This window comes from Mesorhizobium sp. SARCC-RB16n, assembly GCF_008520305.1.
Taxonomy (GTDB): domain Bacteria; phylum Pseudomonadota; class Alphaproteobacteria; order Rhizobiales; family Rhizobiaceae; genus Mesorhizobium.
Genome location: NZ_ML703271.1, coordinates 1 through 114,099, shown reverse-complemented (window position 1 = coordinate 114,099; position 114,099 = coordinate 1). Strand labels below are relative to the sequence as shown.

General features: G+C 64.2%; 106 protein-coding genes and 1 pseudogene (1 of these 107 only partly in view). 54 read left to right on the top strand and 53 right to left on the bottom strand.

Annotation, left to right across the window (positions count from 1 at the left end; genetic code table 11):
* Positions 1-1,917, top strand: the 3' portion of a protein-coding gene (locus tag C7I87_RS20220) for a GcvT family protein (protein ID WP_149905873.1). The gene continues 540 nt to the left of window position 1, outside the view; 1,917 of the gene's 2,457 nt are visible here — the last part of the coding sequence; the start codon falls outside the window, past its left edge; it ends in the stop codon at positions 1,915-1,917.
* A gap of 152 nt (positions 1,918-2,069) precedes the next feature.
* On the opposite strand, the gene C7I87_RS20215 is transcribed toward C7I87_RS20220, so the two are convergent.
* Positions 2,070-2,939, bottom strand: coding sequence for a LysR substrate-binding domain-containing protein (locus C7I87_RS20215; RefSeq protein WP_149905872.1), 870 nt, complete (start codon positions 2,937-2,939; stop codon positions 2,070-2,072).
* Positions 2,940-3,205: 266 nt separating this feature from the next.
* Between C7I87_RS20215 and C7I87_RS20210 the strand changes: the two genes are divergently transcribed.
* From C7I87_RS20210 to C7I87_RS20165, 9 genes are all read left to right on the top strand, one after another.
* Positions 3,206-4,405 carry a 2-aminoethylphosphonate--pyruvate transaminase gene (locus tag C7I87_RS20210; RefSeq protein ID WP_149905871.1) on the top strand — a complete coding sequence of 400 codons (1,200 nt, stop codon included), beginning with the start codon at positions 3,206-3,208 and terminating at the stop codon, positions 4,403-4,405.
* A 24-nt stretch (positions 4,406-4,429) separates the two neighbouring features.
* Entirely contained in the window at positions 4,430-5,686 is a 1,257-nt protein-coding gene (phnA, locus tag C7I87_RS20205) for a phosphonoacetate hydrolase (RefSeq protein ID WP_149905870.1), read from the top strand.
* A gap of 233 nt (positions 5,687-5,919) precedes the next feature.
* Positions 5,920-7,377: a phosphonoacetaldehyde dehydrogenase gene (gene phnY / locus C7I87_RS20195; RefSeq protein WP_149905869.1), complete on the top strand. Its 1,458-nt coding sequence runs from the start codon at positions 5,920-5,922 to the stop codon at positions 7,375-7,377.
* Positions 7,378-7,448: 71 nt separating this feature from the next.
* Entirely contained in the window at positions 7,449-8,807 is a 1,359-nt protein-coding gene (locus C7I87_RS20190) for a (R)-1-hydroxy-2-aminoethylphosphonate ammonia-lyase (protein WP_149905868.1), read from the top strand.
* A gap of 2 nt (positions 8,808-8,809) precedes the next feature.
* Positions 8,810-9,820, top strand: a complete 1,011-nt coding sequence (locus C7I87_RS20185; RefSeq protein WP_149905867.1) for a 2-hydroxyacid dehydrogenase — start codon at positions 8,810-8,812, stop codon at positions 9,818-9,820.
* 253 nt (positions 9,821-10,073) lie between these two features.
* Positions 10,074-11,102, top strand: coding sequence for a 2-aminoethylphosphonate ABC transporter substrate-binding protein (locus C7I87_RS20180; protein WP_149905866.1), 1,029 nt, complete (start codon positions 10,074-10,076; stop codon positions 11,100-11,102).
* 29 nt (positions 11,103-11,131) lie between these two features.
* Positions 11,132-12,277: an ABC transporter ATP-binding protein gene (locus C7I87_RS20175; protein WP_149905865.1), complete on the top strand. Its 1,146-nt coding sequence runs from the start codon at positions 11,132-11,134 to the stop codon at positions 12,275-12,277.
* Positions 12,270-13,130, top strand: coding sequence for a 2-aminoethylphosphonate ABC transporter permease subunit (locus C7I87_RS20170; protein ID WP_149905864.1), 861 nt, complete (start codon positions 12,270-12,272; stop codon positions 13,128-13,130). The genes C7I87_RS20175 and C7I87_RS20170 overlap by 8 nt, the downstream gene beginning before the upstream one ends.
* A 2-nt stretch (positions 13,131-13,132) precedes the next feature.
* Complete coding sequence (locus C7I87_RS20165) at positions 13,133-13,930, top strand: ABC transporter permease subunit (protein WP_149905863.1); 798 nt, start codon at positions 13,133-13,135, stop codon at positions 13,928-13,930.
* A gap of 11 nt (positions 13,931-13,941) precedes the next feature.
* Here C7I87_RS20165 and C7I87_RS20160 read toward each other — a convergent pair whose 3' ends face one another.
* The 8 genes from C7I87_RS20160 to C7I87_RS20125 all read right to left on the bottom strand — a co-directional run bounded on the left by C7I87_RS20160 (position 13,942) and on the right by C7I87_RS20125 (position 21,247).
* The gene (locus C7I87_RS20160; protein ID WP_188393916.1) at positions 13,942-14,391 is read right to left on the bottom strand and encodes a MaoC/PaaZ C-terminal domain-containing protein; all 450 of its coding nucleotides are present in this window, start codon (positions 14,389-14,391) and stop codon (positions 13,942-13,944) included.
* A complete protein-coding gene (locus C7I87_RS20155; RefSeq protein WP_149905861.1) occupies positions 14,388-15,464 on the bottom strand; it encodes a Gfo/Idh/MocA family protein in 1,077 nt (358 codons plus the stop codon). The genes C7I87_RS20160 and C7I87_RS20155 overlap by 4 nt, the downstream gene beginning before the upstream one ends.
* Entirely contained in the window at positions 15,457-15,786 is a 330-nt protein-coding gene (locus C7I87_RS20150) for an L-rhamnose mutarotase (RefSeq protein WP_149905860.1), read from the bottom strand. The genes C7I87_RS20155 and C7I87_RS20150 overlap by 8 nt, the downstream gene beginning before the upstream one ends.
* Positions 15,787-15,796: 10 nt before the next feature.
* Positions 15,797-16,909 carry a mandelate racemase/muconate lactonizing enzyme family protein gene (locus C7I87_RS20145; RefSeq protein WP_149905859.1) on the bottom strand — a complete coding sequence of 371 codons (1,113 nt, stop codon included), beginning with the start codon at positions 16,907-16,909 and terminating at the stop codon, positions 15,797-15,799.
* A 5-nt stretch (positions 16,910-16,914) separates the two neighbouring features.
* Positions 16,915-18,012, bottom strand: a complete 1,098-nt coding sequence (locus tag C7I87_RS20140) for an ABC transporter ATP-binding protein (RefSeq protein ID WP_149905858.1) — start codon at positions 18,010-18,012, stop codon at positions 16,915-16,917.
* A gap of 4 nt (positions 18,013-18,016) precedes the next feature.
* Positions 18,017-18,883, bottom strand: coding sequence for a carbohydrate ABC transporter permease (locus C7I87_RS20135; RefSeq protein WP_149905857.1), 867 nt, complete (start codon positions 18,881-18,883; stop codon positions 18,017-18,019).
* Positions 18,883-19,779: a carbohydrate ABC transporter permease gene (locus C7I87_RS20130; RefSeq protein WP_149905856.1), complete on the bottom strand. Its 897-nt coding sequence runs from the start codon at positions 19,777-19,779 to the stop codon at positions 18,883-18,885. Before C7I87_RS20130 ends, C7I87_RS20135 begins: the two co-directional genes overlap by 1 nt.
* 148 nt (positions 19,780-19,927) lie before the next feature.
* Positions 19,928-21,247 (bottom strand): ABC transporter substrate-binding protein, encoded by a 1,320-nt coding sequence (locus C7I87_RS20125; protein WP_149905855.1) that lies wholly within the window; start codon positions 21,245-21,247, stop codon positions 19,928-19,930.
* A gap of 166 nt (positions 21,248-21,413) precedes the next feature.
* Here C7I87_RS20125 and C7I87_RS20120 point away from each other — a divergent pair, with 166 nt between their 5' ends.
* Both C7I87_RS20120 and C7I87_RS20115 read left to right on the top strand, forming a co-directional pair.
* Positions 21,414-22,199: an IclR family transcriptional regulator gene (locus C7I87_RS20120; RefSeq protein WP_149905854.1), complete on the top strand. Its 786-nt coding sequence runs from the start codon at positions 21,414-21,416 to the stop codon at positions 22,197-22,199.
* A gap of 64 nt (positions 22,200-22,263) precedes the next feature.
* Positions 22,264-23,103, top strand: coding sequence for an amidohydrolase family protein (locus tag C7I87_RS20115; RefSeq protein ID WP_149905853.1), 840 nt, complete (start codon positions 22,264-22,266; stop codon positions 23,101-23,103).
* Between the two features lie 16 nt (positions 23,104-23,119).
* On the opposite strand, the gene C7I87_RS20110 is transcribed toward C7I87_RS20115, so the two are convergent.
* The 3 genes from C7I87_RS20110 to C7I87_RS20100 are packed head-to-tail and all read right to left on the bottom strand — an operon-like array spanning position 23,120 to position 25,969.
* On the bottom strand, positions 23,120-24,241 hold the full coding sequence (locus C7I87_RS20110; protein ID WP_149905954.1) for an extracellular solute-binding protein: 1,122 nt from the start codon (positions 24,239-24,241) through the stop codon (positions 23,120-23,122).
* A gap of 14 nt (positions 24,242-24,255) precedes the next feature.
* A complete protein-coding gene (locus C7I87_RS20105) occupies positions 24,256-25,416 on the bottom strand; it encodes a CaiB/BaiF CoA transferase family protein (protein WP_149905852.1) in 1,161 nt (386 codons plus the stop codon).
* A gap of 1 nt (position 25,417) precedes the next feature.
* Positions 25,418-25,969, bottom strand: coding sequence for a MaoC family dehydratase (locus tag C7I87_RS20100; protein ID WP_149905851.1), 552 nt, complete (start codon positions 25,967-25,969; stop codon positions 25,418-25,420).
* 196 nt (positions 25,970-26,165) lie between these two features.
* Here C7I87_RS20100 and C7I87_RS20095 point away from each other — a divergent pair, with 196 nt between their 5' ends.
* A complete protein-coding gene (locus tag C7I87_RS20095; protein WP_246696321.1) occupies positions 26,166-27,272 on the top strand; it encodes a lactonase family protein in 1,107 nt (368 codons plus the stop codon).
* Between the two features lie 57 nt (positions 27,273-27,329).
* Here C7I87_RS20095 and C7I87_RS20090 read toward each other — a convergent pair whose 3' ends face one another.
* Together C7I87_RS20090 and C7I87_RS20085 are read right to left on the bottom strand one after the other, a co-directional pair.
* The gene (locus C7I87_RS20090) at positions 27,330-28,319 is read right to left on the bottom strand and encodes a Tim44 domain-containing protein (RefSeq protein ID WP_149905849.1); all 990 of its coding nucleotides are present in this window, start codon (positions 28,317-28,319) and stop codon (positions 27,330-27,332) included.
* Between the two features lie 74 nt (positions 28,320-28,393).
* Positions 28,394-28,693, bottom strand: coding sequence for a TFIIB-type zinc ribbon-containing protein (locus tag C7I87_RS20085; protein ID WP_188393913.1), 300 nt, complete (start codon positions 28,691-28,693; stop codon positions 28,394-28,396).
* 337 nt (positions 28,694-29,030) lie between these two features.
* Here C7I87_RS20085 and C7I87_RS20080 point away from each other — a divergent pair, with 337 nt between their 5' ends.
* The gene (locus tag C7I87_RS20080; RefSeq protein ID WP_149905847.1) at positions 29,031-30,677 is read left to right on the top strand and encodes an acetolactate synthase large subunit; all 1,647 of its coding nucleotides are present in this window, start codon (positions 29,031-29,033) and stop codon (positions 30,675-30,677) included.
* Positions 30,678-30,748: 71 nt separating this feature from the next.
* On the opposite strand, the gene C7I87_RS20075 is transcribed toward C7I87_RS20080, so the two are convergent.
* Complete coding sequence (locus C7I87_RS20075) at positions 30,749-31,396, bottom strand: GNAT family N-acetyltransferase (RefSeq protein WP_149905846.1); 648 nt, start codon at positions 31,394-31,396, stop codon at positions 30,749-30,751.
* A gap of 177 nt (positions 31,397-31,573) precedes the next feature.
* On the opposite strand from C7I87_RS20075, the gene C7I87_RS20070 reads away from it, so the two are divergent.
* Genes C7I87_RS20070 through C7I87_RS20050 form a run of 5 tightly spaced genes read left to right on the top strand, consistent with a single transcriptional unit; the run spans position 31,574 to position 37,333 of the window.
* On the top strand, positions 31,574-32,875 hold the full coding sequence (locus C7I87_RS20070) for an ArgE/DapE family deacylase (protein ID WP_188393912.1): 1,302 nt from the start codon (positions 31,574-31,576) through the stop codon (positions 32,873-32,875).
* Complete coding sequence (locus C7I87_RS20065) at positions 32,872-33,930, top strand: phosphotransferase (RefSeq protein ID WP_149905845.1); 1,059 nt, start codon at positions 32,872-32,874, stop codon at positions 33,928-33,930. The genes C7I87_RS20070 and C7I87_RS20065 overlap by 4 nt, the downstream gene beginning before the upstream one ends.
* A complete protein-coding gene (locus C7I87_RS20060; RefSeq protein WP_188393911.1) occupies positions 33,931-35,244 on the top strand; it encodes an aspartate aminotransferase family protein in 1,314 nt (437 codons plus the stop codon).
* 15 nt (positions 35,245-35,259) lie between these two features.
* On the top strand, positions 35,260-35,913 hold the full coding sequence (locus C7I87_RS20055; RefSeq protein ID WP_149905843.1) for a GntR family transcriptional regulator: 654 nt from the start codon (positions 35,260-35,262) through the stop codon (positions 35,911-35,913).
* Positions 35,914-35,929: 16 nt separating this feature from the next.
* Positions 35,930-37,333, top strand: a complete 1,404-nt coding sequence (locus C7I87_RS20050; protein ID WP_149905842.1) for an FAD-binding oxidoreductase — start codon at positions 35,930-35,932, stop codon at positions 37,331-37,333.
* A 17-nt stretch (positions 37,334-37,350) separates the two neighbouring features.
* On the opposite strand, the gene C7I87_RS20045 is transcribed toward C7I87_RS20050, so the two are convergent.
* From C7I87_RS20045 to C7I87_RS20010, 8 genes are all read right to left on the bottom strand, one after another.
* A complete protein-coding gene (locus C7I87_RS20045; RefSeq protein WP_149905841.1) occupies positions 37,351-38,148 on the bottom strand; it encodes an ABC transporter permease in 798 nt (265 codons plus the stop codon).
* Positions 38,145-38,978 (bottom strand): ABC transporter permease, encoded by an 834-nt coding sequence (locus tag C7I87_RS20040; protein ID WP_246696320.1) that lies wholly within the window; start codon positions 38,976-38,978, stop codon positions 38,145-38,147. The genes C7I87_RS20045 and C7I87_RS20040 overlap by 4 nt, the downstream gene beginning before the upstream one ends.
* Positions 38,979-39,013: 35 nt before the next feature.
* On the bottom strand, positions 39,014-40,117 hold the full coding sequence (locus tag C7I87_RS20035) for an ABC transporter ATP-binding protein (RefSeq protein WP_149905839.1): 1,104 nt from the start codon (positions 40,115-40,117) through the stop codon (positions 39,014-39,016).
* 75 nt (positions 40,118-40,192) lie between these two features.
* The gene (locus tag C7I87_RS20030; RefSeq protein ID WP_149905838.1) at positions 40,193-41,218 is read right to left on the bottom strand and encodes an ABC transporter substrate-binding protein; all 1,026 of its coding nucleotides are present in this window, start codon (positions 41,216-41,218) and stop codon (positions 40,193-40,195) included.
* 53 nt (positions 41,219-41,271) lie between these two features.
* Positions 41,272-42,270 (bottom strand): AraD1 family protein, encoded by a 999-nt coding sequence (gene araD1, locus C7I87_RS20025; RefSeq protein WP_149905837.1) that lies wholly within the window; start codon positions 42,268-42,270, stop codon positions 41,272-41,274.
* A 32-nt stretch (positions 42,271-42,302) separates the two neighbouring features.
* Entirely contained in the window at positions 42,303-43,082 is a 780-nt protein-coding gene (locus C7I87_RS20020) for an SDR family NAD(P)-dependent oxidoreductase (RefSeq protein ID WP_149905836.1), read from the bottom strand.
* 11 nt (positions 43,083-43,093) lie between these two features.
* The gene (locus tag C7I87_RS20015; protein ID WP_149905835.1) at positions 43,094-44,821 is read right to left on the bottom strand and encodes an IlvD/Edd family dehydratase; all 1,728 of its coding nucleotides are present in this window, start codon (positions 44,819-44,821) and stop codon (positions 43,094-43,096) included.
* Positions 44,818-45,609, bottom strand: a complete 792-nt coding sequence (locus C7I87_RS20010; protein ID WP_188393910.1) for a FadR/GntR family transcriptional regulator — start codon at positions 45,607-45,609, stop codon at positions 44,818-44,820. The genes C7I87_RS20015 and C7I87_RS20010 overlap by 4 nt, the downstream gene beginning before the upstream one ends.
* 61 nt (positions 45,610-45,670) lie before the next feature.
* Here C7I87_RS20010 and C7I87_RS20005 point away from each other — a divergent pair, with 61 nt between their 5' ends.
* The gene (locus C7I87_RS20005; RefSeq protein WP_149905834.1) at positions 45,671-46,600 is read left to right on the top strand and encodes an aldose 1-epimerase; all 930 of its coding nucleotides are present in this window, start codon (positions 45,671-45,673) and stop codon (positions 46,598-46,600) included.
* Positions 46,601-46,627: 27 nt separating this feature from the next.
* Here C7I87_RS20005 and C7I87_RS20000 read toward each other — a convergent pair whose 3' ends face one another.
* From C7I87_RS20000 to pcaQ, 8 genes are all read right to left on the bottom strand, one after another.
* The gene (locus tag C7I87_RS20000; protein ID WP_149905833.1) at positions 46,628-48,073 is read right to left on the bottom strand and encodes an aldehyde dehydrogenase; all 1,446 of its coding nucleotides are present in this window, start codon (positions 48,071-48,073) and stop codon (positions 46,628-46,630) included.
* A gap of 40 nt (positions 48,074-48,113) precedes the next feature.
* Positions 48,114-48,899: a coniferyl-alcohol dehydrogenase gene (locus C7I87_RS19995; protein WP_149905951.1), complete on the bottom strand. Its 786-nt coding sequence runs from the start codon at positions 48,897-48,899 to the stop codon at positions 48,114-48,116.
* 2 nt (positions 48,900-48,901) lie between these two features.
* A complete protein-coding gene (locus tag C7I87_RS19990) occupies positions 48,902-49,966 on the bottom strand; it encodes a branched-chain amino acid ABC transporter permease (protein ID WP_149905832.1) in 1,065 nt (354 codons plus the stop codon).
* A complete protein-coding gene (locus tag C7I87_RS19985; protein ID WP_149905831.1) occupies positions 49,963-50,859 on the bottom strand; it encodes a branched-chain amino acid ABC transporter permease in 897 nt (298 codons plus the stop codon). The genes C7I87_RS19990 and C7I87_RS19985 overlap by 4 nt, the downstream gene beginning before the upstream one ends.
* On the bottom strand, positions 50,856-51,584 hold the full coding sequence (locus C7I87_RS19980) for an ABC transporter ATP-binding protein (protein WP_149905830.1): 729 nt from the start codon (positions 51,582-51,584) through the stop codon (positions 50,856-50,858). Before C7I87_RS19980 ends, C7I87_RS19985 begins: the two co-directional genes overlap by 4 nt.
* Positions 51,581-52,324 carry an ABC transporter ATP-binding protein gene (locus tag C7I87_RS19975; RefSeq protein ID WP_149905829.1) on the bottom strand — a complete coding sequence of 248 codons (744 nt, stop codon included), beginning with the start codon at positions 52,322-52,324 and terminating at the stop codon, positions 51,581-51,583. The genes C7I87_RS19980 and C7I87_RS19975 overlap by 4 nt, the downstream gene beginning before the upstream one ends.
* Positions 52,325-52,345: 21 nt before the next feature.
* A complete protein-coding gene (locus C7I87_RS19970) occupies positions 52,346-53,653 on the bottom strand; it encodes an ABC transporter substrate-binding protein (protein WP_149905828.1) in 1,308 nt (435 codons plus the stop codon).
* Positions 53,654-53,792: 139 nt separating this feature from the next.
* Positions 53,793-54,710 (bottom strand): pca operon transcription factor PcaQ, encoded by a 918-nt coding sequence (gene pcaQ / locus C7I87_RS19965; RefSeq protein WP_149905827.1) that lies wholly within the window; start codon positions 54,708-54,710, stop codon positions 53,793-53,795.
* 93 nt (positions 54,711-54,803) lie between these two features.
* Here pcaQ and pcaD point away from each other — a divergent pair, with 93 nt between their 5' ends.
* From pcaD to pobA, 6 genes are read left to right on the top strand one after another with little or no spacing between them, the layout of a single operon-like run.
* On the top strand, positions 54,804-55,616 hold the full coding sequence (gene pcaD, locus C7I87_RS19960; RefSeq protein ID WP_149905826.1) for a 3-oxoadipate enol-lactonase: 813 nt from the start codon (positions 54,804-54,806) through the stop codon (positions 55,614-55,616).
* Positions 55,609-56,019: a 4-carboxymuconolactone decarboxylase gene (gene pcaC / locus C7I87_RS19955; protein ID WP_149905825.1), complete on the top strand. Its 411-nt coding sequence runs from the start codon at positions 55,609-55,611 to the stop codon at positions 56,017-56,019. The genes pcaD and pcaC overlap by 8 nt, the downstream gene beginning before the upstream one ends.
* Positions 56,012-56,764, top strand: coding sequence for a protocatechuate 3,4-dioxygenase subunit beta (gene pcaH, locus C7I87_RS19950; protein ID WP_149905824.1), 753 nt, complete (start codon positions 56,012-56,014; stop codon positions 56,762-56,764). Before pcaC ends, pcaH begins: the two co-directional genes overlap by 8 nt.
* Positions 56,764-57,378, top strand: coding sequence for a protocatechuate 3,4-dioxygenase subunit alpha (pcaG, locus tag C7I87_RS19945; RefSeq protein ID WP_149905823.1), 615 nt, complete (start codon positions 56,764-56,766; stop codon positions 57,376-57,378). The genes pcaH and pcaG overlap by 1 nt, the downstream gene beginning before the upstream one ends.
* A 19-nt stretch (positions 57,379-57,397) precedes the next feature.
* A complete protein-coding gene (locus C7I87_RS19940) occupies positions 57,398-58,450 on the top strand; it encodes a 3-carboxy-cis,cis-muconate cycloisomerase (RefSeq protein ID WP_149905822.1) in 1,053 nt (350 codons plus the stop codon).
* A complete protein-coding gene (pobA, locus tag C7I87_RS19935) occupies positions 58,450-59,622 on the top strand; it encodes a 4-hydroxybenzoate 3-monooxygenase (RefSeq protein ID WP_149905821.1) in 1,173 nt (390 codons plus the stop codon). The genes C7I87_RS19940 and pobA overlap by 1 nt, the downstream gene beginning before the upstream one ends.
* Before the next feature lie 99 nt (positions 59,623-59,721).
* On the opposite strand, the gene C7I87_RS19930 is transcribed toward pobA, so the two are convergent.
* From C7I87_RS19930 to C7I87_RS19920, 3 genes are read right to left on the bottom strand one after another with little or no spacing between them, the layout of a single operon-like run.
* Positions 59,722-60,585: a carbohydrate ABC transporter permease gene (locus C7I87_RS19930; RefSeq protein WP_149905820.1), complete on the bottom strand. Its 864-nt coding sequence runs from the start codon at positions 60,583-60,585 to the stop codon at positions 59,722-59,724.
* Complete coding sequence (locus C7I87_RS19925; RefSeq protein ID WP_149905819.1) at positions 60,582-61,472, bottom strand: carbohydrate ABC transporter permease; 891 nt, start codon at positions 61,470-61,472, stop codon at positions 60,582-60,584. The genes C7I87_RS19930 and C7I87_RS19925 overlap by 4 nt, the downstream gene beginning before the upstream one ends.
* Positions 61,473-61,485: 13 nt before the next feature.
* Positions 61,486-62,778: an ABC transporter substrate-binding protein gene (locus tag C7I87_RS19920; RefSeq protein ID WP_149905818.1), complete on the bottom strand. Its 1,293-nt coding sequence runs from the start codon at positions 62,776-62,778 to the stop codon at positions 61,486-61,488.
* Positions 62,779-63,103: 325 nt separating this feature from the next.
* On the opposite strand from C7I87_RS19920, the gene C7I87_RS19915 reads away from it, so the two are divergent.
* The 7 genes from C7I87_RS19915 to C7I87_RS19885 are packed head-to-tail and all read left to right on the top strand — an operon-like array spanning position 63,104 to position 69,411.
* Positions 63,104-64,375: an extracellular solute-binding protein gene (locus tag C7I87_RS19915; RefSeq protein WP_149905817.1), complete on the top strand. Its 1,272-nt coding sequence runs from the start codon at positions 63,104-63,106 to the stop codon at positions 64,373-64,375.
* Positions 64,376-64,423: 48 nt separating this feature from the next.
* The gene (locus C7I87_RS19910) at positions 64,424-65,356 is read left to right on the top strand and encodes a carbohydrate ABC transporter permease (RefSeq protein ID WP_149905816.1); all 933 of its coding nucleotides are present in this window, start codon (positions 64,424-64,426) and stop codon (positions 65,354-65,356) included.
* A complete protein-coding gene (locus tag C7I87_RS19905) occupies positions 65,353-66,204 on the top strand; it encodes a carbohydrate ABC transporter permease (RefSeq protein WP_149905815.1) in 852 nt (283 codons plus the stop codon). The genes C7I87_RS19910 and C7I87_RS19905 overlap by 4 nt, the downstream gene beginning before the upstream one ends.
* Positions 66,201-66,941, top strand: coding sequence for a PIG-L deacetylase family protein (locus C7I87_RS19900; RefSeq protein WP_149905814.1), 741 nt, complete (start codon positions 66,201-66,203; stop codon positions 66,939-66,941). The genes C7I87_RS19905 and C7I87_RS19900 overlap by 4 nt, the downstream gene beginning before the upstream one ends.
* Positions 66,938-67,813, top strand: coding sequence for an ROK family protein (locus C7I87_RS19895; protein WP_149905813.1), 876 nt, complete (start codon positions 66,938-66,940; stop codon positions 67,811-67,813). Before C7I87_RS19900 ends, C7I87_RS19895 begins: the two co-directional genes overlap by 4 nt.
* On the top strand, positions 67,810-68,580 hold the full coding sequence (locus C7I87_RS19890) for a GntR family transcriptional regulator (protein ID WP_135881657.1): 771 nt from the start codon (positions 67,810-67,812) through the stop codon (positions 68,578-68,580). Before C7I87_RS19895 ends, C7I87_RS19890 begins: the two co-directional genes overlap by 4 nt.
* A 39-nt stretch (positions 68,581-68,619) precedes the next feature.
* The gene (locus tag C7I87_RS19885) at positions 68,620-69,411 is read left to right on the top strand and encodes a sugar isomerase domain-containing protein (protein ID WP_149905812.1); all 792 of its coding nucleotides are present in this window, start codon (positions 68,620-68,622) and stop codon (positions 69,409-69,411) included.
* A 101-nt stretch (positions 69,412-69,512) separates the two neighbouring features.
* On the opposite strand, the gene C7I87_RS19880 is transcribed toward C7I87_RS19885, so the two are convergent.
* The gene (locus C7I87_RS19880; RefSeq protein ID WP_149905811.1) at positions 69,513-70,796 is read right to left on the bottom strand and encodes a D-tagatose-bisphosphate aldolase, class II, non-catalytic subunit; all 1,284 of its coding nucleotides are present in this window, start codon (positions 70,794-70,796) and stop codon (positions 69,513-69,515) included.
* Complete coding sequence (locus tag C7I87_RS19875) at positions 70,793-71,746, bottom strand: sugar kinase (RefSeq protein WP_149905810.1); 954 nt, start codon at positions 71,744-71,746, stop codon at positions 70,793-70,795. Before C7I87_RS19875 ends, C7I87_RS19880 begins: the two co-directional genes overlap by 4 nt.
* A gap of 254 nt (positions 71,747-72,000) precedes the next feature.
* Between C7I87_RS19875 and C7I87_RS19870 the strand changes: the two genes are divergently transcribed.
* Positions 72,001-73,035, top strand: a complete 1,035-nt coding sequence (locus C7I87_RS19870) for a LacI family DNA-binding transcriptional regulator (RefSeq protein WP_149905809.1) — start codon at positions 72,001-72,003, stop codon at positions 73,033-73,035.
* Here C7I87_RS19870 and C7I87_RS19865 read toward each other — a convergent pair.
* Together C7I87_RS19865 and C7I87_RS19860 are read right to left on the bottom strand one after the other, a co-directional pair.
* On the bottom strand, positions 73,023-73,967 hold the full coding sequence (locus tag C7I87_RS19865; protein ID WP_149905808.1) for an alpha/beta hydrolase: 945 nt from the start codon (positions 73,965-73,967) through the stop codon (positions 73,023-73,025). The two genes, C7I87_RS19870 and C7I87_RS19865, sit on opposite strands and share 13 nt — an antisense overlap.
* 19 nt (positions 73,968-73,986) lie before the next feature.
* The gene (locus C7I87_RS19860) at positions 73,987-75,135 is read right to left on the bottom strand and encodes a Gfo/Idh/MocA family protein (RefSeq protein WP_149905807.1); all 1,149 of its coding nucleotides are present in this window, start codon (positions 75,133-75,135) and stop codon (positions 73,987-73,989) included.
* A 167-nt stretch (positions 75,136-75,302) separates the two neighbouring features.
* Here C7I87_RS19860 and C7I87_RS19855 point away from each other — a divergent pair, with 167 nt between their 5' ends.
* Genes C7I87_RS19855 through C7I87_RS19815 form a run of 9 tightly spaced genes read left to right on the top strand, consistent with a single transcriptional unit; the run spans position 75,303 to position 83,708 of the window.
* The gene (locus tag C7I87_RS19855) at positions 75,303-76,646 is read left to right on the top strand and encodes an ABC transporter substrate-binding protein (RefSeq protein ID WP_149905806.1); all 1,344 of its coding nucleotides are present in this window, start codon (positions 75,303-75,305) and stop codon (positions 76,644-76,646) included.
* A gap of 2 nt (positions 76,647-76,648) precedes the next feature.
* Positions 76,649-77,581: a carbohydrate ABC transporter permease gene (locus C7I87_RS19850; protein ID WP_149905805.1), complete on the top strand. Its 933-nt coding sequence runs from the start codon at positions 76,649-76,651 to the stop codon at positions 77,579-77,581.
* Positions 77,578-78,414, top strand: coding sequence for a carbohydrate ABC transporter permease (locus tag C7I87_RS19845; protein WP_149905804.1), 837 nt, complete (start codon positions 77,578-77,580; stop codon positions 78,412-78,414). Before C7I87_RS19850 ends, C7I87_RS19845 begins: the two co-directional genes overlap by 4 nt.
* Positions 78,415-78,419: 5 nt before the next feature.
* Positions 78,420-79,241, top strand: coding sequence for a sugar phosphate isomerase/epimerase family protein (locus C7I87_RS19840; protein WP_149905803.1), 822 nt, complete (start codon positions 78,420-78,422; stop codon positions 79,239-79,241).
* 4 nt (positions 79,242-79,245) lie between these two features.
* Entirely contained in the window at positions 79,246-80,322 is a 1,077-nt protein-coding gene (locus C7I87_RS19835) for a Gfo/Idh/MocA family protein (protein ID WP_149905802.1), read from the top strand.
* Positions 80,322-81,140, top strand: coding sequence for a sugar phosphate isomerase/epimerase family protein (locus tag C7I87_RS19830; protein ID WP_149905801.1), 819 nt, complete (start codon positions 80,322-80,324; stop codon positions 81,138-81,140). The genes C7I87_RS19835 and C7I87_RS19830 overlap by 1 nt, the downstream gene beginning before the upstream one ends.
* Positions 81,140-81,970 carry an alpha/beta fold hydrolase gene (locus tag C7I87_RS19825; RefSeq protein ID WP_149905800.1) on the top strand — a complete coding sequence of 277 codons (831 nt, stop codon included), beginning with the start codon at positions 81,140-81,142 and terminating at the stop codon, positions 81,968-81,970. The genes C7I87_RS19830 and C7I87_RS19825 overlap by 1 nt, the downstream gene beginning before the upstream one ends.
* Positions 81,967-82,689: a ribulose-phosphate 3-epimerase gene (locus tag C7I87_RS19820; RefSeq protein WP_149905799.1), complete on the top strand. Its 723-nt coding sequence runs from the start codon at positions 81,967-81,969 to the stop codon at positions 82,687-82,689. Before C7I87_RS19825 ends, C7I87_RS19820 begins: the two co-directional genes overlap by 4 nt.
* Positions 82,686-83,708, top strand: a complete 1,023-nt coding sequence (locus C7I87_RS19815) for an ROK family protein (protein WP_149905798.1) — start codon at positions 82,686-82,688, stop codon at positions 83,706-83,708. The genes C7I87_RS19820 and C7I87_RS19815 overlap by 4 nt, the downstream gene beginning before the upstream one ends.
* Before the next feature lie 170 nt (positions 83,709-83,878).
* Here the strand turns inward: C7I87_RS19815 and C7I87_RS19810 are convergent, their stop codons facing one another.
* Positions 83,879-85,207, bottom strand: a complete 1,329-nt coding sequence (locus C7I87_RS19810; RefSeq protein WP_149905797.1) for a dicarboxylate/amino acid:cation symporter — start codon at positions 85,205-85,207, stop codon at positions 83,879-83,881.
* A 364-nt stretch (positions 85,208-85,571) separates the two neighbouring features.
* On the opposite strand from C7I87_RS19810, the gene C7I87_RS19805 reads away from it, so the two are divergent.
* Genes C7I87_RS19805 through C7I87_RS19795 form a run of 3 tightly spaced genes read left to right on the top strand, consistent with a single transcriptional unit; the run spans position 85,572 to position 89,133 of the window.
* A complete protein-coding gene (locus C7I87_RS19805) occupies positions 85,572-87,326 on the top strand; it encodes a sensor histidine kinase (protein ID WP_246696328.1) in 1,755 nt (584 codons plus the stop codon).
* Positions 87,323-88,675 carry a sigma-54-dependent transcriptional regulator gene (locus C7I87_RS19800; protein WP_149905796.1) on the top strand — a complete coding sequence of 451 codons (1,353 nt, stop codon included), beginning with the start codon at positions 87,323-87,325 and terminating at the stop codon, positions 88,673-88,675. Before C7I87_RS19805 ends, C7I87_RS19800 begins: the two co-directional genes overlap by 4 nt.
* A gap of 29 nt (positions 88,676-88,704) precedes the next feature.
* Positions 88,705-89,133, top strand: a complete 429-nt coding sequence (locus C7I87_RS19795) for a GNAT family N-acetyltransferase (protein WP_149905795.1) — start codon at positions 88,705-88,707, stop codon at positions 89,131-89,133.
* Here C7I87_RS19795 and C7I87_RS19790 read toward each other — a convergent pair whose 3' ends face one another.
* From C7I87_RS19790 to murA, 9 genes are all read right to left on the bottom strand, one after another.
* A complete protein-coding gene (locus tag C7I87_RS19790; protein WP_149905794.1) occupies positions 89,134-90,249 on the bottom strand; it encodes an anhydro-N-acetylmuramic acid kinase in 1,116 nt (371 codons plus the stop codon).
* Positions 90,250-90,258: 9 nt separating this feature from the next.
* Positions 90,259-91,263, bottom strand: coding sequence for a serine hydrolase domain-containing protein (locus C7I87_RS19785; RefSeq protein WP_149905793.1), 1,005 nt, complete (start codon positions 91,261-91,263; stop codon positions 90,259-90,261).
* Between the two features lie 78 nt (positions 91,264-91,341).
* The gene (locus tag C7I87_RS19780; RefSeq protein WP_149905792.1) at positions 91,342-93,090 is read right to left on the bottom strand and encodes an ABC transporter ATP-binding protein; all 1,749 of its coding nucleotides are present in this window, start codon (positions 93,088-93,090) and stop codon (positions 91,342-91,344) included.
* Positions 93,087-93,926 carry an ABC transporter permease gene (locus C7I87_RS19775; protein ID WP_149905791.1) on the bottom strand — a complete coding sequence of 280 codons (840 nt, stop codon included), beginning with the start codon at positions 93,924-93,926 and terminating at the stop codon, positions 93,087-93,089. The genes C7I87_RS19780 and C7I87_RS19775 overlap by 4 nt, the downstream gene beginning before the upstream one ends.
* Positions 93,926-94,885, bottom strand: a complete 960-nt coding sequence (locus tag C7I87_RS19770) for an ABC transporter permease (protein ID WP_149905790.1) — start codon at positions 94,883-94,885, stop codon at positions 93,926-93,928. Before C7I87_RS19770 ends, C7I87_RS19775 begins: the two co-directional genes overlap by 1 nt.
* Positions 94,886-94,912: 27 nt before the next feature.
* On the bottom strand, positions 94,913-96,430 hold the full coding sequence (locus tag C7I87_RS19765; protein WP_149905789.1) for an ABC transporter substrate-binding protein: 1,518 nt from the start codon (positions 96,428-96,430) through the stop codon (positions 94,913-94,915).
* Between the two features lie 148 nt (positions 96,431-96,578).
* Positions 96,579-97,502, bottom strand: coding sequence for an N-acetylmuramic acid 6-phosphate etherase (gene murQ / locus C7I87_RS19760; RefSeq protein ID WP_149905950.1), 924 nt, complete (start codon positions 97,500-97,502; stop codon positions 96,579-96,581).
* Positions 97,503-97,672: 170 nt separating this feature from the next.
* Positions 97,673-98,551, bottom strand: a complete 879-nt coding sequence (locus C7I87_RS19755) for a glucosamine kinase nucleotide-binding domain-containing protein (protein WP_149905788.1) — start codon at positions 98,549-98,551, stop codon at positions 97,673-97,675.
* Positions 98,548-99,804, bottom strand: coding sequence for a UDP-N-acetylglucosamine 1-carboxyvinyltransferase (murA, locus tag C7I87_RS19750; protein WP_149905787.1), 1,257 nt, complete (start codon positions 99,802-99,804; stop codon positions 98,548-98,550). Before murA ends, C7I87_RS19755 begins: the two co-directional genes overlap by 4 nt.
* 159 nt (positions 99,805-99,963) lie before the next feature.
* Here murA and C7I87_RS19745 point away from each other — a divergent pair, with 159 nt between their 5' ends.
* Positions 99,964-100,824 (top strand): MurR/RpiR family transcriptional regulator, encoded by an 861-nt coding sequence (locus C7I87_RS19745; RefSeq protein ID WP_149905786.1) that lies wholly within the window; start codon positions 99,964-99,966, stop codon positions 100,822-100,824.
* Positions 100,825-100,829: 5 nt separating this feature from the next.
* Here C7I87_RS19745 and C7I87_RS19740 read toward each other — a convergent pair whose 3' ends face one another.
* Together C7I87_RS19740 and C7I87_RS19735 are read right to left on the bottom strand one after the other, a co-directional pair.
* Entirely contained in the window at positions 100,830-102,185 is a 1,356-nt protein-coding gene (locus C7I87_RS19740; RefSeq protein WP_149905785.1) for a glutamine synthetase family protein, read from the bottom strand.
* 287 nt (positions 102,186-102,472) lie between these two features.
* Positions 102,473-102,574: pseudogene (locus C7I87_RS19735) on the bottom strand (IS5/IS1182 family transposase); the annotation flags it as partial.
* 29 nt (positions 102,575-102,603) lie between these two features.
* Here C7I87_RS19735 and C7I87_RS19730 point away from each other — a divergent pair.
* The gene (locus C7I87_RS19730; protein WP_149905784.1) at positions 102,604-103,083 is read left to right on the top strand and encodes a hypothetical protein; all 480 of its coding nucleotides are present in this window, start codon (positions 102,604-102,606) and stop codon (positions 103,081-103,083) included.
* Positions 103,084-103,121: 38 nt separating this feature from the next.
* Here C7I87_RS19730 and C7I87_RS19725 read toward each other — a convergent pair whose 3' ends face one another.
* Positions 103,122-103,835 (bottom strand): GntR family transcriptional regulator, encoded by a 714-nt coding sequence (locus tag C7I87_RS19725; RefSeq protein ID WP_149905783.1) that lies wholly within the window; start codon positions 103,833-103,835, stop codon positions 103,122-103,124.
* Positions 103,836-104,023: 188 nt separating this feature from the next.
* Complete coding sequence (locus C7I87_RS19720) at positions 104,024-106,081, bottom strand: N,N-dimethylformamidase beta subunit family domain-containing protein (protein WP_149905782.1); 2,058 nt, start codon at positions 106,079-106,081, stop codon at positions 104,024-104,026.
* Positions 106,082-106,518: 437 nt separating this feature from the next.
* Here C7I87_RS19720 and ftsZ point away from each other — a divergent pair, with 437 nt between their 5' ends.
* Complete coding sequence (ftsZ, locus tag C7I87_RS19715) at positions 106,519-107,556, top strand: cell division protein FtsZ (protein WP_149905781.1); 1,038 nt, start codon at positions 106,519-106,521, stop codon at positions 107,554-107,556.
* 31 nt (positions 107,557-107,587) lie between these two features.
* Here the strand turns inward: ftsZ and C7I87_RS19710 are convergent, their stop codons facing one another.
* Positions 107,588-108,313: an MgtC/SapB family protein gene (locus C7I87_RS19710; RefSeq protein ID WP_149905780.1), complete on the bottom strand. Its 726-nt coding sequence runs from the start codon at positions 108,311-108,313 to the stop codon at positions 107,588-107,590.
* Between the two features lie 223 nt (positions 108,314-108,536).
* Between C7I87_RS19710 and C7I87_RS19705 the strand changes: the two genes are divergently transcribed.
* From C7I87_RS19705 to C7I87_RS19685, 5 genes are all read left to right on the top strand, one after another.
* A complete protein-coding gene (locus C7I87_RS19705) occupies positions 108,537-109,511 on the top strand; it encodes a sugar-binding transcriptional regulator (RefSeq protein ID WP_188393909.1) in 975 nt (324 codons plus the stop codon).
* A 46-nt stretch (positions 109,512-109,557) separates the two neighbouring features.
* Positions 109,558-111,003, top strand: coding sequence for an extracellular solute-binding protein (locus tag C7I87_RS19700; RefSeq protein ID WP_149905779.1), 1,446 nt, complete (start codon positions 109,558-109,560; stop codon positions 111,001-111,003).
* A gap of 159 nt (positions 111,004-111,162) precedes the next feature.
* On the top strand, positions 111,163-112,086 hold the full coding sequence (locus tag C7I87_RS19695) for a carbohydrate ABC transporter permease (protein WP_149905778.1): 924 nt from the start codon (positions 111,163-111,165) through the stop codon (positions 112,084-112,086).
* Positions 112,087-112,095: 9 nt separating this feature from the next.
* Positions 112,096-112,953, top strand: a complete 858-nt coding sequence (locus C7I87_RS19690) for a carbohydrate ABC transporter permease (protein WP_013896836.1) — start codon at positions 112,096-112,098, stop codon at positions 112,951-112,953.
* Positions 112,954-112,955: 2 nt separating this feature from the next.
* Positions 112,956-114,074 (top strand): ABC transporter ATP-binding protein, encoded by a 1,119-nt coding sequence (locus C7I87_RS19685; RefSeq protein ID WP_149905777.1) that lies wholly within the window; start codon positions 112,956-112,958, stop codon positions 114,072-114,074.
* Positions 114,075-114,099: the final 25 nt, after the last annotated feature.

The window sequence follows — 114,099 nt, the reverse complement described above, 5'->3', positions numbered from 1 at the left end:
ATCAGCGTCAGGAACGGCGTCGCCTGCGGTGTCGAGACCGACCATGGCGACATCGCCGCCGAGATCGTCGTCAATTGCGCCGGCCAATGGGCGCGCAAGGTCGGGCTGATGTGCGGCGTTTCGGTGCCGATGCATTCGGCCGAGCACATGTACATCGTCACTGGCCGGGTCGAAGGCGTGCATCCGGATCTACCCGTGATGCGCGACCCCGATGGCTTCATCTACTTCAAGGAGGAGGTCGGCGGCCTGGTCATGGGCGGCTTTGAGCCGCATGCCAAGCCGTGGGGCATGAACGGCATTCCCGAAAATTTCGAATTCGCGCTGCTGCCCGACGATTGGGACCAGTTCGAGATCCTGATGGAAAACGCGCTGGTGCGCGTGCCACAGCTGGCGCAGGCCGAAGTCAAGAAATTCTACAACGGTCCCGAGAGCTTCACGCCCGACAACAATTTCCTCCTCGGCGAGGCGCCGGAGTTGAAGAATTTCTATGTCGGCGCCGGTTTCAATTCGATGGGCATTGCCAGTGCCGGTGGCGCCGGCAGGGCACTGGCCGAATGGATCGTCAACGGCGCGCCGACCATGGATTTGTGGCCGGTCGATATCAGGCGCTTCGCCTCGTTCAACAACAATCCGCGCTGGCTGCATGACCGCGTCAAGGAGACACTCGGCCTGCACTACGCCATGCCGTGGCCGAACCGCGAATTGGACACCGCGCGGCCCTTCCGCCGCTCGCCGCTTTACGACCGCCTTGCCGCCAAGGGCGCCTGCTTCGGCTCCAAGATGGGCTGGGAGCGCGCCAATTGGTTCGCGGCGCCAGGAGAGAAGGCCGAGAACGACTATGCCTTCGGTCGCCAGAACTGGCACGAGGCAGTGCGGCGCGAGATGAAGGCGACGCGCGAGGCCGTCGCCATCTTCGACCAGACCTCCTTCGCCAAGCTTCTTGTCCAGGGGCGCGACGCCTGTGCCGTGCTGAACCGGATCTGCGCCGGCGACGTCGATGTGCCGGTCGGCACGTCGGTCTATACGGGCGTGCTCAACGTGCGCGGCGGTTACGAAAGCGATCTCACCGTGATGCGGCTTGGCGCGGAAAAATTCTTCATCGTCACCGGTTCCGCGCAGGCAGTCCACGACGCCGACTGGATCGTCAAGAACATTCCGGCGGGCGCGCATGCCATCCTGACCGATGTCACCTCATCCTATGCGGTGCTGGCCCTGATGGGGCCGCGTTCGCGCGACCTCCTGGGCAAACTGTCATCGGCGGATCTTTCCAACACCGGTTTCCCTTTCGCCACCATTCGCAAAATCGATATCGGCTACGCCACCGCCTATGCCAACCGCATGACCTATGTCGGTGAGCTCGGCTGGGAACTGATCGTGCCGACCGAATTCGCCGTCGGCGTCTACGCGGCGCTGCACGAGGCCGGCCGTGAATTCGGCTTGGCTGACGCCGGTTACTACGCGCTCGACGCCTTGCGCATCGAAAAGGGTTTTCGCGCCTGGGGTCGCGAACTGACGCCTGATATCAACCCATGGCAGGCGGGGCTTGGCTTTGCCGTCGCGATGGACAAGCCGGGCGGTTTCATCGGGCGTGATGCGCTCGCCGCCGCGAAGTCCTCGGTACCGACCAGGCGCATCGTGCTGTTCACAGCAGACGATGCCGAGCCGATGCTGTGGGGCGGCGAACTGATCCTGCGCGACGGCAAACCGGTCGGCGAGGTCCGCTCGGCCGCTTATGGCCATACGCTAGGCCGTTCGGTGGCGCTCGGGCTGATCGAGCACGAAGCGGGCGTCGACGCCTCGTTCCTGAGCAGCGGTCATTTCGAGATCGATCTGGCCGGCGTGCGCCACACCGCCACGGCGCATCTGCGCAGCCCCTACGATCCGAAGTCGGAGCGGGTGAAAGCCGATGCGGCCTAAGCATGATCCCGAAAAGTAGGAGCCGGTTTTCGGAAGAGATCATGCTCAACTACAGCATGTCGCGGCGAATAGGATTCGCCCGACCCGCTGTAAGCTTCTGATTTTATGCATGTCGTTATCCCGGAACCGAAGACACTTCCGGGCGACATGCATTAATCCGCCGACATCGAGCGCGCCATGTCGAGAAAGGCGCGCACCAGCTTGCCGCCGCTGCGCTCGCGCAGGCAGATCAGCGCCTCGTCCATCAGGGTCTCGGGAGCGTCGATCATGATTGGGACCAGCCGCGTATCCTGGCCGAATTCGGCCGCCGACACAAAGCCGATGCCGGCACCAGATGCGACGATCTCGCGGACAGCCTCGCGGCCTTCGGCCTCGATCGCCGGCCTGAGTTCGACCTTCGAAGCCGCGGCCAGGTCTTCCAGCTTCTGGCGCGTCTTCGAACCGCGCTCGCGCATGACCAGCGATTCCTGCGCCAGCTGTTTGAGCGTCAGCGATTTTTTCCCCGACAGCGGATGGTCGATCGAGGTGAAGGCGATGATCGGCGTCGAGTTCAGTTTCAGCACCTCGAAGTCGCGCCCGGCAGGCACTTCGCCCAGCACGCCGATGTCGGCATCGTAGCTGTAGAGGCTGCTGATCACAGTCTCGGTGTTTCCGGCGCGCACCGAAACCTGCACGCCCGGATAGCGGGCCCTGAAGCTGCCGAGGATGTGAAGCAGATGGTGCGCTGCATCGGCGACGATGCGCAGCGTGCCGGAACGCAGGGCGCGCGACTCCGTCAGGAGCTCGAGTGCCTGCTGCTCGGTGTCGAACATGCGGTGGGTTATTTCGAGCAGCTTCTGGCCGGAATGGGTCAGCGTGACCTGCTTCTTGTTCCGGTTGAACAACAGGACGTCATACTCTTCCTCGAGCTTGCGCACCTGGTCCGATATTGCCGGCTGGGTCAGGAACAGCGCTTCGGCCGCCCGCGAAAAGCCACCTGAGATCGCCACCTGGTGAAAAGCTCGCAGCTGAACGTAGCGCATCCTGTGTGCCTTTCGGGTCGCGAAGTCGCCTGCACTTTATCATAAGCCTCGCTAGTCAAAAGGCCGGAATGAACGATTCCTCTGATGACTGGGGATGAACCTTCCTATGTTCACAGCCGTGTCATGAGCAGCATGCAGCCTACCCGATACGCTCAGAGACTATCGTTCCAATCGATACATCGATACAAAATAACGATTTTACAAATACGTCGTCCGGGCCGACAATGGCGCCACAAAAAAAAAGCAGCGACCTGTCGGAGGACATCATGCTCGCCGAGACAAAATTTGCCGCGGAGCCGCTGGCCAGGCCGGCCCTGGGCGAGCCCTATCTTTTGACCCCCGGGCCGCTCACCACGGCCTATTCGGTCAAGCAGGCGATGCTGCGCGACTGGGGATCGTGGGACGGCGACTTCCGCGCCATGACATCAGACATGCGCCGCCGTCTGTTGGCGCTGACCGGCGACATGAATGGAGAATTCGACTGTGTGCCGATGCAAGGCAGCGGCTCGTTCTGCGTCGAGGCGATGCTGGGCTCGTTCGTGCCGAAAGACGGCAAGGTTCTGGTGCTGGCCAATGGTGCCTACGGCCTGCGTGCCGCACAGACGATGCAGTATCTCGGCCGCGCCTATACGCTGATCGACAAGGGCGACTACCTGCCGCCGCGCGGCGACGAGGTGGCGGCCGCCCTCGAGGCCGACCACGCCATCACGCATGTCATCGCCATCCATTGCGAGACGAGTTCGGGCATCTTGAACCCGGTCGCCGAGATTGCCGAGGCCGTCCATGCCAAGGGTCGCAAGCTGCTCGTCGATTCCATGAGTGCCTTCGGCGCCGTTGCCCTCGACGTCAACGAGATCCGCTACGAGGCGATGGTTTCCTCAGCCAACAAATGCATCGAGGGCGTGCCGGGCTTCGGCTTCATCATCGCCCGCAAGAGCGAGTTGGAGGCCGCCAAGGGCCGCAGCCACTCGCTGTCGCTCGACGTCCATGCACAATGGGTGCACATGAACAAGACCGGCCAATGGCGCTACACCCCGCCGACGCATGTCGTCGCCGCCTTCCTCGAGGCACTGCGCCAGCACGAGGCCGAAGGCGGCGTCGCCGGTCGTGGCGCCCGCTATGTCAGAAACCGCGACGTCATGGTGACCGGCATGCGCGAGCTTGGCTTCGAGACCTTGCTCAAGGACCGCTGGCTGTCGCCGATCATCGTAACCTTCTTCAATCCGGCCCACGCCAACTTCGCCTTCGAGCGCTTCTACGAACTGATGAAGGAGAAGGGCTTCATCATCTACCCCGGCAAGCTGACGGTCGTGGATTCCTTCCGCGTCGGCTGTATCGGCCAGATGGACGAGCATGTCATGCGCCGCGTCGTCGAGGCGGCGGCGCAATCGCTTGATGAAATGGGCGTCGACACCGCCGCTCCACCCGCCGCGGCAATCGCCGAGCGCGCCAAACTCGCCGCCTGAAGCGGCCGATTTCGAGGATACCAGATGAACCAGATGTCTCCTATCAACGTCGCGGTCAACGGCCGCACCTACGCATGGCCGCGCGTGCCGGCGATCGCCATCTGCCTTGACGGCTGCGAGCCGGCCTATCTCGACGAAGCGATCAAGGCCGGGCTGATGCCGGCTCTGGTCAGGATCAAGGAGAAGGGCACGGTCCGCTTTGCCCACTCGGTCATCCCGAGCTTCACCAACCCCAACAATTTGTCGATCGCCACCGGTCGCCCGCCATCCGTGCATGGCATTTGCGGCAACTATCTCTACGAGCGCGAGACCGGCAAGGAAGTGATGATGAACGACCCGCGCTTCCTGCGCGCGCCGACCATTTTTCAGGCCTTCTATGATGCCGGCGCCAAGGTCGCGGTGGTGACCGCCAAGGACAAGCTGCGTGCGCTGCTCGGCAAGGGCCTCGCCTTCGACGAAGGCCGCGCGCTGTGCTTCTCGGCCGAAAAGTCGGACACCACCACCGTGGCCGAGCACGGCATCGACAATGCCTCGAAGCATTTCGGGCTGCCGGTGCCGGAAGTCTATTCGGCCGAACTGTCGGAATTCGTCTTTGCCGCCGGCGTCCAGCTGCTCAAGGAATTCCGTCCCGACATCATGTACCTGACGACGACGGATTACGTGCAGCACAAATACGCACCGGGCGTGCCGCAGGCCAACGCTTTCTACGAGATGTTCGACAAGTACCTGACCGAGCTTGACGCGCTGGGCGCGGCGATCGTCGTCACCGCCGACCACGGAATGAAGCCCAAGCACAAGGCGGACGGTTCGCCCGACGTCGTCTATGTCCAGGACCTGCTCGACGAATGGCTGGGCAAGGACGCCGCCCGCGTCATCCTGCCGATCACCGACCCCTATGTCGTGCATCACGGGGCTCTCGGCTCTTTCGCCACCGCCTATCTGCCTGATGGCGCTGACCGGGCCGGCATCATGGCGCGGCTGGCCAAGATCGACGGCATCATGCTGGTCGTCGACAGCCCTGATGCCTGCGAGCGTTTCGAGCTGCCGGCCAACCGCATCGGCGACATCGTGCTGATTTCGACCGAGAACAAAACGATCGGCACCAGCGAACACCGCCATGATCTCGCTGCCCTCAACGAGCCGCTGCGCTCGCATGGCGGGCTGACCGAGCAGGAAGTGCCGTTCATCGTCAACCGCGTGCTGCCCGACCTGCCGAACGAACCCACGCTGCGCAATTTCGACGCCTTCTACTACGCGACCATGGCGGCCGCGCTGGCCTAGGCTGAGCCAGATGTCGACCCCCACTCCGTCGAGCTTCGCTCGCCACCTCTCCCCCGATCGACGGGGGAGAGGAAGGGCGCGAGTTCGCCAGCCTTGGCTCCCTTCCTCTCCCTCCGGAGGGGGGAGAGGTGGCGCCGCAAAGCGGCGACGGAGTGAGGGAAGCCATTGCCGAGGCGTGATGCTCCTGCCTCCGAAAAATCAACGCGGTTCTCTGAGCACCCAGGAATACCGACATGACCAAGCTTGACCCTGCCATCAAAGTTCGCCACGAGCCGATGCGCATTGCCGGCAAGAAAGTCGATGCCGACAGCGTCGTCGAGGTGCGTTACCCCTGGAACGACACCGTCATCGGCACCGTTCCCGCCGGTCGCGCCGAACATGCCCGCCAAGCCTTCGAGATCGCTGCCGGCTACAAGTCGAAGCTGACGCGCTATGAGCGCCAGCAGATCCTGTTTCGCACCGCGGAAGTGCTGGCATCGCGCCGGGAAGAAATTTCCGATCTCATCACGCTCGAGCTCGGCATCTCCAAGACCGATTCGCTCTACGAAGTCGGCCGCGCCTATGATGTCTTCACGCTGTCGGCGCAGATGTGCATCCAGGACGATGGCCAGATCTTCTCCTGCGATCTCACTCCGCACGGCAAGGCGCGCAAGATCTTCACCACCCGCGAGCCACTGAAGGCGATCTCGGCGATCACGCCGTTCAACCATCCGCTCAACATGGTCTCGCACAAGGTGGCGCCGGCGATCGCCACCAACAATTGCGTGGTGGTGAAGCCGACTGAACTGACACCGATGACAGCGTTGCTTTTGGCCGACATCCTCTACGAAGCCGGCCTGCCGCCGGAAATGCTCTCGGTGGTGACCGGCTGGCCGGCCGACATCGGCAACGAGATGATCACCAATGACAACATCGACCTGATCACCTTCACCGGCGGCGTGCCGGTCGGCAAGATGATCGCCCGCACCGCCGGCTACAAGCGCCAGGTGCTGGAGCTCGGCGGCAACGATCCGCTGATCATCCTCAACGATCTCTCCGACGACGATCTGGCCAAGGCCGCCGATCTCGCCGTGGCCGGAGCTACGAAAAACTCCGGCCAGCGCTGCACGGCGGTCAAGCGCATCCTGGTCCAGGAAAGCGTCGCCGACCGTTTCGTGCCGCTGGTGCTGGAGCGGGCGAAGAAGATCCGCTTCGGCGACCCGATGGACCGCTCGACCGACCTCGGCACCGTCGTGCACGAGAAGGCGGCGGCATTGTTCGAAGCCCGCGTCCACATGGCAGTGGAGCAGGGTGCTGAGATCCTCTACAACCCCGGCCGCCAGGGCGCTCTGCTGCCGCCGATCGTCGTCGATCGCGTGCCGCACACATCCGAACTGGTGATGGAAGAAACCTTCGGGCCGATCATCCCGATCGTGCGCGCGCCGGATGACGATGAGGCACTGATCGCGCTGTCCAACTCGACCGCCTTCGGCCTGTCGTCGGGCGTCTGCACCAACTCTTTTCCCCGCATGCAGAAATACATTGCCGGCCTGCAGGTCGGGACCGTCAATATCTGGGAAGTGCCGGGCTACCGCATCGAGATGTCGCCCTTCGGCGGCATCAAGGATTCGGGCAATGGCTACAAGGAAGGCGTCATCGAGGCGATGAAGAGCTATACCAATGTGAAGACGTTTTCGCTGCCCTGGTCGTGACCGGGCGCGACTGACGGACAGGAAACAGAGGGAGCGGCCAGCGCTCCCTCATTCGCGTTTTGGAGAGGGCAATGGCCGCGATATCCGAGCTTGTGCATACCGAGGGCGATTCCAACACCACGGCCGCGCGCGGTCGCTGGGACACCGGCCAGGACGATCCCCGCATTCGCGGCTTGCTCGATCGTGACGCGGCCGCCTTCATGCACCAGAGCCTTTCCAGCCCCTGCCTGTCGACGATCGCCAAGGCCGAAGGCATCTGGATCGAGGATACCGCCGGCCGCCGCTTCATGGATTTCCACGGCAACAGCGTGCATCACCTCGGCTACGGCCACCCAAGGCTGGTGGCTGCGATCAAGAAGCAGCTCGACGATCTCTCTTTCGCGCCGCGCCGCTTCACCTGCGAGCCCGCCGTCGAACTGGCAGAGAAACTCGCAGCCCTAGCGCCAGGCGATCTCGGCAAGGTGCTGTTCACCACCGGCGGCTCGGATGCCATCGAGGTCGCGCTGAAGATCGCGCGCGCCGCCACCGGCCGGTTCAAGACAGTGTCGTTCTGGGATGCCTTCCACGGCGCCGGCTTCGGCGCTGCCAGCGTCGGTGGCGAGGCGACGTTCCGCTCGCACATATCAGGCCCGATGATGACCGGCACCGAGCATGTCGCGCCCTGGGACGGCTATCGCTGTCCCTACGGCCACGATTCTCTTGAAGCTTCGGGACTCGCTTGCGCCAACATGATCGCCTACGTCCTCGGCCGCGAGCAGGATGTGGCGGCGGTCGTCGCCGAACCGATGCGCGCGACGCCCAATCCGCCGCCGCCCGGTTTCTGGAAGCGGGTGCGCGAGGCCTGCGACCGGCACGGCACATTGCTGATCTTCGACGAGATACCGACCGGCCTCGGCAAGACCGGAAAATTCTTCGCCCATGAGCATGACGGCGTCATCCCCGACATCGTCGTCCTCGGCAAATCGCTGGGCGGCGGCATCCTGCCGATCGCCGCGGTGATCGCGCGCCGCGACCTCGACGTCACCGGCGGCTTTGCCATCGGTCACTACACCCATGAGAAGAACCCGGTGACGACGCGTGCCGCGCTGACGGCCATCGACATCATCCTGGAGGAGGGACTGGTCGAACGCTCGGCCGAGCTTGGCCGCCATATGCTCGGACGCATGCAGGACCTGATGGCGCGTTCGCCTCATGTCGGCGACGTCAGGGGCAGGGGGCTGATGGTCGGTGTCGAACTCGTCGAGGATCGAGCCACGCGCCAGCCGGCGCGCGATCTCGCCGAGCGCGTTTTCTATGCCTGCCTGGAGCAAGGCCTGAGCTTCAAGATCAGCCAAGGCAACGTGCTGACACTCTCGCCGCCCTTGGTCATTTCGAAGACCGATCTCGACCGGGCGCTCGACATCGTCGAAGCCGCGGTGTTGGCAGCCTGACCATGAAGGCCGTCCGCACAGACCGGGAACTCGAATGTCCTGAAATCGATGCCGGCTTGCGGGCGAGGGGCGTCGACCTTGTGACGCTGCCGGATGGCATCCCCGAAGACGATCTCGCCAGCGCGGTCGCCGACGCGAATCTTCTGCTCATGTGCTACACGCCGATCACCGCGCGGGTGATCGACGCCGCTCCCCAGCTGAAGGGCATCGTCAAATATGGCGTCGGCATCGATGCCATCGACATCCCCGCTGCGATGCGGCGCGGCATTCCCGTGGTCAACGTACCCGACTATGCCGAGGAAACCGTCGCCGAAGGCGCCTTCGCGCTGATGATTGCGCTGGCCAAGCGGCTGCCGGCGATCACGCAGGCAATGTCGCGCGATGGCTGGATCTGGCCCGAACAGCGCTGGTTGGGGCGCGATATTGCCGGCGCCACGCTTGGGCTCGTCGGCTGCGGCAAGATCGGCCGCAGCATGGCGCGCATGGCCGGTCAGGGATTTCGTGCGCGCGTCCTTGGCTTTGATCCCGGTGTCGATGCCGCGACAATGCACGCCGCCGGCATCGAGAAGGCCGACGACCTCCATGCCATGTTGCGTGCCTGCGATTTCGTTTCCATGCATTGTGTGCTGAACGACCAGACACGCGGCCTGATCGGCAAGCATGAGCTCGCCTGCCTCAAACCCTCGGCCGTCATCGTCAATGTCTCGCGCGGTGCGCTGGTCGATGAGGCGGCCCTCTTCGAGGCGATCGTGGCCGGGCGCATCGGTGGCGCCGGGCTCGATGTCTATTCGGCGGAGCCGCTGGCGAAGTCGGGCCATCCGATGAGCGCGCTGTTCGGTCGCGACAATGTGATCCTTTTTCCGCATCTCACCTTTTTCACGCATGAGGCGATGCGGAGGCTCGAGGACGACACGCTCGCGCGCTGTTTCGAGATTCTCGAAGGCCGCCCGGTGACCGTCCGCTCGCATGATCCGCGATTGCGGGCGCAGACGGCAGGCATCGCGTTCCGCTGATAGCCGATATTTTTCAAGCTGATAGCCGACCTCGGCGCAGCCACGTTCGCGTCCACGACATGGATGCGACAGTTCCATGACAAATATCAGGAAAAGTTTGGCTCTCATAAAATAAATAGATTTTACTTATCGATCGCCGATCCCCAAGTTGTCACAAGGAAGACATCCAACCGGCTCAACGTCCGTCAGAGACCCAAGGCCGATTGGTCCTAGTGCATCGCAGAATGTGCCTTCAATCAAAGGGGAACTCGTTATGAAATCAAGAAACGCAACCATGGTCGCGGCTTTCGCCGCATTGCTCGCGTCGGCGGCTCTCGTTGGGCCGGCGCTCGCCGACGGCGTCGTCACTATCTACTCCGCCGATGGCCTGCATGACGGCAATGGCAGCTGGTACGAGACAGAATTCGCCGCCTTCACCAAGGCCACGGGCATCACCGTTCAGTATATCGAGGCAGGCTCGGGCGGCGTCGTCGAGCGTGTCGCCAAGGAGAAGTCGAACCCGCAGGCCGACGTGCTGGTGACCTTGCCGCCTTTCATCCAGCGCGCCGCCGTGGACGGCCTGCTGCAGGATTACAAGCCTGAAGCCGCATCCCAGATCGACGGCGGCACCGACAAGTACCGGCCGCTGGTCAACAACTACATGGACTTCATCTACAACAGCGCCGTGCTGTCGGAAGCGCCGAAGAGCTACAACGATCTTCTTGACCCGAAGTTCAAGGGCAAGATCCAGTATTCGACCCCCGGCCAGGCCGGCGACGGCACGGCCGTCATGCTGCAGATCATCCATGCCTTTGGCGGCGAGGACGCAGGCTTCGCCTTCATGAAGAAGCTGCAGGACAATAATGTCGGCCCGTCCGCCTCGACCGGCAAGCTGACCGCGCTGGTCAACAAGGGCGAGCTGCACGTCGCCAACGGCGACCTGCAGATGAACATGTCGCAGATGGCCGACAATCCAAACATCAAGGTGTTCTGGCCGGCGGGGCCTGACGGCGTGCGCTCAACCTTCGCGCTGCCTTATGAAATCGGTCTGGTCACCGGTGCGCCCAACGGCGACAACGGCAAGAAGCTGATCGATTTCCTGCTGGCCAAGGAAGCCCAGTCGACCGTAAGCTCGATTGCCATCGGCATGCCCGCCCGCAAGGATGTGGCGCCGTCCGACGCCAATTTCGCCAAGCTGCAGGAGGCGATGAAAGGCCTGACCATCTGGTCGCCGAACTGGGACGAGGCGCTGAGCAAGCTTCCCGAATACGTCAAGAAGTGGAACGAAGCGACCGGAAGTTGATCGGCAAGGGAAACCCGGAGAACCATGCCATGTCGGCCGCCGCCTTCACGGGTCCCAGTGTCGTGGACATCGACGCCGCGAAAGTTCGCGGCGCCGGTTCCAATGTCCACTTCGACAAGGTCAGCGTCGCCTACGGCACCCATGTCGTCCTGCATCCGCTGACCCTCGACATCGCGCCGGGCGAGATCCTGGCGATGATCGGCCCATCTGGGTCGGGCAAGACCACGGCATTGCGCGCCGTGGCCGGCTTCGTACGGCCGGCAAGTGGCCGCATCCGCATCGGCGCGACCGACGTGACCGATCTGCCGCCCTATGAGCGCGGGCTCGGCATGGTGGTGCAGAACTACGCACTGTTCCCGCACATGCGGGTCGAGGACAACGTCGCCTTTGGCCTGCGGGCACAAGGCGCCGACAAGGCGCTGATCGGCGAACGGGTCAAGGATGCGCTCGCCACCGTCGGCATGGCGACGTTTGCCCGGCGTTATCCCCGCGAGCTTTCAGGTGGCCAGCAGCAGCGCGTCGCGATTGCACGGGCGCTTGCCGTGCGGCCACGCGTGCTCCTGCTAGACGAGCCGCTTTCGGCGCTCGACGCGCAGATCCGCCGCAACATGGTCGAGGAAATCGCCCGTCTGCACCGCAGCCTGCCGGGTCTGACCATCCTCTACGTCACCCACGACCAGACCGAGGCGCTGACGCTTGCCGACAAGATCGCCATCATGCGCGACGGCAGGGTCTGTTCGCATGGGCCGACGGCCGAACTCTACCGCCGTCCGCCAAACCGCTTCACCGCCGAGTTCCTCGGCCGCGCCAATCTTCTGCCGGTGACGGTTGCAGAGGCTGCCGGCTCGAAGGGCTTTGCCACGGCCACGCATGGTGATGCCGTGCTCACCGGGGCCGGCCGCGGCGAGAAGGCCGGCGACAAGAGCCTGCTCTGCATCAGGCCGCAGCATCTGAGCCTGACGGCCGACAACGAGCACACCAACCGCATTGTCGGCACGCTCAGGGAAGTGCACTGGCAGGGCGAACTCACCCATCTGGTACTCGATGTCGACGGCACGCCGGTGCGCGTCTCGGCAACGAAACTGCCTGTCGCCTTGCCGGAACCCGGCACAAAGGTGCCGCTGTTCTTTGCGCCGGCCGATACATCGCTTCTTCCGGAAGACGCCGGTGTCTGAAGCGCTTGCCATTGGTGCGCCGACGGCCAGGAAGCGGGAGCCGGGCCGGCTGTGGATCGTGCCGCCGGCGGCCCTGCTGGCGCTGCTGTTCTTCTATCCGCTGGCGCTGATTGTACGCCAGGCCTTCCTCGACGACAGCGGTGTCGCCAATGTCGCGGAGATCGTCCGCGTCCTCCATTCGCGTTTCTTCCTCAACGCGCTGGTCAACACGGTGACGATCTCGGTCGCGGCGACGGCGGGATGCCTGATCGTCGGCCTGGTGCTGGCGCTTATCCTCGCCTTCGTGCCATTTCCCGGCAGCGGCTTCATCGCCAGGCTGATCGACACCTTCATCGCCCTGCCGACCTTTCTGGTGACGCTGGCCTTCACCTTCCTCTACGGCTCCGCCGGCATGCTCAACTCCGGGCTGATGGAAGCCTTTTCGCTGCCGCTGCCTCCTGTCGATTTCCTCTATTCGACCTGGGGTGTCGTGCTGGCGGAAGTCACGGTGTACACGCCGTTCATTCTTCGGCCCCTGCTCGCCGCCTTCTCTTTGGTTGATCGCGGCCAGATCGAAGCGGCAAGCGTGCTTGGCGCGCGGCCGTTCCGCATTGTCCGCCAGGTCATCCTGCCGGCGGCGGTGCCCGCGCTCATCGCCGGCGGGAGCCTCTGCCTGCTGCTCACCGTCAACGAATTCGGCATCGTGCTCTTCATCGGCGCAAAGGGCGTCATCACTTTGCCGCTGCTGATCTATGGCAAGGCGATCCAGGAGTCGGCCTACCAGGTCGCCTGCATCATTGCCGTGGTCAACATAGCCCTGTCGCTTGGCCTGTTCGGCCTCTACCGGTTCGCCGCTGGCCGGTTGGGAGTCTAGCGATGCTGGTATGGTCACGTTCCGGCCGCTTGGTCATCTGGGTGATCTTCGCGCTGATCTTCGGCGTGCTGTTCCTAGCGCCGCTGGCGGTCATCCTCTTGTCCAGTCTTGCCGACCAATGGAACGGCGTGCTCCCCAATGGCTTGACCATCGAGCACTACGGCGATGTCGCCAGGGGCGCGGCCTGGAATGCGGTCAAGGCGAGCCTCGTCACCGGCTTCGCGGCAAGCGCATTGGCGCTGGTCAGCGGCGCCTGGGCGGCATTGTCGCTTCGTCTTCAAGGGCCCGCATTGCAGCGGCTGCTCGGCCTTTTGTTCTTCATCCCGAGCGCGGTGCCTTCGGTGTCCGTCGGCCTTGGCCTGCTGGTCGCCTTCAGCCATCCGCCGCTGCTGCTCAACGGCACGATCGCAATCGTCATGATCGCGCATTTCGTGCTGATCTCGGCTTTCACCTTCGGCAATGTCTCGGCCGGCCTTGCGCGGCTGTCGCCCGACTTCGAGCAGGTCGCGTCGAGCCTCGGAGCGCGGCCGGCCTACCGGCTCTGGCATGTCACGCTGCCCTTGCTCGCGCCTTACCTGGTCGCAGCCTTCGGGCTGAGCTTCGCGCTATCCATGGGCGAGCTTGGCGCGACCGTGATGGTCTATCCGCCGGGCTGGGTGACGCTGCCGGTGTCGATTTTCTCGCTCACCGACCGCGGCGACATCTTTGCCGGGGCCGCACTCACCATGATCCTGGTAGCGGCGACGCTCGTCCTGCTGCTTGGGCTGGAGCGCATCACCAAGCGCGCCACCGGCGCATAGCGGGCACTACCTCAGATAGGCTTGCGTTCGACGATGTAGATATGGTCGGCCGCCAGCACCACCTCGCCGCGCTGGTTGATCACCTCGCAGCGTTCGATCACGCGTCCCGACCCTGGCCGCTTGGGGTCGTCCTCCTTGGCCGCTATGGTGGTTCTTGTCCGGATGGTGTCGCCGATGAACACCGGTTTGATGAAGCGCAGCCGGTCGTAGCCATAGGAAAAGGCGACTGGGTTGATGACGTTCGCCGTCAGCCCGATCCCAACCGAGAACACCAGCGTGCCATGCGCGATGCGCTGCCCGAACGGCGTCGTCTTCATGAACTCGGCGTCCATGTGGTGCGGGAAGAAATCGCCGGTGTGGCCGGCATGGACGATGAAGTCGGTTTCGGTGATGGTGCGGCCGCTGGTCAGCCGCGTCGAACCGATCTCGTAGTCCTCGAAATACTGGATCTGTTCCATCAGGGCCTTTCTGCGATCGGCGTCGCCGGCACTGCACTCGAACGATAGGCGGCTTCCACCAGAGCCATGGTGTTCCAGGCGTCCTCGACCGAGCTGATCAACTCATCGTCCTCTCCGCAAGCAAAGCGCTGGACATTGGCCATGCGCCCGACAAACGCATCGGGAAACCATGCGCCGGCCAAAGGCACGGCAATCCAATCGGTCCCGCCTTTCGGATAGATCTCCAGAATGTCCGGCTCGCCTCTGGGATAGTCGAGGTTGAGACCGAGCTTGAGGTAGGCGGCACCTTCGGTGCCGCAGATGCGGAACTCGCATGCCTGGTGCCGGCGCCCGAACTTGTGGTCGTGATTGATCGACAGCGCGCAGCGCACGGTGTCACCATAGTCGAGAATGGCGCTGGTGCGCGTCTGCGCCACCTTATGGTTGGGATGGCCGAGTGTCTTGGCATGGATGCCCTTTGGATCGCCGAGCAACTGCCTGATCAAGTCGAGATAATGGATCGAATGCATGGCGATCTCGACGTGCGGCGCCTTGAGCAGGAATTCCCACAATTGCCACGGCGTCGCCAGCGCCAGCCAGGCGTCGAAGTCGACGACCTCGCCGAGCCAACCCTTGGCGATTGCGTCCTTCAGCGCCAGCATCATCGGCGCGAAGCGAAGCTGGAAATTCACGGCCGCCTTGAGATTCCCGGTGCGGCAAATCTCGAGGATTTCGGTTGCCTCGCCGAGATAGTTGCCCATCGGCTTCTGGATCAGTGCGAACGCACCGTCGGGCAGAGACTTCAGGATCTCGGCGTGCCGCCCCGGTGGCGTTGCCAGATCGAAGATCGCGTCCTTGACACCAGCGGCTTCTTCCACCGAGCGGAACGCCGTCACGTCCCATTTGTCGGCCAGGGCCTGCGCCTTGTCCTGGTCTGGATCGTAGAGACCCGCGATCGGAAATCCCGCCTTCCGGTAGGCGGGAAAATGCGCGTCGCCGACGATCGAGCCGGCGCCGAAGGTGACGATCGGCCGGGGTTTCGAAGGTTTCGGCCAGGACTGAACGAGCGAGGCAGGGTCGAAACCGGCCTCAGTCATGATGGAAGACCTCGTCCATCGAAGCCCACCACTCGCCGTCCTTGCGGGTCGCCAGCGGCTCCTGGCACGGCATGCAGACAGCCCACCATTCCTGCGTCTTCGGGTCGGCCGCCATCTTGGCCATGTCGGCCGCGTAGTCGGTGCCGTGGTATTCGAAATAGGAAAACAAGAGGTTCTCCGGCCGCTTCAGGTAGATCGAATAGTTCTTGATGTTGCAGGCCGAGATCATGATCAGCACGTCGGGCCAGACGGCGGCGTGGAGGCGGACATACTCCTCGACCTTCTCCGGCTTCAGCCCCAGAATCATCCCCATCCGCTGCATGTCAATTTCCCTATCCGGTGATCGCCGTGGTGAATTCGGCGATGCTCATGGCCTTGATCGCGTCCCAGTCCCAATCGATGCCGATACCGGGCTCGTCGGGCGCCAGCGCATGCCCATCCTCGATGCGCATACGCCTGCCGGTCAACTGGTCGAGTTGCGGAATGTACTCGACATACCTGCCGTTCTGAACAGCGCAGGTCAGGCTGACATGCAATTCCATCAGGAAATGCGGGCAGACCGGAATGTCGAAGGCCTCCGCCGCATGGGCGATCTTGAGCCAGGGGGTGATGCCGCCAATGCGGCCGACATCGACCTGCACGATCGAGCAGGCGCCTTTCTGCATGTATTCGCGGAAGTGGCGCATCGAATAGAGCGACTCGCCGATGGCAATCGGCGTCGGCGTCGAATTCGACAACCTGATATGCCCGTCTATGTCGTCGGCCGGCATCGGCTCCTCGATCCAGGCGAGATCGAGTTCGCGCAACCTCGCCGCACGCCGGATCGCCTCGTCGACGGAGAATCCCTGGTTGGCGTCGGTCATGATCTCGTAACCGTCGCCGACCGCCTTGCGCACCGCCGCCAGGCGCGCAAGATCCTCCGATCCGTGCGGCCTGCCGATCTTCACCTTCGAGCCGCGAAATCCCTTCGCCTTGGCCGCCAGCGCATCGTCGACCAAAGCCTGCGTCTCGATATGCAGCCAGCCGCCTTCGGTGGTGTAGAGCGGGCAGCGGTCCTTGGCGCCGCCGGCGAGCTTCCATAGCGGCAGGTTCTGCTTCTTCGCACACAGATCCCAAAGTGCGGTGTCGATCGCCGCGATGGCGATGGCCGTGATCGCACCGATCGTGGTGGCATGGGTGGCGAATTCGAGATCGTGCCAGATCGCCTCGATCATGTCGGGGTCGCGGCCGATCAGGCGTGGCACCAGGTGGTCGGACAAGAGCCGCATCACCGACGAACCGCCAGTGCCGATCGTGTAGCTGTAACCGGTACCGACGGCACCGTCGGAATCGGTGATCGTCACGATTGGCGTTTCCTGGCTGACGAAACTCTGAATGGCGTCGGTGCGCTTGACCTTGGGCACAAGGTCCACCATCCGCAGTTCGATTTTCTCGATTCTTGCCATGTCGGTCAGCTCCGCAATGTCTTTCCGGTCTCGGTGGCAAACAGATGTGCTTGCGACAGGTCGAGGCTCATGGCGACGCGCTCCCCGGATCGCAGCGTGCGGGGGTTCAGCATGCGCGAGACCCAGTCGCTGCCGTTGAACTCGACGAACACCAGCGTTTCGTTGCCGAGCGGCTCGGTGACCGTGATCGGCAGTTCGATCTGATGCACGTCGGCAGCACCGCCGGAGCTGATGCCATGGCCGGTCGGATAGATGTCGTCCGGCCGCAGCCCGAACACGACCTTGTCGCCGGCGGCGACATTGGCCTTGAACTGGCCGGGCAGCGGCAGCTTGGCGCCGCTGGCGAAAACCAGCTGGCCGTCGTCGACCGTCGCCTCGTGCAGGTTCATCGGCGGCGAGCCGATGAACCCGGCAACGAAACGCGTCGCCGGGCGCCGGAAGACTTCGTCGGGCGTGCCGACCTGTTCGATGTATCCGTCGCGCATGATGACGATGCGGTCGGCAAGCGTCATCGCCTCGACCTGGTCGTGGGTGACGTAGATCACCGTCGATTGCACCTTGGCGTGCAGCTTCTTGATCTCGGTGCGCATCTGAGTGCGCAGCTTGGCATCGAGATTGGAAAGCGGCTCGTCGAACAGGAAGACATCGGGATCGCGCACGATGGCACGGCCCATGGCTACGCGCTGGCGTTGACCGCCGGAGAGTTGCGACGGGCGGCGGTCGAGCAAAGTATCGAGCCCGAGGATGGCTGAGGCCTCGGCGACGCGGCGGTCCATATCCTCTTTGGCGGCGCCGGCGATCTTCAGGGAGAAGCCGAGGTTCTCGCGGACCGTCATATGCGGGTAGAGCGCATAGGACTGGAACACCATCGAGATGTTGCGCGAGCGCGGCGGCAAATCGTTGACGACGCGCCCGCCAATCTCGATCGAACCGGCGCTTATCTCTTCCAGCCCGGCGATCATACGCAGCGTCGTCGACTTGCCGCAGCCTGACGGGCCGACCAGCGCGATGAATTCGCGATCCGTGATATCGAGGTCGATGCCATGCACGATCTCGATATTGCCGTAACGCTTGGTCAGCTTTTTGAGGGAAACCGTTGCCATGGGATCAGCCTTTCACCGCGCCGGAGGTCAGGCCGCCGACGAGGTGTCTCTGGACGATGTAGGTGAGGGTGAGCGCCGGAATGATCATCACCACGGCCAGCGCGCACATGCCGCGCCAGTCGATGGTGAATTCGGCGGTGTAGTCGAGCAGGCCGACCGGCAGCGTCTTGGCGCTGACCGATCGGGTCAGCTGCGAGGCCAGCGCGAATTCGTTCCAGCAGGTCAGGAATGCGAAGATCGCCGCCGACGCAATGCCGGGCCCGGCGAGCGGGAACTCCACCTGCCAGAAGGCCTGCCAGCGCGTGCAGCCGTCGATTTGCGCCGCTTCCGCGAGGTCCTTCGGCACCTGGTGGAAGAAGCCGTCGATCAGCCAGATGGTGAACGGCACATTGAGCGCGACATAGGCAAGGATCAGGCCGAAATGCGTGTCGATGATGCCGAGCCGGACATAGAGGAAGAACAGCGGCAGCGACAGCGCGATGCCGGGCACCGTGCGCGTCAGCATCAGGCCGAGGAAGACGCCTGACTTGCCGCGAAAACGATAGCGCGCGAAGGCGTAGCCGCCGGCCATGCCGATGGCGACCGCGATCGCCGTCGAGGTCACCGAGATGATCAGCGAGTTGCGGAAATATTCGATGACCGGGATGCCGCCCTTGCCGATGCCTGAGAACATCGCGACATAGGCGTCGAAGGAAATCTCCTGCGGGATCCATACCGGCGGCTTGGCCATGATCTCGACCGTTGGCCTGAGCGACGACAGCACGATCCACAGGCCAGGCAGGCAGATCGTCAGCATCACCAGGAACAGGCCGATGCGATAGACGACACCAAGCAGCCGGCGCTTGAGGCGGGCGGAAGAATTATCGTCCATCACCACTCCGCGCCGATCTGCGTACGCGCCGCGGCGAGCTTGTTGAAGAAATAGACGGTGAAGGCGATCGACAGCAGGATCGAGAAATAGGCCATGGCATTGGCCATGCCCATGCGTCCATCGCTATAGGCGGTGCGCGCCACCAGCGTCCATAACAGCTCGGTGCGGCCGGCCGGCCCGCCATCCGTCATGATCTTGACGATGTCATAGGCGCGCGCGACGTCGAGCGAGCGGATGGTCATGGCGATGTAGGCGAAGGGCATGACGAAAGGCCATGTCACATAGCGGAATGTCTGCCACGGCGTGCAGCCATCGACGCGCGCCGCCTCGATAGGCTCCTTGGGCATGGCGAGCAGCCCTGCGAGGATCAGGATGGCGAAGATCGCCGTCGACGACCAGATCTCGGCGACCGAGATGGCGATGAAGGCGAGGTGGCCCTCGATCAGCCAGGGTATGGCGTCGCTGGTGATGCCGAGCGACTGCAGGGCGTTGTTCACCAGGCCGATATTGTCGTTGAACATGAACTTGAACTGGAAGCCGACGAGGATCGGCGAGAACATCATCGGGAACATCATCAGCGTGCGCAAGATGCGCTGGCCGCGCGTCGCCTTCTCGACCAGCATTGCAAGGCCAAGGCCGAGCAGCATTTCGAGATTGAGCGCGATCGTCAGCAAAAGAACGGTGCGGCCGAACGCCCACCAGAAATCCGTGTTGGCCAGGATCGAAAGATAGTTCCGGAAGCCGATGAAGACGAAGAATGTCTCGGGCTTGGTCAGCCGGAAAGGCGTGAAGCTGGAATAGAGCGAGAGCAGCAACGGCACCACGACGACCGCCGCCAGCACGATGATGGCCGGAAGAAGCAGCAGGAATGGCGCGGATGGCTTGAAGCCCTTCATCAGGATTCCATGAGGTACTGTTTCGGTTGTCGGCTTCCTCGTCGCAGCCGACGACGGAAGGTCCATTGTGGATCACCCCAAGCGCTCGCGCCAAGACGCGATCGCCTCCCCCATATCGTTGTGGGGGAGGCGGTCTTGGGAACAATGCCTAGAGTTTGCCGGCGTCCTGCAGGATCTGCGTCGCCTTGGCGGCAGCCTCATCCAGCGCCTGCTTGGAGGTCTTGTCGCCGAGGATCGCCGCCTGCAACTCGGGATAGACGGCGTTCGAGATCTCGATCCATTCAGGCGTCTGCGGCACGGCAAAGGCGTGCTTGGCTTCCTCCTGGAAAGCCGACAGAACCTCCTTCTTGTAAGGATCGTTGGCTGCCTGCTGCAGGTCCCAATCCCAGACCGCGGTGCGGGTGGGCAGCGGGCCGGCGGCGGCCTCGAGCTTCTGGCTGTCCTCATTGGTCAGCCACCAGACCAGGGAGGCAGCGGCCTCCTTGTTCGGGCAGTTCTCGGTCACCGAGAAGCCATGGAAACCCGACCAGCCCGTGCGTACTCCAGCGGAGCCCTTCGGCGCGACCTTGACGCCGACATTGCCAGCGACCTTCGACGATTTCGGATCGTTGAAAAAGCCTGCCCAGCCCGGCCAGTCCAAATTGATGGCGACGGTGCCCGAGGCAAAGCCCTGGCCGAGATCGTCCCAGAGGTAGTTGGTGGTTCCGGCCGGCACGGCCTTGGCCTTGTAGAGGTTGACGAACCAGTCGAGCGCCCGGATGCCGGCCTCGGAGTTGAAGACAGGCTTGCCATCCTTGTCGAGATATTCGCCGCCCTCGGCGACGACCATTTCGTAGAAGCGGCCGTTGATCGCCTCTTCCTTGCCGGCGAATTGCGTGCCGTAGAAATTCGGCGGGTTGGCGAAGAACTCGGCCTGGTCGGTGACTTCTTTCCAGGTGTCCGGCGGCACCAGATCGTAGCCGTATTTGGCCTTGAACTTGGTCTTGTTGTCGGCGTTCTCGTAGAGGCTCTTCTGGTAGTAGAGCGCCGAAACGTCGAACTGCGCGCGCGGCAGCATCTCCAGCTTGCCGTCGATGGTTGCCGCCTTGATCGTCGAGGGTACGAACGCGTCGATCTCCGACTTCGGCAGGAGCTTGCTGAGATCGGTATAGAGGCCGGTGTACTGCGGCGCGAACGACGAATGGTTCCAGCCGACGCACCAGTTGGTGCTGCCCGAGGCGATGTCGGACTTGAGCTCCTTGTCGATGTCGAAGCCGTTCTTCTTGGTCAGGATGTTGACCTTGGCGCCGGTCGCCTTCTCCCATTCGGGAATGCGCTCATAGAGTTTTTCATATTGCTGGCCGCCGATCAGCTTCACGTCGACGGTCACGCCTTCGAACTTGCCGGGCAGGTCGCCGGCAAGGGCGGTACCCGCACTGAATGCGAGCGCCAATGCGCCGGCGGACACGCCGGAAAGCAGTCTGTTCATTGGTATCCTCCCTTGGTGCGCCTCAGCGGCGACCGCACCTCGTCTGATGAAGAAGTGCTACATTCATATACAAACAAAACATTCATGAATACGTCAAGGCGAAATTTGTTTCCGCCGGTCTCGTTCCTGCGTATATGAAGAGCTGAATTCACTGGAGGGATCGCCCATGGACGACAGCGAAGACGAGCGCTATCGCGCGCCGGCGCTCGACAAGGGGCTCGACATCCTCGAACTGCTGGCCGGCGTCGATGGCGGGCTGACGCAGGCGGAAATCGCCAAGAAACTCGACCGCAGCCCCAATGAATTCTACCGCATGCTCGACCGGCTGGTGCGGCGCGGCTACGTCACGCGACTTGACGGCGACCGCTATTCGCTGACGCTGAAGCTGTTTGGCCTGGCGCAGCTGCACGCGCCGGTGCGGCGGCTGGTTTCCTATGCCACGCCGCTGATGCGCGAACTGGCCGAGACCTCGCAGCAGGCCAATCAACTCGTTGTTTTTGATCGCGGTTCCGCCGTCGTGATCGCCCAGCAGGAGGCCCCGAATTACTGGGGCATCTCGATCCGGGTCGGCTCGCACATCAGCCTGTTCGACACCGGTTCCGGTCATGTCCTGCTCGCCTTCCGCTCACCGGAAGAGCGGCAGATGATGATTTCCGAACATGTCCGCAGCACCGACAAGACCGCGCAACCGGCCGAGTTTTTCGCCCGACTCGACCAGATCCGCGACCGCGGCTACGAGATGATGGCCTCCATGCAGACCGCAGGGGTCTTCAACCTCTCCGCCCCGGTGCGCGGTTCCGACGGCAGGGCCATCGCGGCACTGTCGATCCCCTACATCACCGTGGTCAACGCGCCGTCGGCGCCCGACATCACAAGGACCATCGAGCTGTTGTTGGCAACTTGTGAAAAGCTGTCGCATCTGGCTGGGTCGGCCGTCGGCTCATCAGCGTGAATTCTTATTTGAATGAAGAATTCCCCCGTGAGATGATCTGAGAAAGCTATCGGAGGAGCCTGCCATGATCATCGACACCCATCTGCATCTCATCGATCGCTCGGCTCTGCGCTATCCCTGGCTTGTCGGCGTGCCGGCACTGAACCGCGATTTCTCCTATGAGGAATATGCGGTGGAGGCCCAGCGTGTCGGCGTCGGGCGTGTGCTGCACATGGAGGTGGATGTCGATCCGGCCGACATCGAGGCGGAAACCGCCCGTGTCGAAGGTTTGTCGCGGCAACCCGGCAGCATGCTCACAGGAGCGATCGCATCCTGCCGGCCCGAAGAGGCGGATTTCCCGGCCTATCTCGAACGCCAGCGGGCAAATCCCTTCGTCAAGGGCTTTCGCCGCGTCCTTCACGTCATGCCGGATGCGCTTTCGGAAGGCGCATTGTTTCGCGAGAACATCAAGCGGCTGGGCGGCACTGGCCTGACCTTCGATCTCGTCGTGCTGCCGCACCAGATCCCCAAGGCGATAGCGCTCGCCGATCTGGCGCCCAATGTCCAGTTCGTGCTCGACCATTGCGGCGTTCCCGACATTAAAGGCAATGCTGAGCATCCCTGGCGCGAACATATGAGCGAGATCGCGCGGCGCCCGAACGTGATGGCCAAGGTCTCCGGCGTGGTCGCCTATGCCGACCCAGGCAGTTGGACCGTCGGGACGCTACAGCCTTATGTCGAACACACCATCAATTCATTCGGCTGGGATCGCGTCGTCTGGGGCAGCGATTGGCCCGTCTGTACGCTGGGCGGCGGCCTTTCGACCTGGATGGCGGCGACACATGCGCTGCTTTCGGGCTGCAGCATTGCGGAGCGCGACAGCCTGCTGTCGGGTAACGCCCGCAAGCTGTGGCGGTTGAAGTAGATCCAGTTCAGGTCCGTCAGGTGGCCGCCTGCGTAGTGGCGCGGAACAGGCCGGTGAGATCGGCGACGACCTGACCGGCTCGATCGCCGGAGGTCAGGCCGGAATTGATGCGATCGGATGCAGCCTGCTGGAATGCCATGTAGCCGTCATGGCGCGGCCGCACCCAGGCCTCCTCCAGCGTCGCGCGCGTGTGCCGATAGAAATTGCCGGTCACTTCATTGACGGTCTGGTCTTCCCAAGCAGCTGCATGTCCGGGTTGACCGCCGCCGGCGGCATAGGGACCGCGCTGGACATCGCCGCCGGCGATCCAATAGGCAAAATCGATCGCCGCATCTTTCGCCTCGGAAAAGACCGAGACCGCAATGCCTGTGCCACCAAGCGCCGAGCCGATCGGACCATCGGAACCAACGACTGGAATGTCGGCAAAGGCCAGCCTGTTCGCGCGAAAACCCGACGTCGCAAAGGAGACATAGCCATAGATCAGCGGCGCGCAGACAATGCGGGAACCGGCCTCCGTCATCCGTTCAAAAACGGCGATCGGGTCCATCTCGAAACAAGCCGGGTCGACCAGCGCCGCGATCTCACGCATTGTCTCGAAAACTTGGCAGCCCGTCTCGATATCGATGAGATCACCCGACGGATCGGTCGCGCAAGGGCGTCCGAGATTGCCGGCCAGAGTGTAGAACGTCATCAGGCAATGCGGCGGCCGCAGCGGCAACAGCACACGGCCCTGCCGGGCGAGATCGAGCACCTCGCGCCACGTCGCTGCCGGCGCATCGAGCGCATCCGGCCGCCAGGCTTGCACCTGCGCCGCCGCGTCGATCGGAAACGCCCATTGCCGGCCTTGCCAGGCGTAGCTCGAATAGGACTGGCCGACGCTGCCCGCGGCGAGCGCGGCGCGCTCCGCCTCGCGGCCGGTGACGTCGAGAGGCTCAAGGCAGCGCTCCGCCGTGATCTGGCCGACATGCGGATGGTCGATGACGATGAGGTCATAGGCGCGCGCCAGCTCCTCGACCGGGAAGGATTCGAAATCCTGCAGCGAACGCTTGTCCCACTCGATCGCAATGCCGGTTTTCCGTTCCCACAGAGATGAGCAGGCGACCATCGGATCATAGCCGCGCGGATGGCTCCACGTCATGCCCTTGAGCGTGCTCACAGGCCGAATTCCGCGCGGATTCTCGCACTGTGCTCGCCGATGCGCGGCGCCGCGCGGTCGACCTTGGCCCTCATCCCATCGACCCTGAGCGGAGAACTTGTGGTGAGGATCGAGACATCATCCTCGCGCGTCACCGTCTGTAGCATGTCGAGTGACTGGAAGCCTTCGCTTGCCAGCATCTCGGGCCAAGTCAACACCTTGGCGCACCAGATGTCGGCGGGCTCGAGAATGGCAAGCCATTCGTCGATGGTTTTCGTTGCGATCCTCTGGGCGATGATTGCCTTGATGTCGTCACGCGCGGTGAACCACGATGCCGGTCTGTCGCGATAGGGGGCCAACTCGCTGAGCGACAGAAGGTCGGCCAATTTGGGGATAGGCGTCATGGCGATGGCGAGATAGCCGTCCTTGGCCGGGTAGACGCCGTAAGGCGCCGAGAGATAGGCATGCGCGCTGCGGAAACTTGAGCGCCTGGGCAGACGGCGCCCGTCATTGAGATGCGTGGTCAGCACCTCGAACTGGAAATCGACGAGCGCCTCCAGAAGGCTGGTTTCGATATGGCTGCCCTGGCCTGTGATGCCGCGCCGCACCAGCGCGGCCAGGATGCCTTGCGCGCAGGCCGCGCCCGCCAGCATGTCGCCGATGGCGAGCCCGAACGGCACCGGCCCCTGGTCCTCGTCGCCGTTCAGCCACATCACGCCGGAGCGCGACTGCGCCAGCAGGTCCTGGCCGGGCCGCTTGACCCACGGGCCTTCCTCGCCATAGCCGCTGATCGAGGCATAGACCAGGCGCGGGTTGATCTGGCGGACGGCTTCGTAGTCGAGGCCAAGGCGTTCGATGACACCCGGCCGGAAGTTCTGGATCAGCACATCGGCCTTGGCCAGCAGCCTGCGCAATGCCTTGAGGTCCGCCTCGTTCTTCAGATCGATGGCAAGGCTTTCCTTGGCCCGGTTGATGGCATGGAAGATGGTGGAATCGCCACCGATCTCGGTGTCGCTGAGATAGAGCCGGCGCGACAGGTCGCCGCCATCCGGGCGCTCGATCTTGATGACGCGGGCACCGAGGTCGAGCAGTCTCAGCGAACAATAGGGCCCGGACAGGAACTGGCTCATGTCGACGACGACGAGGCCGGCAAGCGGCAATTCGGCTGCAGCCGGCATTCTATTTCTCCGTCTTGCCGACGAAATCGGCAGGGTTGCGGTACTTCACCGTCTGCAGGTGTTCGCAATAGAGTACCAACTCGCCTTCGCCCTTGAACACCTCGTAGCTGGCGCGGATCAGCCCCATCTCCTTGTAGCGAGGCTTTTTGTCGAGGTTGGAACGAATCGAATAGATCGTGTCGCCGATGAAGACAGGCTTTATGAAGCGCAGTTTGTCATAGCCATAGGAAAAGGCGTTGACGCAGTTGGTGGCGACCAGCCCCAGCCCAGCCGAGAAGACGAACGCGCCGGCGATCAGCCGCTTGCCGAAAATGCCTTCGCTTTCGGCAAACATCTGGTCCTGCACGTAAGGATGGATGTCGAGCACCAGCGTGTTGAAGAGGTGGCTGTCGCCCTCGGCCATGGTGCGGCGCAGCGAGCGGATCTTCTGGCCGACGGGCCAGTCCTCGTAGAACCAGTTCTCGGCGTTCCACACCGGCAGCGCGGCGTGATCCTCGGGCATGTTTTTGGGATACGTCGAGGCAACGCCAACGGTCGGCGCGAAATCGTTCATGGCTTAATCCACCGGTCTCGCGAGAGCGCCCGGACAACCATGAGCACTCATCCAAGCGCCTGATTGCACGATGTCTCCTCCCGTCAATCTTCTTTTGTAAATACTATTTTCACATATGGGGTTGCGTTGCAAGCGAGGACAGGCGAAATTTTGGCTGGTTTTTTGCGCGCGAAAGCGTGGGAGGGGAGGAGGAATCTTGCGCAGTGTCTGGAATGCTTGTCTGGTGTTTGTCGGCAGCCTGAACCGGGAGGCACCGTATTTTCAGGGCGCCCGCGGTGTCGGTCTTGGTGTCTACAGTTTTGATGAAAGGACACTGGCTATCCAGAAGCTGGCCGAGACCAATGACATCGACAATCCGACCTTCCTGTCGGTCACCTCGGATGGTTCGCGTCTCTATGCCAACTCGGAAGTGTCCACCTGGCGTGAGGGAACTGTTTCCGCCTACGGCTTCGATCGGGCCTCGAACAGGCTGAGCTATCTGAACAAGCAGCCCGCCCTTGGCAGCATCACCGCGCACAACGCCATCGCCCGTGACGGGACGAAGCTCCTGGTTGCCAATTATGGCGCCGGGGAGGGCGGCCCGGATCGGGCGGTAGCGGTCTATGCTTTTGACAAGGACGGTGCACTGTCGCCGCCTGTGGCCAGCGTTTCGCACAAGGGGACCGGACCGAATGCGGCGCGGCAGGAGCGGTCGCATGCGCACAGCGTCAACGAAACCATTGCCGGTGGAACGGCAATCGTCGCCGACCTCGGCATCGACCGGCTTGTCTCTTATCGGATCGGACAGAACGGAAGCCTGGTGAAGCTCGCAGAATCCGCACTCCCACCGGGTGCCGGCCCGCGTCACATCGCCCTCCACCCGAACGGACGCTTCGTCTTTGTCATGAACGAACTGGATTCGACTGTCGTGTCGATGGCGCTCGACAATGCGACCGGCAGGTTGTCGATCCTCGACGTCAAGCCGGCGGTACCGGACGAGGCGCGTGAGACCAACCACTGCGCCGACATCCAGATCTCGCCGGATGGCCGTTTTGTCTATGGCGGCAACCGTGGCCATGACAGCGTCGTCATCATGGCGGTCGATCAGCAGACCAGTGGCTTGAGCCTTGTCGGCCACGTCCCTTGCGGCGGCGCCACGCCGCGCAATCTGGCGCTGACACCGTCGGGCGGCCATCTGTTCTCAGCCAACCAGAGCGCCGACCGCATCTCGATCTTTGCCCGCGATGCCAGCACCGGCATGCTCACCGATACCGGGCGCGCCATCGAGATCGGCACGCCGATGTGCGTCAAGATCGTGACTTGAGCACCAGCCAAGCCGGCAGCCCTTGTCGTCGAAACGGCGACCGGCTACGGCCTGGGATCAGGCCTGTTGTATCGCGGAGAGCTTCCAGGTCGAGCCGTTCTGGCGCGTGAATGTCCACAACTCGGTCGTCTCCGTGGGATGATCCTCGTCGCCTTCGACGACCTTGCCGCTCGCCCGTTCCCGCGTCACGTCGCGCGACTCATAGCGCAATGCGGCCGTGGCGTAGTCGCGGTCATCCTCGCGCCAGCTTTCCGCGATGTCGGCCTGCAGCAGGGTGACATCGGACACTTCGTTCCTGAGACCTTTCTGGGCATTGTCGGCCAGTTCTTCCGACAAATAGGACACCATCTCGGGCGTCACCGACCGCCGCAAGGCGGCATGGTCCTCGCGGCCGAATGCTTCCTGGACCTCGGTCAACAACTGCTGGAAGGCGTCGAGGTCGGTCTGGGCCAGCGTGATCTCCTCGGAACGGGTGGCCTCATGGCCTCCGCCCGAACCGCCGCCAAAGCCGGGAATTGTGAAGGATCCCGCGGTTCCGGTCTCCTGTGCCGTTGCGCGGTTCTCGAACCGCGAAGCCTGGGCATTGCCCATACCGGCGAGCGCGGGCGCGGAGCCACGCGCGGATTGCGAACGGAAGAACCGGATGGCTAGCATGATTGCGCCACCGATGAGCAGGGCCTGAAGCAGGAAGCCGAACATGCCGGCCAAACCGCCGAAACCCTGGCCCACGAGCAGTCCGATCAGGCCGCCGAGCAGCAGGCCGCGCATCATCGTTCCGCCGAAGCCGCTCATGAAGCCGGGTCTCTGCAGGCCGGCCTGCGGCTGCCGAGCCGCATTGTTCACGCCGGTGTTGGGTGTCATCGAACGTTCGACCGGCGCGGTAGGCGCCGGCGCGGTCCGGGTCGGCGGCGCCGACTGGAATGTGCGCGTGCCACGACTGCCGAAACTGCCGCCGCGCCGCGCCTCGGCATGATCGATCGCGACCATGGAGAATGCAAGGAACAGGCCGGCAAAGAGGGCGGCGAATCGGCTTGTGCCGGAAATCATCGGGGTGACCTTTATCGATGTGGTTTCGGACGTTTGGGCAAAACACCGGCCTTGGAAAGCCCGGCCTCATACGGTCAGTCGAACAACTCTTCGAAGAACGATTTCTTCCGCTTCGGATAGCGTTGGCCATGCGATCGGGAATAATCGTCTTCGCGGCCCCGCCCGTGGTGCGGCTGGGAGAACGCTGCCGGCTGTGGCTGCGGCGCGGGCGACGCATCCCTGCCGGAACGTTCGATGATCTTGTGGAGTTCGCCACGATCGAGCCAGACGCCGCGGCACTGCGGACAGTAGTCGATCTCGATCCCCTGGCGTTCGCTCATCACGAGGGCGACGCGGCAGGAGGGGCAAACCATGCCAAGGAGAGATGATGTCATCAGGGGCTCCTAACCAATGAAGGAATGAGCCCGCTCGACCGAAAGAAATGGAAAGGGGGCCCGTTATAGCGGTCCGACATCACGGTCGCCAAAAGCGACAGTCAGAGGGGCCCGGCCCGCGCTAGGGATTTAGGAATGGAGAGCGACGCCTTCAAGGGCGATATTGCCCAGAAGAAGTGATTTGTTCGCCATCGCGCTTCGAGCAGCGCATTGGCGGCCGCCTAGCCGAAATTGATGGCGTTATCGCCAGCAGACGGCTTGCGCTCTTTGAGGCGTCGCGTTCTGGTGCCATATGAAGGTGGCTGACGGAATGCGCGCATCGCAGGAGAGACGGTTCATGACCAAGGGTTCGGATCTGTTCGTGGCGGCCCTCCAGAACGAAGGGGTCGATCGGATATTCGGCATTCCGGGCGAGGAAAATCTCGACATCGTCGAATCGATCCGCCGCTCGTCGATCCAGTTGATCCTGACCCGCCACGAGCAGGCGGCCGCGTTCATGGCCGCCACCTATGGCAGGCTTACCGGCAAGCCCGGCGTGTGCATCACCACGCTCGGCCCCGGCGCGCTCAATCTGACGACCGGCTCGGCCTATGCGCTGCTCGGCGCGATGCCGATGATCATGATCACCGGCCAGAAGGGCATCCTGTCATCCAGGCAGGCGCGTTTCCAGATCGTCGATATCGTCGCGGCGATGAAGCCGCTGACCAAGCTGTCACGCCAGATCGTCTCGCCGAAGATGATCCCCTCGCTGGTGCGCGAAGCCTTCCGCGTCGCGCAGGAGGAGCGGCCGGGGCCCGTGCATCTGGAGCTGCCGGAAGACATCGCCGCGGCCGAATGCGAGCCGGTCGCGCTGGTGCCGACGCATCCGGTCGACCTGCCCATAGCCAGCGTGGACGCGCTCGATCGCGCCGCTCGCATGATCATGGAGGCCAAGCGTCCGCTGCTGATGTTCGGCGCCGCGGCGTCACGCCCTCGCGTGACCCCTGACATCGCCCAGTTCGTGCTGCGCACGCAAATCCCCTATTTCACCACGCAGATGGGCAAGGGCACGGTGCCCGGCGGCACCGAGCTCTACATGGGGACGGCGGCCCTTTCGGAGCGCGACTATGTCCACGAGGCCATCGAGCAGGCCGATCTGATCATCACCATCGGCCACGACACGGTCGAGAAGCCACCCTTCATCATGGGCGCGACGGGACCGAAGGTCATTCATGTCGGCTACCACTCGGCTGATGTCGAGCAGGTCTATTTCCCGCAAGCCGAGATCGTCGGTGACCTCGGTCCGTCGCTGGCGCTGCTGGCGGACCGCGTCGAAGGCAAGATCCCCAACGCACAGGCCCTGCTGCCGCTGCGCGAAGGCATTTTGAGCCGCATCGCCGCGCGCGCCACCGAAGACCGCTTCACGCCGCAGCGCATCGTGCACGACGTACGCGCCGTAATGCCGGCCGACGGGATCCTCGCGCTGGACAACGGCATGTACAAGATCTGGTTCGCGCGCAACTACCGCACGCGCATGGCAAACACGCTGCTGCTCGACAACGCGCTGGCCACCATGGGCGCCGGGCTGCCGTCGGCGATGATGGCGGCGCTGCTCTATCCCAAGCGCCGTGTCATGGCGATTTGCGGCGATGGCGGCTTCATGATGAACAGCCAGGAACTGGAGACGGCCGTCAGGCTCAAGCTCAACCTCGTCGTGCTGCTACTCGAAGACCATGCCTATGGCATGATCCGCTGGAAGCAGGCGGTCGACGAATTTCCGGATTTCGGCATGACCTTCGGCAATCCCGACTTCGTAAAATACGCCGAGGCCTATGGCGCCAAGGGGACCAGGGTCGGCGCAATCGCCGAATTGCGACCGGCGCTGGAACAGGCCTTCACCGGCGGCGGCGTCCACCTCGTCGTCGTGCCGATCGACTATTCCGAAAATACCAGGGTGCTTGTCGACGAACTGCGCGAGCGACTGCCGGCGCCGCGGGCGACCTGACGGGTTGCCGATAGGAATGCTGCGCGACCGGCACGGTGTCGCGCGGGTCCTCGCGGGTTGCGAAGACGGTCTCATCGGGGGCCGGGCACCCATTCCGTTTCGATCAGCGGGATCTGCGGGGCCGCATCGCGCGGCAGGGTTCCCTTGATCCGGGGATCGTCGGTGATTTCGAACCCGGCCGCATAGGGTTCAAACCCGCAAGCCCGGTAGAAACCGATGACGCTGTGATGATCGATGCTGCTGGTGTGCAGCCAGATACGCCCCGGCTTTAGGCGCCATGCCTGATCGAGCGCACCCGCCATCAGCCGCTTGCCAAGGCCTCGGCCGGTCAAGGAAGGGAAGAGACCGAAATAGGTGATCTCGATCTCGTTGCCGTCGGCGACAGTGAATTCGGCCATGCCGACATGGTCGCCGCTTTCATCGTGACCGTAATAAAGATGCTGGCGCGGGTCGGCGAAATGCGCCGCGATGTCGGCGTCCGACATTTCGGCGGCGCGGTCCCACAGCCAGGGAGCGCCGATCTCGAGAAAGACCGAACGGTAGAAGGCGGGCTTGGGGTTGGTGACGCGGGTCATCGCCAGCGGATGCGCGAGACCCTGCACCGGCGCGCGCGCTTCCATCCACGTCACCGCATTGACGATCTTGCCGGCCGGGATACGCCGGTAGCCTGACGCGAGATCGGTGATTTCATACGGCAATGTGCCTTCGGTGACTTGCATCTGTCCTCGATCTTCCGTCGCGCAGCCTGCCGGCATGTCAAGAAGCTGATGCCAATTCTGCGGCCGCCTGCCAAGAGGCTGCAGGGGTGGGCCATAATTTAGGCCGGCCTGTCTTCTTGCCTTTTCCGGAAATGGCATATGAGATATGATACACCATTCACAGGAAAGCGGAATATCATGCCTGAGCGAATTGCGGATGAGGCCATTTTGCGGGCGGTCGACGATGGTTTCGACCGTCAGCTCGCCTTTATGGCTGATCTCGTGCGCTTTCCCTCGCAACGCGGCGAGGAGCATGCCGCGCAATCCTTCATGGCGGCTGCGTATGAAGCCAATGGCTATGTGGTCGATATGTGGCGCGTCGATGTCGATGCAATCCGCGACCTGCCCGGATTTTCACCCGTGGCGGTTTCATATGACGATGCCTTCAACGTCGTCGCCACCCATACGCCGAGAAACGCCACCGGCCGCTCGCTGATCCTCAACGGCCATATCGACGTGGTGCCGACAGGACCGCTCGATCGCTGGGTACGCGACCCCTACGATCCGGCGATCGAGGACGGCTGGATGCATGGCCGCGGCGCCGGCGACATGAAGGCCGGCCTGTCGGCCTGCCTCTATGCGCTGGCCGCCTTGCGCGGCCTCGGTTACCAGCCGGCTGCGAATGTATATCTGCAGTCTGTGGTCGAGGAGGAGTGCACCGGCAACGGCGCGCTCGCTTGTCTGCAGCGTGGCTATCGCGCCGATGCCGCCTTCATACCCGAGCCGCTGGAGCCAAGGCTGATGCGGGCGCAGGTCGGGCCGATCTGGTTCAAGGTCGAGGTCGACGGCGATCCGCAGCACGCGTCGGGTGCCTTTTCTGCCGGCGCCAATGCCATCGAGAAGGCCTTCCTCATCATCCAGGCGCTGAAGCAGCTCGAAATCGTCTGGAATGCGAGGAAGGTCAGCGACAGGCATTTCTGCGATCACCCGCACCCGATCCGCTTCAACCTGGGCAAGATCGAGGGCGGCGAATGGACATCGAGCGTTCCGGCGCGCTGCGTCTTCGAGATGCGTGTCGCGACCTATCCCGGCCAGAAGCTCGAAGATGCCAGGGCCGAACTCGAGGCTTGCATCGCCAATGCGGCGCACGCCGATCCGTTCCTCGCCAATCGCCCGCCCAGGATGACCTATAACGGCTTCATGGCCGGGGGGTATGTGCTGGAAGGCGCCGACGATATGGAAGTGGTGCTGCGGCGCAGCCACACCGCCGTCTGGGGCGAGCCGCTGACCGAGCATGTCACCTCGGCCACCACCGATGCGCGCTTCTTCGGTCTCTATGCCGACACGCCGGCGATCGTCTACGGCCCGATCTGCCGCATGCCGCATGGCTATGACGAGGCCGTCGATCTCGACTCCGTGCGCAAGGTCACCCAGACCATCGCGCTGTTCATCGCCGACTGGTGCGGTCTCGAACCCATCGATCCCGAGGTCGGGCCATGAACGCGGCCGTGTCGGATGCCTTCGGCGAGACGCTCGCCGAGGATGCGCCTGACGTTTCGATCGCCGAGGCGCTTGCCATATTGCGCCGGCACTACGGGCTCGCCGGCAGCGCGCGCCCGCTGCCAGGCGAGCGCGACCATAATTTCCATATCCAGACAGAAGGCGAGGGCGAGTTCGTCCTGAAGGTCTCGCATCCGGCGGAAGAGGCCGGCTTCACCGATTTCCAGAACATGGCGCTCGACCACATCCTGGCGGTCGATCCGGCCTTGCCTGTTCCCTCGGTGCGCAAGAGCCTCGAAGGCGAAGCGCAGTTTATGGTCAGCGTCGGCGGATCGGCGCCGCGCATCGTGCGGCTGGTCACCTATCTGCCCGGCCAGCTGCTTTCGCGCTCGCCCACGTCGGCGGCGCAGGATCGCAATCTCGGCATCTTCCTCGCCCGGCTCGGCCGGGCACTGCGCGGCTTCTTCCATCCGGCCGCCGGCAGCGACCTTCTGTGGGACATTCGCAAGGTGGCGAAGACACGGCCGATGCTGGCGTGCATCACTGACGCCGGCCATCGCGCCATGGTCGAGCGCGTCATCGATGCCTTCGAGGAACATGCCGCACCCGTCATCCCCGGGCTGCGCGCCCAGATCGTCCACAACGACATGAATTCCTACAATGTGGTGATGAATGCCTCGCGGCCGGAAATGGTCAGCGGCATCCTCGATTTCGGTGACATGATCCACTCGCCGCTGATCTGCGATCTCGCAATCGGTGCCGTCTACCGCTGGCCGGCTGAAGGTCATCCGCTGGCGCCTGCGGCTCGCTTCGTCGCCGGTTATCAGTCGGTGCAGCCGCTCGAAATCGAAGAGCTTGGCATCCTCTTCCACCTCATTCGTGCACGGCTTGCGCTCATCGCCAATATCGCCAGTTGGCAGGCCGAGCGGTTTCCGGCCAAGCGCGACTATGTCCTGCGCCTCATTACCGAGGTCTGGACCTCGCTCGAACGGCTGGACGGGCTGTCGCCCGCGGACGCCCGCCGCTATTTTCTCGATCATTCCAAGCCGGAGTAGATGCCCGTGTCTCAGTCCTTGCCCGCAAGTGCCTCTGCCGATGCCGGAGTTTCCGCACAAGGGCGCGCGCTGCTCGAACGCCGCGCCAGGTTGCTCGGGCCGACCTATCGCGCCTTTTACCGCAACCCGATCCATCTGGTGCGCGGCAGCGGTGTCTGGCTTTACGATTCGCAGGGCCGAAAATTCCTCGACGCCTACAACAACGTCGCCTCGGTCGGACACTGCCATCCACGCGTCGTCGAGGCCTTGTCGGGGCAGGCAGCCACGCTCAACACCCACACGCGCTACCTCAGCGAGATCATCCTCGATTACGCGGAAAAGCTGCTCGGCACGCTTCCGCTCCATCTCGGCCACGCCATGTTCACCTGCACCGGCAGCGAGGCCAACGACCTCGCCATCCGCATCGCCCAGCACTCCAGCGGCAACACTGGCGTGATCATCACCGATTTCGCCTATCACGGCGCCACCATCGCGACAGCGCAGCTGTCGCCGGCAGCGGTCGGAGCAGCGGGCGTGCCCGCGCAGCATCGCACCGTGGCAGCGCCGGACACGTTCCGCGACCATGGCCGCGCCGCCCATGACTTCGCCAAAAATGTCGCCGCCGCGATCGAGGATATGCGCGCGCAAAACATCCGCCCGGCGGCGCTGCTTCTCGACTCGGCCTTTTCCAGCGACGGCATCTTCTTCCCCGATGCGGCCGTCATGCGCGAGGTGGCCGATCACGTCAGGAAGGCGGGCGGCATCGTCATCGCCGACGAAGTCCAGTCCGGTTTCGGCCGGCTTGGCCAGGGCATGTGGGGCTTCGCCAATTATGGCCTCGAGCCGGACATCGTCACCATGGGCAAGCCGATCGGCGATGGGCATCCAATGGGCGCGGTGATCGTGCGGCCGCAGCTGGTGAGCTCGTTCGGTTCGAACACCGGCTACTTCAACACCTTCGGCGGCAATCCGGTCGCGGCCGCCGTCGGTATCGCCGTGCTTGAGGTGATCGAAGGCGAGGGACTGATCGAGAACGCACGAAACGTGGGCGCCTATACGGGAGACCTGCTGCGCGCCTTGCAGAGGCGGCACGGCATGGTCGCCGACGTCAGGCACAATGGCCTCTATTTCGGCGTCGAGCTGGCGGCAGAGGATGGGGCCACTGCCGCTGCCAAGACCTCATCCGTCGTCGAAACCATGCGCGAGGACGGCGTGCTGATTTCGTCCTGCGGTCCGCGCGGCAATGTGCTGAAGATCAGGCCGCCGCTGCCCTTTGCCAGGGACAATGCCGAGCAACTGGCCGAGACGCTCGACCTCGCACTGTCGAAATGGTGAGCTGAGCGGGCGCGCATGCTGAAGCTCGAACATCAAACCCTCAATGATCGCGCCTATGGCGCGCTCAAGCAGGAATTGATTTCAGGCGGTTTCAGCCCCGGCCAGACGCTTGTCATCCGCAAGCTTGCCGAAACCTTTGGCATTTCGACCACGCCGATCCGCGAGGCGCTGCAAAGGCTGGTCGCCGAGCGGCTTCTGGAAATGCAGAACAACCGCTCGATCATCGTGCCCTTGCTGTCCGAGCCCGCTTTCGAGGAACTGACGCGCATCCGCATCGCCGTCGAGGGATTGGCCGGCGAGATGGCGGCCACGCGGATGAGTGAGAGCGCGCTGGTCGACATACAGGCCGCGCTCGCCGGCATGCAGCGCGCCATCGAGGCCGGCGACGCCGGGGCCTATCTTTCCCTGAACGAGGCCTTCCATTTTGCTATCTATGAGCACGCCGGCGCGCCGATCCTCTTGAACATGATCCGCGATCTCTGGGGTCGGGTTGGACCCTATCTCAAGGTCCTGATGCGGGCTGACCGCTACATTCCGCAATCCAATGACGCACACCGCAGGATCGTCGTCGCGCTGGAACAGCGCAACGGTCCAGCCGTTCGCGCATCCCTTGAACAGGACATCGCCGCGGCGGCCGCGGTTCTCTCGGAAAATCTTCGCGCCGACTGATGGAACAGGATTGGCAATGTCGCCTGAAACACAACAGCTTCTCTCCGCGCTTGGCGACAGGCTGGGCGTGGGCGGTGTGCTCGCCGGCTCCGACGTCGACCAGCGCTATCGCGACGATCCCGACGGCAAGCTCGGCGCCCTTCCTGAAGCCGTGTTGCGTCCGCGCGATACCGATGGTGTCGCGGCCGTGCTGGCAGCGTGCAACGCTCTCGGCCAGCCAGTCGTCGTCCAGGGCGGACGCACCGGACTGGCCGGTGGCGCACGCGTCCAGCCGGACGAGATCGTGCTGTCGCTGGAGCGCATGACCGGCCTTGCCGCGCCGGATCGTCAAGCCGCCACCATCGTTGCCGAAGCCGGTGCCACCCTGCAGGCGGTGCAGGAGGCCGCCGACGGCGCCGAACTGATGTTCGGTGTCGATATCGGCGCGCGGGGCTCCGCCACGGTCGGCGGCAACATCGCCACCAATGCCGGCGGCATCCGCGTGCTGCGCTACGGCATGTACCGGGCGCAGGTGCTGGGGCTCGAGGCGGTCCTTGCCGATGGCAGCGTTCTGACGTCGCTCAAAGGCCTGCCCAAGGACAATTCCGGCTACGACCTCAGCCAACTCTTCATCGGCGCTGAAGGGACGCTCGGCGTCGTCACCCGCGCCGCGCTCAGGCTGCATCCCAAGCCCGCGTCCGAGGTGAACGCCTTCTGCGCGCTGCCTTCGCTCGATGCGGCGATCGCCCTGCTGGGATTGTTGCGGCTCAGGCTCGGCCCGTTGTTGTCGGCCTATGAGGTCAATTTCGCGCCGCTCTATGACGTCATGGTTGCCAGCATGACCATGCCGGCGCCGTTGCCGGCTGGCTCGCCGGTCTATGTGCTGGCCGAAATCCAGGGCAGCGAGCCCGAACGCGACGGCGAGCGCTTCGCCGAGGTCCTGATGCAGGCGGTCGAGGACGGCGTCGTCGACGATGTGGTCGTCTCGCAATCGCCGCGCGAATTCCGCGCGCTCTGGGATGTGCGCGAAGACGCCAACCGCGTTCTGTTTTCGATCAAAGGCCTGATCGGCGTCGACGTCAGCATCCCGTTGCGGAGGATGGGAGCATTCCTGCAAGAAGCCGACGCCGCCATCCATGCCGTCGATCCCGGCGCCGACATCTATGTCTTCGGCCATCTCGGCGACGGCAACCTGCACTATCAGGTCCTGACCAAGGATCCGGCGGCGGCATATGGCATCATCTATCGCGGCGTGGCGGCGGCCGGAGGCGGCGTGTCGGCCGAGCATGGCATCGGCCTCGACAAGAAGCAGTGGCTGCATCTGGTGCGCAGCGACACTGAAATCGCCACGATGCGGCGGCTGAAGACGGCGCTCGATCCGAAGAACATCCTCAATCCGGGTCGCGTCTTCAACCTCGACCCAACTATTTCTGCCGGATGATCATCCTGGCTTGAAACTCAGGTCCGTTCCGTCGCCATCTGCCTGGGGATCAGAAAACGGGCAGCAAGCACGCAGAGCAGCACGGTGAACATCAGGATCAGCGCCACCAGCGCGTTGATGTCGGGCGAAAAGCCAAGCCGCATCATCGCCCACAGCCTGACCGGCAGCGTGCTTTGCGTGCCGGTGACGAGGATGGTGATCATGGTTTCGTCGAACGACAGCGCGAAGGCCAGGATGGCGCCCCCGACCATGGCGCTCGACAGGTTCGGCAGGATGATGCGCCAGAAGGTCTGCCAGCCCGTCGCGCCGAGATCGTAGGATGCCTCGACCAGCGTGCGGCTCATCGACTGCAGCCGCATCAGCACGGTGCGATAGACGATTGCCAGCACGAACACCGTGTGGCCGATGACGACGGTCAGCAGCGAGCGCTCGAGGCCGATCTCGCGGAAGAAGATCAGCAGTGCCAGGCCGCTGATGATCGGTGGCATCAGGAACGGCAGGAAGATGATGAACTGCAGGTAAGAGCGTCCGAAGCGGCGACCGTGATAGTAGAGCGCCAGCAGCGTTCCGCTGACCACCGAGAGCACGACGGTGCAGAGACCAACGATCAGCGTGGTGCGCAAGGCGGCCAGGATCTCATGGTTTCCAGCCAGCGCCACATAGGTCGAAAGGGTGGGCGACGACCAGTCGACATTGCCATGTGAAATGGTGAAGAACGACGACACGATCGGCACGAACAATGGGCTGTAGAGCAGCACCGCGACCAGCGCCGTGATCGCGGCCAGGAAGATCGTGGAAGGCCGGGGCGCGCTCATACTGACGTCCCCCGGCTGCGTCCAAACCTTTCGCCGACGAGGATTGCGCAGATCACCACGATCGCCAGCGCCACCGACAGCGCCGCGCCGAACGGCCAGTTGTAGGCAGTGCCGAACTGGCTGTAGAGGATGCGGCCGAAGGTGAAGCCGCTGATCCCGCCGACCATCTGCGGCGTCAAGAAGTCGCCGATCGCAAGCACGAAGACGAAGCTTGCCGCCGAGGCGACGCCGGGCAGGCTGAGCGGCAAGGTGATGCGCAGGAATGTCTGCAGGCTGCTCGCGCCCAGATCGTCCGAGGCACGCAGCAAGGTCTGCGGGATCCGCTCCAGCGACAGGAAGATCGGCAGGATGGCGAAAGGGATCAAAAGCAGGCTCAGCGTCAAAAGGATGGCGTTCATGTTGAAGACGAAAAGCGTCGATGGCTGATCCAGGATGCCGAGCGCCACCAGCGCTTTGTTGAGGAAGCCGTTGAGGCCGAGGATGCTGCGGATCGCATAGATCTTGATGACGTAGCTCATCAGCAGCGGCACCAGGAGCAGCATCAGCAAGGCATAGCGCCACCGCCCTTTCAGCGTCGTCAGGAAATAGGCGGCGGGATAGGCAAGCAGGATGCAGATGACAGCGACTGACACACAGAGCACGATGGTGTTCCAGAACACCGGCAGAAAGATCGGATCGGTGAAGAACCTGACATAGTTGCTGAGCGTCGGCGCGTAGACGATCGTGCCCTGGTCGACGCCGAAGAAACTGTAGACCAGGAAGATCGCCAGCGGCACGAGGACGAAGATGACAGGCAGGGCAAACGCCAGCACTGTAACCAGCTGCGACAAGCGACCTTCCGCAGAGTGCGTCGAGCCGGCTCTGCTCATGCCAGCACCAGATGGCCTTCATGCGGCGCAAAGCAAAGCGAGACCATCTCGCCGGATTTCAGCGCGCTGCCGTCGATCCGGCTTGGCATGCGCAGTCGCAGGCGCTGCGCGGCATCGTTCGCCCCAGCCATGATCGTTGCGACCGTCGACGAGCCGGCAAAGGCCAGATCGGTAATGGTGCCGGAAAAGCGGTTGGCGCCATCCTTGGCATCCGCAAGATGCAAGGCTTCGGGACGGAACGCCGCGAAGGCGCTGACCCCGTCGGGGGCGGTCTTCAGATGCGGCTGGTCGCAGATCGAACAGACCAGGCGTCCAAGGGCCGTCTCGATCGGGCGCTGCTCGCCCTGGACCGGCCCAAGTTTTCCAGCCACCAGATTGTTCTCGCCGAAGAAGCGCGCCACGAATTCGCAATTCGGCTTGTAGTAGAGCTCATGCGGCGTACCGAGCTGACGGATATGGCCGGCCTGCATGACGCAGATCCGATCAGCCATGCCGATCGCTTCTTCCTGGTCGTGGGTGACGAACAGGAAAGTGGTCTTGATTTCGCGCTGGATGGATTTCAGGAATTCCTGCATCTGCCGGCGCAGTTCGAGGTCGAGTGCCGCGAGCGGCTCGTCGAGCAGGATCAGGCGCGGCTGGCAGATCAGCGCCCGGGCGAGCGCGACACGCTGGCGCTGCCCGCCGGAAAGCTGCGCCGGAAAGCGCTCGGCGAAACGCCCGAGCTGCACCAGTTCGAGGGCTTGCGACACACGGCTTGCGATCTCCTTGCGCTTGATATGGCGCACCGAAAGCCCGTAGCCGACATTGCCGGAAACGGTCATGTGCGGGAACAGCGCATAGTCCTGGAACACGGTGTTGAACGGCCGCTTGTTGATCGGCATGCGGCTGATGTCCTGGCCGTCCAGCCGGATTTCGCCCGCGGTCAGCGGCTCCAGTCCGCCGATTAGCCGCAGGACCGTGGTCTTCCCGGAGCCTGACGGTCCAAGAACGGTGAGGAACTCACCATCCCGGATCGACAGGTCGATGTCGTGCAGCACGGGAACCGTGCCGTAGGATTTCGAGACGGACCGCAGCGTCAAGAGGTCGATGTTCTGGTTCATGGAATATTCTCGCATACGCTTCGGCGGTCCGGAACGTCCGGACCGCCGGGTCCTTCGAAGTCAGGCGCGAAAGGATCAGGGTGTCGCCTTGACCTCATTCCACATGTCCGAACGCTTGAGCGGGTCCTCGACATTGTTGAGCCAGACCAGCTTGTCGTTGCCGCCGGCGCTGCTCGACTCGACCACGGTATTTCCGAAGCCGGTACGCTCGGAAAGCTCGCCGCCGATCTTCTTCGTCAGCATGAAGTCGATCCACTTCTCGGCCGCCGCGTTGTCGCGGACGCCTTTGGAGATCACCCAGTTGTCGAGCCAGGCAAGCGCGCCTTCGCTCGGGTTGACGTAGGCGACATGGGCGCCGATCTTCTGCAGCGCCTTGACCTGCTGCTGGCCATAATTGGCCCAGATCAGCGCAACGTCATTGTTCTGGTAGATCTGCTGCGCCTCGTCGGCGGTGGTGTAGAAGCTCAGCACATTGCGCTTGAGCTCGACCAGCTTGGCCTTGACCGCAGCCATCTGCTCCGCATTGAGGTTGAACGGATCCTTGTAGCCGAGCGTCAGCGCGGTGAACGAGAAATTGTGCTCGCCATTGTCGTAGGCGAGGATCTTGCCCTTGTAGGCCGGATCCCACAAGACCGACATCGAGGTAGGCGCCGGCTTGACCTTGTCGGTGTCGTAGATCAGCCCGATGGAATCGAAGCAGAACGGAATGCCGTAGACCTTGCCGTCCTTGGTGTCGCCGCTGACCTGGGACAGATCGCGGAAGCGCGGCAGCACGTCCTTCTGGTTCGGCAGCTTGGTGATGTCGATCGGCGACACCAGATCGGCCTTGATATAGCGCTGCAGCTGGGCGGTGTTGACGGCGAAGACGTCGAAGTCCTGACCTTCGCTGCCCTTAATCTTGGCCCAGATCTCGTCATCGCTGCCGATGAAGACGACGTCGACGCCAATGCCGGTGGCGGCGGTGAAGTCCTTCACCCAGTCTGGGTCGGCGTAGCCGTCCCAGGCCAGCACGCGCAGGTTCGCGGCCAGCGCCGCCGATGTCATCAGGCCGATACCGAGCCCGATCGTCGCTAGTCTCAGGAACGCTTTCTTCAGTCCCATTTTTAATCTCCCATTGTCGTTCTGTTGGACCGTAATTTCCGGGGCTTTCGCCGTCACAGCTGGGTGACGGTGACCAGTCCCTCGTCCGGCACCGAAACCATCCGGTTGCGCAGTGGCTTGCCGAACGTCTGTGCCTGGATTTCATACTCGTCGCCGGAAGCCGTCTTGACGCCGGAGGCGTAGCTCATCACCGCCGCGCCGAAGAAGTAGGCGTGCAGGTCGCCCGCCCTGCGGTGCATCGGGTAGCGGAAATGGAAGTGCTCGAGATTGGCGATCGAGTGCGACATGTGCGCTTCGCCCGACAGGAAGTCCTGTTCCCAGATGACAGCGCCGTCGCGCAGGATGCGGGAATGGCCGCGCACCTCTTCGGGCAGGTCGCCGATCAAAATCTCGGGTCCGATCGAACAGGCGCGGAGTTTGGAATGGGCGAGATAGAGGTAGTTCTCGGCCTCCGTCACATGGTCGGAATATTCGTTGCCCAGCGCATAGCCGATGCGATAGGGGCGGCCATCAGGCCCGTTGAGGTAGAGGCCGACGATCTCGGCCTCTTCGGCGCCGGCGCGCGCGAAGGCCGGCATGGGCAGATCGGCGCCAGGCGGCACGACACAGGTGCCGACGCCCTTGAAGAACCATTCCGGCTGGATACCGATCTTGCCGGCACCGGGCTTGCCGCCTTCCAGGCCCATGCGGAAGATCTTCAGCGAATCCGATTCCTCTGCGTCCTCGCCATGGGTCAGCACATGCATCTTGTCGCGCGCGGCGGCACTTCCGGTGTGGGTCAGGCCGGTGCCGGTGACCAGGAACCGCGCCGGTTCGGGATGGTCGACGGGAGCGAGCACGCGGCCATCGCGCAACAGCTCGTCATAGTCGATCGTTGCAGTGCCCGTCCGCTTCTCGACCAGCGATGCGATGGACGCGCCTTGCGCGATTGCCGCTTCGGCGAGTTCCAGCACCGTGCTGGTGTTTTCGAGCGGATGCAGGCGATCGCCGTCATCGGAGACAAGGCCGACCCGCCTGCCGCCATCGAGCGTTGTGTACTGAACAAGACGCATGAAATACCCTTCTTCCTTAGAGACCGTGCCAGTCACACCCAACCCGCATCGACGATGAACTGCTGGCTCGTGCACATCAGGCTGTCGTCGGCGGCGAGGAACAGCGCCATGCGCGCGATATCGGAAGGCTGCAGCCGGTCGGGCAGGCATTGCCGCTCCGAGATCTGGCGTTCGCCGGCCGGGTTCAGCCACAACCGCATCTGGCGCTCTGTCATCACCCAGCCAGGCACCATGCAGTTGACGCGGATGCGCTCGGGGCCGAGTTCGCGGGCCAGCGCTCGCGTCATGCCGTACACCGCCGCCTTGGCGGTCACGTAGGCGGGGCAATCGGGATCGCCGACCATCCAGGTGATGGAACCGAAATTGATGATCGAGCCGCCGCCCTGCGCGCTCATCTGCGGGCGCACTGCCTGGGCGGCGAAGAACTGGTGGCGCAGATTGACCGCCATGCGGTCGTCCCAATACGCCACCGTCACGTCCTTGGTCTGGTGGCGGTCGTCATTGCCGGCATTGTTGCACAGCGCCTGGATCGGGCCGTTGTGCCGCGCCGCCTGCGCGGTGGCGGCCTGCAGCTCTTCGACATTGCGCAGGTCGCAGGGAATGAACAGCGGCGCGGCGTGTCCCTCGGTCGCGATCGCATCGACCAGGCGCCGGGAAGGCTCCTCGGCCAGGTCGACAAAGGCGACGCGGCTGCCTTGCGCGCAGAAATGGCGCACCAGGCTTTCGCCGATGCCGCTGCCGCCCCCGGTGATGAACACGCTGCGGCCCTTGAGGCTGGGGTAGGTCGCGTAGCTGCCGATCTGATCCGTCATCGCGCGCCTCTCTAATGGGAATGCCGGGGGATGCCGGCATCGCGCCGGCCGACGAGAAAGTCGAAGTCGCAGCCCTTGTCGGCCTGCAGAACGCGCTCAACATAGAGGCTCTGGTAGCCACCTTCGGGCGGCGCCGGCGGCTTCCAGTCGCGACGGCGGATCGCCAGTTCCTCGTCGGACACCAGCAACTCCAGCCGGCGGCCGGCGACGTCGAGCTCGATGAGATCGCCGTCGCGCACCAGCGCCAGCGCGCCGCCTGCCGCAGCCTCGGGCGCCACATGCAGCACCACGGTGCCGTAGGCGGTACCGCTCATGCGCGCGTCCGAAATGCGCACCATGTCGGAGACGCCTTCTCTGAGCAGCTTGGCCGGCAGCGGCATGTTGCCGACTTCGGCCATGCCGGGATAGCCGCGTGGCCCGCAGTTCTTCAGCACCATTACCGAGGAGGCGTCGATATCCAGCTCCGGATCGTCGATGCGGGCGTAGTAGTGCTCGATGTTCTCGAAGACGACCGCCTTGCCGCGATGCTGCATCAGTTCGGGCGTTGCCGCCGACGGCTTGATGACCGCGCCGTTGGGAGCCAAATTGCCGCGCAGGATCGAGATGCCACCTTCTCTGGTCAGCGGCTCGCTCAGCGGCCGGATGACCTCGCTGTTGTAGTTGGGCGCGCCGTCGATCAGTTCGCCGATCGTCTTGGCGCTGACGGTCATGGCGTCGCGATGAAGAAGCCCCACTTCATCAAGCGACGCCATGACCGCAGCTAGCCCCCCGGCATAGTAGAAATCTTCCATCAGGAACCGCCCCGACGGCATCAGGTCGACGATGGTTGGAACGCCGCGGCCAAGGCGGTCCCAGTCATCGAGGCTGAGATCGACGCCGACGCGGTTGGCGATTGCGATCAGATGCAGCACCGCATTGGTCGAGCCGCCGATCGCGCCGTTGACGCGAATGGCATTCTCGAAGGCTTGCCTGGTGAGGATCTGCGAAATCGTCACGTCGCGGCGGACAAGATCGACGATCTGCCGTCCGGCCAGCTGGGCGAGCACGCCACGGCGCGAATCCACCGCTGGGATCGCGGCATTATCCGGCATGCCGATGCCGAGTGCTTCCACCATGCTGGCCATGGTCGAGGCGGTGCCCATCGTCATGCAGCTGCCCGCCGACCGGCTCTGGCCTTGCTCGGCGGCGAGGAAATCGGCGACCGGCATGCGGCCGGCCTTGACCTCCTCGGCGAATTTCCAGACATGTGTGCCCGAGCCGATATCCTGCCCACGGAACTTGCCGTTCAGCATCGGCCCGCCGGAGACGGCGATAGTCGGCAGATTGCACGAGGCGGCACCCATCAAGAGCGCCGGCGTGGTCTTGTCGCAGCCGACCAGCAGGATGACGCCGTCGATTGGATTGCCGCGGATGGACTCCTCGACATCCATGCTGGCCAGGTTCCGAAACAACATGGCGGTCGGGCGCATGTTGCTTTCGCCCAGCGACATCACAGGGAATTCCAGCGGCAGGCCGCCGGCTTCGTAGACACCGCGCTTGACGTGATCGGCCAGCCCCCGCAGGTGGGCATTGCACGGGGTCAGTTCCGACCAGGTGTTGCAGATGCCGATCACCGGGCGGCCGTCGAAAGCATCAGCCGGAATGCCCTGGTTCTTCATCCAGCTGCGGTGCATGAAGGCGTTCTTGCCTTCGCCGCCGAACCAGGCTTCGGACCGCAGTTTGCGTTTGGTCTCGGTCACGATTGCTGGCCCCGGTCGTTGCGGCGTTTGTTGCGGTTGTCGACGCTGCGGCGCACATCGTCCTCGGCGTTGTCGATGAGCACCAGCAGCGCTTTTTGCGCGCCCGCGGCGTCGCCGGCGGCGATCTTTTCGGCCACTTCCCGGTGCAGCGGCAAAGAGTGTCGCTGCCCTTCCGGATTGTCGTTGGAGAGGCGAAAGCTCATCACCAACGCGGTTTCGACCAGTGCCGCCAGCGAGCCGATCAACTCGTTGCCGGTCATGCGCAGGATGGTCTGGTGGAATACCAGGTCGGGCTTGGCGAAGCGGTCGCCGTCATCGCTCACGGCTTCCATTTCGGCCAGCGCCGCATGGATCTCGGCGATCTGCGCCGGCGTGGCGCGCTGGGCGGCAAGAGCCGCCGACATCGGCTCGATAGCGCGGCGCAATTCGAACAGTGCCCGCACATCCTCGGCGCCGACACCGCCGGCATAGCGCCAAGACAGGACATCGGGGTCGAGGAAATTCCAGTCGGAGCGCGGACGCACCCGTGTGCCGGTCTTCGGCCGCGATTCGACGAGCCCCTTGCCAGCCAAAACTTTGATTGCCTCGCGCAGTACCGTACGGCTGACCCCCAGCATCTCGCTGGAATCGTCGGCATTGGGCAGGGCCTCGCCGGGCAGGAAGTCGCCTTGCACGATGCGCAGGCCGATCTGCTCGACGACTGTCGCGTGCAGCGCGGTGGAACCGCTGGAGACCGCCACGGCAACCCGTGACGTGCGCGCCGTGCTGAAAGATTTCTTATTCTTCATACTATTCATATGATATGTCTTATAACCATGGCGATTGGAGTCAAGGGATGGGGGAGTGCCGATGACAAAGAATTCCGCTGCAGTTGCTGCGCAACGCACGGAACTGGTCTCGATCAGTGACGGCATCGCGACGGTCGATATTGCTCCGGCCGCTGGCGGGGCGCTGGTGTCATATCGCTGGTGGCAAGATGGCGCCGCCGTGGATTGGTTGCGCCCGGCCGATCCGGCGGCGATCAGCCGTCGCGATGCCGGCGACATGGCCTGCTTTCCGCTCGTGCCCTATTCCAACCGGATAAGGAATGGCCGCTTCGAATTCGCAGGGCGCTCCATTCAACTGCCGACGGGTCCGGACGATCCGCACCATGAGCATGGCCATGGCTGGCGTCACCCATGGGCGGTGGTGAACCACGAAGCCAGCATGATCATCCTGCGCTATCGCCACGCCGCCGATTCCTGGCCGTGGAGCTACGAAGCTGAGCAGGAGATATCGCTAGCCGACGGCAGGCTTTCCATGACCATTGCGGTGCGCAACCTGTCGGACGCGCCGATGCCGGTCGGCTTCGGCCTCCATCCCTATTTCCCGTCGACGCCGTGGACGCATGTCCAGGCACGGGTATCAGGCATGTGGGAAACCGATGCGGAGGTGCTGCCCATCCTGCATGTCCTGCTGCCCGCGGGGGCCGATCCGTCCATCGGCTTTGATGTATCGGAAGTGGACTTCGACACAGTCTTCACCGGATGGGCGCGTCGCGCCCGGATTTCTTGGCCCGAATACGAACGGCAGCTGGACATCGAGGCGGAGGCGCCGCTCGATTTCCTCGTCCTCTACACGCCGCCGGGCGAGCCGTTCTTTTGCGCCGAGCCGGTCAGCAACATCACTGATGCTTTCAACCGGATGGACGACGAGCAGATCGACACCGGCTGCATCGTGCTGGAGCCTGGCCAGAAGCAATCCGCCGGCGTCCGCTTCACGCCGTCGCTGGCTGTTTAACCGTCAGCCGTTTGAAACGAAGCTGGTTCAGAACGGATAGTGCTGCCCCGGGTCCTCGATCGTCACCCAGCGCAGGTCGGTGAATTCGGCGATCGAGGCCTTGCCGCCGAAGCGCCCATAGCCGGAGCCCTTGACGCCGCCAAACGGCATCTGCGCTTCGTCTCCGACCGTCGGTCCGTTGATATGGCAAATGCCTGCCTGGATGCGGGCGGCGACCGCCATGGCACGTTTGATGTCGCGGCTGAACACCGCTGACGACAGGCCATATTCGGTGTCGTTGGCGACCCGCACGGCCTCGTCCTCGTCCTTCACCCGGATCACCGGCTTGACCGGCCCGAAGGATTCTTCGGCATAGACTCGCATTGCCGGTGTCACATGGTCGAGAAGTGTCGCCTCCACCACGGTGCCCGTACGTTTGCCGCCGGCGACAAGCCTCGCGCCTTTGGCCACCGCATCGGCAACGAACTCCTCCATCTTGTCAGCCGCCTGGCTGCTGATCAGCGAGCCGAGCACGACATGGCCGCGCGGGTCGCCGGCTGGAAGCTGGGACGCACGGGCAGCGAGCTTGGCGACGAATTCGTCGGCGATCTTGTCATCGACGATCAGCCGCTCTGTCGACATGCAGATCTGGCCCTGATGCATGAAGGCGCCGAAGGTGGCCGCGTTGACCGCCGCGTCGATGTCGGCATCGTCCAGCACCAAGAGCGGCGCCTTGCCGCCGAGTTCGAGCAGCGCCGGCTTGAGGTGCTTGCCGGCGAGTTCGGCGATGATCCGGCCGACCTTAGTCGAGCCGGTAAAGTTGACACGCTTGACCGAGGGATGCGCGACCAGCGTCTCGACGATTGCAGCGGCATCCCTGGGATCATTGGTGACGACATTGATGACGCCCTTGGGCAGGCCGGCCTCGACCAGCACCTGGCCGATCAGCCGGTGCGTGCCCGGGCACATTTCGGAGGCCTTCAGCACCACCGTGTTGCCGCAGGCGATCGGCATAGCCACGGCGCGCGTGCCGAGAATGACCGGCGCGTTCCACGGCGCGATGCCGAGGCACACGCCTGCTGGCTGGCGGATCGCCATGGCCAGCGTCCCCGGCTTGTCGGACGGGATGATCTCACCCGAAATCTGTGTCGTCATCGCCGCTGCCTCGCGCAGCATGTTGGCCGCCAGCATGACGTTGAAGCCAGCCCAGGGTCCGGTGGCGCCGGTCTCTTCCATCATCAGCTTCGTGAATTCGCCGACCTTGGAAGCCATCACATCGGCCGCCTTGGACAGCAAGGCCCGGCGTTCGCCGGGACCGGTCTTCGACCATGCTGGGAAGGCGGCAGCTGCGGCTTCGACGGCTGCCTTGGCGTCGGCCACGCTCGCCGCGGCGGCACGCGTCGCCAGTTTGCCGGTAAACGGGTCCATGCGCTCGTAGGAAGCCTTGCCCGATGCCGCCTTTTCGTCGCCGTCGATCAGAAGTCCGATATCCATTGTTCTTTCCTCGCTCCCGATGAGCCTCACAGATTGGATGTTAGAAGCCGAACATTTCGGCATTGATCGATGCTTCGAGGCCACCGTCGACCGGCACATTGGCGCCGTTGACCCAGCGAGCTCCATCCGAGCACAGGAACAGCACGACCGGCGCGATGTCACCCGATGTGCCGGCACGTCCGACCCGGGCGATGTCGCTGTCGACGCGGGCGTCGCCAAGCACGGTGCGGAACTGTTTCAGGATCGGCGTCTCGACCGGGCCCGGGCTCACCGCATTGACGCGGATGCCATGGCTCTTGAACAGGTCCTGGTGCGCGGCGCGGAAGGTCCACAGGAGCAGCAGTTCCTTGGAAACTGGATAGCCTTCCTCGTTCCTCACAGCGTGGTCGGCGACCACTTTGGCGACATCGGGAAAGCCCTCGATGGCGATCATCGAGGCGGCGCGGTTGAGATTGGCGCGCCAGCCATAGCCTGCGATCGAGGCGACGTTGACGATGGCGCCGCCTTCGCGAAGTTTTGGCGCAAGCCCTTCCGAGAGCGCCCGCAGCCCGAAGAAATTGACGGCGAGCGTCGATGCCGCGCCGGTGTTTCCGGAGAGGCCGGCGACATTGCAGAGCGCGTCGATGCGTTGAGGCAGGCGCGCGATGAGCTCATCGACGCCCGCCTTCGACGAGATGTCGGCCTTGACGAAACTGCCGACGGGTACAGCCGGCTCGCGCACATCGACGCCGATCACATCGGCGCCGAGTTGACCGGCAAGCTCCGCCGTGCGCGCACCGATGCCGGAGGCAACGCCGGTGACGAGGATCGTCTTGCCGAAAAGCATGGTCATGCCTTCTCCCGATGTGTTGTGGCTTGCTGTGGCGACGGCGTCGTGTCGCCATCGGAGATGTCCGCCGGTAGCCTGACGCGGTAGCCTACCGGCAGCAGATGTAGCCCAAAGCGCTCCTCGATCGTCCCCCACAGGCCGCGCGGCAGGAACAGCGAAAACAGCACCGCCGTGGCTCCGAGGCCGATCAGGTACCAGACGCCGGCGCCCCCGAACCATGTTTCGATCAGGAAGAACACCAGCGCGCCGAGAATGGCGCCCTCGAAAGTGCCGATACCGCCGACCAGCACCATGAAGATCATGTAGGCGGTCCATTGCACATTGAAGTAGGTTTTCGGCTGGAAGGTGATGGAGGTCGCCAGCCACAGCGCGCCGGCGATGCCGATACCGAAGGCGGCAAGCACGAACAGCAGACGCTTGGTGCCGGTGACGCGCACGCCAACCGAGGCGGCGGCATCCTCGTTATCGCGGATCGCGCGGATGGCGGCGCCCGTGCTGCCGCGCAGCAGGCCGAAGAGGACAGTGAGCAGCGCCGTCATCGAGGCCAGCGCCAGCCAGTAGATCGTCACCCGCCTTATCGAGCCGTCGTAGACATTGAGCGAGATCAGCGAGGTGCCGGTTTCGCCTTGCACCAGCCGATCGAGATTGACCAGCAGATGGGTGAGGGCCGCGATCACCCACATGCCGATGGCGAACTCGCCGTTCCTCAACCGCAGCATGAACAGCGACAGCGGCCAGGAAACCGCGCCGACGATAATTCCCGATGCAAAAAGCGCCAGGAAAGGATTGAGGCCGACATCGGCCAGCCGGATGGCGAAATAGGCTCCAAGCCCGAAGAACACCTGCTGGCCGACCGAGACCAGCCCGCCGAGACCGGCCAGTGCGTTCCACATTGCCGCCAGGATCACGTAGATGAACAGCGCCGTCATGCGGTCGACCGCGCCGGCCGACAGGAATTGCGGGGCAATTGCAAGCAGCGCGATGATGACGGCGACCGCGATCGCCGCGATACGCGACGCCGCCGTACCGCGCTCGATGACTGGTGAGGACGAGGCCGTGCTCATGACGCGATCCGGGAAGGCAGGCGCAATAGCCCACGCAGGCCAAGGCCGGACGCCGAAAGCCGCACGAACAGCACGACGAGGAAGGCGGCATGGCCACCGATCAGGAATCCCTGCGGGTGCACTTGCGCGCCGAGCGTCTGGGCCAGCGCCAGCACGATGCCGCCGATCAGCGTTCCCCACAGCGACCCGGCACCGCCGATCACCGCAGCCTCGAACGCAAACAGCAATTGCGGCGCGCCGGCATAGGGATCGAATGTGCCGCGCATGCCGAGGAACGCGCCGGCAAGGCCGACCGTGACCAAGGCGATGGCAGCCGCAATGGTATTGGCGCGCCGTGCATCGACGCCGACCAGCCCGGCGGTGTCTGGGTCTTCCGAAGTGGCACGGATCGAGCGCCCAAGCCCGGTGCGGGTCAGGAACAGCTGCAGCCCGCCAAGCAGGATCACGGCGGTGGCGAACATGATCACCGCGAGCTTGCCGACATAGATGCTGCCAGGCCATTCCCAGGAATCGTAGGACAGGCTGCCGATATAGGGCGCCAGCGAACGCGTGTTCGCGCCGAACTGTTCGAACAGCATGTTGTCGATGACGATGGCGAGGCCGAACGTCGTCAGGATCGGCAGCAGGGCGCCGCCACGCGCGCTGCGCTCGAGCAGGAAGCGCTGCAGCGCCCAGCCGATCACGGCCATCACCGGCAATACGATGAGCAAGCCGAGAAACGGTGAGACGTGGAACCGCGAGGCCAGAAACCACAACGCATAGGCGGCGACGACGGCAAGACTGCCATGGGCGAGGTTGATGATGCGCATCACCGAAAACATGAAGGACAGGCCGCAGGCGATCAGCGCGTAGTAGCCGCCGAGCAGGATGCCCTGGATGATCTGGTTGCTCATGCCGGAACGCTCCCGGTGCTTTTCCAGTGCAGGCCGAAATAAGCTTTCGTCACATCCTCGCGCGACGCGCTCTTGCTGTCGCCCTCGAGCGCAATTCGCCCCTCCAGCATGCAGATGACCTTGTTCGAGACCGAAAGCGCCCGGTTGAGGTCCTGTTCGACCAGGATGATCGTCGTACCCGAACTGATCAGGCCCTGAAGTGCCGCGTAGACACGGTCGACGATCAGCGGCGACAGGCCAAGCGAAACCTCGTCGAGCAGCAGCACGTCAGGATTGCTCATCAGCGCCCGGCCGATCGCGGTCGCCTGCTGCTCGCCGCCCGACAGATGGCCGGTCTTGGCATGGCGGCGCGGCTTCAGATTGGGAAACATCTCGAGCACCTTGGCGACGCTCCAGTCGCCTGGGCGCCCAGCAGTCCTGCCGAGCAAAAGGTTCTCCTCGACCGTCATCTGCACGAACAGCTTTCGCCCCTCCGGCACCAGTGCGACGCCCATGCCGACCCGTTTGTGCGACGGCACGCCGGTGATATCGGCGCCGTCCAGAAGCACGCGACCGGCCGCAGGCTGATGCGCGCCGGCGATGGCCCTGAGCAGTGTCGTCTTGCCGGCGCCGTTGGCGCCGACCAGCGCCAGCGTCTCGCCGCGTTCGATGCTGAAGCTGACACCGCGCACCGCCTGCAGCAGGCCGTGCCGGACAACCAGGTTTTCGACCGACAGCAGGCTCATTTCGGGCCTCCGCCGAGATAGGCGCGTACGACCTCGGGGTCGGCCATCACCGTTTGCGGCTCGCCATCGGCGATGATTTTGCCCGCATCCATGCATATCAGCCGCTCGGCAACCTGCAGCAGGATATGCACGATGTGCTCGATCCAGACGATGCCGATCTTGCGGCGGCGCAACTCCTTGATCGTCTCGACCAGTTCGCCGGCTTCGCCGTCGGTCAGGCCGCCGCCGATCTCGTCCAGCAGCAGCAGCGTCGGTCTGGCCGCCAATGCGCGCGCCAACTCCAGCCGCTTGCGATCGAGCAGCCCTAGCGTCTCGGCGCGCCTGTTGGCGACGCCAATCATGCCGCACAGTTTCAGCGAGTTCAGCGCCTCCTCATAGGCCTCGTCGCGGCCGAGACCGGCACCATGCGATGCGGCAACAAAAACATTCTCGAAAGTGGTCATGCCGCTGAACGGTTTCGGCACCTGGTGCGTACGCACCAGGCCGAGCCGGCAGCGCTGCGTCGCCGGCAAGGACGTCACGTCCTCACCCTTGAAGCTGACCGTGCCCGAGCTTGGCGGAAAGGCGCCGGCAAGCACGCTGAGCAGCGTCGTCTTGCCAGCGCCGTTCGGGCCGACGATGCCGACCGCCTCGTCCGCGGCCATGGTGAATTCCACGGAATCCAGCACCACGAGCGCACCGAAGCATTTGTGGATGCCGGTGGCAGCGAGAACAGCCTGTTGTTGCGGATGGGTCACCAGGCGATCCTCGTCAGCGGTCCATCAGCCGTTGTAAGGCAGAAGCTTGGCCTCGACCGGAACCTTCGGGTCGGTGGCGTTCTCGGTCACGACATAGTCGAGCGGGAACTTGCTGCCTTCCTTGGCGGCGATCCACTGCGTGCCGATGATCGGGCCGGGCGAGACATTGGCCACGGGTCCGCTGGTGAAGTCGACCTTGCCGATCATCGTCTCGGTCTTGAGCGTGCTCAACGCCTTCGCCACAGCCGCCTTGTCCTTGGCATTGGAACTTGCCTTCAAAGCCTCGAAGCCGGCATCGAGCAGCGACATCGAGGCGCCGAGCTGCTGTGTCCACTGCTTGCCGCTTGCCGCTTCATAGCCATCGGCCAGCTCCGCCCCCGAAACGCCGGTCAGCGGCGACTTGTACGGGAAGGCCTTGTGCCAGTAGGCGGCGCTCGAAATCTTCATGCCGAGGTCGCCGAGCGCCTCGATGTCCGACGGGAACAGGCCGGTCTTGGCGACCTGGCAGATCTTGATTTGCTTGATCAGCCCTTGCTGTGCCGCCTGGCGCCAGAACGCGGCGAAGTCAGGCGGGATGGGGAAGGAGTTGAAAATCTCGACGCCCTCCTGCTTGAACAGCGCGATCTGCGAGGAATAGTCGGTGGTGCCGGTTTCATAGGCGCCGGGATCGACGATGCTGAAACCCTGCTTGGCCAGCAGCGGCGCGAGATGAGCGCGGATAGCGTTGCCGTCGGCGTCGTTGGGATACATGACGCCGACCTTCTTGTTGGTCTCGATCAGGTTCCACTGCGAAACGTAGGCCCTGAAGAATTCGTCGACCCCGAAGCCGAAATGATAAGTCCATTTGAAGGGCGAGGGCGCGCCGGGCTTGGCGCCGCGGCCGAAATACCAGGCTTCCCACGGCATGACCGTCGACAGGCAGGGTACGCCGGCGGCTTCGCAGGCATCGGCCACCGGATTGATCACCTCGGGCGTCGACACCGCCAGCATCAGGTCGATGGCCTGGTTGTTGATCAGGTCCTTGGCGAGCTGGCCCGCGCGGGAGGGATCCGATTGCGTATCCTGATCGAGGATTTCCACACTGTATTTCTTGCCGCCGAGCTCGATGCCGCCGGCCAGCGCCTTGCGGGCGAGGTCAAGCACGTAGCCGTCGGTCTCGCCAAAGCCGCCAAGCGGCCCGGTACGCGGGCTGACGAAGCCGACCTTCAGCGTGTCGGCGGCTTGGGCGAAGGCCCTGTTGCCGCCAAGCGCCAGGGCAGTGCCGCCGGCTATCGAGGTGGCGATGAACTGGCGTCGCGAAATGCCTGGTTTGCTGCCGATAGAATGGGTCATGTGTTCCTCCCTCTGTGGCTCCTCCACTGCCACAGTGCACCAGCGTTTTGGTTCGGTAAAATGATATTTTGTGGCGTTTCATTAACCTCTGGGTTAGCAGATTTTCAATGAGGCGAAGGCCTACAGGACGCTCGGCGTCTCAATTGCCCGGCCTTGCCGCCTCGCGAATGGTTTGCAGCAGGATGGAGAAGGCGGGTGAGGGGGCGGTGTCGGTGCGCATCGTCAGCCCAACCGGCCCCTTGGTTTCCTCGGTGTCGACCGGCAAGGCGACGAAGGCGCCGCTCGCGATCTCGTTGGCGACCACGCCGGCCGAAATGATCCACACCGCATCGCTCTGCCGCATGAAGGCGCGGCCGAACGAATCCGAGACCGTCTCGATTTCGGTGGCCGGCGCGGTCATGCCGTTGGTTATGAACAGGCGATCGACAAAGGGCCGGATGACGGATTCCCGGGTCGGCATCAGCACCGGAAATTCGTCGAGGCTGGCGAAGATGTCGGCCTCCGGCTCCAGCAGCGGATGTCCGGCCCGCACCACGAACAGAACCTGTTCGGAGTAGAGATGTTCGAAGAAGAAGCCGGTCATGTTTTCGGGCGCCGCCAGCCGTCCGACGACGAGATCGAGCGCACCGGTGCGCAATTGCTCAAGCAGCACGGCGTTTTCGCCCGTGACGATCTTGAGCGCGGCGCCGGTATTTTCCCGCAGGAACAGGCTCATGGCCCGCGGCATGACCTTCGCCGACACTGTCGGCAGCGCGCCGATGCGGATCGGATGGCGATTGACGGCGCCGTCCTGGCGAACGGAATCGACGCCGCGCTTCAGAGCCGTGATCGCCGAACCGGCATGGCTGAGGAAGATCTCGCCAAGCCTTGTGACGCGAATGCCACGCCCGTCGCGCTCGACGACGGCGACACCGAGCGCTTCTTCCAGTTCACGCAGCGTCTTGGTCACCGCCGGTGCGCTGACATGCAGAAAGTCGGCGGCGCGAGCCACGCTGCCCTGCCGCGCGACTTCCAGGAATGCCTGCAGGTGACGGAACCGGATGCGGCTCTCGGACATGGATTTGATAACCCCTGAGTTAATGAAACGGCGCAAAATATCATTTTACCGAACCAAATGCCTTGTGCAATGTGGAGATGGAGGATTGAACTCGTGCCATTCGTCACCCTTGGCGGCATCACGCTGCATCACCGATATGTCGAGGCAAACGGCGCGATGCCACCGGTGGTGTTCATCAATTCGCTCGGCACCGACTACCGCATCTGGGACGAGGTCGTTGCGCTTCTGGGCGGCGAGATGCCTCTGCTCGCCTATGACAAGCGTGGTCACGGCCTTTCCGACAATGGCAGCGGCGTGCGCTCCATTGACGACCATGCCAACGATTTGAGCGCCCTCATCGACCATTTCGGTTTCGACAGGGTTGTTCTGGTCGGCCTGTCGGTCGGCGGCATGGTCGCACAACGCCTCTATGCCCGCCGGCCCGAGGTCGTCGAGGCTCTGGTCCTGAGCGACACGGCCCACAAGATCGGCACTGCCGAGAGCTGGAACGGCCGCATTGCCACCGTAGAGCGCGACGGGATCGAGGCGATCGCCGATGGCGTGATGAAAGTGTGGTTCACGCCGGATTTCCATACCGCGCGCGCAGCCGACCTTGCCGGCTGCCGCAATATGCTGACCAGACAGGCGCTGCCCGGCTATATCGGAACCTGCATTGCGGTCCGCGATGCCGACTTCACCGAGGCCGCGCGCCGCATCGCAGTGCCGACGCTGTGCATCGCCGGCGACCAGGATGGCTCGACGCCTCCCGACCTCGTCCGCTCGCTGGCCGCTCTGATCCCCGGCGCGCGTTTCGAGATCGTCCGCGACGCCGGGCATATTCCTTGCATCGAACAACCTGAAGCGCTGGTCGCCCTGATCCGCGATTTCATCGCATCGCTTGCCCCAGGAGCTGAAACCCATGGATGAAGTCCCCGGCAACGCAGCCAGATACCGCGCCGGCCTTGCGGTGCGGCGGTCCGTGCTCGGCGATCGCCATGTCGACCGGGCTGAAGTTGCCGCCACCGACTTCGATCAGCCGTTTCAGGAGCTGATCACCGAAGCCGCCTGGGGAACGGTGTGGGCGCGGCCGGGTTTTTCGAAACGCGAGCGCTCGATCGTCACGCTGGCGCTGCTGGCCGCACTCGGCCATGATGAGGAGGTCGCCTTGCATGTGCGCGCCACCGCCAACACCGGTGCGACGCGCGAAGATATCTGCGAAGCGTTCCTGCATGTCGCGATCTATGCCGGGGTGCCGGCGGCCAACCGTGCTTTCAGAATAGCCAAGGAGGTGTTTTCGGAAATGGACGGAGGCGAGGCTGCCCATGGCTGAGCCCGGCTCCAACCGGACGCCGGAAACCGGCGCCTTCTTCCAGCGCGACCGCCAATGGCATCCGCCGGCGTTCACGCCGGGCTACAAGAGTTCGGTGCTGCGTTCTCCGCAGAAGGCATTGCTGTCATTCGACAACACGCTGTCGGAACTGACCGGCCCGGTGTTTGGCCATGCCATGATCGGTGAACGCGACAACGACCTGATCCACAATTTCGCCAAGCCAGGCGAGAGCGCCATCGGCGAGCGCATCATCGTCCATGGACGGGTGCTCGACGAGCGCGGCGTTGGCGTTCCCGGTGCGCTGCTCGAATTCTGGCAGGCCAATGCCGGCGGCCGCTATCGCCACAAGAAGGATGGCTATCTGGCGCCGTTGGATCCGAATTTCGGCGGATGCGGCCGCACCCTCACCGGCGAGGACGGCGCCTATGCCTTTCGCACTGTCAGGCCCGGTCCTTACCCTTGGCCGAATGGCCCGAACGATTGGCGGCCGGCGCATATTCACTTTTCGCTCTTCGGCCACGGCTTCGCGCAGCGGCTGATCACGCAGATGTATTTCGAGGGCGATCCGCTGATCTGGCGCTGTCCGATCGTCGGCGGCATTCGCGACAAGGCGGCCGTTGAAGCGCTGATTGCCGCGCTCGACATGCAGTCGACCATCCCGATGGACGCGCTTGCCTACAAATTCGACATCGTGCTGCGCGGGCGCCGCTCGACGCTGTTCGAGAACAGGCCGGAGGGCAATTGATGGCGCAGCCGCTCGACCGGCCGAAGGAGAGCCCTTCGCAGACCGCCGGACCCTATGTCCATATCGGGCTGACGCCGAATTTCTGCGGCATCGGCGGTGTCTATGAAAACGATCTTGGCTCGGCCATGGTCAATGAGCGGACCAAGGGCGAGCGCATCGAGTTGCGCATTCGCGTCCTCGACGGCACCGGCACACCGCTGAAGGATGCGCTGATCGAGATCTGGCAGGCGGATGCCGACGGGCTATACAATTCGCCGGCCGAATTGCGCGGGACGGCAGATCCGAATTTCCACGGCTGGGGCCGCTGCCCTACCGACATGGAAACCGGCCTTTGCATATTCGAGACCATTAAACCCGGCCGTGTGCCGTTCCGTGACGGCCGCCTGATGGCGCCGCACATCACGCTCTGGATCGTCGCGCGCGGCATCAATCTCGGTCTGCATACGAGGCTCTACTTCTCCGACGAGGAAAAGGCGAATGCCGAAGATCCGATCCTGGCTCGCATCGAGCACCGCGTCCGCGTGCCGACGCTGATCGCCGAGCGCGAGGGCAACGCCTACGTCTTCGACGTCCATCTCCAGGGGGAGAAGGAAACGGTCTTCTTCGACAGCTGATGGACGCAAGGAGCAGGACATGACCGTATCGCCCTTCGACCATCCGCTGCTTTCCGGCCTGCTCGGCGACGAGGAAGCGGCGCGGCATTTTTCGGTGGAAGCCGACATTGCCGCGATGCTGGCATTCGAACGTGCGCTGGCCGAGGCCGAGGCCGATTGCGGTTTGATCCCCGGAGAGACCGCGGCGGCAATCGTCAAGGCGCTTGCCTCGTTCCGGCCTGACACCGGTAAGCTGCGCGCCGGCGTCACCAAGGACGGCGTCGTGGTGCCGGAACTGGTGCGCCAGATCAAACTGGCCGTCGGCGAACCGCATGGCGGTTCGGTCCATTTCGGCGCGACCAGCCAGGACGTCATCGACACCGGCCTCGTGCTTCGGCTGAAATCCGTCGTCGAGCACCTCGGTCTGCTGCTGACCGAGACCATCATAAGGCTCGTCTCATTGGAGGAGCGCTTTGGGGGTAGGGCACTGACCGGGGTGACGCGTATGCAGGCGGCGATCCCGATCACGGCAGCGGATCGCGTGACAGCGTGGCGGGCGCCCCTGCAGCGGCACCAGGAGAGGCTGTCGCAACAGTCGGGGCGCCTGCTCGTCGTGCAATTCGGCGGCGCCGCCGGCACGCTGGAAAAGCTTGGTGACAAGGGGCCGGCGGTGCGTGCGGGCCTTGCCGCCAGGCTCGGCCTCGGCGATGCGCCGCAATGGCAGACCCAGCGCGATACACTCGCCGACTTCGCCGGCCTGATGTCGCTGATGACGGGAAGTCTCGGCAAGTTCGGCCAGGACATTGCGCTGCTGGCGCAGGGTGGAAACGACATCGAGCTGTCGGGCGGTGGCGGCTCGTCGGCCATGCCGCACAAACAGAACCCGGTGAAGGCCGAAGCGCTGGTGGCGCTTGCGCGTTTCAACACCACGCAGCTTTCCGGCATGCATCAGGCGCTGGTGCATGAACAGGAGCGCTCGGGCGCGGCCTGGACGCTGGAATGGCTGCTGCTGCCACAGATGCTCGTCGCCACCGCCGCGTCCTTGCGCCTTGCTGCCGAACTGATCGCGCAGATCGAAAGACTTGGCCACTGATGCGCACCCAGGTTCTGATTGTTGGCTCGGGACCGTCCGGCCTGCTGCTCGGGCAGCTTCTGGCCGGCATCGGTGTCGAGACGGTTATCCTCGAGCGCTCGAGCCGCGAGCACGTGCTTGGCCGCGTGCGTGCCGGTGTGTTGGAGCAAGGTACCGTCGAATTGCTGGAAGAGGCCGGCGCTGCTGCAAGGCTGCATGCCGAAGGCTTGTCCCATTCCGGCATCTCGCTCGCCTTCGATGGTCGGCTGCACCGTATCGATCTCACGGCGCTGACCGGCGGCAAGCATGTCACCGTCTATGGGCAGACCGAGGTGACGCATGATCTGATGGGCAGGCGCGAAGCGATGGGGCTCGTCACCATCTATGAGGTAGCCGATGTCGCGCTGCACGATTTCGACGGCGAGGCGCCGTTCGTTACCTATGCGAGGGAAGGCGTCACGCACCGCATCGACTGCGACTTCATCGCCGGCTGTGATGGCTATCACGGCGTCAGCCGCAAATCCGTGCCGGAGCGCGCGCTGAAAACCTTCGAGCGGCAATATCCGTTCGGCTGGCTTGGCGTGCTGGCCGAAGTGCCGCCGGCCGATCATGAACTGGTCTACGCCAACCATGAGCGGGGCTTTGCGCTGTGCTCGATGCGCTCGACGCATCGCAGCCGCTACTACGTCCAATGTCCGCAGGACGATCGCGTCGAGGCATGGTCCGACGACCGATTCTGGGACGAATTGCGACGCCGCTTGCCGGAGCGGACGGCAGCAAGCGTTACCACCGGGCCGTCCTTCGAAAAGTCGATCGCGCCGCTGCGCTCCTTCGTCGCCGAGCCAATGCGCTTCGGCCGACTGTTCCTGGTCGGCGACGCCGCCCATATCGTGCCGCCAACCGGCGCCAAGGGCCTCAATCTCGCCGCCAGCGATGTACGCTACCTCTTTGCCAGTTTGCGCGACTTCTACATGGAGAAGTCCCAGGGTGGCATCGAGGCCTATTCCGGCAAGGCGCTGGCGCGGGTGTGGAAGGCGGTGCGCTTTTCCTGGTGGATGACGACGATGCTGCACCGCTTTCCCGACACGGGCGACTTCGGCCAGCGCATCCAGGAAGCGGAACTCGATTACCTCGTTCACTCGCGCGCGGCGTCGACAGCGTTGGCGGAAAACTATGTCGGCCTGCCTTATTAGAGCCTGTTCCATCCCGATGGATCGGGATGGGGCTCTATCTCTGTTTGAGCATGATCTTTATCCGAAAACCGGTATCCACTTTTCGGGATCATGCTTTGGCTATCCCTTGATCGCCGAGCCGACGATGGAATCGACGAAGAAGCGCTGCAGGAAGACGAACAGGATGAGCGGCGGCAGCACGGCCAGCGTCGCGCCGGCCATCACCAGTCCGGTGTTGACCGCGCCCCTGTTGTAGCTCAACAGCCGGCTCAAGCTGATGACGATCGGATAGGCGTCGGCATTGCCCTGCAGCACCGTCAGTGGCCACAGATAGCTGTTCCAGTGATAGACGAAGGCAAACAGCGCAAGTGCGGCGATCGCAGGCGCCACGCTCGGCGCCACGATCTTGAACAGGATCAGCAGTTCCGAGGCGCCGTCCATGCGCGCGGCATCGATCAGGTCGTCGGGCACCCCGGCGATGAACTGGCGCATCAGGAAGATGCCGAAGGCATTGGCGAGGTTGGGCACGATGATGCCGGCGAGGCTGGCATTGAGGCCGATCGAGCCGACGAGACGATAGAGCGGGATCAGCGTCACGATCGGCGGCAGGAACATGGTCGCGATCAGCACCGAAAACAAAAGCGAGCGGCCCGGGAAGTGGTATTTGGCGAAGGCGTAGCCGGCCATCATGCTGGTGACCAGCACGCCGGCCGTGGTGATCGAGGCGATCACCAGCGAATTCCACATCGAGCGGCCGACATTGACCACACCCGAAACCTTTTCATAGGCCTCGATGCTCGGCGTATGCGGGATCCAGACCGGAGGCACCTGCATGCTCTCGGCCGGCGTCTTCAGGCTCGACAGCACCATCCACACCAGCGGGAAGGCGGATGCGACGGCGGCCAGCAGTATCAGCGTCGCCAGCAGCGCCTTGCGGCCGGAGGCGCGCCTGCGCGCAAGCCAGCTCGACGATCCCGCGCTCATTCCTGGTCCTTCCGGTTGGCGAGTGCGAAGAGCGCGCAGACAACGACGATCAGTGACAGCATCAGCATGACAGCCATGGCCGAGCCCAGCCCGCCCTGCGCGCGTTCGATGCCGACGCGGTGAATGTGATAGGTCAAGACATTGGTCGAGCCGACCGGCCCACCCTGCGTGATCAACGCCACCGGCTCGAACACTTGTACCGCGTTGATGATGGCGATGACGGCACTGAACAAAAGCGTCCGCCGCATCAGCGGCAAGGTGATGAAGCGGAACTGCTCGAATCGGTTGGCGCCGTCGAGCTTCGCCGCCTCGTAGAGGCTGCCCGGAATCTGCGTCAGGCCGGCGATCGCCAGCACGGTGAAATAGCCGACCTGCTGCCAGACGTTGAGGAAGACGATCGAGATCAGCGCCGAGCGCGGCGACGACAAGAAGGGCTGCGGTCCGACGCCGATCAGGCCGAGCATCTGGTTGAGCGGCCCTTCGCTCGGCGAATAGAGTTTCGACCAGACCAGCGCCACCGCGATCATCGGCACCATATAGGTGGAGAACAGCACCGTCCTCAGCGCCGTGCCGCCGGCGACATCGTGCTGGTAAACCATCAGGCCGAAGGCCACCGACAGCGGCAGGATCAGGGCGACGGACAGTGCGGTATAGATCGCGGTGTTTGTCAGCGCGCCCGTGAAGTCGCGCCCGACGGAGGTCGGCCCGAAGATCTCGCGGAAATTGTCGAGGCCGATGAAGCTGGCGCTGGAAAACGATGTCTGCGTCGACCAGTCCTGGAAAGACAGCCAGACGGTAAGCAGCATTGGCAACAGAATGAAGATGCCGATCAGCGTCACGGCGGGCGCAAGCATGATGCCCGCCGAGGCACGGTACCTCTGGATCATTACGGTCTGATCATTATTTGGCGGCGCGTTCCAGGATCGAGGTGGCGTCGGCCTGCGCCGTCGCCTGCGCATCCTTGGCCGAGACCTGGCCATACTGCAACGCCTCGATCGTCTGCTGTAGGGATTCCGAGAATTCCTGTCCGCCGGGCACCACCGGGAAGGGCTTTGCGTCGGCGAGCACGCTGACATAGCCGGACAGGAATTCCGAGCCGAGCTTGTCCTTGTGCGCGTCGATGTCGGAGGTGCGCGACGGCAGGATGCCCATCGACATCAAGATGTCGGACATGGCCGAAGCGCCGTTCTTGCCCGACTTCGGATTGTTGAGCCAGGCCAGGAAATCCCATGCCGCCTTCTGCTCGGCCTGGCCCGCATTGGCGTTGACCACGGTCATCCAGGAATAGGAGATCGAATGCGGCTTGTCGCCGCTCGAGCCGACCGGAATGGGCGCCGTGGCGATGTCGGTGAACTTGTCGCCCATGCCCGTCTTCAGCGCGCTCTCCCACCAGTTGGCCATGATGATCATGCCGGTCTTGCCGGAGACGAAATTGTCGAGGAACGGGCCGGTGGTGTTGGCGTCTGCCGTCGCCATGGCCGGCACGCTGGCGCCGGACTTGATGAGGTCTTCATAAAGCTGGAACGTCTCGCCGGCCTGCTTGCTGTCCAGCACCGGCTTGCCGTCCTTGACCAGCTCGCCGCCATTGGAAACCAGCAGTGACGCGAACGGATGGACGACGCCCGCCGCCCAGGAATTGATCATGCCAAAACCCTGCTGGCCGGCATTCTTGTTGGTCAATTTCCGCGCCGCGTCCTTGAACTCGTCCCAGGTCTTTGGCGGAGCGGCGATGCCGGCCTGCTTGAACAGCGCCTTGTTGTAGTTGAGCGCGTAGACGTCGATTTCGTTAGGGACGCCGTAGAGCTTGCCCTCGACCGATGCGGCGCTGACGACGCCTGCCGGCCAGGCGCCCTTGACCTCGCTCGCCACCGCGTCGGGGGCGGGCGCGACGAGCTTGTCGCGGGCGAGTTCCGGCAGCCAGAGATCGTAGATGCCACCGATCGTCGGACCGTCCGCACCGCCGCCTTGGGAGCGAAGCGTGGTCAGGAGATCGCCGAAGGGCACGGCGCGCACTGTGACGCTGACGTCCGGATTGGTCTTGGCGTAATCCTTGGCCGCCGCTTCCAGCAGCGCCACCGTCTCGGGCGACCAGTGCGTCAGATAGGAGATGTTGACCGACTGCGCCCAGCCGCTGGCTGGCAGGATGGCAAAACCCGCGGCCAGTGCCAGTTTCGACGTCCAGGCAAACGACATCCTCATCCTCCACTTGAGCATAGCGATCACGGTGACGTTATGACAACATGAAGCGATCGCGCAAGGCCCGTTTGCGAAAAAGCTGCATGCAGGACTGGCAGGGATTTTTTCTGCGGCTCCAGAGTGAGCGATTTAACTAATTAAAAACAACATATTCGAGGGATTCATTGAATCAGATCACTCGACGTCACCGCTCTGGAGAGAAAATGACACCTCTTGCGAACAACGCTATGTCATTATAATGACTTCGGCTGAGCGAATGACTCTCGCGCGGCATCGAAGTGTCGCGGGACGCCAAGGACAGAGAAAAACGGGAGAACTGGCAATGAGCATGCTTTCAATTCACCGGCGCGCCGCGCTTGGGCTGATCGGCGGCCTTGCGGCCGCCTGCGCGGGCATCTTCACGACCCTGCCCGCCAGAGCCGACAGCACGGTGACGCTGTGGAGCTGGCGCACCGAGGACGAGGCCGCGATGCGCCGCATCTTCGACGCCTTCGAGGCCAAGAACCCCGGCATCAAGGTCAACATCCAGTTCACCCCGGATGCCGACTACCAGAACCGGCTGAGCACAGCACTGCGCGGCGGCCGCGGACCCGACATCGCCCAGCTCAAGGCCTATGGCGAGTTGCAGCCCTTCGTCGATGCCGGCTATCTCGACGTGCTCGACGACAGCGTGCCGGAATTGAAGAACATGCCGGACGCCGCCCTTGGCGGCGCGCGCGGCCGCACCGACGGCAAGGTCTATGGCGTCCCTTATTCGGTGCCGATGATGGGCGTGTTCTACAACCAGGATATCTTTGTCACGCAAGGCATCGAGATCCCCAAGACCTACAAGGATTTCATCGCCGCCTGCGAGAAGCTGAAGGCGGCCGGCATCACCCCGATCGCAACCGGCGGCGCCAATGGCTCCGCCTGGGAGCTGGAGATCGGCGTCGGCGTCATCGGCCCGACCGTCTATGGCCCCGGCTTCTACGACGAGATGATGACCGGCAAGGCGACCTTCGAGGACCCCCGCTATGTCGCGGCACTGAAACGCTTCGCCGAGCTGAAGCCCTATTTCCCCGACGGCTTCGCCGGCATCGACTACACCACGGCCACGCAGCAGTTCATCGGCGGCAAGGCGGCGATGTTCCTCGGCGGGTCCTTTGAGAACGGCAGTTTCAAGGCGCAGAACCCGAAGCTGAAATTCTCCATCTTCCCATTCCCAGCCGATGATGCCGGGACAAAGCTCTATACCTCGGCCTTCTCGGACGGCTCCTATGGTCTCGTCTCCGAGAGTCAAAACAAAGAGGCCGCCACCAAGGTGCTGGGCTTCATGGCCTCGGCCGAATTCGCCCAGCTGTTCGCCGACGAGCTCGGCTGGCCTCCGGCCCGCACCGATGTGACGGTGAAGGACCCTGTGCTGGCGCAGATGATGGAAATGTCGAAGAACTCGACACCCTATCTGACGCTGGTCGGCTTTCGCTGGCAGTCGCCGACGGCCTCCTCGGTCTTGCAGTCGGAGATCATCGACATGGTCGAAGGCAACATCGCGCCGGAGAAGCTGGCCGCCGATATGCAGGCCGCCGTCGCCACCTGGTTCAAGCCGAAGCAGTGAGGAGCCGGGCCGGTCGCATCGCGGCCGGCCTCTCGCCGGACAGTACGCATGGCCAACCTTCACCGCACAAGCAGCCTGAAACGCACGCAGCAGCGCATGGCCGTGCTTTTCATCCTGCCGGCGCTGGCCGTCTATGCGCTCTTCGTCCTCTATCCCCTGGCGATGTCGCTGTGGGGCAGCTTCTTCATCTGGAAGGGGCTTCGCATGGTCGAGTTCGCCGGTCTGTCGAATTTCTCGCGGCTGTTCGTCTTCCCCAGTGGCACGCGGCTCTACGGCGCGCTCTGGCACAACACTGCCTGGTTCTTCGGCATCATGGTCTTCCAGAACGGTATCGGCCTGCTGTTCGCCTGGCTGCTGTTCCTGCGCGACAGGGGCGCGGCCTTCTTCCAGTCGGTGTTTTTCTTTCCGGCTGTGCTCAGCCCCGTCATCGTCGGTGCGCTGTGGCGCCTGCTCCTGGCGCCGGGCGGCGTCGTCGAATGGGCTCTGAACGGGCTCGGCCTGCATGAGGGCAGCCTGACCGTGCTCGGCAACAGCCACACGGCGCTCGGAATGCTGATCGCCGTCGACGCCTGGAACTGGATGGGCTTGCCGGTGCTGATCTACACGGCCGGCCTGCGGCAGATTTCCGGCCAGATCTTCGAGGCGGCGAAGCTCGACGGCGCCGGCAATGCGCGCATGCTGTTTTCGATCGCGCTGCCGCTTTTGATGCCGGCGCTGGGCACACTGACGACGCTGTCGTTCATCAACACCTTCAACCAGTTCGACATCGTCTATGTCGTGCAGGGCGTGCAGGGCAATCCGAGCTACGCGACCGACACGCTGGTAACCTATTTCTACCGCCTGGCCTTCGGCGCCGAGGGCGCTGTCGGTATCACGGATATCGGTCTGGCGCTGGCCTTGGGCACTATGCTGTTCCTGATCCTCAGCATCGGCACCCTGCTGATGCTGCGCTTCTTCGATCGCCGCACGGTGCAGCTATGAACGCGCTGGCGATCCCGAACAGGACCTTCTCGCCAAGATTGGAGCGGCTGCCCGGCTGGACGGTGCTGATCCTCTGGGCAGCGGCGGTTCTGCTGCCGCTCTACATCCTCGTCATCTCCTGCTTCAAGACGACTGCGGAGATCTATGACAATCGGCTCGGCCTGCCGCTGAGCTGGGCCTTCGACAATTTCGTCCGGGCGTGGACGCGCGCCGATCTCGGCCACAATTTCATCAACAGTCTGATTGTCACCGGCGGCGCGGTCATTCTCACCATCGTCGTCTCGGCGATGGCCGCCTATCCGCTCAGCCGCTACAGGCTCGGCTGGAACGCCATCATGCTCGGCCTGTTCCTGTCGGGCATCATGCTGCCGATCAGGCTGGCTTCGGTCGAACTATTCACCTTGATGCGCAATCTCGGCCTGCTCGATTCGCTGACCGGGCTGATCCTCGTCTATTCGGCGATCCGCATTCCCTTCGCCGTCTTCATCTTCGCCAACTTCATGCGCGTGCTGCCTTCCGAACTCGACGAGGCGGCGCGCATGGACGGCGCTGGCGAGGTCCGCATCCTGTTCCAGATCATCCTGCCGATGGTGAAGCCGGCGGTGTCGATCGTCGCCATCTTCACCGCGATTGCCGTGTGGAACGACTTCTTCTTCCCGCTGATCTTCATCTTCGACGACCGCTACAAGACGGTGCCGCTGGCGATCAGCGTTTTCGTCGGCCAGTTCCGCACTGACTGGGGCCTGGTCTTCGCCTCGCTGGCGATCTCCATGGCACCCATCCTGATCATGTATTGTCTGCTCGCCCGCCAGATTCGCGAAGGCGTCGGCGCTGGGGGCATGAAATGATCGAGGACAGGATCTACGCCGCAAGCTCCATCCTGGTCGTCGGCGCGCACGCCTTCGATGCCGAGGTGATCGCTGGGCCGCTGGCCGCCGCCGCCGTCAAGCGCGGCGCTTCGGTGACCCTCCTGCACCTGACCATGGGCGAGCAGGGGCATCCCTGCCTCATCCCCGCGCATTATTGCGTGCAGAAGGAAGAGGAAGCGGGCAGGGCGGCTGAGCGGCTTGGTGTCAAGGTGCGCAACCTCGGCCTGCGCGACGCCTTCCTGCCGTCGGATGACGAGACGGCGCTCGAGGTATGCGACGTCATTCGTGAACTCAAACCCGAGATCGTCATCACCCATTGGCACGGCAGCTGGCACAAGGACCATCGCGCCGCCGCGCACCTGACGCAGACCGGCATCTTCTACGCCGCCCTGCCGACCGTTGCCAGCGACCACGCGGCGTACACGCCGCAACTGCTCCTGTTCGGCGAGAACTGGGAGGATGATGACGGTTTTCGGCCCGAGCATCTCGTCGATGTCAGCGACGGCTTCGAGGCCTGGAGCGAGGCGGTCAAGGAATACGAGCTGGCGCGGGGCCTGAGCAGCTTTCCCTATGTCGATTACTACAGCGCGCTCTACCGGCTGCGCGGCTGCCTGCGCGGTACGCGTTACGCGCAAGCCTTCGCGGCGGCGTCGCATTCGTGGAATGCCGGCAGCGGCCTGTTCGCGCCACCGTTCGGCAAGGGGCCCGACCGATGACGAGGGTTCTGGCCATCGATCTCGGCGGCACCAATCTGCGCGCCGCCGTCTTCACCGGCGACATCGGCGCGCTGGACATGCCGAGCCGCGAGCCGGCGCCGGCAAGCCTTGATGCGTTCGTCGCCCGCATCCAGGCGCTGCGCGCTGGGGCCGGGGCGGTCGAGGCGCTCGGCATCGCGCTGCCCGGGCTCGTCGAAGGTGCCGTCTGCCGCTGGATCCCGAACCTGCCGTTTCTCGACGGCGTCGACATCCAGGCCTTGTTTCCAGGCCTGCCTGTGGCGCTTGGTAACGACGCTCAGATCGCGCTGCTGGCGGAAGCCCTCGAGGGTGCGGCCAAAGGCATGTCGGATGCGATCCTGCTCGCCATCGGCACCGGCATCGGCTCGGCGGTGCTGGCCAACGGCCGTATCGTTGCCGGCGCGCATGGCGGCGCCTGCTCGTTCGGCTGGGCCTGCGCCGACATCGAGGATCATGGCGAGGAGCGCAGTGGCTGGCTGGAGCGCGTCGCCTCGGGCCGGGCGCTCGATGCGCTTGCCGGCCAGATTGGCCTCCCCGATGGCCGCCGGCTGATCGCCGCCGCCCAGGCGGGCGAACTCGCCGCGCAGACCTTGCTGGAAGTGCCGGCGCGGCGGCTCGGCACAGCGCTTGCCGGGGCCGTGGCACTTCTCGATCCGCAGGCGGTTCTGATTTCGGGAGGACTGGCCGAGGCGCTGGAGGTGATGCGGCCGCCGCTGCTTGCCGCGCTGCGGCGCCAGCTGCCGGCGCATCTGCGCGGCATCGAGGTCCGGTCCGGCCGGTTCGGTCCGGGCGCCGGTCTTGTCGGCGCGGCGCTGGCGGGTCGCGCCGGGAAAGAGTGGAGACAGGTGCGATGAGCGAAGCGAGCTTTCAGCAGCCGGACCGCCGACGGCCGGAGCCGCTCTGGTATCAGGTCGAGGAGGCGATCCGCGCCATCGTCAAGAGTGGCGAATGGGCGACCGGCGACCAGATCCCAGCGGAAGACCGGCTATGCGCCCTGTTCGGTGTCAGCCGTATCACGCTGCGCCACGCTCTGCGCAATCTGGAGGAAGGCGGGCTGCTGCGGCGCGAGCATGGCCGCGGCACCTTCGTGCGCTCGACCACGCTGGTCGCCGGCACGCGCGAACTGACCAGCTTCACCCAGGAGATGGGCAATATGGGCGTGGTCGCCGGCTCGCGCCTGCTCGATTGCAGCCTGACGACGGCCAATGCCGCGGCGGCCGGCGCGCTGGAGATCGAGGAAGGCGATCCGGTGGTGCGCATCCGGCGTCTCAGGTTGGGCAACAACGAGCCGATCGGCATCCAGACGGCGCAGCTTTCGGCGGCGCGCGTGCCGGGGTTCCTCGACGCCGGCTTGCTGCAGGGTTCACTCTACGAAGCACTCGAGCGTCACTACGGCATCGTGCCGGTGGCCGCGCGGGAAAACTACCGCGTCGGTGCCGTTGGCGCTGCGGACGCCGACCTGCTCGACCTGCCCGCCGGCAGCCCCGCCTTCATCGTCGAACGCATCACCACCGACGAGCGCGGCCCGTTCGAATTCACCGTCTCCATCATGCGCGGCGACCGCTACGAAATCCGCTCGACGCTGCGCGCCGGGCGCGTCCCGTCGAATCCGCGAAGCTGATCCACCCTCCCAAGCAGACACTTAAACAGGAGCACCCACGTGTCCGATCTCTACATCCACCGTCTCGCCGCTCTCATAGACAAGGCAGCGAAAACCAACGAAGAGGCCTTTGGCGAGGCCGCCAGCCGCTTCGCCGACTCGCTGGAAGGCGGCGGTCTGGTCCATCTCTACGGTTCGGGCCATTCGGTGCTGCCGGTGCAGGAAGTGTTCCCGCGCTACGGCAGCTATGTCGGCTTCAATCCGCTGACCGACCCGCGCGTGATGTGGCACAACGTGCTCGGCGCCGGCGGCGTGCGCGAGCTTCTGTGGCTGGAGCGGACTGAAAAGTACGCCGAGAAGTTCCTGGATCACCAGCCGCTCAACAAGGGCGATTCCATCATCATCTTCGGCCATAGCGGCCGCAACTCGTCGGGTATCGACACCGCGCTCTACGCGAAAAAACGCGGCATCTTCGTCGTCGCGGTGACCAGCAAGAACAATCTCGACAAGCCTGCCACGCACTCCTCCGGCAAGCGGCTGGCGGATGCGGCCGATCTCGTTATCGACACCTGCTCGCCGATCGAGGACGCCATCGTACCGGTCGATGGCTGGAGCCGTCCGGTGTCCGGTTCGTCGACGGTGCTCGCGATGATCCTGGCGCATGAGCTGATCGCCCGCACCGCCGAGCAGCTCGCCAAGCGCGGCATCGAACTGCCGGTCTTCGCCTCGCCGACGATCGCGGGCGTGACGCTGCACGACACCGACGTCATCTACGGCGTCTACCGCGAACGCATGCTGGAAGCGCAGAAGAAGCACCTGCCGACTTTCCAGGCAACGATGCGCGGCGAGTGATATCAGGGGTCGGGAGGCGCTGCGGTGCGACGCCTCCCGCTCATGAATTTGCCGCAGATGAAGGTTGCTGCCGACGGCACTGGCCGATCGTAGTCGGCGGATCAGCCGGTTGCCTCAGCGTAGATGTCGAGAACATCCGTCATACCGGCGATCAGGAGTTCCCTGGCTTTTGGCGCGACGGATCCGCTCGCCACCGCCCTGTCGAGACGGCCGAGATACTGGCTGATCAGGGGCGAGGGGATGTCGCGCTCGCCCAGCGCCTGCATCAGCGCGTTCACGGCCTGCTGCGCCGGCTGCGCGGGCCAGTAGTAGCGGATGCGGTCGCTGTAGGAGAAATGCCGCTCGATCCGCTGCTCGGCCTCGCTGCCATGATAGTAGTTCTTCCAATTGCCGGGCGCCGCCAGCATCACGCGCTCCATCGCCGCCGGCAGGTTTTCGCGCGCCGGGTCAGGAACCAGAATGTCGGCGATGTGACTCAGGCCATAGAGCGCTTCGCGCAGCGCGAAGGTCAGCCAGGGTCCGACTTTCAGGATGGCGAAGCCATCGTCGACAAGTGCCGTCAGAGCTTCGACCGGCTGGTAGTCGGTCGAGTGAGCCTCGAATACGAATTGCGGCAGGTCTCGCAGTGTGCCGGCGAGCGCCCGAGCGCATTCCGGCCGGTAGGCGATCACCTCGGCATTGCCGAATTCGACGCCCGGTTGCACCACGACGCCGATCGCCCGCGAGAAGGCCTGGTCGAGGCCGCGCCGGCTGAAGGCATCGCGGTGAATGCGCACCGTCTCGCCCGCGGCCTCCGGTGTCGTCACCGCCAGATGGTCCATCGCTTCCAAGGCGCCGCCCGGCACCGGCACTTCCGTGCCGATGACATAGACGGGCCTGGTGCCGCCAGTTCGTTCAACCGCGGCCTCCGCCACCTCGGCCAGTTCGGCGGCGCGCGCCGCGATCGTGGCGTCGGGCGGTGCCGCGCCTTCGCCGGCGCAGCCCATGCTGGCGTCCAGATGGATCTTGGTGAAGCCGGCCTCGGCATAGGCATCGACCATGCGCGCGGCCTTTTCCATCGCCTCGGGCGCCGGCAGGTGCTTCCAGGGATTAGGGCCGAGATGATCGCCGCCGAGCACCAACCTGTCCAGGGGAAAGCCGACCTTGCCGGCGATCGTCTCGACGAAGCGGCGGAAATCACCTGGCGTCATGCCGGTATAGCCGCTTTCGTGGTTGACCTGGTTGCAGGTGGCCTCGATCAGCACATCGGCGCCGCGCGCTTTGCCGTGGCGCAACGCCGCTTCGATGACCAGCGGATGGGCCGAGCAGATCGAGGCGATGCCGGCCCGTTCGCCAGCCGCGCGGCGCTTTGCAATGGCGGCAAGCCTGTCGGTCGCCTGGCTCATGCCGGTGCTCCGGTCCTGACGGTGGCGATGAACGCCTCGACAGCGTCGAGCGAGGCGATGCCTTCCATGGGCCCCTTCTTCGTCACCGCCAGCGCGCCGCAGCCATTGGCGATCTCGAGCGCTCTCTTGGGTACTTCTCCACGCAGCCAGAAGGAGACGAAGGCTGCCGCAAAACAGTCTCCGGCGCCGGTGGGGTCGATTTCCTCGACGACGAAGCCGGGTGAAGCGGTGCGCCCTGAGCGGTCGTAGTGAACGGCGCCCTGCGCACCTTTCTTCACGACCACGGCCGAGATGCCGCGGTCCAGCATTTCGCGCGCCGCGCTCTCCTCGTCGGTTGCCTCGGCGAAGGTGAAGAGTTCCGGCCCGCTCGGCAGGAACACATCGGTCTTCGAGAGTACAAAGTGCAAGGCGTCGCGCATGCCTGGCAGGTCGAGCATCTCCTTGCGGATGTTGGGGTCGAAGGAGACCGTGCCGCCGCGCGTCTTGACGGCTTCGATCCCGTTGCGGGCAACCTCGATCACCTCGGGCGAGAACAGCGATGTGCCCATAATGTGAAAATGGTCGGCGCCAGCCAGCAGCGCCCGCGCTTCCGTGCCGATCTCGATCAGCCCGGCGGCACTCTGCTTGATATTGTAGACGAAGTGCCGGCTGCCATCGGTCTCATAGGTGACGAAGGCGGTTCCGGTCGCAGCGCCCCGATGGACCTTGATGGCCGAGATGTCGGCGCCGTCAACCCGCAGCCGTTCGATGTTCAAATGGCCGAAATCGTCGTCGCCTACCGCCGCGATCAGCCCCGCCGGCTGGCCGAGCCGCGCCGCCTGGTCGATGAAGATGGCGGGAGCGCCTGATGGAAACGGGCCGACCAGCGGGCCGGGAGCGCGAAAACTCTGGCCGATCCGCTCGGCCATGATCTCGACCAGGATCTCGCCGGCGCAAACCAGTTTCTTCATGTCCTCACCATCCGCCGGACGGTCGGCGCCGGTTGCCGGGCACCTTTCCTGTCCGTGTGACGCAAAACCTAGATTGTCATTTTCAGAGCGTCAATAAATAATTTGACGTGCGCAATGCTTTTGCGTTGTACTGGAAACGTGGAAATTTGACTGAATAAGTTCGGTCAAGCAATGCTGCCTCACCGCGACGGCCGCAGGACTGATTCTGGCCGGAGCGCGAAGGCGGCACTGAGGATAAGGGACCTGGAATATCGATGGCGGAGAAGACCCACCGCACGATGGATGATTTCGCCAGGGCCTCCGGCGTGTCGCGGCCAACCCTGTCGAAGTTTTTCGACGACCCGGCCAGCGTGAAGCCGGCGACACGGGCGCGCATCGAGGCGGCGCTTCGTTCCTCGGACTATCAGCCGAACGTTTTCGCCCGCAATCTCAACCGCAAGCGCACCCGCAATGTCGGCATCGTCGTGCCGGCGATCACCGATCCCTTCTATGCCGAGATGGTCAGCCGCATCGAGTTCCGCTGCCGCGACGAAGGGTTTTGGCCGATCGTCATTTCCTCGCACGGTTCGCCGAAGCTCGAGGCGGAATCGGTCAGGACGCTGATGTCGCTGAAGGTCGCCGGCGCCATCGTTGCGCCCTTGGGATTGGTTTCCGAACCCGGCGTCTTCGAGCGGATGAGCGAGGACATTCCGATCGTCTATTTCGACACCTACATCGAAGGCGACACGCCGTTCGTCGGCAATGATAATCACCAGAGCACCTCGACGATCGTCGATTATCTCTGCCGGTCGGGCGAACCGCCGGTCTATGTCGACATTCCGCACGTCAACCACAATTCGGGCGAACGCCTGCAGAGCTATATCGACACGATGCAGGCCGTCGGCCTGGAGCCGATCGTTCTCAAGTCGGCGGGCGACTACAACTGGGATTTCGAGCGCATCGGCCACGAATGGATGGACAGGACGCTGGACAAAGGCGGCCTGCCGGCCCGCACGCTGCTTTGCGCCAATGACCGTCTCGCCTTCGGCGTCATGTCGGCCGCCTTTTCGCGCGGGCTGAAGATCGGTCGCCGCGCCGATTGCGATTTTCGCGTCGCCGCTCATGACGATCATCCGCTGAGCCGCTACACCTGTCCCGCGCTGACCACCATGGCGCAGGATTTCGCCGCAATGGCCGGCCGCAGCGTCGAGATCCTGCTGGCCTTGCTGGACGAGGCTGACCCGCCCGGCCAGGATCTGGCGCGCCACGTCAAGCTTGGCGCGACCCTGGTGATGCGTCAGTCGGCCTGAGCACGCGTCTCGAGGCGGAGCCACGCCGCCGCTTCGCTCACCGCTTGCCGCGCCGCCAGTATATGGCGGCCCATGGAAACGAAGCCGTGGATCTGACCCGGCCAGTGCCGCAACACCAGCGGCACGCCTTCGGCCCGCAGGCGCTCGGCATAGGCCGTGCCTTCGTCGGCAAGGATGTCGTGGCCGGCGATCACGACGAAGGCCGGCGGTGCGCCGGCAAGGCTGGAGGCCAGCAGCGGTGAGACGCGCCAGTCCGCGATGTCATCGAGCCTTTGCACATAGTGGTCGCGGAACCAGGCCATGGTGGCGGCGGTGAGCCCGAAGCCGTCGCCGAAACGCCGGTAGCTGTCCGTCGTCTGGCGGGCATCGGTGTTGGGATAGATCAGGATCTGGGCGGCAAGCGGCGGCGCCAGCCCGTCGCGGGCAAGCAACGCCAGCACGGCGGCAAGGTTGCCGCCGGCACTGTCGCCGGCGACGGCAATGCGGGTCGGGCCGATGCCGAGTTCTCCAGCGGCCATGAAGCGCAGCGCTGCCGCGCAATCCTCGAGCCCGGCGGGAAACTTGTGCTCGGGCGCCAGCCGGTAGTCGGGACACACGACGACGGCGTTGCCGAGATTGGCTAGCCAGCGGCAGATATCGTCATGCGAATCGAGATTGCCGATCACCCAGCCGCCACCATGTAGATAGAGCACGGCGCGTGCCCCGGTCCGCGGCGCGCCGATACCGCGATGGATGCGGACCGTGACCGGGCCGTTCGGCCCGTCGACCTGCCGTTGCTCGGTTGCCGCGACCGGCTCGCGGTCGCCCTGCTGGGTCGGGAACGAAGCGATATAAGCGGTCCGCGCGGCCGCCACGCTGCCATTCTCGAACGGTTCGCCGCCGGCGGCACGGCCGATTTCGAGGGCACGCTGTGCATCCGGATCGAGTGTCATCGTCATCTCCGCCGCGGGGTCAGGCGAGCAGGCCGCGCGCCTCGTCTTCGCCGAGCAGGGCCGGCTGGACGACGTCACCGGCAATGGCGACCGAGCTTTTCGTCTCGCCCGACCGCAGGATCGCTTCCATGATCTCCAGCACATGCAGCGCCAGATTGCCGGACGCGCGCGGCGCCGCGCCTGTCTTCAGCGAGCGTGCGAGATCGGCGACCCCGAGCATGCGGTAATTGGCGCGGTCGGGCGCTGCGTAAGGCCAGTTGCGGGCGCCGTAGAGTTCGCCTTCGCTGGCGAAATCCTTCCAGTCCGCGCCGCGTTCAGACAGCGAGACGGTGCCGCCGAACGTGTCCGGGTCGGGCAGGCGCAGCGAGCCTTCCGTGCCGTGCAGTTCGATCGGATGGTTGGAATGTCTGAAGACATCCCATGAGGCGCCGAAGGTGACGGTGGCGCCGGAGCGGAATTCGAGCAGCGACAGCACATTGGTCGGGGTGCCGACCTTGAATTTGGTGTTCTTGAACGGCCCTTCGGCCGATATCAACCGTTCCTCCTGGCCCTTCGTCGCCATCGCCATGACGCGCGCGACCGGACCGAGCAGGTTGACCAGCATGGTCAGGTAATAGGGCCCCATGTCGAACACCGGGCCGCCGCCAGGCTGGTAGTAGAATTGCGGGTTGGGATGCCAGTGTTCCATGCCGCGTCCCATCATGAAGGCGGTGCCGCTGACCGGGCGGCCGATCGCGCCCTCATCCATCAGACGGCGCGCCCGGCGACCGGCCGCACCAAGGAAGGTGTCGGGAGCCGAGCCGAGCAGCACGCCGCGCTTGGCCGCCTCCGCCACCAGCCGGCGCCCGTGGGTGGCCGACGTCGCCAGGGGCTTTTCGGTGAAGACATGCTTTCCCGCCGACAAGGCTGAAATCGAAATGTCGAAATGCGCCGCCGGAATGGTCAGGTTGAGGACGAGGTCGATCTCGGGATCGGCCAGCAGCGCATCGACGCCAAGGGCACGGATGCCATATTCCTTGGCTCGCAGCGCCGCCATTTCCGCCGAGATGTCGGCGCAGGCACGAAGCTCGACCCCGCCAAACAGCGCGGCGTTGCGCAGATAGGTCATCGATATGTTGCCGCATCCGATGACGCCGATGCCGAGTTTGGCCTGTGAGCTTGCCTGCATTTCCTGTTGTACCTCCCAATACGGTCACGGGTCTGCCCGTCGCGACGATGCCGACGGTTTTCGAAATCGCTATACAACATTTTAAATATTGACGCGCGTAAAATTTTTATAGAACATGCGGAAATGCTGGCGCGACATCGGGAGGCTGCCAGCCCTAGGAGGAGAAAATGACAGACATGAAAAAACGGCCGACCGCCGACGCCAAGCCTGTGGGTCATGTGACGATCGCTGATCGCCGGCAATTTCTCATCGGTTCCGCCGGCCTACTCGGCGCGGCGGCGCTCGGGGCGGGGACGTCCCTCGGCATGGGCCGCGCCCGCGCCCAGTCGCGTGCCGAAATCAGCTTCGCCAGCGCCGCCTTCTTCGGCAAGGAGACGTTCGGAGACCTGATCAAGGCATTCAATGAATCGCAGGACCGCGTCCTGGTCAAGAACATCGAACTGCCGCCACCGAGTTCCTCGACCGAGGTCTACCAGGGGCTTGTACAGCAGCTCGCCCGCCGCAACGGCACACCCGACGTGTTCAGCCAGGACGTGATCTGGATCGCCGGCTTTGCCGCCGCCGGATGGGCTCTTCCGCTCGACGAGTATTTCCCTGCCGACAAACGCAGTGCCTACTTCACCGGCACCCTCGACGCCTGTACCTATGGCGGCAAGCTCACGGCCCTTCCCTGGTTCATGGATTCGGGCATGTTCTATTACCGCAAGGATGTGCTGGAAAAGCATGGCAAGGTGCCGGAAACCTGGGCCGACATGGCGACCATCGCCGCCGCCGCGCAAAAGGCCGGCGATATCGATTTCGGCTATCTCTGGCAGGGCAAGCAGGCCGAGGTCCTGGTCTGCGACGCGGTCGAGATCATCACGTCCAACAATGGCGCCATCTTGGCGCCCGACGGCAAGTCGTCGCTGATCAACCAGAAGGGCGCGGTCGAAGCCATCCAGTTCCTGCACGACACCATCGCAACCACCAAGATCAGCCCGCAGGATGTGCTGTCCTGGGATGAAGAGCCGTCGCGTCAGCCCTTCACCTCGGGCAAGGCGATGTTCATGCGCAACTGGTCCTATGTCTATCCGATCGCGCAGGACGCCAAGGCCTCGCAGGTCGTCGACAAGGTCGGCGTAGCACCCCTGCCGTCCTTCCCGGGCGGCAAGAGCTCGGCCTGCCTCGGCGGCTACCAGCTCGGCGTCAATGCCAACTCCAAGCAGCGGGAAGCCGCGATCGAACTCCTGACCTGGTTGTCGTCGACCGAGACCCAGCACCGGATCGCGCTGAACTTCGGTTTGGCACCAACACGCCCGGCGCTGTTCCAGGACGAGCAGATCAAGAAGGAACAACCCTTCATGGCGAGCCTGGAGAACGTGTTTACCGGCGCCACGGCGCGGCCCAAGACGCCGCAATATGCCAAGGTGACGCTCGCCTTGCAGTCCGGCATCTCCAAGGCGCTGGTTTCTGGCAACGTCCAGGCGGAGATGGACGCGCTCGCCGACCAGATCACCAAGATCGTCGCCTGAGCATGACCGCGGCCGCCACTCTTCCTGGCGCTGGCCGGCCGCGGCGGCTTGGCAGGGCGCTCCCCAGCGCCTTCTGGGCCCTCATCCTGCTGACGCCGGCCTTCGTGTCGCTGGCGTCGGTTTCCTTCTATCCGATCGTCAACGGGCTCTATCTCTCGCTCACCAACACCTCGCTGATCACACAGGATCAGGATTTCACCGGCTTTGCCAATTATGTGCAGCTCTGGGGCGACCCGCAGTTCTGGAACGCCTGGTGGCACACGCTATGGTTCACCACTGCCTCGACGGTCCTGGAGACGGTGATCGGGCTCGGCATGGCGCTCATCCTGTGCGAAGCCTTCAAGGGCCGCGGGCTCGTCCGCGCCGCCATGCTGGTGCCGTGGGCGATGCCCACCGTCGTCACTTCAAAGATGTTCGGCTGGCTGTTCGACGGCCAGAACGGCATCATCAACTACATCCTCCTTCATGCCGGGCTGATCGACCAGAACATCAACTGGTACGGCTCCACCAGCACGGCCATGATCACCATCATCATCGCCGATGTCTGGAAGACGACGCCGTTCATGGCGCTGTTGCTTTTGACCGGCCTGCAGACCGTGCCCAATTCGCTGATCGAGGCGGCGCGCATGGATGGCGCCAAGGGCTGGATCACTTTCTGGCATATCCGCCTGCCCTTGCTGATGCCGACCTTGCTGATCGCCGGCCTGTTCCGCGCGCTCGACGCCTTCCGCGTCTTCGACCTCGTCTATGTGCTGACCGGCGGCGGTCCGGCCGACTCGACCGAAACGCTGTCGACGCTGTCCTACAAGGTGCTGTTTTCGACGCTGCAGTTCGGCTACGGCTCGGCTGTGTCGACGGCGATGTTCATCACCGAAGGCATCATCGCGCTGGTCTTTGTCGTCTACCTCATCCGCCAGATCAGGAGGGCGCAATGAACGAGACGCGTTCGCCGCTGCAGACAGTCGCCATCTATGCCGGTGCCTTGCTGATCCTCGTCTGGTCGGGCGGTCCCTTCATCTGGCAGTTTTCGACCTCGTTCCAGCTCGACAAGATGCTGACGTCGGGCTCGCCGTCGCTGATCCCGCATCCCTTCACGCTGGAGCACTATTACAACGCCTTTTTCGAGAAGCAGCTTCATCGCTATGTCTGGAACTCGCTGGTGGTTTCGCTGGCGACGACCTTTCTATGTCTGTTCGTTGGTTCGCTCGCCGCCTTCGCCCTGTCGCGCCTCAACGTCAAAGGCCGCTTCGGCATCCTGATGGTCATCCTGTCGGTGTCGATGTTCCCGCAGATCGCGCTCGTCGGACCGCTCTATCTGGTCGCCACCAACCTCGGCCTGCTCGACACCTACACGGCGCTGATCATCACCTATCTGGCGCTTGGCCTGCCGCTGGTGACCTGGGTGTTGTTCGGCTATTTCGAGACATTGCCGCGCGAGATCGACGAGGCCGCGCGCATGGACGGCGTCAGCGTCCCTGGCCTGCTCTGGCGCATCATCTTGCCAATGTCGCTGCCGAGCTTGGTGACGACAGGCCTGCTTGCCTTCATCACCGCGTGGAACGAGTTTCTGTTCGCGCTCGCCTTCACCTCCAACATCGACCGGCAGACCATTCCGGTCGGCATCGCCAATTTCACCAACCTCTATTATGTCCCCTGGGGCGACATCGCCGCGGCTTCCGCCGTGGTGACCGTGCCCCTGATCCTTCTGGTGCTGTTCTTCCAGCGGCACATCATCGAGGGATTGACCCAGGGTGGCGTCAAGGAATGAACGATATGACGAAGACGAAGCTCAAGGTCGGCTGCCAGACCTTCACCTGGGAAATGCTGGGCAAGGCCTGGACCGGCGGCCCCGACGATCTGTTGAAGGCGATCGCCGATGGCGGCTATGCCGGCATCGAGATCACCGACACCATGATCGGCCGCTATGCCGACCGGCCGTCGGAATTCGCCGCCGCGCTGAAATCGTCCGGCCTGACATTGGTCTCTTTCGCCTTCGGCTCGAACAGTGGTTTTACGCTGAAGGAGAAGATCAGCGCCGATCTCGACACCGCCAAACGGTGGATCGATTTTGCCGCCGCCTTTCCCGGTGCGCTGGTCTCGATGGGCTCGGCCACCGTCGTCTCGGACGGGCCGCGCGACGGCAAATTCGCCATTGCCGCCGAGGTGTACAACAGGGCCGGCGAGTTCGGTCGCAAGGCTGGCGTGCAAGTTGCGGTGCATCCAAGCTCGCACCACAACACGCTGCTGTTCGACCGGGCCGATTACGACGCGATTTTTGCCTTGCTCGATCCTGATCTGGTCGGCTGGGTGCCGGATACCGGCCACATCCTGCGTGGCCACAAGGACATGGCGGACACGCTCACCACCTACCGCGACCGCATCCGCTACATCCACCTCAAGGACGTCGACGCCAAGGGCACATGGGCAATGCTCGGCAAGGGCGTCTGCGATACGCCTGAAGTCATCGAGATCGCCGGTGCCGCGCCGAACTTCAACGGCTGGCTGGTGCTCGAAGAAGAATCCGACACGGCCGCCGCAGATCCGGCCGGTGCGGTCAAGACCAACCGCCAGACCATGCGCGGCTACGGGGCCTGAGACGATGATTAGGAAACAGGACAGACGCCTCAGGGTCGGCGTGCTCGGTTGCGGCCCCATCGCGCAGTTCGCGCATCTGGAATCCTGCGTCAAGGCCGGCAATGCCGACCTCTACGCCATCTGCGACGCGGCGCCCGATCTGCTCGCCCGCATGGGCGCCACCTACGAACCACGGAAGATGTATGCCGACTACGACGCCATGCTGGCCGATCCAGATCTGGAAGCAGTCATCGTCGCCACGTCGGATGCCTATCACGTGCCGATGTCGATCAAGGCGCTCGACGCCGGCAAGCATGTTCTCTGCGAAAAGCCGATCGGCACCTCGATCGAGGAAGGCGAGGCCCTGGCCGCGGCGGTGAAGCGCTCCGGCAAGGTGCTGCAGGTCGGCCACATGAAGCGTTTCGACCCGGCGCTGGAGGCCGCGCGCGTCTTCGTCCGCGACGAGATGGGCGAGGTGCTGGCGTTGAAGGCCTGGTATTGCGATTCCACCCACCGCTACACCAACACCGATGCAGTGCAGCCGCTTCCCGTCACCAGCAAGCTCGCGAAAAAGCCGGGGGGAAATCCCAAGGCCGATCTCAGGCAATATTTCATGCTGGCGCACGGCTCGCATCTGGTCGACACGGCGCGCTTCCTCTGCGGCGACATCGTCGCCGTGCGCGCGCGCCTCAATGAGCGCTTCGGCGCCTATTGCTGGTTCGTCGAAACCGAATTCGCCAGCGGCGCGCTCGGCCATCTCGATCTTACCGTCGCCGTGCGCATGGACTGGCACGAGGGCTTTCAGCTCTATGGCGAGAACGGCTCCGTCATCGCCAAGACGTTCAATCCCTGGTACTTTCGCGCCAGCGAGGTCGACATCTTCCATGAGAGGGACGCGACGTCGCGAAAGCCGCTTGGCGCCGACGGCCATTTCTTCCGTCGCCAGCTCGAAGGTCTTGCCGACACGGTTCTGAACGGCGCGCCGATGCGCGGCGCCAATGTCGAGGACGGCATCGCCTCGATCCGTGCCATGGTGGCGATTGCCCGTTCTGTCGAGACCGGCGAACGAGTTGAACTCGCCTCGGTTTCGGGTGCGGTCTGATGCGCCTCGGGATCTTCGCCAAGACTTTTTCGGGCACCGACCCGGCTGCCGTGCTGGCTGCCGTGAAGCAGGCCGGATATGAAACGACGCAGTTCAATCTCGCCTGCGCCGGCCTGCCGTCGATGCCGGATGCCGTGCCGGCGAATGCCGTCGCCGCCATTGGCGCCGCCGTGCGATCGTCAGGCGTTTCGCTCGCCGCGCTGTCGGGCACCTACAACATGGCGCATCCCGACAAGGCTGCGCGTGACGACGGACTTCGGCGACTTGGCGTCGTCATCGAGACGGCCGCCGCGCTTGATATCCCGCTGGTCACGCTCTGCACCGGATCGCGCGACACAGCCGATCAATGGGCGTATCATCCCGACAACGCCACGCCGGCCGCGTGGTCCGACATGGCCGCCGAGATGGCAAAGGCGCTGGCATTGGCCGAGAAGGCCGGCGTCAATCTCGGCATCGAGCCCGAGCAGGCCAACATCGTCACCTCGGCCCCGGATGCGACGCGCCTGATCGCGGATATGGGCTCGAAGCACCTGAAGATCGTGCTCGATCCAGCGAACCTGTTCGAGCACGCGACGCCGCACGAGGCGCGCACGATCGTCGCTGCCGCGATCGACAAGGCCGCCGGCCACATCGCCATGGCGCACGCCAAGGACCGTTTTGCCGACGGCCGCTTCGCCACATCAGGCCAAGGTGTCGTCGACTTCCCGGATTTCGTGACGCGGTTGAAGGGCGTGGGTTTCGATGGCGCGCTCGTCACGCACGGACTGTCCGCCGACGAGGCTGCCGGCGTCGCCGCTTTCCTGCGAGGATTGCTCTGATGGGTGCCGCGCCGACGATCATGCTGCGCGATGACGCCGCGCTTCGTGTCTTCGATACGGGGCAGGGCCTTCCCATCGTCTTCCAGCATGGTCTCGGCGGCGATGCCGCGCAGGTGGCGCAGAATTTTCCCGACTGCCCCTCGCGCCGCCGGCTGACCGTCGAATGCCGTGCGCAAGGCGGCTCTGGCGCTGGCAGCAAGCGTCCGTTCTCGATCGCGATGTTCGCCGACGATGTGCTGGCCGCCGCCGACGCAGCCGGAGTGGAGCGCTTCGTCGCCGGCGGCATCTCGATGGGAGCGGCGATTGCATTGCAGCTGGCGGCCCGGCATCCCGATCGCGTGCTTGGTTTGGTGCTCGTGCGTCCAGCCTGGGCCTTCGACGCGGCGCCTGGGAATATGCAGCCTTACGTCGAAGTGGCGGAACTCATCGATCGGCTTCCGCTCGACGAGGCGCGCGCCGCCTTCGCTTCGTCGGTGACTGCAACCCGTTTTCGCAGCGAGGCGCTAGACAATCTCGCTTCGCTGCTCGGCTTCTTCGCACGTGAAGATGTGGCGGTCTTTGCCGAGGTGATGCAGGCGATCGCAAATGATGGACCCGGCGTGACGCGGCCCGAAGCTGCCAGCCTTGCAATGCCCACGCTCGTCGTCGGCAGCGGCATCGATCTCGTCCATCCCTTGGCGACGGCCCGCGAACTGGCTGAAACCATCCCCAGCGCGGCTCTCGCCGAGGTAACGCCGAAAGCCGCCGACAAGGATCGCCATTTCACCGAAATCCGCGCCGCCATCGGCGGCTTTCTCGACAGAAATTTCAACAACCAGGACCAGTCATGATCTCGAAACCCCTGTCAGGCCCGGCCGCCATCGCCGCATTGCCGCGCGACCGTCTGATCGCCGAATTCTCGCTCTGGTCGGCCAACCTCGCCAATTTCGAGAGCGACTTGCAGCGCATCGAACCCTATGTCGATCTGCACCACATCGATGTGGCGGACGGCCACTTCGCGCCGTCCTTCCTGTTCTTCCCCGATCTCGTCGCCCGCATTGCCAAACTGACGGCCAAGCCCATCCACGTCCATCTGATGGTCGATGGGGCAATCGTCGAAGAACAGACGCGCCAGTTCATCGAAGCCGGCGCCGACATGATCAGCGTCCATGCCGAGAATGGCGAGGCGGGTCTGCGCGCGGTGCGGCTGGCACGTGGACTCGGCGCCGAGGCCGGCCTCGTGCTGAGGCTGGAGACCCCGGTCGAAGCGGTGACGCCTTTCGTGTCCGAGGTGGCCTTCGTCACGCTTCTCGGCACCGCGATCGGCGTCAAGGGCCAGGGCCTGTCGGAGAAAGCCTGCGACAGGCTGGGGGAGGCCCGCGCCATCCTGAGGAAGGCCGGCCGCGAGGCGGCCGTGGTGCTCGCCGCCGATGGCGGCATCCGCCACGAAACCGTGCCGCTGCTGCGCGCCGCCGGCGCCGAGACCGTGGTGCTCGGCTCGCTCGCTTTTGGCGACAAGGATCTCGCCGGCCGCATCGGCTGGCTGCATGGTTTGAAGGTCGCGGCATGAGCATTGAAGCCGCCCTCGCGATCGATCTTGGCGGCACGGAGCTTCGTGCCGCCCTGGTCGATCGTGACGGCAAGATCCTGGCCTTCGCCGCGGTGCCGACGCAGGCGCAGGCTGGCCCTGAAGTGGTGATCGGCCAGATCGAGGCGCTGGCCGCGACCGTCCACGCCGAGGCGCCGGCGCTGTCGATCCTCGGCATCGGTGTCGGCGCGCCAGGCCCGCTCGATCCGCTGGCGGGCATCGCCGTCGGACCGCCGACGCTGGCCGGCTGGCAGGACGTGCCGTTGGCCGACATCCTCGAGCGGCGGCTCGGTTTGCCGGTGCGGTTGGAGAACGACGCCAATGCGGCAGCGCTCGGCGAATGGCGCTTCGGTGCCGGCCACGGCGCTCGCTCGCTGGTCTTCGTCACCGTCTCGACCGGGATCGGCGGCGGTGTCGTCGCCGACGGACGCATCCTGCACGGCCGCCGCGGTTTGGCCGCCGAGATCGGCCACATGACCATCACCAATGAAGGCGAGCGCTGCGTGTGCGGCGTCGTCGGCTGCTTCGAGGCCATCGCCTCGGGGACAGCGCTCGGCCGCCGCGCCAATGCCGCGACGTCGCCCCTGGACGGCTCGACGCTGCGGCGCCTCTCGGCCAACGCCGAGGTCACGGGCCGACACGTGGTCGAGGCCGCGCGGCTGCAGGACGATCTCGCTCTGGCCCTGCTCGAGGAGGAGGCGCGCTGGCTCGGCGTCGGCTTCACCAATCTCCTGCATCTCTATTCGCCCGACGTGCTGGTCGTCGGCGGCGGTATCGCCAACGGCCTTGACCTGATGGCGCCCGTCATCGGGGCGACCATCCGCCAGCGCGCCATGCGCGCCTATCGCGACGTGCCGGTTGTCCAGGCCCAGCTCGGCCGCCATGCCGGGCTGGTCGGCGCGGCCAGCCTGGTGCTGTTCGATGATTTGGGCACGTTGGCGGCTCGCATGCCCGTCGGCCCAAGCACATATCCGGACACGAGGAGGGACTTCAATGGCTGAGCTCAAAGTGCGCGGCCCGATCGCGCTGCAAGTCGATCCGTCGCGCTGCCATCTCTTCGGCGCCGAGGGCAAAGCGCTGGCGCCGCTGGGCAAGACCACCTGACGTCACTGACATGGACGATGGCCGCAAGCTGGGTGCTTGCGGCCATCGTCATTCGCGGAACGGCGGATCACTCGGCGGGAACGATGTCCGCCGGCAGGCTGTCGTCGACCGTGCCAGCCAATGCGCTGGCCAGCTTGGCCTCGTCGAGTTCGCCTTCCCAGCGCGCCACGACCAGCGTTGCCACCGCATTGCCGACGAAGTTGGTCAGCGCCCGGCATTCCGACATGAAGCGGTCGACACCGAGGATCAGCGCCATGCCGGCGACCGGCACCGAGGGCACGACCGAAAGCGTGGCGGCCAAGGTGATGAAGCCGGCGCCAGTGATGCCCGCGGCGCCTTTCGACGACAGCATCGCCACCAGCAGCAGCAGGATCTGGTCTGACATCGACAGATGGATGTTCGTCGCCTGGGCGATGAACAGCGCCGCCAGCGTCATGTAGATGTTGGTGCCGTCGAGATTGAAGGAATAGCCGGTCGGGATGACCAGCCCGACCACCGAGCGCTTGGCGCCGGCCTTTTCCATCTTCTCCATCAGCGAGGGCAGGGCGGCTTCCGACGATGATGTGCCAAGCACCAGGAGGAGCTCTTCCTTGATGTAGCGGATCAGGGACAGGATCGAGAAGCCGTTGTAGCGGCAGACGGCACCGAGCACGACGAACACGAACAGGAACGAGGTCGCGTAGAAGGTGCCGACCAGCATGGCGAGGTTGATGACCGAGCCGATGCCGTATTTGCCGATGGTGAAGGCCATGGCGCCGAACGCGCCAATGGGGGCTGCCTTCATCAGCACGCTGACCAGCTTGAACATCGGCGCCATCAGCGCCTGCAGGAAATTGAGCACCGGTGCGCCCCGGTCACCGACCAGCGCCAGCGCGATGCCGAACAGCACCGAGAAGAACAGCACCTGCAGGATGTCGCCGTCTGCGAAGGCGCCGACGATCGTGCCGGGAATGATGTTCATCAGGAAGCCGGTGACCGACTGGTCATGTGCCTTGGCGGCGTAAGTGTTGACCGTCGAGGCGTCGAGCGTCGCCGGGTCGATGTTGAAGCCGGCGCCCGGCTGCACGACATTGGCCACGACAAGGCCGATGATCAGTGCCAAAGTCGAGAAGGTAAGGAAGTAGAGCATCGCCTTGCCGGCGACGCGCCCGACCTTCTGCAGGTCGCTCATGCCGGCGATGCCGGTTGCGACCGTCAGGAAGATGACCGGGGCGATGATCATCTTGACCAGTTTGATGAAGGCATCGCCGAGCGGCTTCATGCTTTCGCCGATCGACGGATAGTAATGGCCGAGCAGGATGCCGACGGTGATCGCCACCAGCACCTGGACGTAGAGTTGGGCATAGAGGGGCTTGCGCCGCGCGGCGGGCGCGGCGGATTGGTCTGCGATATGCATCGAACTCTCCCTGGCCGGATGGACGGAACCCGCCCTGCGTGACTTCTCCCATCGCGGCGTTCCGGTCGCCCGCCGCTGCAAGGACTTTTGCAAGCGCCGTGCCAGACGACGACTAGGCTGGAATCCTGGGGTTTCAGCCACTTCCGCCCTGCTTTCGGCGGAGGCGTGTGCGGATTTCCGCACAGGCCATATTTGCCCTGGCGGAATTTCGCATTAGACTGGGGCCAAAGCCGGGGAGCAAAGGAGAGGGCCGACGCCGCGACAGCGCATCGATAGCGAATTCCCAGGGTTTGCTGGCCGCGGCCTGCTGCAAGAAGCGGTAGCGCGCGGCGGCCGTTGGTTGCTTCTGGCAATCGCGCTCGCGATGCTGGCCGGCGCCGTTGCCATTGCCGGGCGCATCGCCGAGGGTCAGGCAGCCGGCAACCTGCGCGATGGGGCATTGGCCGCCTTGCCTTTGGCGGCGGGAACCCTGACCGGCGAAATCGAAAAGCAGCGTCTCGTGCCGCTGGTGCTGGCGCGCGACGATGCGGTGCGCGACGCGCTGCGCCGTGCCGGGAATGTAGAGGAAACAGCTCTCGACGCCAAGCTGAAGGCCATAGCCGGCGATGCGTCGGCCTCCGCCATCTATGTCATCGATACGGCGGGCATGGCCATATCAGCCAGCAATGCCGGCCAGCCGGACAGCTTTGTCGGCATCGACTATAATTTTCGCCACTATTTCGCCGATGCGATGGCCAAGGGCGCGGCCAGCCAGTATGGCCTAGGCACGATAAGCGGCAAGCCCGGGCTCTACCTTGCCGGCCGTGTCGACGATGACGGCAAACCGCTTGGCGTGGCGGTTCTGAAGGTCGAACTCGGCGGTGTCGAGGCCAATTGGCGCGCGAGCGGCTTTCTCGTTTTCGTCACCGACGAGCGTGGTGTCGTTCTGGCCACCAGCCAGCCCGACTGGCGGTTCCATGCGCTGGCGCCGCTCTCCGCCGCGGACGCCGCCGCCGCGCGTGGCCAGCTTCAACTGGACGCCGCCGCCTTCGAACCGCTGCCGATACGGCGTGGCGCCGGAGACGGCCTGGCGACAATCGAGGAAGCCGGAAAATCGCGCCGGTTCGTCGAGGTGGTGCAGGACTTGCCCGGTGCCGTCCCCGGCTGGCGCCTGTGGCTGCTGACGCCTGCCGACGCAGCCCTGACGTCCGCCGCCAACACGGCGCGCCTGACGACACTGCTGGGGCTGCTGCTGATGGGGCTGCTTGCCTACGTCTTCACCCGGCGCCGCCGCACACGCCGGCTGCGGCAGGAGGCGCTGGCGCGCATGAATACCGAGCTCGAGAGCAGGGTCAGCACCCGGACAGCTGAATTGACGCGATCGAACATGGCACTTGCCGGCGAAATCGCCGAGCGCGAAAACGCCGAGGCCAAGGTCCGCCGGCTGCGCGACGATCTCGCTCAGGCCAACCGGCTCTCCATCCTTGGCCAGATCGCTGCCGGTGTGGCGCATGAGATCAATCAGCCGGTCGCCGCGATCCGCACCTATGCCGAGAATGCTGGCCGTTTTCTCGAGGCCGGCAAGACCGAACCGGCGAGCGGCAATCTGACCTCGATCGTCTCGATGACCGAACGCATCGGCGCCATCACCGGCACGCTGCGCACCTTCGCCCGCAGGCCCGGCACTGCTGCATCACCGCTGCCGGTCCGCGAGGCGATCGAGGGCGCACTGTCGCTTCTGTCCGGCCGCATCCGCGATTCCGGTGTCACCGTCGTCAAGCCGCGCGGCACCGCATCGCCATTGGTGATGGCGAGCCGCATCCGGCTGGAGCAAATCCTCGTCAACCTGTTGCAGAACGCGCTGGACGCCATGAAGGACCGGCCCGATCCCCGCATCGAGATCGATATCGCCGAGCGTGGCGACAGGGTCCTGATTTCGGTGCGCGACAATGGTCCCGGCCTCGGGCCGGAAGCCGCCGGCAATCTGTTCATGCCGTTCCAGACCACCAAGGAGAAGGGGCTTGGCCTCGGCCTGGTGATCTCGCAGGAGATCGCCCAGGAATTGGGCGGCACGCTGCGGCTCGACCCCGGCACCGCCGGTGGCGCATCCTTCACCATCGACTTGAGGCGGATCGAATGACGCAGGGATCAGGGCTGGTGGCGCTCGTCGATGACGATGCCGACCTGCTGCATGCCACCACGCAACTGCTCGAACTTGCCGGTTTCACGGTGATCGCGCTCGACGCCGCCGAGGCGGCGCTTGGTGTCGTCGACAGGGACTTCGAGGGTGTGGTCGTCAGCGATATCCGCATGCCCGGCATGAACGGCTTGCAGCTCTTCGACCGCGTCAAGGCGATCGACGCGGACTTACCGGTGATCCTGGTCACCGGGCATGGCGATGTCGATCTCGCGGTCGCCGCGCTCAAGGACGGTGTCTATGATTTCATTCCAAAACCTTATGCCAGCGATCGTCTTGTCGAGGCGCTGAGAAGGGCGAGCGAGAAGCGGCGGCTGGTCATGGAGAACCGGCGACTGCGCGAAGCCGCCGCCCTTGCCGCCGATAGCCTGCCGCTGATAGGCGAAGCCCCCGCCATAAGGCGCTTGCGCGAGACCTTGCGCCAGATCGCCGACATGGATGTCGACGTGCTGGTGGAAGGGGAGACTGGAACCGGCAAGGAAGTCGTGGCCGACCTCCTGCACCGGTGGGGCCGGCGGCGCGCAAAGCCCTTCGTGGCGCTGAACTGCGGCGCTCTGCCGGAGACCGTCATCGAGAGCGAGCTGTTCGGGCATGAGGCCGGAGCTTTCACGGGCGCGCAGCGGCGGCGGATCGGCCGCGTCGAGCACTCCAGCGGAGGCACGCTGTTCCTCGACGAGATCGAATCCATGCCGCCGGCGCTGCAGGTCAAGCTCTTGCGGCTGCTGGAGACGCGGAGCCTCACCCCGCTCGGCTCGAACGAGACACGGCGCCTCGATCTCCGGGTCGTCGCGGCGACCAAGGTCGATCTCGGTCGGCCCGAGCAGCGCGGCGATTTCCGCGAGGATCTCTATTTTCGCCTGAACGTGGTGACGCTGCGCATCCCGCCCCTGCGCGAGCGACGCGGCGATATTCCGATGCTGTTCGGCCATTTCCTCGGCAAGGCGGCGGAGCGCTTCGGCCGGCCCGTTGCCAAGGCGAATGCCGCCGTGAGCAATCATCTCCAGTCCCATGATTGGCCGGGCAACGTGCGCGAACTCGCCCATTTCGCCGATCGCGTCGCGCTCGGCCTTGGTCCCGATGACGAAGCCAGGGCAATCGCGCGGCTGCCGGAGCCTGCCGCTGCGCTGCCCGAGCGGGTCGGGCAATACGAGGCGCAACTCATCCGCGACGCGCTGCGCGATCATGGCGGCGACGTGCGCGGCGCTATCGAAGCTCTCGGCGTGCCGCGCAAGACGTTCTACGACAAGCTCAAGCGCTATGGCATCGCCGCATCCGACTTCCGCCCCTCCTGACACCTCCAACCGCGCAATCCGAAAAAGCCATGAAAACGACACTTGAAACGACGGCAAATCCCCTGCCGGAAGAACTCGCCTTTCTCAGTGAACGGCTGACGGCGTTCAACGACAGCGATGTCGGGCCTTCCCAGAGGAAAGCGCTGGCGGTGTTCGTACGCGACGAGGACGGTGCGGTGGTCGCCGGCATTTCGGGTTACACCGCCTGGGGCTGGCTCTACGTGCAGTGGCTGTGGGTCGACGAAAGGCTGCGCGGCCAGCACATGGCGGGCCAGATGCTCGACGCGGCCGAACAGGAGGCGGCGTCGCGCGGCTGCCATGGCGCGTTGATCGACACATTCAGCCCGAACGCCGCCAAGGTCTATCAGCGCCAGGGCTATCAGCCCTTCGGATCGCTTGCTGACTTTCCCGTAGGGCGCAGCCGCATCTTCCTGCAGAAGAAGCTGTCGACGGATTGATCAGCCCGCCAGCTTTCCGCCACGCATCGGCTGCGGTGCGCCGGTCGTGCTCGGGAAGCTGATCGGCAGGCCGCGCAGGACGCGCACGGCGAGGAAAGCAAAACACTCCGCCTCCACCGCGTCGCCGCTCCAGCCGAGGCTTTCGGCCAGCACCACCTCGACGCCGGCGCGGCTGGCCAGCATCGCCATCATCGTCGGGTTGTGGCGCCCGCCGCCGCTGACCACCAGCTTCTTCGGCCGGCTTGGCAGAAGGTCGAGCGCCTTGCCGACAGCCGACGCGGTGAAGGCGGTGAGCAAGGCCGCGCCATCCTCGGCGCTCAGCCCGTCGGCCATGGCCGCGCCGAAGTCGAAACGGTCGAGTGACTTTGGATACAGCTTGGTCAGATAGGGATGCTGCAACAGCTTGGCGAGCCGGGCTTCGTCCACCAGGCCCGCGCGACCAAGCGCGCCGTCGCGGTCCATTTCGCCGAGTCCTTTCGACTTGATGAAATCGTTGAGTGGCGCGTTGGCGGGGCCGGTATCGAAGGCGATGACATTGTCGGCGCCGTCCCACCAGGTGATGTTGGCGACGCCGCCGAGATTGAGCACGGCCACCTCCCCACTGGCGCCGGCGCCGCGCATCAGCGCGGTGTGATAGGCGGCGGCCAAGGGCGCGCCTTGTCCGCCAGCCCGCATGTCGGCCGAACGGAAATCATAGGCAACCTTGGTGCCCAGCAAGGCATGCATCAGTTCGCCGTCGCCGAGCTGCCGGGTCTGGCCGAGCCGTCCGACCTGCGGCGCGCGATGCAGCACGGTCTGGCCGTGAAATCCGACGACGCCGATCTCGGCCATCGTCATGCCGTGGCCCTCGACCAATTCCTTGACCGCCGCCGACTGGGCACGCGTCAGTGCCTCTTCCGCCTTGCGGAAGATCGCCGGTTCCGGTCCGACAAAATTCCAGGCCCGTGCCGCCGTCAGCGTCTCCTCCAGCAAGGAGCGGATCGACAGGGGATAAGGCATCAGCCGGTAGGTGCCGAAATCGTCGATCCGCTCGCCGTCGGTCTTGATCAGCGCCACGTCGATGTTGCCGTCAAGCACGGTGCCGGTCATCAGGCCGACGGCCCAGATTGGTTCCATGGTCGCTTCCTAGTCCCTGTTGACGAGATCGCCGACCGCCTGCCGCAGCGAGACGATGCCGCTGTCGAAGTGACGTGTCGGATGAATGCGGTTGGTGAGCAAGGTCCAAGCCTTGCCCTTGTCGAAGTCGATCCACAGTCCGGTGCCGGTAAAGCCGGTATGGCCGATCGTTCCCGGGCTGCACATGGCTCCGCCGGACCAGCCCTCATAGGGGCGCTCCCAACCATGGGTGCGAGTCGCGGACAACGGCTCGCGCATCAGCGCGATTGAGCGCTTGGATGCGCCGCTGCCGTCTAAAAGCCCTTGCGCGAAATCGAGCACCGAAGCGGCCGTGCCGAACAGGCCGGCATGACCCGCGCCCTGCAGCGCCGAGCAATTGTCGTCATGGACCTCGCCCGACAGCACGCGGTGGCGCCAGGTGCAGTCCTCGGTCGCTGCGGCGGCATCGGGTTCCGTGGACCAGGCAAAGCCAGGGCCAGGCTCCAGGTCGCGCATGCTCTTGCCTGACAGCCGCTCGAGCGCAAAGCCGAGCAGGATGAAGTTGATGTCGGAGTAAACCGGGTCGCGCGCCCGCCATTCGCGCTGCAGGAGGAAGGCGCGCAGCAGCTCGGGGTCGCGTCCGTAGGTGTAGATCGGCTCGACGGCCGGGAAGGGTGTCTGGTGGCCGAGACACTGGCGGAAGGTCACCTTCCGCTCCCAGGCGTTCGCGTCATACTGGCGAAGGTCGGGAAGCACCGAGGTCAGCGGCGCGTCGAGGTCGATGATGCCGTCCTTCGCCAGCGCCAGGATGCGCGGCGTGGTGAAGATCACCTTGGTCAAGGACGCCAGGTCGAACCAGGTGTCCTCCCGCATCGGCCGCGGCTTCGGCACGAGCTGCGCCGAGCCGATGGACCGGACGATACGTTCGCCATTCCTGTCGACAATGCCGAGCACGCCGCCGGGGATTCGCTTGGCGGTCACTGCCGCTACGAGGGATGCGAACGCTCGATCGAAGAGCCGGGAGAGGCTACTCAATGCCGCCTCCTTCGGAGAGGTAGCGCTCTACGGCGCCCCTCTGTCCCGCCGACCCCCCGTATTCCAGCGTACCGTCCATTACGCCTCCGCCCTTGCCATGTGATCCCCTCCGAACCGCTCCCATCTCGCCGGTGCCGGTTCAAACCCCTGCGGGCGCACCAGTGAGGGCACCTGGCGCGTGTCGATCTCGAAATGCTCGTGCCGCCGGTCGATGGTCGGAACGGCGGCGATCAGCTTCTTCGTATAAGAATGTTTCGGCTTCGACAGCACGGACCGCGCGTCGCCAATCTCGACGATCTGGCCGGCATAGATGACGGCGATGCGGTGGGCAATCCGTTCGACCACCGCCATGTCGTGCGAGATGAACAGGTAGGCCTGCCCAAACTCGCGCTGCAGGTCGACCAGCAACTCCAGCACCTTGGCCTGCACCGAGACGTCGAGCGCCGACACCGCTTCGTCGAGAACGACGACGGACGGGTTGAGCATCAGTGCTCGGGCAATACACAGCCTTTGCCGCTGACCGCCGGAGAATTCATGCGGATATCGCTCCAGGCTGTTCTTGGGCAGGCCGACGCGTTCGAGCAGGCTCGCCATTCTGGCCCCCGTTTCGGCATCCACGCGACCACCGGTGGCGATCACCGGTTCGGCCAGAATGCTCTCGATGGTCAGCCTTGGGTTGAGCGAAGCGTATGGGTTCTGGAACACCATCTGCAAGGGTTTGGCGCTGCGCTCCGCCGACGCCTTTCGGCTGGCGACGGAGAAGCTGCCACGCGTCGATCGCACCAGCCCGAGAAGCGCCTTGGCGGTGGTCGATTTGCCCGAACCGCTCTCGCCGACGATAGCCAGCGTCTCGCCTTGCATCAGGTCGAAATCGACGCCGTCGACCGCGTGTACCGCGCCGGTGGCGCGGCTGAAGAAACTGCTCTTGAGCGGAAACCGCACGACGAGACCATCGACCTTCAAGGCCGGTTGCGTGTTCTCGCCCTTGTCGCGCTGTCCGTCCGCGCGTGTCGCCCGGCCGCTGGCGAAATGCGGCACGTCCAGCAGCAGATGCTGTGTGTAGGGATGCTGGGGGCTGTCGAGGATCTGGTTCAGTTCGCCCTGTTCGACAGCCTGCCCGTTCTGCATCACCATCACCTTGTCGGCGATGCCGGCGACCAGGCCGATGTCGTGCGTGATGAAGACCATCGACATGCCGCTTTCGCGTTTCAACTCGGCCAGCAGCGCCATGATTTGCGCTTGCACCGTGACGTCGAGCGCCGTCGTCGGCTCGTCGGCGATCAGCAGACGGGGGTTGCAGGCGAGTGCAATGGCGATCATCACCCGCTGCAGCATGCCGCCGGACAACTGGTTGGGTGTGTATTTCAGCCGTCGCGCGGCGTCGGGAATGCGCACGCGGTCGAGCGCGTCCCTGGCTGCCGCGGTAGCTTGCCGGCCGGTCAGCCCTCGATGCAGGCGGAACGATTCCTCGATCTGGGTGCCGATGGTCAGTACCGGGTTGAGCGATGTCATCGGCTCCTGGAAGATCATGCCGATTTCCGCACCGCGAATGCCGGCCAGTTTGGCCTCGGTCGCGCCCGTCAGGTCGAAGAGGCTGCCGTCGCGCCGCTTGAGCTTCATCGAGCCACCGGTGATGCGGCCGCCACCAAAATCGACGAGCCGGTTGATCGACAATGCCGTGACCGATTTGCCCGAGCCGCTTTCGCCGACAATGGCCAGCGTCTCGCCATCGGCGATTTCGAAACTGACGCCGCGCACCACCTCATTGGCTTTCGGATTGCGGCCGAAGCCGACGCGCAGATCAGAGATCGACAGGAGCGGGGTCATGCCAACGCTCTCCGCATCTTCGGGTCGAGGATGTCGCGCAAGGCATCGCCCAGCAGGTTGAAGCCGAGGATGCTGATCATGATCGCCAGGCCTGGGAAGATCATCAGCCAAGGTGCCGTCTCCATCAAATTGCGGCTATCGCTCAGCATCAGGCCGAGCGACGCGGCGGGCGGCTGCGTGCCGAGGCCGAGGAAGCTCAAGCCGGCTTCGGTCAGCAGCGCCCAGGCCAGCGCCAGCGTCACCTGCACGGTGAGCGGCGCCACGAGGTTGAGCAAAAGGTGCCGCGTGACGATGTAGCTTGAACTGCTGCCGAAGGTGCGCGCGGCGTCGACGAATTCGCGTGTCTTGAGCGACAGGGCCGGGCCGCGCACCACCCGCGTGAAGATCGGCGTGTAGACGATGCCGATGGCAACGACGCTGGTCCATGTGCCCGGTCCGGCGACGGTGACGATGAGCAGCGCCAGAAGGATCGCCGGGAAGGCCAGCAGCACATCCATGATCCGCATCAGCACGCCGTCCCAGCGGCGCCCAAGCCAGGCGGCGGCCAACCCCAGGACTGTCCCGGCAAGCGCCGCGAATGCCACCGAGAAGAAGGCGACCGTAAAGGACTGGCCGATGCCCGCCATCAGGCGGCTGGCGACGTCGCGGCCGAACAGGTCGGTCCCCATCCAGTAAGCGGCGCTGGGCGCATGAAGCCGGTCGATACGGTACTGCGTGATTGGATTGTGCGGCGTCAGCCCGAGCAGGCCGAGGATGGCGAGCACGAGATAGATGCCGACGATGACACCGCCGATGCGGCCGCTGCCATGGCCGAAAATGGCACGCAGGATGCGCATCACTGTTCCCCCAGCCGGATGCGCGGATCGAGCGCGACATAGGCGAGGTCGACCAGGAGATTGACGATCATGAAGTTGAAGGCGATGAACAGCACGGTTCCCTGCACCAGCGCGTAGTCGCGCTGGAGGATGGCGTCGAGCACCATGCGTCCGAGGCCGGGCAGGGCGTAGATCTGCTCGACGATGACGGCGCCGCCCAGGAGATAGCCGAACTCGATGCCGCTCAGCGTCACGACCGGGATCAGCGCATTGGGCAAAGCGTGCCGCCAGATGACGCTGCGCGCCGAGGCGCCCTTGCTGCGGGCTGTGCGCACATAGTCGTCGCTCAACACGTCGAGCATCGCCGAGCGCGCTATGCGGGTGACGGACGCCGCGAAGGCGAAGCCGAGCGTGATCGCGGGCAGGATCAATTGGCTGAGATTGCGCAAGGGATCCTGCCAGAGCGGCGCGAATTCGCCCATCGCCGGCAGCACGCCGAAGCCGGCCGACAGCGTGTAGATGATCAACAGGCCAAGCACAAAGCTCGGCGTCGACTGGCCGATCATGGCGGCGACGCGCACGCCGAGATCGGACAGTTTTTCGTTGTGCGTGGCGGCGTAGATGCCGGCCGGCATGCCGACGAGAAGCGCGATGATCATCGACAGCACGGCCAGCTCAAGGGTTAGCGGGAAGCGCTCGAGGATGACGTCGAGAACCGGCCTGCCATAGGTGACGGAGATGCCGAAATTGCCGTGCAGGATGCCGCCGATCCAGCGCCAGTACTGAACGAACCAGGGTTGGTCGATCCCGAAATAGGCGGCGAGCGAATCGCGTTGCGCCGGCGTCAGCAGGCCGGCCTCGGTTCCCAGCATCGCCGTGATCGAATCGCCAGGCACCATCCGGATCGCGACGAAGACCAGGATGGATACGCCAAGCAGGACGAGAGGAAACGTCGCCAGTCGTCGCAAGAGATAGGTCACGCGAAGAAGTCCTCTCGCCTGTAGCGGCTACTGCTTGATGGTAACCTTGCTCAGGCTGAACAGCGTGCCGGTCGGCGTCGGCACGAAGCGCGCGATGTTCTTCTGCTGGGCCGTATAGCTGTAGGAGGTGTAGAGCCAGATCCAGGGCGACATTTCGGCGAGGTGCTTCTCGAACGCGGCGAAGATCGCCTTGCGTTTGGCCGGATCGGTCTCGGCGCGGCCCTGCTGCATCTGGCTGTCCAGCGTATCGTCGATGTAGTTCGCTACTTTCTGCAGATTGCCAGCCTTGGTCCAGTAGCGGTTGTACATCGTATAGGGATCGGCGCGGCCGCCGTTGAGCGCGATCGCCATGTCGAAATCGCCCTTCAGCCAGGCATCGACATAAACGTTGAGCTCCATCATCTTGATGTCGAGCTTGACGCCGATTTCAGCCAGTTGCGACTGGATGACCTGGGCTTCCGCCGCCGCCGTCGGCGGCTCGCCGGTGGCGCCGATCACGGTCGCCGAAAAGCCGTCGGCAAAGCCGGCCTCGGCCATCAGCTTCTTGGCCTTTTCGACATCGCGCTTGTAGCAGAACAACTGGCTCGGGTCGGTGGCGAACGCCGGGATGGTCAGCGGCCCGGTGACCTTGCCTTCGCCCAGCGCGGCAGTGTCCAGCACCTCCTGCCGGTCGATGGCGCAGGAGATAGCCTGGCGCACCTTGAGCTCGGTCATCGGCTTGCGCGACGGGTTGAGCTGCAGCACGTTATAGGCAAGCACCGGTACACGGTTCAATTGCAGGTTGGCTTCTTTCGGCACCAGCGTGGCGACGAGCGGATCGTTGAGCAGGGCGAAATCGATCTGCTTGGTACGCATGGCGGCGAGGATCGCCGCCTCGTCGGGCAGCACGCTGATCTCGATGCCGTCGACGCCGGTAGCACCCCCGGCCCAGTTCTTGTTGGCGCTCAAGACTTCCTTGGCGTTGGGGTCCCATTTGTCGAGCTTGAACGGGCCGGAGCCGACCGTCTTGGTGCCGATCGAGCCGGCCTTGATTTCAGCCGCCGGAACGATGGCCGCGTTGACGTCGCTCATCGCCGTCAGGATTGGCACGTCGGGTTGCGAGAGGTGGAACACGACGGTCGCTGCATCCGGCGTGTCGATGCTGGCGATCGACAGGAAGTTGGCGCGCGCCGCTGCTCCCGTCTTCTCGTCGAGGATACGCTCGAACGATGCCTTGACGTCGGCGGAGGTAACCGCCGCGCCGTCCTGGAATTTCGCCTTGGGATCAAGCTTGAAGGTCAGTTCCTTGCCGTCCTTGGAGAATTCCCAGGAGGTGGCGATGGCGGGAATGATCTGCAGACTGGCGTCGACCCGCACCAGCGGTTCATAGATGAGCTCCAAAAGCCGCAGCGACGAGAACGCCGTCTGCTTGTGCGGATCAAGCCCGGTGGCGTCCTGCGACCAGGCCATATGCAGCGTCGCCGCCTGCGTCGAAACTGTCGCGATGCCGAGCATCGCGGCAAGGGTAATGCCCGAAAGCAGTGTTCTTGTGAGGTGCCTTACCATTTTCGTCTCCCATTATGACTTGACTTGATGCCTTGCAGTTTCTGTGGACCGCTTCCAAGACACACATGCTTTGGAATATCGGCCCAGTCTATGCGGCTTGACGCCGTCTTGTCTAAAGCGGCTTCACGCCGTCACGTCTTATCCGGCCTCAGGTCGCTTCGTCCCTGATCGCCTTTCGCAGGAACCCTCCGGCCTTGACCAGAGCGGCCCGCGCCGCCTCGACGTCGAGGCCGGTGATGGTCACCAGGATCGCCAGCTTGACATCATTGCCGGTCCGGTCGAGCGCCTGTCGCGCCTGCGGCGCGGTACAACCGGTCGTCTGCATGACGATCCTGATCGCGCGGGCGACCAGCTTCCTGTTCGACGGGTTCAGGTCGACCATCAGATTCTGGTAGCTCTTGCCGATGCGGATCATCGAGGCCGTGGTCAGCATGTTGAGCACCAGTTTCTGCGCGGTTCCCGACTTCAGCCGCGTCGAGCCGGTGAGCACTTCGGGGCCGACGACAGGCGAGATGGCGATGTCGGCGATGCCGGCAATGGTCGATGCCGGATTGCAGGACAGCGCGACTGTCGTCGCGCCGATCTGCTTGGCATAGAGCAGGCCGCCGACCACATAGGGCGTGCGTCCGCTGACCGCGATGCCGACCACCACGTCATCAGGTGTGAGCGTGATGTCCTGCAAGGCCTTCGCGCCCATCTTCGGGTCATCCTCGGCGCCTTCGAGCGAGCGCACCAGCGCGTCGGACCCACCGGCGATCAGGCCGACCACCATGCCTTCGGGCACGCCGAATGTCGGCGGGCATTCCGAAGCGTCGAGCACGCCAAGCCGGCCGCTGGTGCCGGCGCCGATATAGACAAGCCGCGCGCCTTTCTGGAAGGCGAGCACGATGCGGTTCACCGCGGCGGCGATTTCCGGCAGGACCTTTTCGATGGCTGCCGGGACAAGCCGGTCCTCGTCATTGATCCTGCGCAGGACGTCGATGGTCGGCAGCAGGTCGATGTCGACGGTCCTTGGGTTCCGGCCCTCGGAAACCAGCCGATCCAGCTCAGACATCAACCCTTGCTCGGTCATCCCAGCGCTTTCAAAATTCTGCTGCACGGCGCCCGGCACGGCCCGATGGGCAACCAGTGCAAACAGACCTGGGTCCGTCATCGCAGCTTCTCTTTATTAACCTTTTAGAATTTGATATTCACACCGTCAACAGAGATTTGGAATATTTTATTCCTACTGTTGCCAGCGTATCACCCGCAAACCGACCTCTTGGCAAGAATGATCGCGCCGGACACGGCGTCGCCGTCAGCGGGCTTCAGGCGGCGGCGCACATCAGGGGAAAGCCAGGGCTCGAGCGGGCTGGCGAGGCCGCCCAGCAAGGTCACGCGCGGCGCGCCTTTTTCGAACAGTACCCGCACAAGCGTGTCGATCTGCTCGGCGGCACCTTGCACGATGCGGCGTCCGACAGGGTCACCCTGGTCGGCATGGCGCATCACCATGGGTGCAAGTGCGGCATAGTCCGTGGCGCTGGCGCGGTCCATCCAGGCGACGGCCTCCATAGGGTCGCCCGCGAAGCGTTGCATGACCTCCGCCAGCAGCGCCGTCCGTTCGTGCCGGCCGTCATGGGCGCGCAGCGCCAGCTGCACGGCTTTCAGTCCAAGGTCGGCGCCGCTGCCCTCGTCGGAGATCGGAAACCCGTAGCCGCCGGCGCGCAGGTCGCGGCCCTCGACAAAGCCGAGGCCGATCGAGCCTGTCCCGGCAACGACGATGGCGCCGTCCTGACCGGAATGCGCGCCAAGACAGGCACCGACGCCGTCGCTGACGAAATCGATGCTGGCAAAGGGATGCGCTATTGCCCGCAACGCCTCCAGCGCGCCTTTGCGGCCGATGCCGGCAAGGCCGATGCCGGCATGGATGCGGGCGGTTTCGGCTGGTGCGAAACCCGCTTCATCGACCGCCGCGCCGAAGGCTTTCGCGATCGAGGCCCAGGCTGCCTCGATGCCGAGCCGCGTCGTCGCCGGGCCGGACAGGCCCTGTCCCAGCACCATGCCTTGCGCGTCCTCGAGGCGGGCGCGGCAACCGGTGCCGCCGCCATCGACGCCGAGAAAATAAATCGCGTCGCCGCTCATGCGCCCAGCCGCTCGATGTCGGCGCCGCACAGGCGCAGCTTGCGGTCGAGTTGCTCATAGCCGCGGTCGAGGTGATAGACGCGGTTGATGATGGTCTCGCCTTCACTGATCAGCGCCGCCAGCACCAGCGATACCGAAGCGCGCAGGTCTGTGGCCATCACCTGCGCGCCGTGCAGTTTCTCGCCGCCGCGCACCAGCGCCATGGTGCCTTGCAGTTTGATGTTGGCGCCGAGCCGCATCAGTTCGGGCACATGCATGAAGCGGTTCTCGAAGATGGTTTCGCGCAGCAGCGAGGCACCCTCTGCGCAGCACATCAGCGCCATGAACTGCGCCTGCAGGTCGGTCGGAAAGCCCGGATAAGGTTCTGTGGTGAGGTCGGCTGCCTTGAGCGGCCGGTCGCGCGAGACGATGAGCCCCCGGTCGCCCGGCCAGACGCTGACGCCGGTGGCCTCCAGCAATTGCACCACCGAGGCCATGTGTTCGAGCCGGGCGTGCGTCAGTTCGAGTTGGCCACCGGTGATCGCGGCGGCAATGGCATAGGTGCCGGCCTCGATGCGGTCGGGGATGATGTCGTGCCTGGCGGCGTGCCAGTTGGTGTAGCCCGCGATCAGGATGCGGTGCGTGCCGGCGCCCTCGATGCGCGCGCCCATGGCGTTGAGGCAAGCGGCGAGGTCAGCCACTTCCGGTTCGCGCGCGGCGTTGAGGATCTCGGTTTCGCCCTTGGCAGCGGTCGCCGCCATCATGGCGGTTTCCGTCGCCCCGACCGATGGCGAGGGGAGCACGATGCGGGTGCCGGTCAATCCGTTCGGCACCGAGGCGACGATCAGGCCGTTCTCGATGGCGATCCTGGCGCCGAGTGCGGTGAGTGCTGCGACATGCATGTCGACCGGCCGCGCGCCGATCGCGCAACCGCCCGGCAGCGAAACCCGGGCATGGCCGAACCGGGCCAGCAAGGGCGCCAGGACGAGCACCGTCGCCCGCATCTTCCGAACCGTATCGTAGGACGTCTCCTTGGAAACGGCGGCACTTGTGTCGATCGTTGCAGCATGGGCGGACCGAGTGATTTCGGCGCCGTGAAGCCGCACCACGCCGAGCATGTTTTCGACATCGGTCACGTCAGGCAAGTTGGTCAGTTCGAGCGGGTGGGGGCTGAGCAGCGCAGCCGCAATCTGCGGCAAGGCGGCATTCTTGGCGCCCGATATGGTGACCGCGCCTTGCAGTCTCTGCCCGCCAACGATCCGCAATCTGTCCATGGCTGAAACCTTGATGATGAGCGCCACACCCGGCGACCTGCTCCGAATCCCGCACTTTGATCCGGTCGAGTTTGAGAATTAATTCTGCGTTCTTGGCTGTCAATCGAAATTGGAATAATTTATTCCTTGATCTGCAAGTCTGAAGAGCGAGGGATTCCCGTGTCCGTCTTAAGCAGGATCAATGCGAAGCTCGACGGCATGGCGCCCGGCGATCGCGAGATCGGCCGGTATATCGTCGACAACCCCGACCAGATGCTGCGGCTGTCGACGGCCGCACTTGCGGCCGAGATCGGCCGCAGCCAGTCGAGCGTCGTCAAGTTCAGCCAGAAGCTCGGCTATGCCAGCTACCAAGAACTCAAGCTCGCCGTCAGCGAGGCCAAGGCGCAGGACTGGCAGGTGCCGGCCGGCGTCATCCATGGCTCGATCGAGGTCGGCGACGGTTTTCCGGTCATCCTGAAGAAGCTGATCGGCAGCAAGCTGCTGTCGATGCAGCAGACCGTCGCCGCCAACAGCGAGCGCATCATCTCCAGGACGCTGGAGCTGCTGGATGGCGCGCGGCGCATCCATCTGGTCGGTGTCGGCGCCTCCTCGCTGGTGGCGCGAGATTTCTCCTACAAGCTCATGAAGCTTGGCCGCAATGTGCTGCACGACAGCGACAGCCACATCCAGATGGCCAACGCCTCGACGCTCGGCCCTGACGATGTGCTGTTCGCGCTCTCCTATTCCGGCGCCAGCATCGAAACCCTGCGCATCGCCGAGCTTGCGGCCAAGCGCGGCACGACGGTGATCGCCGTCACCGGCCTGCACGACAATCCGCTGAACCGGGTCGCCGATATCCGCCTCTACACCATCGCCGACGAGGAACGCGCGCGCTCCTCCTCCATCACCGCGCGCGACGCGCAGCTGACGCTGACCGACCTTCTGTTCATCCTGCTGGTGCAGAAGCAGCCGGACGCCAACGACTATGTCCACAACAGCGAGGCGGCGGTCACGGTGCTGAAGGCCGAGCGCTCGACGTAAACGTCTCAGACGCTTTCGAGATAGGTCTCGATCTCGAAGTCGCTGACGTTGAGCGCAAATGTATTCAATTCCTGGCGTTTGCAGGCGACGAAGGAGTCGCGCAGGATCGCCGGGAAGATCTCCGCCACATGCGTCCCGACTTCGAACGTCGCGATCGCCGACGCCCAGTCCGGCGGCAGCTTGGCGGGGGCAACGCCTTGCCCGTCATTCCCCGCCGGGTCGCCCGGGGACATCTGCTTCTCGATGCCGATCAGTGCGGCGCCCAGTATTGCGGCAAGCACGAGATAGGGGTTGGCGTCGGCTCCCGAGACACGATGCTCGATGCGGCGCGCACCGGTCGGGCCGCCGGGAATGCGGATCGCGACCATGCGGTTCTCGTAACCCCAGGCGACCGCGGTCGGTGCATAGGATCGCGGGCGAAGCCTGCGGTAGGAATTGAAGTGCGGCGCGAACACCAGCGTGCTTTCGGCCATCGCCGCCAGCAGCCCGCCCACGGCATGGCGCATCGTGTCGGAACCCTGGTCGGTGCCGTCGTCGAACACATTGCGCCCGTCGCCGTCGATCAGGCTGAAATGGACATGGAAACCGTTGCCGGCGCGGTCGCCATAGGGCTTGGCCATGAAGCAGGCGGCAAAGCCGTGCTTGCGGGCAATGCCCTTCACCGTGCGCTTGAACAAGACGGCATCGTCGGCTGCCCGCAGGGCGTCGGCGACGTGGTTCAGGTTGATCTCGAACTGGCCGACGCCGTTTTCTGCGATGGCGGTGTCGACAGGAATGCCTTGCGCGCGGCAGGCTTCATAGATGTCGTGGATGAAGGCCTCGAAATCGTCGATCTCGTCGATCGACAACGCCGCGTCGGAATCGAGACGCCGCCCGGTGACCGGCGAGACCGGTCCGACCGGCCGTTGCGATTGCGGATCGACCAGGTAGAATTCGAGTTCGGTCGCCGCGACTGGAGTGAGACCGAGCGCCTTGTAGCGATCGAGGATGCGGGCCAGTGCCCGCCGGGGATCACCGAGATAGGGCGCGCCGCTCTCGTCGGCGAGCCACAGCGGGACGAGCGCCGTCGGATGCGCCGTCCATTCCACCGGCAGAATGCCGCGTCCCGTCCATTGGCAAAGGCCATCGGCATCGCCGGTCGAGAAGACCAGGCTGTTGCCTTCGATGTCCTCGCCCCAGACATCGAGCCCGATCAGCGAATAGGGCATGCGCAGCTTGCCTTCCAGCGCCTTGCGGGCCTGTTCGACCGGGATGCGCTTTCCCCGCATGATGCCGTTGAGGTCGCACACCGCGGCCCTCAGGCTCTGGATGTCGCTTCGGCTTTCAAGCCAATTCAAAACGTCGGCAATTGCATCGCTCAATTTCTAACCTCTGGTTTTCGAAGGTGCCCAAGCCTGATCGGCTGAGCTATCCCTGATAAAAATGCTCGTGAGTTTTCAGAAACCATATCCGGCCTGTGGCGGATATTTTTCCTTATTTCTTCAAGTCACTAGCCGGGATGTCGGGAGGCATTTCAAAACCAATTGCGCGATCTGCGATCGCAGCATAGAGGCATGAAGCTGGAAAGCCAAGGGGCATTCGGCGTGACGGGTTCGCCACCCGAGCAAGCATGGCTGTTCCGGTTTGAGCTGATGTCGGCCAGCCATTCTAGCACACGGCGGTCATCGACGCGCGGCACACCTCGTGGCTTGTTGGGCAGGAGCGGTTCAATCACGCGCCACTCGAAGTCGGTCAGGTCATATCGGCTGATACCGACGCTGAATCAGAGTTCGGCACAATATGAAAGCCGCTAGTAGCTTGCTGCCGTTCGAGAAGCTGCTCTACATTCGGGGCATGGCTAGCGAAGCGATCAGCGAATGGGAACCGGTCCTCACAGTCCACGATTATTACGACGGGCCTAGAAACGGCATCGCAGAATATCGCGGCCAAGCATACGCCTATAGGTGCGAATGGGATGATGCGCTCGATGATTGGAGCCGGGTATTCTTGCTTTCACCCATCGATGACGGACAGTTGGCTGCCGTAAGAGAGGATTGGCTGATCTGGCGCCGATACCAAGAGCATCGCGCCGACGGGAGGCTTCAAACAGGCGATAGACATCCCGCGCTTGCCGTGGATTGGCCTCGCCACGAGCAATTGGCGGACATTGTGGAACAAGCTCTAAGAGTGAATGAAGCTATCGCGATTAGAGCGGTGCCCGAATTCCGAGGGACGATCGAGCCTAACCACGACTTTGAGGTCCGCTGGCTGTGCGTTTAGCAACGGCATGAGTCCACCAGATATGTCGATAATTCGATTTATGGGTTCACAGCCTGGTTTCTTGGCTTCGGGAATCTGGCCTGCCGCAGGATGTGGGCGGCGCCTTCGTCGATGTCGCGAACGATGGCTTCCCGCGCCCGCGCGCCGTCCTTCGCCTCGATCGCCGCGACGACTTCCTCGTGATAGTCGATATCCAGAATGGAGGAGAGGCCGTCCTCGAACCCCATGGCGAGGTTTCTGAGAAACGGGCCGACCTGCATCCACACCGTCTCGATCAGGAAGATCATCTGCTCGTTGCCGCAATGGCGATAGATCGAGAATTTGAAATCGTGGTTCTTCCGGAGATAGTCGCCGATATCGCCCTTGCGGGCCGCCAGGGTCAATTCCGCGCAATGGCGTCGGATCGCCCGCAGATTGTTGCCGTTGATGAGCTTCGTTGCCAGCTCGGTCGCCGGGCCTTCGAGGAGCGTGCGCACGGCGGTCAGTTGCGAAAACCGCTCGGCCGAGATCACCGGCACCTCGACGCTGCCGTTCGGCATCGGGCTCAGCGCCCGCAATGCCTGCAGTCGCATGAAGGCGCTGCGCACCGGCATGTCGCTGGTACCGAGTTCCCTGGCGAGTTTGCGCGAGGTCAGCTTCTGGCCGGGCAGGAATTGGCCGGACATCAGGGCGCGCACAAGCTCCAGATAGACCTTCTCGTGCAGGGGCACGGTATCGACGGCGGTCAAACCGAAATGTGTTCTGTCGGCCATTGGCGGGAGCGCTGCTTCATGTGTTCTGAAATTGACCCTAACGGCACGCGCCGCGACAAAGCTGAGGCCCGGCACGGCGGGAACACCCAAGCCGCCGATTGATTAGGCATGATAGACGCTTCGATCGTTGCCCGGCAAGCCAACTGCTGGAGCCGGCGCGGTGCGGCGGGCTGCCGTCCTCTCCGTATCTATCTATCTCGGTCCGGCCGGCCCTTTGCCGCCAGATGCGTCAACAAATTCTTCGTGATCCGGCCGACGTCGTTCATGGCGCCGCCCGTCGGCAAGGCGCCGCACCAGGCGACCGAACTCGCGCAGAAGATCAGACCGCCCGAAGACAGATAGCGCAGCGTCATCTCCGCGCAGCGGCGTCCGTCGCGCTGGATATCTCCTCCTTCGTACCAGCGGGTGGCGTCATGAACGAAGCTGTCCGGGAAGCCGGTCGCGCGCGCAATGACCATGGTCTCGGGGGATGTGCCCAGATGCGGGTCGGTGGCATCGACCTCGTAGCCGGCGGCGCCGCCGAGCACGATGCCCTCGTCGCCGAAGGTCTCGCTGGTGACGCCGTCGAACAGCCACGCAGCCGACGGCTGATGGCTTTCCGGCGTGCGCGTGAAAGGCCGCGCGCCGTCGAACCCCATCAGCGAGATGGCGACGCCGGTCAGCGAGAACTCACCGCGCCCACTGGCGCGCAGATAGCCCCCCGGCTGGTTTGTAATCGACAACGACTGTTCGGCGATGGCGCCGTCCCAGGTCCGGCCCGCCTCGAGCGGCGAGCGGCGCAGCTCCATCAGATCGTCTTGGAACGCCACCTTGCCGGCAAAACCATTGCCGCCGAGATAGGCGATGCTGCCGCCCGCCGCTGCGAACTGGCGCAGCGCATGCTCCATTTCGACCGACATGTATTCGGGATGGCTGCCGGTGATGACGGCCCGGTAGTCTCTAAGGCCGGCAAGGCCCCGCTCGTGCAGGTCGCGGTCGGTGATGAGATCGAAAGCGATATCATTGCTGTGGCAGAAACGCAGAAAATGCAGGTCGACCGGCAGATTGTGCGGGCAGCCGCATAGCGGATAATTGTAGTCGTCGCGCAGCGTCGCCTTCGGCTTCCTGATGGAACAGATCGACACGCCGCTGAGATCACTGTGGTGATCGTAGAGCGACTTCAGATTGTTATCGATCGCAAAGCGATGGCCGCGATCCTCGCACATCCATTCGTAGAGATGCGCCGGCAGGAATTCATCCGCATAGGCAAGGTAGGTGGCCGTCGGCACCAGGAACACCAATGGTGCGCGGCGTGCCGACGAACTAATGAAGAAGACGATACGCTCCGATCCGGCATCATGGCTGACCTCGAAGGCATAGACGCCGGCGGATGCTTCGTCCGGAACCTGCAATTGGTGGGAGGCGGGCCACTGCAAGGCGCCCATGTCGTCGTCGTGGCAATGCACGGCGTCGTAATGCGACGGCACCAGGCGGGGGTCGAAACTCGACCCGTCCCACCGGCGCGAGGTCATGCAGAAGGCGGGCTGGTTGATCGCTTCCAGCAAAAGGACCCGATCCGCGCCAGTCGAAGCGAGCGAGCTGCTCGGCAGCAGGGTGGGAAACGTCCAGGCGATACGACCGGCCGCGGTTTGCAGGGCGATTGCCGAGAACTTGGCGTTGAGAGAGCTCAGGTCGTTTGCCGCGCTGGTGCCGAAGACCATGTCACCGGGCAGGGGCCGCCAGCGCAGGTCGAATTGACGATGCAGGCGAAACGGCGACAGGAGATCGTCTGAGTCGATCCGCAGCACGGTCACGCCGTCGTTCGACGAAATCTCGACCATAAGCCAGGTGTTTGCCGGCAAGGTCACGCCGGTTTCGAGCAGCTTGCCGTCGTGGCCTGACGTCAGCCGTCCATCCTGCAAGCCGAGGCGCAGGTTTCCACTCTCGAACAGCACGCGGGCGCCATCATTGCGGGTCAAATACACTTCGAAGGCGACACCGCTGATCTCAGGGGCCTTGGCCAGTTCCGACGCCGCGATCTTCAGGAAAGATCCATGATCGAAGTCGCGATGCGACACGGCATTCCCGGTCGACTGTACATGCCAGTCGATGAACTCGGTCGATGGCGTGTCGAGCCGCACGACGCGCACATCGCGCACCTGCTGTGACGACGAGACATGGAGGGCGACGGGCGTTCCGGCCACAGTGTGCCAGGGGACCGTATAGCCTGAAACGGCCATCGCGCCGTGATCGACGGGATGTTTCATTGCGGCAAAGGTTCCCCGCCGCGATCCCGGCCGCCGCAATCTCATGGATGGCAAACTGGACAACTCTCTCGTACCCCTTCTTGGTTCTGGAGGGGGTATATACACCATCGGCTTGGATGGGTGGCGAAGTCCGCAGAGATCTCGCTTTGGCGATCAAGGCAATCGGCAAATGCGAGTTCTACCCAGTCGTCGCCGGGCTTCTGTCGTGCTGCCTGATCTATCGCGATCGTCCGGGATCGGACAGTCGGTCGCGCGAGGTCCGCGTCTTCATCACAAATCTTGACCTTACGCGCACTTGCACGTCCGGCCGCTCTCTGGCTTTTTGGGGTACCCATCCGGACGGACTGATTCGCGTCATGCCGCTCGATTGCAATCTCTTTGAAGGCAGTCTGCGGGTGGGCCGTGAAGCGCGCGCAATTGGCGAAGGAGAAGCAGGCATGGCCGAGTTCAAGAAGCCGGAAATCTCCGAGATGAGACCCAAGATCACCGTCATCGGTGTCGGCGGCGGCGGCGGCAACGCGATCAACAACATGATCGTGGAGCAGCTTCAGGGAACCGAGTTCATTGCCGCCAACACCGATGCCCAGGCGCTGACCATGTCGAAGGCGACGCGGCTGATCCAGCTTGGCGCACATGTCACGGAAGGCCTTGGCGCCGGCTCGCTGCCCGAGATCGGCCGTGCCGCGGCCGAGGAATCGCTCGACGAGATCATGGACCATCTGGCAGGCACGCATATGTGCTTCGTCACCGCCGGCATGGGCGGCGGCACCGGCACGGGTGCGGCTCCGATCATCGCCCAGGCGGCGCGCAAGGCCGGCATCCTGACGGTGGGTGTCGTCACCAAGCCGTTCACCTTCGAGGGCAGGCGCCGCATGCAGATGGCCGAAGAGGGCATCGAGCGGCTGCGCGAGGCCGCCGACACCGTCATCGTCATCCCCAACCAGAACCTGTTCCGCATCGCCGATGCCAAGACCACCTTCGCCGATGCCTTCGTCATCGCCGACCGGGTGCTCTATTCCGGGGTCAGCTGCATCACCGACCTCATCGTCAAGGAAGGCCTGATCAACCTCGACTTCGCCGACGTTAAATCGGTGATGCGCGGCATGGGCCGCGCCATGATGGGAACCGGCGAGGCGTCCGGCGACGGCCGGGCGATGAAGGCGGCGGAAGCCGCGATCGCCAACCCGCTGCTCGACGAAATGTCCATGAAGGGCGCCAAGGGCGTCCTGGTGTCGATCTCGGGCGGCAGGGACATGACTCTGTTCGAGGTCGACGAAGCGGCCACGCGCATTCGCGAGGAAGTCTATGAGGACGCCGATATCATCGTCGGTGCTATCTTCGACAAGAGCATGGAAGGCCGCTTCAGGGTCTCGGTGGTGGCGACGGGCCTCGATCGTTCGCTCGGCGAGGGGGACGCCGATGCCGGCATCGCGCGGGATCATTCCATGCCTTCCGCCGCACGGACCTTGCAGTAAGGTCTGCTCCCTTCAAATCGGCAGGCATTGGTCAGGCAGCTTTCTCGCCGATTAGATCAAATCGCTCGATCTCGCATTCGCGGGTGACCAGCGTCAGGATTTCCGTTGAAGGTTCGGTCGCATCGGACTGTCTCCATTCGAGATTGAACGAGTACACGAAGCGGTCGCGGCTGCAGTCATGCTCCATCGTAGCAAGGCGTGCGCCATAGCCGAGCGGCCGTATCATCTCCTGAAGATCGGGCGGTGAACTTTTCGGCCAGGAAACCGACAGGATCGCATGGTGGTCGCGCGGAACCTTGAGGTCGACCCATTTCAACACCTGAAGCGTCAGCAGCGTCAGCAGGGTTGCAATTCCCGCAAGACCGAACTGGCCGCCGCCAAACGCAAGTCCGATCACCGTCATGATCCACATGGTGGCGGCGGTGGTGACACCGGTCACGAGGTCGCCGCGCCGAAGGATGGCGCCGCCACCGATGAAGCCGACGCCGGTCAGCACGCCAAGCGGGAGGCGCAGCACGTCCATACCGGCAAAGAGATCCATTGCCTTGCCCGTCGTATCAAGCAGCATGTTGGCCTGGATCATGGCAACCGCAGCCGCAAGGCCGACCAGGATGGTCGTCCGAAGCCCGGCGGTGTGGCCACGCGCTTCCCTGTTCAGGCCAATGAGGAAACCAGCCAGCAGCGCAAGCAGCAGCCGGGCGACAAGATCCGGCCATGTCGGATGAAGCGGCATATCGCAGCAAAGCGGCTCCAACATTGCATTCTCATGGTGGCGCCTGCCGGCGCCGACGTTCCTCGCGGATAGCCGGCGCGCCTCGGGCTATGGATCTAAGAACCCCTTTGCCCTCCTGAAGTTCCGGCCGAACCACGGCGCGGCCGCTCGACCGGTCGCCACGCGATTTGAAAGGTGGCGCTTGACTTCGGCCAATTCGTGTGAAAAATTTTGCACCAACTGATAAAAATATCACTGGGACGGGAACGTGGTTGGTTTTGGAAATGGCCTCTTGCGCGACGATGATGCCAGCATGGCGGCGCGTGCCGCATGGCTTCATTACGCTGGCGGCCTGACCCAGTCCGAGGTCGCCAAGCGGCTGGGGCTGACCAGCCTCAAGGCCCACCGCCTTATCACCAAGGCCAACCTGGAAGGACTGGTGAAGGTCTATATCGACGGCGAAGTATCGGAATGCGTAGAGCTCGAGGACGAATTGTCCCGCCGCTACGGTCTCGATTATTGCGAGGTGGTCCCGGATTTCGATTCCGAGGATTTGCCGCTCAAGGCGCTCGGCATCGCCGGCGCTCAGTTCCTCAAGCGCGAGATCGAACGCGGCGAGCAGGCGCTGATCGGCGTCGGCCATGGCCGCACGCTCGCCGCCTGTGTCGAATACCTGCCGCGCACCACCACCGACCGGATCCGGTTCGTCTCGCTGCTCGGCGGCCTGACGCGGAAATTCTCGGCCAACCCGCATGACGTCATCCACCGCCTCGCCGAACGCACCGGCGCCGAAGCCTATGTGATGCCGGTGCCGATGTTCGCCAATACGGTCGAGGACCGATCGGTGCTGCTCGGACAGAAGGGCATCAGCGAGGTCTTCGATCTCGCCAAGTCTGCCGACCTGCTGTTTGCCGGCATTGGCACATCGGAACGCGAGGCATCGCTGGTCGCCACCGGCATGATCGAGAAGGGTGAGATGGAGGAGATCCGCCGCAATGGCGGTGTCGGCGAATTGCTCGGCCATTTCTTCGATGAGGCTGGCAAGGCGGTGGCGACGACCGTTTCCAACCGGGCGCTGGCGCTGACGCGCGAGGATATCGCCAGCCGCCGGATCGTCGCCGTTGCCGGTGGCAAGATCAAGGTTCGAGCCATCAAGTCGGTGCTGGAGGGGCGCTATCTCAAGGGCCTGATAACGGACGAGCGGACGGCGCGATCGCTCGTGGAAGAGACGCCGGTCGGGTAGCCGGCAACAAGTTCAGTTGAAACTACCCTGTGGAGGAGAAGACGAAATGCATGAGAAAGAGAAAGACCTGATAGACGCCTTCCTGCGCGGACAAGTCGACCGTCGCGGACTGATCAAGGGCCTGGGAGCCATGGGTCTCGCCGCCGGCACCGCCGGCACGCTGCTCAACCTGGGCCAGACCCGCGCGCTTGCCGCGGACTTCGATTGGCAGGCGCATAAGGGCAAGACCATCAAGCTCCTGCTCAACAAGCATCCTTACGCCGATGCCATGATCGCCGATCTGGAGAACTTCAAGAAGTTGACCGGCATGAACGTCGTCTATGACGTCTTCCCCGAAGACGTCTATTTCGACAAGGTGACCGCGGCACTGTCGGCGAGCTCGCCCGAATACGACGCCTTCATGACCGGCGCCTACATGACCTGGACCTACGGTCCCGCCGGCTGGATCACCGACCTCAACGAATGGATCAAGGACCCGGCCAAGACCAATCCGAACTATGCCTGGGACGACATCTTGCCCGGCGTGAAGTCATCCTGCGCCTGGAACGGCAAGCCGGGCGGCGCGCTGGGCTCCGAGGATGCCAAGCAGTGGTGCATTCCGTGGGCTTTCGAGCAGAACAACATCACCTACAACAAGGGCATGTTCGACAAGGCCGGCGTCGGCGTCCCCGGCAATCTTGACGAGATGATCACGACGGCGGCCAAGCTGCAGAAGGATATCGGCAGCGGCGTCTACGGCATCGGCGTGCGCGGCTCGCGCTCCTGGGCGACGATCCATCCGGGCTTCCTGTCGGCCTACTCGAACTTCAACGAGAAGGACCTCACCGTCTCGGCCGACGGCAAATTGTCGGCCGCGATGAACACTGCCGGCTCCAAGGCCTTCCATGCCAAATGGGTGCAGATGATTCAGGAGAGCGGCCCCAAGGACTGGTCTACCTACACCTGGTACCAGGTCGGCACCGATCTCGGCGCCGGCGCCTCGGCGATGATCTTCGACGCCGACTGCCTCGGCTACTTCATGAATGGCGGCGACAACAAGATGGCCGGCAAGCTCGCCTATGCCGCCTTCACCGCCAATCCGGAAGCCAAGGCCTCGACGCCCAACATCTGGATCTGGTCGCTTGCGATGTCCAACTTCTCCAAGGACAAGGACGCGACCTGGTACTTCCTGCAATGGGCTTCCGGTCCCGAGCACGGCCTGTTCGGCGCCACCAAGATGGATTTCGTCGATCCGGTTCGCCAGTCGGTGTGGAAGGACGAGATGTTCCGCGAGAAGCTGAACAAGAGCTACCCCGGCTATGTCGAGATGTTCGACGCTTCGGCGGCCGGCGCCTCGATCAAGTTCACCGCGCAGCCGCTGTTCTTCGACCTCACCACCGAATGGGCGGCGACGCTGCAGAAGATGGTGGCCAAGGAAGTGCCGGTCGACGAAGGCCTCGATAAGCTCGCCGAGAGCATCAACGGCCAGCTTAGGGAAGCCGGTCTCGGCTAGGCCGGAGCCGCAGGCTGGCCGGCATTGCGCGGGCCAGCCCCAACCCGCAATTTCACGTCTGCGATGCGGCGCTGCGAGGCTGCCGCCAATTCGCCCCCCGGCCGCCTGCCTCCCTCGGGCGGCCGGCAGGGCGAAGCAACAGGGATCACGGAGCAGCGGATGACTGCCGCAACCATTCAGAGAAACCGTCCGTCCGGCTTCCGGATCAGCAAGCGGGTGCTGCCCTATGTGCTCAGCCTGCCGGCCTTGCTGGTGTGCATCGGCATCCTGATCCCGTTCCTGACCTCGGTGGTTTATTCGTTCCAGCGCTACCGTCTGAGCCAGCCCTGGGCGCGGCAGGTCAACTGGGGCGACAACTACATCTCCTTCTTCACCGATCCGAAGTTCTGGAACACGTTGAAAGTCTCGCTGCTCTATGCCGGCACCACGGTCGTGCTGGAACTGCTTCTGGGCCTTGCCATCGCCTTGCTGCTGCAGAAGCGCTCGACGCTCAACAACTTCATCTCGATCATGCTTCTGATGCCGCTGATGACGGCGCCGGCGCTGGCGGCGCTGATGTGGAAGCTGATGACCAATCCGGGCTTCGGCGTGCTGAGCTATCTCGCCAGCCTCATCGGGCTGCAGGATTTCCGCTGGGCGTCGTCGCCGTCGACGGCGCTGTTCACCGTCGTGCTCGTCGATATCTGGGTCTACACGCCCTTCATCATGATCCTGCTGCTCGCCGGCCTGCGCAGCCTGCCGACGCAGCCATTCGAGGCCGCCGCGCTCGACGGCGTGCCGAGGAGCTTTGTCTTCTTCCGCATCACGCTGCCGATGCTGACGCCCTACATCCTCACGGCGACGCTGTTCCGCCTGCTCGATTCCATCCAGCAGTTCGACATCATCTACGCGATGACCCAGGGCGGACCGGGCGACACGCTGACCGTCTTCCAGGTCGAGGCCTATCTCAACTTCTTCCAGTCGACCAACGTCGGCCGCTCCGCGGCGCTGATGATCATCCTGTGGGCGATCACTTATTTCCTCTCCAACATCTTCATCAAGAACTGGCTCAGATTGCGCGAACGCGCCCGTGGCCAGGCATAGGCGGCGGCGATGGAACACACCTCGCTTCTCGAACGCATCCTGCGCGGCGTGGCACTCACGCTGGTCGTGATCTTCTTCATGTTCCCGATCGTCTGGATCTTCATGATGTCGTTCCAGACCAACGAGACCATCCTGCGCATCCCGCCGCAGCTCATCTTCGAACCGACGCTCGCCAACTACACCGCGCTGATCACCGGCAAGCTGATGACCGCTGCCGGCACGCTCGACATCGCCTTCATGCGCAATCTCTGGAATTCGGTGTTCCTGTCGGTGACCTCGGTGGCGGTTTCGTTGCTGCTCGGCGTGCCGGCGGCCTACGCCTTCGCGCGCCACAAATTCCGCGGCTCGGAGGACATCGCCTTCACGCTTCTGTCGTTCAAGTTCGCGCCGGCGCTCCTGGTGCTGTTGCCGCTGACCCTCTATTTCCAGAAGCTCGGGCTCGCCAACACTTATATCGGCCTGATCTGGGTCTACCAGCTGATCTGCCTGCCGTTGATTCTGTGGATCGTGCGCGGCTATTTCGAGGATATCCCGGCCGACATCGAATATGCCTACCGCATCGGCGGCCATTCCTGGTTCGCCACCTTCCGCAAGATCGCGCTGCCGCTCGCCGGTCCGGGCATTGCGGCGGCCGGCCTGCTCGCCTTCATCTTCGCCTGGAACAATTTCGTCTTCGCGCTGGTGCTCGCCTCGGCCGACAAGCAGCCGGTGACGGTCGGCGCGCTCGCCTTCATCACCTCATCGGGCATCCAGTACGGCCAGATTTCGGCGGCCATCGTCTTGTCGATCACGCCGACACTGGCGCTCGCCCTCTACGCACAGCGCTATCTGGTCGAAGGCCTGTCGCTCGGCGCGGTGAAAGGATAGAAATGACCCGCCTCGAACTCAGAAATGTCGTCAAGCGCTACAAGAGCCAGACCGTCCTCGACAATTTGTCGCTGACCGTCGCCGACGGCGAGACGCTGGTGCTGTTCGGACCCTCGGGCGCCGGCAAGACGGTGCTGCTGCGCCTCGTTGCCGGCGTCATCGATCCGGATGAAGGCAAAATATTCATTGGCGGCGAGGACATGACCGATGTCGACGCGGAATTCCGTGGCGTCGGCATGGCGTTCCAGAATTTCGCGCTGTTTCCACACATGAGCGCCTTCGACAACATTGCCACGCCGCTGGAGGCCAAGCGTTCCTCACAGGGTGCGATCAAGGCCGGCGTCGAAAGCGTCGCCAAGCTGCTGAAGATTGGCCATGTGCTGAGCCATAAGCCGCGCGCGCTGTCCAATGGCCAGAAGCAGCGCACGGCCCTTGCTCGCGCCTTGGTCGGTTCGCCGCCGCTTCTGCTGCTCGACGATCCCTTGCGCAATGTCGACGCCAAGCTGCGTTTCGAGATGCGGCTCGAACTGCCGAGGCTGCTCGCCGATCGCGGCGCCACCGTCGTCTACGTCACCCAGGACTACAAGGAAGCCATGGCGCTCGGCGACCGCATCGCGGTGATGTCGCAAGGCGTCATCAGGCAGCTCGGCACGCCGGAGCAGATCTATCGTGAACCCGCCAACATCGAGATCGCGCGGCTGTTCGGCGACCCGACCATCAACCTGCTCGACGTCAAGCACGCGCGCGATGCCAGGGGGGGCTATGTCGGCCTGTCCAATGTGCAGGTCCATCTCGCCGATGTGCCCGAGACCGCCGTCGGCCGCGACTGCATCATCGGGCTGAGGCCCGAGGCGCTGCATTTCGTTGGCGAAAACGAGCCCGGCGCCATTCCGGTGACGGTTGAGGCCGAGACGCCGCTCAACGAGAAGATCGTCACTCTGGTGCGCACCGTTCGCGGCCGTGAAATCCTGGTCTCGCGCCCGGCCGGAACGCCGGGCCGCAGCGAAGGCAAGGCGCATATTGCTGTCGACGGCAAGAGCGCCTTGCTGTTCGATCGAGCGAGCGGCGAGCGCATCGGCGCGAAGAACATCGTCAATCTGCGCAGCGGAGAAGCGGCATGAGACTTCCTGTGTCAACCTGTTGTGA

Coding starts and splice junctions, on each gene's coding strand:
- C7I87_RS20215 (WP_149905872.1), bottom strand. CDS start 2,939: ATGCGCTACGTTCAGCTGCGAGCTTTTCACCAGGTGGCGATCTCAGGT.
- C7I87_RS20210 (WP_149905871.1), top strand. CDS start 3,206: ATGCTCGCCGAGACAAAATTTGCCGCGGAGCCGCTGGCCAGGCCGGCC.
- phnA (WP_149905870.1), top strand. CDS start 4,430: ATGAACCAGATGTCTCCTATCAACGTCGCGGTCAACGGCCGCACCTAC.
- phnY (WP_149905869.1), top strand. CDS start 5,920: ATGACCAAGCTTGACCCTGCCATCAAAGTTCGCCACGAGCCGATGCGC.
- C7I87_RS20190 (WP_149905868.1), top strand. CDS start 7,449: ATGGCCGCGATATCCGAGCTTGTGCATACCGAGGGCGATTCCAACACC.
- C7I87_RS20185 (WP_149905867.1), top strand. CDS start 8,810: ATGAAGGCCGTCCGCACAGACCGGGAACTCGAATGTCCTGAAATCGAT.
- C7I87_RS20180 (WP_149905866.1), top strand. CDS start 10,074: ATGAAATCAAGAAACGCAACCATGGTCGCGGCTTTCGCCGCATTGCTC.
- C7I87_RS20175 (WP_149905865.1), top strand. CDS start 11,132: ATGTCGGCCGCCGCCTTCACGGGTCCCAGTGTCGTGGACATCGACGCC.
- C7I87_RS20165 (WP_149905863.1), top strand. CDS start 13,133: ATGCTGGTATGGTCACGTTCCGGCCGCTTGGTCATCTGGGTGATCTTC.
- C7I87_RS20155 (WP_149905861.1), bottom strand. CDS start 15,464: ATGACTGAGGCCGGTTTCGACCCTGCCTCGCTCGTTCAGTCCTGGCCG.
- C7I87_RS20150 (WP_149905860.1), bottom strand. CDS start 15,786: ATGCAGCGGATGGGGATGATTCTGGGGCTGAAGCCGGAGAAGGTCGAG.
- C7I87_RS20145 (WP_149905859.1), bottom strand. CDS start 16,909: ATGGCAAGAATCGAGAAAATCGAACTGCGGATGGTGGACCTTGTGCCC.
- C7I87_RS20140 (WP_149905858.1), bottom strand. CDS start 18,012: ATGGCAACGGTTTCCCTCAAAAAGCTGACCAAGCGTTACGGCAATATC.
- C7I87_RS20135 (WP_149905857.1), bottom strand. CDS start 18,883: ATGGACGATAATTCTTCCGCCCGCCTCAAGCGCCGGCTGCTTGGTGTC.
- C7I87_RS20130 (WP_149905856.1), bottom strand. CDS start 19,779: ATGAAGGGCTTCAAGCCATCCGCGCCATTCCTGCTGCTTCTTCCGGCC.
- C7I87_RS20125 (WP_149905855.1), bottom strand. CDS start 21,247: ATGAACAGACTGCTTTCCGGCGTGTCCGCCGGCGCATTGGCGCTCGCA.
- C7I87_RS20120 (WP_149905854.1), top strand. CDS start 21,414: ATGGACGACAGCGAAGACGAGCGCTATCGCGCGCCGGCGCTCGACAAG.
- C7I87_RS20115 (WP_149905853.1), top strand. CDS start 22,264: ATGATCATCGACACCCATCTGCATCTCATCGATCGCTCGGCTCTGCGC.
- C7I87_RS20110 (WP_149905954.1), bottom strand. CDS start 24,241: ATGACGTGGAGCCATCCGCGCGGCTATGATCCGATGGTCGCCTGCTCA.
- C7I87_RS20105 (WP_149905852.1), bottom strand. CDS start 25,416: ATGCCGGCTGCAGCCGAATTGCCGCTTGCCGGCCTCGTCGTCGTCGAC.
- C7I87_RS20100 (WP_149905851.1), bottom strand. CDS start 25,969: ATGAACGATTTCGCGCCGACCGTTGGCGTTGCCTCGACGTATCCCAAA.
- C7I87_RS20090 (WP_149905849.1), bottom strand. CDS start 28,319: ATGATTTCCGGCACAAGCCGATTCGCCGCCCTCTTTGCCGGCCTGTTC.
- C7I87_RS20085 (WP_188393913.1), bottom strand. CDS start 28,693: ATGACATCATCTCTCCTTGGCATGGTTTGCCCCTCCTGCCGCGTCGCC.
- C7I87_RS20080 (WP_149905847.1), top strand. CDS start 29,031: ATGACCAAGGGTTCGGATCTGTTCGTGGCGGCCCTCCAGAACGAAGGG.
- C7I87_RS20075 (WP_149905846.1), bottom strand. CDS start 31,396: ATGCAAGTCACCGAAGGCACATTGCCGTATGAAATCACCGATCTCGCG.
- C7I87_RS20070 (WP_188393912.1), top strand. CDS start 31,574: ATGCCTGAGCGAATTGCGGATGAGGCCATTTTGCGGGCGGTCGACGAT.
- C7I87_RS20065 (WP_149905845.1), top strand. CDS start 32,872: ATGAACGCGGCCGTGTCGGATGCCTTCGGCGAGACGCTCGCCGAGGAT.
- C7I87_RS20060 (WP_188393911.1), top strand. CDS start 33,931: ATGCCCGTGTCTCAGTCCTTGCCCGCAAGTGCCTCTGCCGATGCCGGA.
- C7I87_RS20055 (WP_149905843.1), top strand. CDS start 35,260: ATGCTGAAGCTCGAACATCAAACCCTCAATGATCGCGCCTATGGCGCG.
- C7I87_RS20050 (WP_149905842.1), top strand. CDS start 35,930: ATGTCGCCTGAAACACAACAGCTTCTCTCCGCGCTTGGCGACAGGCTG.
- C7I87_RS20045 (WP_149905841.1), bottom strand. CDS start 38,148: ATGAGCGCGCCCCGGCCTTCCACGATCTTCCTGGCCGCGATCACGGCG.
- C7I87_RS20035 (WP_149905839.1), bottom strand. CDS start 40,117: ATGAACCAGAACATCGACCTCTTGACGCTGCGGTCCGTCTCGAAATCC.
- C7I87_RS20030 (WP_149905838.1), bottom strand. CDS start 41,218: ATGGGACTGAAGAAAGCGTTCCTGAGACTAGCGACGATCGGGCTCGGT.
- araD1 (WP_149905837.1), bottom strand. CDS start 42,270: ATGCGTCTTGTTCAGTACACAACGCTCGATGGCGGCAGGCGGGTCGGC.
- C7I87_RS20020 (WP_149905836.1), bottom strand. CDS start 43,082: ATGACGGATCAGATCGGCAGCTACGCGACCTACCCCAGCCTCAAGGGC.
- C7I87_RS20010 (WP_188393910.1), bottom strand. CDS start 45,609: ATGAAGAATAAGAAATCTTTCAGCACGGCGCGCACGTCACGGGTTGCC.
- C7I87_RS20005 (WP_149905834.1), top strand. CDS start 45,671: ATGACAAAGAATTCCGCTGCAGTTGCTGCGCAACGCACGGAACTGGTC.
- C7I87_RS20000 (WP_149905833.1), bottom strand. CDS start 48,073: ATGGATATCGGACTTCTGATCGACGGCGACGAAAAGGCGGCATCGGGC.
- C7I87_RS19995 (WP_149905951.1), bottom strand. CDS start 48,899: ATGCTTTTCGGCAAGACGATCCTCGTCACCGGCGTTGCCTCCGGCATC.
- C7I87_RS19990 (WP_149905832.1), bottom strand. CDS start 49,966: ATGAGCACGGCCTCGTCCTCACCAGTCATCGAGCGCGGTACGGCGGCG.
- C7I87_RS19985 (WP_149905831.1), bottom strand. CDS start 50,859: ATGAGCAACCAGATCATCCAGGGCATCCTGCTCGGCGGCTACTACGCG.
- C7I87_RS19980 (WP_149905830.1), bottom strand. CDS start 51,584: ATGAGCCTGCTGTCGGTCGAAAACCTGGTTGTCCGGCACGGCCTGCTG.
- C7I87_RS19970 (WP_149905828.1), bottom strand. CDS start 53,653: ATGACCCATTCTATCGGCAGCAAACCAGGCATTTCGCGACGCCAGTTC.
- pcaQ (WP_149905827.1), bottom strand. CDS start 54,710: ATGTCCGAGAGCCGCATCCGGTTCCGTCACCTGCAGGCATTCCTGGAA.
- pcaC (WP_149905825.1), top strand. CDS start 55,609: ATGGATGAAGTCCCCGGCAACGCAGCCAGATACCGCGCCGGCCTTGCG.
- pcaH (WP_149905824.1), top strand. CDS start 56,012: ATGGCTGAGCCCGGCTCCAACCGGACGCCGGAAACCGGCGCCTTCTTC.
- pcaG (WP_149905823.1), top strand. CDS start 56,764: ATGGCGCAGCCGCTCGACCGGCCGAAGGAGAGCCCTTCGCAGACCGCC.
- C7I87_RS19940 (WP_149905822.1), top strand. CDS start 57,398: ATGACCGTATCGCCCTTCGACCATCCGCTGCTTTCCGGCCTGCTCGGC.
- pobA (WP_149905821.1), top strand. CDS start 58,450: ATGCGCACCCAGGTTCTGATTGTTGGCTCGGGACCGTCCGGCCTGCTG.
- C7I87_RS19930 (WP_149905820.1), bottom strand. CDS start 60,585: ATGAGCGCGGGATCGTCGAGCTGGCTTGCGCGCAGGCGCGCCTCCGGC.
- C7I87_RS19925 (WP_149905819.1), bottom strand. CDS start 61,472: ATGATCCAGAGGTACCGTGCCTCGGCGGGCATCATGCTTGCGCCCGCC.
- C7I87_RS19920 (WP_149905818.1), bottom strand. CDS start 62,778: ATGTCGTTTGCCTGGACGTCGAAACTGGCACTGGCCGCGGGTTTTGCC.
- C7I87_RS19915 (WP_149905817.1), top strand. CDS start 63,104: ATGAGCATGCTTTCAATTCACCGGCGCGCCGCGCTTGGGCTGATCGGC.
- C7I87_RS19910 (WP_149905816.1), top strand. CDS start 64,424: ATGGCCAACCTTCACCGCACAAGCAGCCTGAAACGCACGCAGCAGCGC.
- C7I87_RS19905 (WP_149905815.1), top strand. CDS start 65,353: ATGAACGCGCTGGCGATCCCGAACAGGACCTTCTCGCCAAGATTGGAG.
- C7I87_RS19900 (WP_149905814.1), top strand. CDS start 66,201: ATGATCGAGGACAGGATCTACGCCGCAAGCTCCATCCTGGTCGTCGGC.
- C7I87_RS19895 (WP_149905813.1), top strand. CDS start 66,938: ATGACGAGGGTTCTGGCCATCGATCTCGGCGGCACCAATCTGCGCGCC.
- C7I87_RS19890 (WP_135881657.1), top strand. CDS start 67,810: ATGAGCGAAGCGAGCTTTCAGCAGCCGGACCGCCGACGGCCGGAGCCG.
- C7I87_RS19880 (WP_149905811.1), bottom strand. CDS start 70,796: ATGAGCCAGGCGACCGACAGGCTTGCCGCCATTGCAAAGCGCCGCGCG.
- C7I87_RS19875 (WP_149905810.1), bottom strand. CDS start 71,746: ATGAAGAAACTGGTTTGCGCCGGCGAGATCCTGGTCGAGATCATGGCC.
- C7I87_RS19870 (WP_149905809.1), top strand. CDS start 72,001: ATGGCGGAGAAGACCCACCGCACGATGGATGATTTCGCCAGGGCCTCC.
- C7I87_RS19865 (WP_149905808.1), bottom strand. CDS start 73,967: ATGACACTCGATCCGGATGCACAGCGTGCCCTCGAAATCGGCCGTGCC.
- C7I87_RS19860 (WP_149905807.1), bottom strand. CDS start 75,135: ATGCAGGCAAGCTCACAGGCCAAACTCGGCATCGGCGTCATCGGATGC.
- C7I87_RS19855 (WP_149905806.1), top strand. CDS start 75,303: ATGACAGACATGAAAAAACGGCCGACCGCCGACGCCAAGCCTGTGGGT.
- C7I87_RS19850 (WP_149905805.1), top strand. CDS start 76,649: ATGACCGCGGCCGCCACTCTTCCTGGCGCTGGCCGGCCGCGGCGGCTT.
- C7I87_RS19845 (WP_149905804.1), top strand. CDS start 77,578: ATGAACGAGACGCGTTCGCCGCTGCAGACAGTCGCCATCTATGCCGGT.
- C7I87_RS19840 (WP_149905803.1), top strand. CDS start 78,420: ATGACGAAGACGAAGCTCAAGGTCGGCTGCCAGACCTTCACCTGGGAA.
- C7I87_RS19835 (WP_149905802.1), top strand. CDS start 79,246: ATGATTAGGAAACAGGACAGACGCCTCAGGGTCGGCGTGCTCGGTTGC.
- C7I87_RS19830 (WP_149905801.1), top strand. CDS start 80,322: ATGCGCCTCGGGATCTTCGCCAAGACTTTTTCGGGCACCGACCCGGCT.
- C7I87_RS19825 (WP_149905800.1), top strand. CDS start 81,140: ATGGGTGCCGCGCCGACGATCATGCTGCGCGATGACGCCGCGCTTCGT.
- C7I87_RS19820 (WP_149905799.1), top strand. CDS start 81,967: ATGATCTCGAAACCCCTGTCAGGCCCGGCCGCCATCGCCGCATTGCCG.
- C7I87_RS19815 (WP_149905798.1), top strand. CDS start 82,686: ATGAGCATTGAAGCCGCCCTCGCGATCGATCTTGGCGGCACGGAGCTT.
- C7I87_RS19810 (WP_149905797.1), bottom strand. CDS start 85,207: ATGCATATCGCAGACCAATCCGCCGCGCCCGCCGCGCGGCGCAAGCCC.
- C7I87_RS19805 (WP_246696328.1), top strand. CDS start 85,572: ATGCTGGCCGGCGCCGTTGCCATTGCCGGGCGCATCGCCGAGGGTCAG.
- C7I87_RS19800 (WP_149905796.1), top strand. CDS start 87,323: ATGACGCAGGGATCAGGGCTGGTGGCGCTCGTCGATGACGATGCCGAC.
- C7I87_RS19795 (WP_149905795.1), top strand. CDS start 88,705: ATGAAAACGACACTTGAAACGACGGCAAATCCCCTGCCGGAAGAACTC.
- C7I87_RS19790 (WP_149905794.1), bottom strand. CDS start 90,249: ATGGAACCAATCTGGGCCGTCGGCCTGATGACCGGCACCGTGCTTGAC.
- C7I87_RS19780 (WP_149905792.1), bottom strand. CDS start 93,090: ATGACCCCGCTCCTGTCGATCTCTGATCTGCGCGTCGGCTTCGGCCGC.
- C7I87_RS19775 (WP_149905791.1), bottom strand. CDS start 93,926: ATGCGCATCCTGCGTGCCATTTTCGGCCATGGCAGCGGCCGCATCGGC.
- C7I87_RS19765 (WP_149905789.1), bottom strand. CDS start 96,430: ATGGTAAGGCACCTCACAAGAACACTGCTTTCGGGCATTACCCTTGCC.
- murQ (WP_149905950.1), bottom strand. CDS start 97,502: ATGACCGAGCAAGGGTTGATGTCTGAGCTGGATCGGCTGGTTTCCGAG.
- C7I87_RS19755 (WP_149905788.1), bottom strand. CDS start 98,551: ATGAGCGGCGACGCGATTTATTTTCTCGGCGTCGATGGCGGCGGCACC.
- murA (WP_149905787.1), bottom strand. CDS start 99,804: ATGGACAGATTGCGGATCGTTGGCGGGCAGAGACTGCAAGGCGCGGTC.
- C7I87_RS19730 (WP_149905784.1), top strand. CDS start 102,604: ATGAAAGCCGCTAGTAGCTTGCTGCCGTTCGAGAAGCTGCTCTACATT.
- C7I87_RS19725 (WP_149905783.1), bottom strand. CDS start 103,835: ATGGCCGACAGAACACATTTCGGTTTGACCGCCGTCGATACCGTGCCC.
- C7I87_RS19720 (WP_149905782.1), bottom strand. CDS start 106,081: ATGAAACATCCCGTCGATCACGGCGCGATGGCCGTTTCAGGCTATACG.
- ftsZ (WP_149905781.1), top strand. CDS start 106,519: ATGGCCGAGTTCAAGAAGCCGGAAATCTCCGAGATGAGACCCAAGATC.
- C7I87_RS19710 (WP_149905780.1), bottom strand. CDS start 108,313: ATGTTGGAGCCGCTTTGCTGCGATATGCCGCTTCATCCGACATGGCCG.
- C7I87_RS19700 (WP_149905779.1), top strand. CDS start 109,558: ATGCATGAGAAAGAGAAAGACCTGATAGACGCCTTCCTGCGCGGACAA.
- C7I87_RS19695 (WP_149905778.1), top strand. CDS start 111,163: ATGACTGCCGCAACCATTCAGAGAAACCGTCCGTCCGGCTTCCGGATC.
- C7I87_RS19690 (WP_013896836.1), top strand. CDS start 112,096: ATGGAACACACCTCGCTTCTCGAACGCATCCTGCGCGGCGTGGCACTC.
- C7I87_RS19685 (WP_149905777.1), top strand. CDS start 112,956: ATGACCCGCCTCGAACTCAGAAATGTCGTCAAGCGCTACAAGAGCCAG.